Source organism: Streptomyces atratus (assembly GCF_900119365.1).
In the GTDB taxonomy this organism is placed as follows: domain Bacteria; phylum Actinomycetota; class Actinomycetes; order Streptomycetales; family Streptomycetaceae; genus Streptomyces; species Streptomyces atratus_B.
Map to the genome: position 1 here is coordinate 1 of NZ_FPJO01000007.1, position 111938 is coordinate 111938.

At 69.5% G+C, this 111938-nt stretch carries 110 protein-coding genes, 4 tRNA genes and 8 pseudogenes (1 of these 122 running past the window's edge); 43 read left to right on the forward strand and 79 right to left on the reverse strand.

Annotated features, from left to right (window positions below; all coding sequences use genetic code 11):
* From BT364_RS14220 to rpsJ, 29 genes and pseudogenes are all read right to left on the reverse strand, one after another.
* Positions 1-413 (reverse strand): annotated as a pseudogene (locus tag BT364_RS14220) (DNA-directed RNA polymerase subunit alpha); the annotation flags it as partial.
* A 133-nt stretch (positions 414-546) separates the two neighbouring features.
* Positions 547-951, reverse strand: coding sequence for a 30S ribosomal protein S11 (rpsK, locus tag BT364_RS14225; RefSeq protein ID WP_003956432.1), 405 nt, complete (start codon positions 949-951; stop codon positions 547-549).
* Between the two features lie 105 nt (positions 952-1056).
* Positions 1057-1437, reverse strand: coding sequence for a 30S ribosomal protein S13 (gene rpsM, locus BT364_RS14230; RefSeq protein WP_018519286.1), 381 nt, complete (start codon positions 1435-1437; stop codon positions 1057-1059).
* Positions 1438-1631: 194 nt separating this feature from the next.
* Entirely contained in the window at positions 1632-1745 is a 114-nt protein-coding gene (rpmJ, locus tag BT364_RS14235) for a 50S ribosomal protein L36 (protein WP_003956441.1), read from the reverse strand.
* A gap of 60 nt (positions 1746-1805) precedes the next feature.
* Positions 1806-2027, reverse strand: coding sequence for a translation initiation factor IF-1 (gene infA / locus BT364_RS14240; RefSeq protein WP_003956442.1), 222 nt, complete (start codon positions 2025-2027; stop codon positions 1806-1808).
* A gap of 177 nt (positions 2028-2204) precedes the next feature.
* A complete protein-coding gene (map, locus tag BT364_RS14245; protein WP_072485530.1) occupies positions 2205-3041 on the reverse strand; it encodes a type I methionyl aminopeptidase in 837 nt (278 codons plus the stop codon).
* Between the two features lie 137 nt (positions 3042-3178).
* A complete protein-coding gene (locus tag BT364_RS14250; protein ID WP_072485531.1) occupies positions 3179-3835 on the reverse strand; it encodes an adenylate kinase in 657 nt (218 codons plus the stop codon).
* Complete coding sequence (secY, locus tag BT364_RS14255) at positions 3835-5154, reverse strand: preprotein translocase subunit SecY (RefSeq protein ID WP_072485532.1); 1320 nt, start codon at positions 5152-5154, stop codon at positions 3835-3837. The genes BT364_RS14250 and secY overlap by 1 nt, the downstream gene beginning before the upstream one ends.
* Positions 5155-5368: 214 nt before the next feature.
* Complete coding sequence (rplO, locus tag BT364_RS14260; RefSeq protein ID WP_018550610.1) at positions 5369-5824, reverse strand: 50S ribosomal protein L15; 456 nt, start codon at positions 5822-5824, stop codon at positions 5369-5371.
* Between the two features lies 1 nt (position 5825).
* Positions 5826-6008: a 50S ribosomal protein L30 gene (rpmD, locus tag BT364_RS14265; protein ID WP_018550611.1), complete on the reverse strand. Its 183-nt coding sequence runs from the start codon at positions 6006-6008 to the stop codon at positions 5826-5828.
* Positions 6008-6613, reverse strand: a complete 606-nt coding sequence (rpsE, locus tag BT364_RS14270; protein ID WP_072485533.1) for a 30S ribosomal protein S5 — start codon at positions 6611-6613, stop codon at positions 6008-6010. Before rpsE ends, rpmD begins: the two co-directional genes overlap by 1 nt.
* Before the next feature lie 46 nt (positions 6614-6659).
* Positions 6660-7043 carry a 50S ribosomal protein L18 gene (rplR, locus tag BT364_RS14275; RefSeq protein WP_072485534.1) on the reverse strand — a complete coding sequence of 128 codons (384 nt, stop codon included), beginning with the start codon at positions 7041-7043 and terminating at the stop codon, positions 6660-6662.
* Between the two features lie 2 nt (positions 7044-7045).
* Positions 7046-7585, reverse strand: coding sequence for a 50S ribosomal protein L6 (gene rplF, locus BT364_RS14280; protein WP_072485535.1), 540 nt, complete (start codon positions 7583-7585; stop codon positions 7046-7048).
* Between the two features lie 21 nt (positions 7586-7606).
* Positions 7607-8005, reverse strand: coding sequence for a 30S ribosomal protein S8 (gene rpsH, locus BT364_RS14285; protein ID WP_037688013.1), 399 nt, complete (start codon positions 8003-8005; stop codon positions 7607-7609).
* 224 nt (positions 8006-8229) lie between these two features.
* The gene (locus BT364_RS14295) at positions 8230-8415 is read right to left on the reverse strand and encodes a type Z 30S ribosomal protein S14 (RefSeq protein ID WP_003948630.1); all 186 of its coding nucleotides are present in this window, start codon (positions 8413-8415) and stop codon (positions 8230-8232) included.
* Between the two features lie 2 nt (positions 8416-8417).
* On the reverse strand, positions 8418-8975 hold the full coding sequence (gene rplE / locus BT364_RS14300; RefSeq protein ID WP_072485537.1) for a 50S ribosomal protein L5: 558 nt from the start codon (positions 8973-8975) through the stop codon (positions 8418-8420).
* A complete protein-coding gene (gene rplX, locus BT364_RS14305) occupies positions 8975-9298 on the reverse strand; it encodes a 50S ribosomal protein L24 (protein WP_003966949.1) in 324 nt (107 codons plus the stop codon). Before rplX ends, rplE begins: the two co-directional genes overlap by 1 nt.
* A 2-nt stretch (positions 9299-9300) precedes the next feature.
* Positions 9301-9669, reverse strand: coding sequence for a 50S ribosomal protein L14 (rplN, locus tag BT364_RS14310; protein ID WP_003966950.1), 369 nt, complete (start codon positions 9667-9669; stop codon positions 9301-9303).
* A 107-nt stretch (positions 9670-9776) separates the two neighbouring features.
* The gene (rpsQ, locus tag BT364_RS14315) at positions 9777-10061 is read right to left on the reverse strand and encodes a 30S ribosomal protein S17 (protein WP_030977953.1); all 285 of its coding nucleotides are present in this window, start codon (positions 10059-10061) and stop codon (positions 9777-9779) included.
* A complete protein-coding gene (rpmC, locus tag BT364_RS14320) occupies positions 10061-10285 on the reverse strand; it encodes a 50S ribosomal protein L29 (RefSeq protein ID WP_014047786.1) in 225 nt (74 codons plus the stop codon). Before rpmC ends, rpsQ begins: the two co-directional genes overlap by 1 nt.
* On the reverse strand, positions 10285-10704 hold the full coding sequence (rplP, locus tag BT364_RS14325) for a 50S ribosomal protein L16 (RefSeq protein ID WP_072485538.1): 420 nt from the start codon (positions 10702-10704) through the stop codon (positions 10285-10287). Before rplP ends, rpmC begins: the two co-directional genes overlap by 1 nt.
* A gap of 5 nt (positions 10705-10709) precedes the next feature.
* Positions 10710-11549, reverse strand: a complete 840-nt coding sequence (rpsC, locus tag BT364_RS14330; protein WP_072485539.1) for a 30S ribosomal protein S3 — start codon at positions 11547-11549, stop codon at positions 10710-10712.
* Positions 11549-11896, reverse strand: a complete 348-nt coding sequence (gene rplV / locus BT364_RS14335; RefSeq protein WP_004571827.1) for a 50S ribosomal protein L22 — start codon at positions 11894-11896, stop codon at positions 11549-11551. Before rplV ends, rpsC begins: the two co-directional genes overlap by 1 nt.
* A 43-nt stretch (positions 11897-11939) precedes the next feature.
* A complete protein-coding gene (rpsS, locus tag BT364_RS14340) occupies positions 11940-12221 on the reverse strand; it encodes a 30S ribosomal protein S19 (protein WP_003966956.1) in 282 nt (93 codons plus the stop codon).
* Between the two features lie 12 nt (positions 12222-12233).
* The gene (rplB, locus tag BT364_RS14345) at positions 12234-13070 is read right to left on the reverse strand and encodes a 50S ribosomal protein L2 (protein ID WP_072485540.1); all 837 of its coding nucleotides are present in this window, start codon (positions 13068-13070) and stop codon (positions 12234-12236) included.
* A gap of 39 nt (positions 13071-13109) precedes the next feature.
* Entirely contained in the window at positions 13110-13433 is a 324-nt protein-coding gene (rplW, locus tag BT364_RS14350) for a 50S ribosomal protein L23 (RefSeq protein WP_014154589.1), read from the reverse strand.
* Positions 13433-14083: a 50S ribosomal protein L4 gene (gene rplD, locus BT364_RS14355; protein WP_072485541.1), complete on the reverse strand. Its 651-nt coding sequence runs from the start codon at positions 14081-14083 to the stop codon at positions 13433-13435. Before rplD ends, rplW begins: the two co-directional genes overlap by 1 nt.
* Before the next feature lie 4 nt (positions 14084-14087).
* A complete protein-coding gene (gene rplC / locus BT364_RS14360; RefSeq protein ID WP_072485542.1) occupies positions 14088-14732 on the reverse strand; it encodes a 50S ribosomal protein L3 in 645 nt (214 codons plus the stop codon).
* Positions 14733-14745: 13 nt separating this feature from the next.
* Positions 14746-15054: a 30S ribosomal protein S10 gene (rpsJ, locus tag BT364_RS14365; protein ID WP_003948644.1), complete on the reverse strand. Its 309-nt coding sequence runs from the start codon at positions 15052-15054 to the stop codon at positions 14746-14748.
* A 531-nt stretch (positions 15055-15585) separates the two neighbouring features.
* Between rpsJ and BT364_RS14370 the strand changes: the two genes are divergently transcribed.
* Positions 15586-17256, forward strand: coding sequence for an RNA ligase family protein (locus BT364_RS14370; protein WP_072485543.1), 1671 nt, complete (start codon positions 15586-15588; stop codon positions 17254-17256).
* Positions 17257-17418: 162 nt separating this feature from the next.
* Positions 17419-19716 carry an RNA repair domain-containing protein gene (locus BT364_RS14375; RefSeq protein WP_072485544.1) on the forward strand — a complete coding sequence of 766 codons (2298 nt, stop codon included), beginning with the start codon at positions 17419-17421 and terminating at the stop codon, positions 19714-19716.
* Positions 19717-19770: 54 nt separating this feature from the next.
* Here the strand turns inward: BT364_RS14375 and BT364_RS14380 are convergent, their stop codons facing one another.
* Together BT364_RS14380 and BT364_RS14385 are read right to left on the reverse strand one after the other, a co-directional pair.
* The gene (locus BT364_RS14380) at positions 19771-19980 is read right to left on the reverse strand and encodes a DUF397 domain-containing protein (RefSeq protein ID WP_072485545.1); all 210 of its coding nucleotides are present in this window, start codon (positions 19978-19980) and stop codon (positions 19771-19773) included.
* Positions 19977-20501 (reverse strand): annotated as a pseudogene (locus tag BT364_RS14385) (DUF5753 domain-containing protein); the annotation flags it as partial. The pseudogene BT364_RS14385 and the gene BT364_RS14380, both read right to left, overlap by 4 nt.
* Before the next feature lie 110 nt (positions 20502-20611).
* On the opposite strand from BT364_RS14385, the pseudogene BT364_RS42945 reads away from it, so the two are divergent.
* The 4 genes and pseudogenes from BT364_RS42945 to BT364_RS14405 form a co-directional block, all read left to right on the forward strand.
* Positions 20612-20737, forward strand: a pseudogene (locus BT364_RS42945) (ATP-binding protein); the annotation flags it as partial.
* Between the two features lie 340 nt (positions 20738-21077).
* Positions 21078-22013, forward strand: coding sequence for an RpnC/YadD family protein (locus BT364_RS14395; RefSeq protein ID WP_371268591.1), 936 nt, complete (start codon positions 21078-21080; stop codon positions 22011-22013).
* 201 nt (positions 22014-22214) lie between these two features.
* Complete coding sequence (locus BT364_RS14400) at positions 22215-22673, forward strand: GNAT family N-acetyltransferase (protein ID WP_072485810.1); 459 nt, start codon at positions 22215-22217, stop codon at positions 22671-22673.
* Positions 22674-22875: 202 nt separating this feature from the next.
* Positions 22876-24942, forward strand: coding sequence for a PIG-L family deacetylase (locus BT364_RS14405; protein ID WP_072485547.1), 2067 nt, complete (start codon positions 22876-22878; stop codon positions 24940-24942).
* A gap of 122 nt (positions 24943-25064) precedes the next feature.
* Here the strand turns inward: BT364_RS14405 and tuf are convergent, their stop codons facing one another.
* From tuf to rpsL, 4 genes are all read right to left on the reverse strand, one after another.
* Positions 25065-26258 carry an elongation factor Tu gene (gene tuf / locus BT364_RS14410; RefSeq protein ID WP_072485548.1) on the reverse strand — a complete coding sequence of 398 codons (1194 nt, stop codon included), beginning with the start codon at positions 26256-26258 and terminating at the stop codon, positions 25065-25067.
* A gap of 160 nt (positions 26259-26418) precedes the next feature.
* A complete protein-coding gene (fusA, locus tag BT364_RS14415; RefSeq protein WP_072485549.1) occupies positions 26419-28545 on the reverse strand; it encodes an elongation factor G in 2127 nt (708 codons plus the stop codon).
* A 38-nt stretch (positions 28546-28583) separates the two neighbouring features.
* Positions 28584-29054 carry a 30S ribosomal protein S7 gene (gene rpsG, locus BT364_RS14420; protein WP_072485550.1) on the reverse strand — a complete coding sequence of 157 codons (471 nt, stop codon included), beginning with the start codon at positions 29052-29054 and terminating at the stop codon, positions 28584-28586.
* A 2-nt stretch (positions 29055-29056) separates the two neighbouring features.
* A complete protein-coding gene (gene rpsL, locus BT364_RS14425) occupies positions 29057-29428 on the reverse strand; it encodes a 30S ribosomal protein S12 (RefSeq protein WP_003948652.1) in 372 nt (123 codons plus the stop codon).
* Positions 29429-29810: 382 nt separating this feature from the next.
* Between rpsL and BT364_RS14430 the strand changes: the two genes are divergently transcribed.
* From BT364_RS14430 to BT364_RS14455, 6 genes are all read left to right on the forward strand, one after another.
* Positions 29811-30557: a Crp/Fnr family transcriptional regulator gene (locus BT364_RS14430; RefSeq protein WP_072485551.1), complete on the forward strand. Its 747-nt coding sequence runs from the start codon at positions 29811-29813 to the stop codon at positions 30555-30557.
* 152 nt (positions 30558-30709) lie between these two features.
* Positions 30710-31489, forward strand: a complete 780-nt coding sequence (locus BT364_RS14435) for a hypothetical protein (protein WP_072485552.1) — start codon at positions 30710-30712, stop codon at positions 31487-31489.
* Positions 31486-33660 (forward strand): hypothetical protein, encoded by a 2175-nt coding sequence (locus BT364_RS14440; RefSeq protein WP_072485553.1) that lies wholly within the window; start codon positions 31486-31488, stop codon positions 33658-33660. Before BT364_RS14435 ends, BT364_RS14440 begins: the two co-directional genes overlap by 4 nt.
* A gap of 35 nt (positions 33661-33695) precedes the next feature.
* Complete coding sequence (locus BT364_RS14445) at positions 33696-35201, forward strand: hypothetical protein (protein WP_072485554.1); 1506 nt, start codon at positions 33696-33698, stop codon at positions 35199-35201.
* On the forward strand, positions 35198-35707 hold the full coding sequence (locus BT364_RS14450; RefSeq protein WP_072485555.1) for a Pycsar system effector family protein: 510 nt from the start codon (positions 35198-35200) through the stop codon (positions 35705-35707). Before BT364_RS14445 ends, BT364_RS14450 begins: the two co-directional genes overlap by 4 nt.
* 123 nt (positions 35708-35830) lie before the next feature.
* Positions 35831-36772 carry a M48 family metalloprotease gene (locus BT364_RS14455; RefSeq protein WP_256259776.1) on the forward strand — a complete coding sequence of 314 codons (942 nt, stop codon included), beginning with the start codon at positions 35831-35833 and terminating at the stop codon, positions 36770-36772.
* 94 nt (positions 36773-36866) lie between these two features.
* On the opposite strand, the gene BT364_RS14460 is transcribed toward BT364_RS14455, so the two are convergent.
* From BT364_RS14460 to BT364_RS14510, 10 genes are all read right to left on the reverse strand, one after another.
* Positions 36867-40766, reverse strand: coding sequence for a DNA-directed RNA polymerase subunit beta' (locus BT364_RS14460; RefSeq protein WP_072485557.1), 3900 nt, complete (start codon positions 40764-40766; stop codon positions 36867-36869).
* Positions 40767-40895: 129 nt separating this feature from the next.
* Entirely contained in the window at positions 40896-44381 is a 3486-nt protein-coding gene (rpoB, locus tag BT364_RS14465) for a DNA-directed RNA polymerase subunit beta (RefSeq protein ID WP_072485558.1), read from the reverse strand.
* 619 nt (positions 44382-45000) lie between these two features.
* Positions 45001-45384: a 50S ribosomal protein L7/L12 gene (gene rplL / locus BT364_RS14475; RefSeq protein ID WP_072485559.1), complete on the reverse strand. Its 384-nt coding sequence runs from the start codon at positions 45382-45384 to the stop codon at positions 45001-45003.
* A gap of 111 nt (positions 45385-45495) precedes the next feature.
* Complete coding sequence (gene rplJ / locus BT364_RS14480) at positions 45496-46026, reverse strand: 50S ribosomal protein L10 (protein WP_072485560.1); 531 nt, start codon at positions 46024-46026, stop codon at positions 45496-45498.
* A 275-nt stretch (positions 46027-46301) separates the two neighbouring features.
* Complete coding sequence (locus tag BT364_RS14485) at positions 46302-47204, reverse strand: SCO4651 family lipoprotein (protein WP_072485561.1); 903 nt, start codon at positions 47202-47204, stop codon at positions 46302-46304.
* Between the two features lie 161 nt (positions 47205-47365).
* The gene (gene rplA / locus BT364_RS14490; protein WP_072485562.1) at positions 47366-48088 is read right to left on the reverse strand and encodes a 50S ribosomal protein L1; all 723 of its coding nucleotides are present in this window, start codon (positions 48086-48088) and stop codon (positions 47366-47368) included.
* Positions 48089-48170: 82 nt separating this feature from the next.
* The gene (gene rplK, locus BT364_RS14495) at positions 48171-48605 is read right to left on the reverse strand and encodes a 50S ribosomal protein L11 (protein ID WP_006126872.1); all 435 of its coding nucleotides are present in this window, start codon (positions 48603-48605) and stop codon (positions 48171-48173) included.
* Positions 48606-48780: 175 nt separating this feature from the next.
* Complete coding sequence (gene nusG, locus BT364_RS14500; RefSeq protein WP_072485563.1) at positions 48781-49656, reverse strand: transcription termination/antitermination protein NusG; 876 nt, start codon at positions 49654-49656, stop codon at positions 48781-48783.
* 74 nt (positions 49657-49730) lie between these two features.
* Positions 49731-50018, reverse strand: a complete 288-nt coding sequence (gene secE, locus BT364_RS14505; protein WP_072485564.1) for a preprotein translocase subunit SecE — start codon at positions 50016-50018, stop codon at positions 49731-49733.
* Positions 50019-50124: 106 nt separating this feature from the next.
* Positions 50125-50197: transfer RNA gene (locus tag BT364_RS14510), tRNA-Trp, on the reverse strand.
* A 225-nt stretch (positions 50198-50422) separates the two neighbouring features.
* Between BT364_RS14510 and BT364_RS14515 the strand changes: the two genes are divergently transcribed.
* Together BT364_RS14515 and BT364_RS14520 are read left to right on the forward strand one after the other, a co-directional pair.
* Entirely contained in the window at positions 50423-51649 is a 1227-nt protein-coding gene (locus BT364_RS14515) for a pyridoxal phosphate-dependent aminotransferase (protein ID WP_072485565.1), read from the forward strand.
* 120 nt (positions 51650-51769) lie between these two features.
* Positions 51770-52792 (forward strand): adenosine deaminase, encoded by a 1023-nt coding sequence (locus BT364_RS14520; protein WP_072485566.1) that lies wholly within the window; start codon positions 51770-51772, stop codon positions 52790-52792.
* 224 nt (positions 52793-53016) lie between these two features.
* Here the strand turns inward: BT364_RS14520 and BT364_RS14525 are convergent, their stop codons facing one another.
* Positions 53017-53622, reverse strand: coding sequence for a TetR/AcrR family transcriptional regulator (locus BT364_RS14525; protein ID WP_072485567.1), 606 nt, complete (start codon positions 53620-53622; stop codon positions 53017-53019).
* Positions 53623-53709: 87 nt separating this feature from the next.
* On the opposite strand from BT364_RS14525, the gene BT364_RS14530 reads away from it, so the two are divergent.
* Positions 53710-54345, forward strand: coding sequence for an NAD(P)-dependent oxidoreductase (locus BT364_RS14530; protein ID WP_072485568.1), 636 nt, complete (start codon positions 53710-53712; stop codon positions 54343-54345).
* Between the two features lie 17 nt (positions 54346-54362).
* Here the strand turns inward: BT364_RS14530 and BT364_RS14535 are convergent, their stop codons facing one another.
* The 7 genes and pseudogenes from BT364_RS14535 to BT364_RS14565 form a co-directional block, all read right to left on the reverse strand.
* Positions 54363-55484, reverse strand: coding sequence for a UDP-N-acetylmuramate dehydrogenase (locus BT364_RS14535; RefSeq protein WP_072485569.1), 1122 nt, complete (start codon positions 55482-55484; stop codon positions 54363-54365).
* Positions 55485-55487: 3 nt separating this feature from the next.
* Positions 55488-56180, reverse strand: a pseudogene (locus tag BT364_RS14540) (MFS transporter); the annotation flags it as partial.
* Positions 56181-56281: 101 nt separating this feature from the next.
* A complete protein-coding gene (locus BT364_RS14545) occupies positions 56282-56710 on the reverse strand; it encodes a MaoC family dehydratase (protein ID WP_072485570.1) in 429 nt (142 codons plus the stop codon).
* A complete protein-coding gene (locus BT364_RS14550; protein WP_072485571.1) occupies positions 56710-57162 on the reverse strand; it encodes a MaoC family dehydratase N-terminal domain-containing protein in 453 nt (150 codons plus the stop codon). Before BT364_RS14550 ends, BT364_RS14545 begins: the two co-directional genes overlap by 1 nt.
* Before the next feature lie 103 nt (positions 57163-57265).
* Positions 57266-57430, reverse strand: a complete 165-nt coding sequence (gene rpmG / locus BT364_RS14555; protein ID WP_003956487.1) for a 50S ribosomal protein L33 — start codon at positions 57428-57430, stop codon at positions 57266-57268.
* Between the two features lie 89 nt (positions 57431-57519).
* A tRNA-Met gene (locus BT364_RS14560) sits at positions 57520-57592 on the reverse strand.
* Positions 57593-57638: 46 nt separating this feature from the next.
* Positions 57639-57711, reverse strand: a tRNA-Thr gene (locus BT364_RS14565).
* A gap of 300 nt (positions 57712-58011) precedes the next feature.
* Between BT364_RS14565 and BT364_RS14570 the strand changes: the two genes are divergently transcribed.
* Positions 58012-59313, forward strand: a complete 1302-nt coding sequence (locus BT364_RS14570) for an amidohydrolase family protein (RefSeq protein ID WP_072485572.1) — start codon at positions 58012-58014, stop codon at positions 59311-59313.
* 34 nt (positions 59314-59347) lie between these two features.
* Positions 59348-60007 carry an SDR family oxidoreductase gene (locus BT364_RS14575; RefSeq protein WP_072485573.1) on the forward strand — a complete coding sequence of 220 codons (660 nt, stop codon included), beginning with the start codon at positions 59348-59350 and terminating at the stop codon, positions 60005-60007.
* A 21-nt stretch (positions 60008-60028) separates the two neighbouring features.
* Here the strand turns inward: BT364_RS14575 and BT364_RS14580 are convergent, their stop codons facing one another.
* Positions 60029-60478, reverse strand: a complete 450-nt coding sequence (locus tag BT364_RS14580) for a 2-thiouracil desulfurase family protein (RefSeq protein WP_072485574.1) — start codon at positions 60476-60478, stop codon at positions 60029-60031.
* 63 nt (positions 60479-60541) lie between these two features.
* Positions 60542-60623 (reverse strand) — tRNA-Tyr (locus BT364_RS14585).
* 229 nt (positions 60624-60852) lie between these two features.
* Between BT364_RS14585 and BT364_RS14590 the strand changes: the two genes are divergently transcribed.
* From BT364_RS14590 to BT364_RS14600, 3 genes are all read left to right on the forward strand, one after another.
* On the forward strand, positions 60853-61341 hold the full coding sequence (locus tag BT364_RS14590) for a YajQ family cyclic di-GMP-binding protein (protein WP_072485575.1): 489 nt from the start codon (positions 60853-60855) through the stop codon (positions 61339-61341).
* A gap of 159 nt (positions 61342-61500) precedes the next feature.
* Positions 61501-62001 (forward strand): methylated-DNA--[protein]-cysteine S-methyltransferase, encoded by a 501-nt coding sequence (locus tag BT364_RS14595; RefSeq protein WP_072485576.1) that lies wholly within the window; start codon positions 61501-61503, stop codon positions 61999-62001.
* A gap of 1 nt (position 62002) precedes the next feature.
* Entirely contained in the window at positions 62003-62713 is a 711-nt protein-coding gene (locus BT364_RS14600; protein WP_072485577.1) for an alpha-ketoglutarate-dependent dioxygenase AlkB family protein, read from the forward strand.
* Here the strand turns inward: BT364_RS14600 and BT364_RS14605 are convergent.
* Positions 62674-62946 carry a GlsB/YeaQ/YmgE family stress response membrane protein gene (locus BT364_RS14605; RefSeq protein ID WP_072485578.1) on the reverse strand — a complete coding sequence of 91 codons (273 nt, stop codon included), beginning with the start codon at positions 62944-62946 and terminating at the stop codon, positions 62674-62676. The genes BT364_RS14600 and BT364_RS14605 overlap by 40 nt on opposite strands.
* Before the next feature lie 316 nt (positions 62947-63262).
* Here BT364_RS14605 and BT364_RS14615 point away from each other — a divergent pair, with 316 nt between their 5' ends.
* Positions 63263-63664: a YccF domain-containing protein gene (locus BT364_RS14615; RefSeq protein WP_072485811.1), complete on the forward strand. Its 402-nt coding sequence runs from the start codon at positions 63263-63265 to the stop codon at positions 63662-63664.
* Between the two features lie 62 nt (positions 63665-63726).
* On the opposite strand, the gene htpX is transcribed toward BT364_RS14615, so the two are convergent.
* The 12 genes from htpX to BT364_RS14675 all read right to left on the reverse strand — a co-directional run bounded on the left by htpX (position 63727) and on the right by BT364_RS14675 (position 75208).
* Complete coding sequence (gene htpX / locus BT364_RS14620; protein ID WP_072485580.1) at positions 63727-64590, reverse strand: zinc metalloprotease HtpX; 864 nt, start codon at positions 64588-64590, stop codon at positions 63727-63729.
* Between the two features lie 215 nt (positions 64591-64805).
* Positions 64806-65261, reverse strand: coding sequence for an MscL family protein (locus tag BT364_RS14625; RefSeq protein WP_072485581.1), 456 nt, complete (start codon positions 65259-65261; stop codon positions 64806-64808).
* Positions 65262-65355: 94 nt separating this feature from the next.
* Complete coding sequence (locus BT364_RS14630) at positions 65356-66903, reverse strand: NADH-quinone oxidoreductase subunit N (RefSeq protein ID WP_256259825.1); 1548 nt, start codon at positions 66901-66903, stop codon at positions 65356-65358.
* A gap of 74 nt (positions 66904-66977) precedes the next feature.
* Positions 66978-68525 carry a complex I subunit 4 family protein gene (locus BT364_RS14635; RefSeq protein ID WP_072485583.1) on the reverse strand — a complete coding sequence of 516 codons (1548 nt, stop codon included), beginning with the start codon at positions 68523-68525 and terminating at the stop codon, positions 66978-66980.
* A 27-nt stretch (positions 68526-68552) separates the two neighbouring features.
* Positions 68553-70598 carry an NADH-quinone oxidoreductase subunit 5 family protein gene (locus BT364_RS14640; RefSeq protein WP_072485584.1) on the reverse strand — a complete coding sequence of 682 codons (2046 nt, stop codon included), beginning with the start codon at positions 70596-70598 and terminating at the stop codon, positions 68553-68555.
* A complete protein-coding gene (nuoK, locus tag BT364_RS14645) occupies positions 70595-70996 on the reverse strand; it encodes an NADH-quinone oxidoreductase subunit NuoK (RefSeq protein ID WP_072485585.1) in 402 nt (133 codons plus the stop codon). Before nuoK ends, BT364_RS14640 begins: the two co-directional genes overlap by 4 nt.
* A complete protein-coding gene (locus tag BT364_RS14650; protein ID WP_072485586.1) occupies positions 70996-71550 on the reverse strand; it encodes an NADH-quinone oxidoreductase subunit J family protein in 555 nt (184 codons plus the stop codon). Before BT364_RS14650 ends, nuoK begins: the two co-directional genes overlap by 1 nt.
* Positions 71547-72137: a NuoI/complex I 23 kDa subunit family protein gene (locus BT364_RS14655; protein WP_072485587.1), complete on the reverse strand. Its 591-nt coding sequence runs from the start codon at positions 72135-72137 to the stop codon at positions 71547-71549. Before BT364_RS14655 ends, BT364_RS14650 begins: the two co-directional genes overlap by 4 nt.
* A complete protein-coding gene (locus BT364_RS14660; protein WP_072485588.1) occupies positions 72137-73105 on the reverse strand; it encodes a complex I subunit 1/NuoH family protein in 969 nt (322 codons plus the stop codon). The genes BT364_RS14655 and BT364_RS14660 overlap by 1 nt, the downstream gene beginning before the upstream one ends.
* Complete coding sequence (locus BT364_RS14665) at positions 73102-74169, reverse strand: NADH-quinone oxidoreductase subunit C (RefSeq protein ID WP_072485589.1); 1068 nt, start codon at positions 74167-74169, stop codon at positions 73102-73104. Before BT364_RS14665 ends, BT364_RS14660 begins: the two co-directional genes overlap by 4 nt.
* A complete protein-coding gene (locus tag BT364_RS14670; protein ID WP_072485590.1) occupies positions 74166-74816 on the reverse strand; it encodes an NADH-quinone oxidoreductase subunit B in 651 nt (216 codons plus the stop codon). Before BT364_RS14670 ends, BT364_RS14665 begins: the two co-directional genes overlap by 4 nt.
* Complete coding sequence (locus BT364_RS14675) at positions 74807-75208, reverse strand: NADH-quinone oxidoreductase subunit A (protein WP_072485591.1); 402 nt, start codon at positions 75206-75208, stop codon at positions 74807-74809. Before BT364_RS14675 ends, BT364_RS14670 begins: the two co-directional genes overlap by 10 nt.
* A 170-nt stretch (positions 75209-75378) precedes the next feature.
* Here BT364_RS14675 and BT364_RS14680 point away from each other — a divergent pair, with 170 nt between their 5' ends.
* From BT364_RS14680 to BT364_RS14705, 6 genes are all read left to right on the forward strand, one after another.
* On the forward strand, positions 75379-76596 hold the full coding sequence (locus tag BT364_RS14680) for a sensor histidine kinase (RefSeq protein WP_072485592.1): 1218 nt from the start codon (positions 75379-75381) through the stop codon (positions 76594-76596).
* A gap of 199 nt (positions 76597-76795) precedes the next feature.
* On the forward strand, positions 76796-78151 hold the full coding sequence (locus tag BT364_RS14685; RefSeq protein ID WP_072485593.1) for a sensor histidine kinase: 1356 nt from the start codon (positions 76796-76798) through the stop codon (positions 78149-78151).
* Positions 78152-78275: 124 nt separating this feature from the next.
* Positions 78276-78950: a response regulator transcription factor gene (locus BT364_RS14690; RefSeq protein ID WP_177328130.1), complete on the forward strand. Its 675-nt coding sequence runs from the start codon at positions 78276-78278 to the stop codon at positions 78948-78950.
* Between the two features lie 313 nt (positions 78951-79263).
* Complete coding sequence (locus BT364_RS14695) at positions 79264-81219, forward strand: 2-oxoacid:acceptor oxidoreductase subunit alpha (RefSeq protein WP_072485594.1); 1956 nt, start codon at positions 79264-79266, stop codon at positions 81217-81219.
* Positions 81212-82270, forward strand: coding sequence for a 2-oxoacid:ferredoxin oxidoreductase subunit beta (locus tag BT364_RS14700; protein ID WP_072485595.1), 1059 nt, complete (start codon positions 81212-81214; stop codon positions 82268-82270). Before BT364_RS14695 ends, BT364_RS14700 begins: the two co-directional genes overlap by 8 nt.
* A 100-nt stretch (positions 82271-82370) precedes the next feature.
* The gene (locus BT364_RS14705) at positions 82371-84326 is read left to right on the forward strand and encodes an APC family permease (RefSeq protein WP_072485813.1); all 1956 of its coding nucleotides are present in this window, start codon (positions 82371-82373) and stop codon (positions 84324-84326) included.
* Between the two features lie 11 nt (positions 84327-84337).
* Here BT364_RS14705 and BT364_RS14710 read toward each other — a convergent pair whose 3' ends face one another.
* On the reverse strand, positions 84338-84682 hold the full coding sequence (locus tag BT364_RS14710; RefSeq protein WP_072485814.1) for a winged helix-turn-helix transcriptional regulator: 345 nt from the start codon (positions 84680-84682) through the stop codon (positions 84338-84340).
* On the opposite strand from BT364_RS14710, the pseudogene BT364_RS14715 reads away from it, so the two are divergent.
* The 3 genes and pseudogenes from BT364_RS14715 to BT364_RS14725 all read left to right on the forward strand — a co-directional run.
* Positions 84620-85242, forward strand: a pseudogene (locus BT364_RS14715) (NmrA family NAD(P)-binding protein); the annotation flags it as partial. The gene BT364_RS14710 and the pseudogene BT364_RS14715 overlap by 63 nt on opposite strands.
* Before the next feature lie 118 nt (positions 85243-85360).
* A complete protein-coding gene (gene rarD, locus BT364_RS14720) occupies positions 85361-86341 on the forward strand; it encodes an EamA family transporter RarD (protein WP_072485596.1) in 981 nt (326 codons plus the stop codon).
* Between the two features lie 71 nt (positions 86342-86412).
* Positions 86413-87972, forward strand: coding sequence for an FAD-dependent monooxygenase (locus tag BT364_RS14725; protein ID WP_072485597.1), 1560 nt, complete (start codon positions 86413-86415; stop codon positions 87970-87972).
* A gap of 13 nt (positions 87973-87985) precedes the next feature.
* On the opposite strand, the gene BT364_RS14730 is transcribed toward BT364_RS14725, so the two are convergent.
* The gene (locus tag BT364_RS14730) at positions 87986-88621 is read right to left on the reverse strand and encodes a CGNR zinc finger domain-containing protein (protein ID WP_072485598.1); all 636 of its coding nucleotides are present in this window, start codon (positions 88619-88621) and stop codon (positions 87986-87988) included.
* Positions 88622-88643: 22 nt separating this feature from the next.
* On the opposite strand from BT364_RS14730, the gene BT364_RS14735 reads away from it, so the two are divergent.
* From BT364_RS14735 to BT364_RS14765, 8 genes and pseudogenes are all read left to right on the forward strand, one after another.
* Positions 88644-89093: a VOC family protein gene (locus BT364_RS14735; protein ID WP_072485599.1), complete on the forward strand. Its 450-nt coding sequence runs from the start codon at positions 88644-88646 to the stop codon at positions 89091-89093.
* Between the two features lie 171 nt (positions 89094-89264).
* Positions 89265-89477: pseudogene (locus BT364_RS14740) on the forward strand (DUF397 domain-containing protein); the annotation flags it as partial.
* Between the two features lie 219 nt (positions 89478-89696).
* Positions 89697-89990 (forward strand): annotated as a pseudogene (locus BT364_RS44185) (urease subunit gamma); the annotation flags it as partial.
* Between the two features lie 207 nt (positions 89991-90197).
* Positions 90198-90500, forward strand: a pseudogene (locus BT364_RS44190) (urease subunit beta); the annotation flags it as partial.
* The gene (locus tag BT364_RS14750; protein WP_072485600.1) at positions 90497-92497 is read left to right on the forward strand and encodes an urease subunit alpha; all 2001 of its coding nucleotides are present in this window, start codon (positions 90497-90499) and stop codon (positions 92495-92497) included. The pseudogene BT364_RS44190 and the gene BT364_RS14750, both read left to right, overlap by 4 nt.
* Before the next feature lie 112 nt (positions 92498-92609).
* Positions 92610-93284 (forward strand): urease accessory protein UreF, encoded by a 675-nt coding sequence (locus BT364_RS14755; protein ID WP_072485601.1) that lies wholly within the window; start codon positions 92610-92612, stop codon positions 93282-93284.
* A gap of 26 nt (positions 93285-93310) precedes the next feature.
* Positions 93311-94006, forward strand: coding sequence for an urease accessory protein UreG (ureG, locus tag BT364_RS14760; RefSeq protein WP_072485602.1), 696 nt, complete (start codon positions 93311-93313; stop codon positions 94004-94006).
* Complete coding sequence (locus BT364_RS14765; protein ID WP_177328131.1) at positions 94003-94866, forward strand: urease accessory protein UreD; 864 nt, start codon at positions 94003-94005, stop codon at positions 94864-94866. Before ureG ends, BT364_RS14765 begins: the two co-directional genes overlap by 4 nt.
* A gap of 157 nt (positions 94867-95023) precedes the next feature.
* On the opposite strand, the gene BT364_RS14770 is transcribed toward BT364_RS14765, so the two are convergent.
* Positions 95024-95932, reverse strand: a complete 909-nt coding sequence (locus tag BT364_RS14770; protein ID WP_072485604.1) for a nitroreductase/quinone reductase family protein — start codon at positions 95930-95932, stop codon at positions 95024-95026.
* A gap of 290 nt (positions 95933-96222) precedes the next feature.
* Here BT364_RS14770 and BT364_RS14775 point away from each other — a divergent pair, with 290 nt between their 5' ends.
* On the forward strand, positions 96223-97029 hold the full coding sequence (locus BT364_RS14775; protein ID WP_072485605.1) for an HAD family hydrolase: 807 nt from the start codon (positions 96223-96225) through the stop codon (positions 97027-97029).
* 40 nt (positions 97030-97069) lie between these two features.
* Here the strand turns inward: BT364_RS14775 and BT364_RS14780 are convergent, their stop codons facing one another.
* The 6 genes from BT364_RS14780 to BT364_RS14805 form a co-directional block, all read right to left on the reverse strand.
* A complete protein-coding gene (locus BT364_RS14780; RefSeq protein WP_072485606.1) occupies positions 97070-97516 on the reverse strand; it encodes a hypothetical protein in 447 nt (148 codons plus the stop codon).
* 41 nt (positions 97517-97557) lie between these two features.
* A complete protein-coding gene (locus BT364_RS14785; protein WP_072485816.1) occupies positions 97558-98151 on the reverse strand; it encodes a TetR/AcrR family transcriptional regulator in 594 nt (197 codons plus the stop codon).
* Positions 98152-98351: 200 nt separating this feature from the next.
* The gene (locus BT364_RS14790) at positions 98352-99239 is read right to left on the reverse strand and encodes an ABC transporter permease (protein ID WP_072485607.1); all 888 of its coding nucleotides are present in this window, start codon (positions 99237-99239) and stop codon (positions 98352-98354) included.
* On the reverse strand, positions 99226-100209 hold the full coding sequence (locus BT364_RS14795; RefSeq protein ID WP_072485608.1) for an ABC transporter ATP-binding protein: 984 nt from the start codon (positions 100207-100209) through the stop codon (positions 99226-99228). Before BT364_RS14795 ends, BT364_RS14790 begins: the two co-directional genes overlap by 14 nt.
* Before the next feature lie 170 nt (positions 100210-100379).
* Positions 100380-101630, reverse strand: coding sequence for a LolA family protein (locus tag BT364_RS14800; protein ID WP_072485609.1), 1251 nt, complete (start codon positions 101628-101630; stop codon positions 100380-100382).
* Positions 101631-101847: 217 nt separating this feature from the next.
* Positions 101848-102858, reverse strand: coding sequence for a polyprenyl synthetase family protein (locus tag BT364_RS14805; protein WP_072485610.1), 1011 nt, complete (start codon positions 102856-102858; stop codon positions 101848-101850).
* A 156-nt stretch (positions 102859-103014) separates the two neighbouring features.
* Here BT364_RS14805 and BT364_RS14810 point away from each other — a divergent pair, with 156 nt between their 5' ends.
* From BT364_RS14810 to BT364_RS14825, 4 genes are all read left to right on the forward strand, one after another.
* A complete protein-coding gene (locus tag BT364_RS14810) occupies positions 103015-104514 on the forward strand; it encodes a peptide MFS transporter (RefSeq protein ID WP_072485611.1) in 1500 nt (499 codons plus the stop codon).
* 9 nt (positions 104515-104523) lie between these two features.
* Positions 104524-106518 (forward strand): CocE/NonD family hydrolase, encoded by a 1995-nt coding sequence (locus BT364_RS14815; protein WP_072485612.1) that lies wholly within the window; start codon positions 104524-104526, stop codon positions 106516-106518.
* 140 nt (positions 106519-106658) lie between these two features.
* Positions 106659-107888 carry a fumarylacetoacetase gene (fahA, locus tag BT364_RS14820; protein ID WP_072485613.1) on the forward strand — a complete coding sequence of 410 codons (1230 nt, stop codon included), beginning with the start codon at positions 106659-106661 and terminating at the stop codon, positions 107886-107888.
* Positions 107889-108094: 206 nt separating this feature from the next.
* Positions 108095-108703, forward strand: a complete 609-nt coding sequence (locus tag BT364_RS14825) for a Uma2 family endonuclease (RefSeq protein WP_072485817.1) — start codon at positions 108095-108097, stop codon at positions 108701-108703.
* 30 nt (positions 108704-108733) lie between these two features.
* Here the strand turns inward: BT364_RS14825 and recQ are convergent, their stop codons facing one another.
* Entirely contained in the window at positions 108734-110716 is a 1983-nt protein-coding gene (gene recQ / locus BT364_RS14830) for a DNA helicase RecQ (protein WP_371268592.1), read from the reverse strand.
* Between the two features lie 138 nt (positions 110717-110854).
* Positions 110855-111938: the 3' portion of an NADH-quinone oxidoreductase subunit NuoN gene (gene nuoN / locus BT364_RS14835; protein WP_177328132.1), read on the reverse strand. 581 nt of this gene lie beyond the right edge of the window; only the last 1084 of its 1665 coding nucleotides appear in the window; its start codon lies off the right edge, out of view; its stop codon occupies positions 110855-110857.

The window sequence follows — 111938 nt, forward strand, 5'->3', positions numbered from 1 at the left end:
AGCTCCATCTCCAGCTTGCCCTTGCCGTTCAGCGTGGCCAGGACCAGGTCCGGGTTGTGGACCTCGACACCGGCCGGCGGGGCGATGTCGGCAGCGGTGACCAGGCCGGGACCCTGCTTGCGCAGGTACATCACGACCGGCTCGTCGTGCTCCGAGGAGACGACCAGCTGCTTGATGTTGAGGATGAGGTCGGTGACGTCCTCCTTGACGCCCGGCACGGTGGTGAACTCGTGCAGGACACCGTCGATCCGGATGCTGGTGACAGCGGCACCGGGGATCGAGGAGAGGAGCGTACGGCGGAGAGAGTTGCCGAGGGTGTAGCCGAAGCCCGGCTCCAGCGGCTCGATGACGAACCGGGAGCGGAACTCGTCAACGACCTCTTCGGTCAGCGACGGACGCTGAGCGATAAGCATGTTGCGTTCCTTCAGTCGTGGGCGCCCACTATTTGACGCCCCCAGATACTGACAAGGGTACGGGCGGCACGACCCCGAAGGGGCCGTACCGCCCGGACCCACGAGCTACTGCCTGGAGCAGAGCCCGAAGAAATCAGACGCGGCGACGCTTGGGCGGGCGGCATCCGTTGTGCGGGGTGGGGGTGACGTCCTGGATCGAGCCGACCTCCAGGCCGGTGGCCTGGAGCGAACGGATCGCGGTCTCGCGGCCGGAGCCCGGACCCTTCACGAAGACGTCAACCTTGCGCATGCCGTGCTCCTGCGCGCGGCGGGCGGCCGACTCGGCGGCCATCTGCGCGGCGAAGGGGGTGGACTTGCGCGAGCCCTTGAAGCCGACGTGGCCGGCGGAGGCCCAGGAGATCACGTTGCCCGAGGGGTCCGTGATCGAGACGATGGTGTTGTTGAACGTGCTCTTGATGTGCGCGTGGCCGTGAGCGACGTTCTTCTTTTCCTTGCGACGCACCTTCTTGGCTGCGCCCTGACGACCCTTGGGGGGCATGTCTTGACTCCAGATGGAGAGGGGAGGTGATCGGTCCTACAGCGAAGACCGCTGGTTGCTGCGGATGACCGGTGGTCCGGACGCCCGCAGTGCGTCCGCTGAGGACTACTTCTTGCCCGGCTTCTTCTTGCCGGCGATCGCGCGACGCGGGCCCTTGCGGGTACGAGCGTTCGTGCTGGTGCGCTGGCCGTGGACCGGCAGGCCGCGGCGGTGACGCAGACCCTGGTAGCAGCCGATCTCGACCTTGCGGCGGATGTCGGCCTGGATCTCGCGACGGAGGTCACCCTCGGTGCGGAGGTTGGCGTCCACGTACTCGCGGATCTTGACCAGGTCCTCTTCGGCCAGGTCGCGAACGCGGGTGTTGGGGTTCACGCCCGTGGTGGCGAGAATCTCCTTGGACCGGGTGCGCCCGATACCGAAGACGTAGGTGAGGGCAACCTCCACGCGCTTTTCGCGCGGGATGTCAACACCTGAAACGCGTGCCATTCAATGGCTCCAGTTGTTAATTCGGGGGTCTTCCGCAGTGCCGCTCCCGATCGCCGACCCCTCACGAGGAGAGGTGGTACGCCCGGGTCCCCGGCCCCCACCGGAGGTGTCGTCAGCCGAAGCTTGGACGGACTCTGCGTATGTACGTATTACGTGCGTCGCGCGAAGTGCTGCGAGATGCAGGGGGTCGTGCGTCAGCCCTGGCGCTGCTTGTGGCGCAGGTTGTCGCAGATGACCATGACCCGACCGTGACGGCGGATCACCTTGCACTTGTCGCAGATCTTCTTGACGCTCGGCTTGACCTTCATGGGATGTCAGGTTCTCCGGGTCAGTGCCGTCACCACGCGGAGGCGAGGTGGAGGCAAGATCTACTTGTAGCGGTAGACGATCCGGCCACGCGTCAGGTCGTACGGGGAGAGCTCCACGACGACCCGGTCATCCGGAAGGATTCGGATGTAGTGCATCCGCATCTTGCCGCTGATGTGCGCGAGGACCTTGTGACCGTTCTGGAGTTCCACCTTGAACATGGCGTTCGGGAGGGACTCGATCACGGTGCCCTCAATTTCGATGGCACCTTGCTTCTTGGCCACGCTTCGCCTTTCGAATCGGCTACCTTGATCGACTCTCGACATCGCATGCGGACACACTGATGCACGACAGCCGACGAGTCAGTCTACGTCAGCGGACCCCAAAAGACGAATCCGTCAAGTTTTCCCAGCCGAGGAGATCCTTAGACCTCCACAAGCAGGTCAAATCCCCAGGTGCCGTCACCCCAGCGGATCCGGCGCCGCCTCGATCCCGTACTGCGCCAGCTTCGCCCTGCCGCAGTCGGGGGCGGTCAGGACCAGGGGACCCTGCTCGGTGAGGGCGATCGAGTGCTCCCAGTGGGAGGACCAGGTGCCGTCGGTCGTGATGACGGTCCAGTCGTCCTGGAGCACCTCGGTCCGCGCCGTACCGAGCGAGACCATCGGCTCGATGGCCAGGCACACGCCGGGGACGAGCTTGATGCCCTTGCCGCGCTTGCGGGCGACGTAGTTCAGCAGGTGCGGGTCCATGTGCATCTCGGTGCCGATGCCGTGGCCGCCGTAGTCCTCGATGATCCCGTACTTGCCGGTGGCGGGGCGGGGCTGGCGGCGGATGTAGGACTCGATCGCCTTCGAGATGTCGACCAGGCGGTTGTTCACCTTCATCGCGGCGATACCGGCCCACATGGACTCCTCGGTCACCCGGGAGAGCTCGACCAGCTCCGGGGCGTGACCGGTGCCCACGAAGGCCGTGTAGGCGGCGTCACCGTGCCAGCCGTCGACGATCGCGCCGGCGTCGATGGAAATGATGTCGCCGTCCTTGAGGACGGTCTTGTCGTCCGGGATGCCGTGGACGACGACCTCGTTGACCGAGGTGCAGATGGTCGCGGGGAAACCGCCGTACCCGAGGAAGTTCGACTTCGCACCGTGATCGGCGATCACCTTGCGGGCGACCTGGTCCAGGTCGAGCGTGGTGGCGCCGGGCACCGCCGCCTCGCGGGTGGCCGCGTGAATGGCAGCGACCACCAGCCCCGCCTCGCGCATCTTCGCGATCTGCTCGGGGGTCTTGATCTGCACCATTGCGTGGCGCCTCTCTGCATCGGACTGCGTCGAACGGTGACGTCTGCGGCGTACTCACACAACGATACGGCGCAAACATTCGGCCGCGGCGCCCATGGACGCCGCGGCCGAATGCACAAGTACTGCGGGTGTTTCGCTCAGCCCTTGTCGGACTTGAGAGCCTCCATCGCCCGCTCGGTCACATCGTTGACCTTGCCGAGCGCGGAGATGGTGACCACCAGGTTCTGGGCCCGGTAGTAGTCGATGATCGGCTCGGTCTGCGAGTGGTAGACCTCCAGCCGGGTGCGGACCGTGTCCTCGGTGTCGTCGTCGCGCTGGTACAGCTCGCCGCCGCAGACGTCGCAGACGCCCTCGGCCTGCGGCGGGTTGTACGTCACGTGGAAGACGTGCGAGCCGTCGTTCCGGCAGATCCGGCGGCCGGCGATGCGCTTGACCACCTCGTCCTCGGGGACTTCCAGGTCCAGGACCGCGTCGAGCTTGGTGCCCTCGTCCTTGAGCATGGCGTCAAGGGCCTCGGCCTGCCCCACATTGCGCGGGAAGCCGTCCAGCAGGAAGCCGTTCTCGGCGTCCGGCTGGGACATGCGGTCCTTGGCCATCCCGATGGTGACCTCGTCCGGGACCAACTTGCCCGCGTCCATGAAAGAGCGGGCCTGCTTGCCAAGGTCGGTGCCCTGGCTGATGTTGGCACGGAAAAGATCGCCCGTGGAGATCTGCGGAATCGACAGGTTCTTGGCAAGGTACGCAGCCTGCGTTCCCTTGCCGGCACCGGGCGGCCCGACGAGGACGATTCGCATCAGCGGAGGAACCCTTCGTAATTGCGCTGCTGGAGCTGACTCTCGATCTGCTTCACGGTCTCCAGCCCCACACCCACGATGATCAGGATGCTCGTCCCGCCGAACGGGAAGTTGGCGTTCGCACCACCGAAGCCGGCCAACGCCATTGTCGGCACAAGAGCGATCAGACCCAAGTACAGCGAGCCCGGCCAAGTGATCCTGTTGAGCACGTAGCTCAGGTACTCGGCAGTAGGTCGACCAGCCCGGATACCCGGGATGAAGCCACCATACTTCTTCATGTTGTCGGCGACTTCCTCGGGGTTGAACGAAATCGCCACATAGAAGAAGGCGAAGAAGACGATCAACAGGAAGTACGCCGTGATGTAGTACGGATGGTCGCCCGTGACGAAGTTGTCCTTGATCCAGGTCGCCCAGCCCGCAGTGGAGTTGGAGAACTGGACGATCAGGGCGGGAATGTAGAGCAGCGAAGAAGCGAAGATGACGGGAATCACACCCGCCTGATTGACCTTCAGCGGAATGTACGTCGACGTACCGCCGTACGACCTGCGGCCGATCATGCGCTTCGCGTACTGCACCGGAATACGGCGCTGGGCCTGCTCGACGAAGACGACGAGGCCCACCATCACGAAGCCGATCAGGATGACGGTGCCGAACTCGATCCAGCCGTCGGCCAGCTTGCCGCTGGTCTTGATGGCCCACAGGGCGCCGGGGAAGCTGGCGGCGATCGAGATGAACATCAGGATCGACATGCCGTTGCCGATGCCGCGGTCGGTGATGAGCTCACCGAGCCACATGACGGCCGCGGTGCCCGCGGTCATCGTGATGACCATCACGATGGTCGTGAAGATCGACTGGTTCGGCACGATCTGATCGGCGACCGGGCAGCCGCTGAAGAGGGCGCCGCTGGTGGCGGTGGCCACCAGGCCGGTGCCCTGGAGGATGGCGAGCGCGACGGTCAGATAACGCGTGTACTGCGTGATCTTGGCCTGGCCGGACTGCCCCTCCTTCTTGAGCGCCTCGAGTCGGGGGATGACCACGGTCAGCAGCTGGAGAATGATGCTGGCCGTGATGTACGGCATGATGCCGAGCGCGAAGATCGTGATCTGCAGCAGTGCACCACCGCTGAACATGTTCACCAGGCCGAAGAGGCTGTTGTTGCCCTTGCTGGCCTGATCAACACAGGTCTGGACGTTCTCGTAGCTCACTCCCGGTACGGGGATGTGCGCCCCGAGCCGGTAGAGCACGATGATGCCGAGCGTGAAGAGCAGCTTCTTGCGCAGGTCGGGCGTCTTGAACGCCCGGGCGAACGCGGTGAGCACGGTGCCTCCTGCGACCCCCGCGCAGAGCGTAGAGGTGACGGTCTTGAGGATCGACGAATACGTAAACAGTCAGAGTCCCCGGGCAGGCGCCCAGGGGTTACCACACAACGACGCACGCCACCTTACCGGCGACCATGCCCCCCTAGGAACGACCAACCGGGGATGCCCCATATGAGAGGCATCCCCGGTCGGATGTTCAAGCCATCGAGTTGTCTCAGACGAGCTCGGTGACGGTGCCGCCGGCGGCGGCAATCTTCTCCTTGGCGGAGCCGGAGACGGCGTCAACCGAAACCTGCAGCGCCACGGAGATCTCGCCCTGTCCGAGGACCTTGACGAGGTGGTTGTTGCGCACCGCACCCTTGGCGACCAGGTCGGCCACGGTGACCTCTCCACCCTCGGGGTAGAGCGTCGCGAGCTTGTCCAGGTTCACGACCTGGTACTCGGTGCGGAACGGGTTCTTGAAGCCCTTGAGCTTCGGGAGACGCATGTGGAGGGGCATCTGCCCACCCTCGAAGCGCTCCGGAACCTGGTAACGGGCCTTGGTGCCCTTGGTGCCACGACCGGCGGTCTTACCCTTGGACGCCTCACCACGACCCACACGGGTCTTGGCGGTCTTGGCGCCCGGGGCGGGCCGGAGGTCATGGGCCTTCAGCGGCTTGTTCTCCGCCATGTCAGTCGACCTCCTCGACCGTCACGAGGTGGCGGACGGTGTGCACCATTCCGCGGAACTCGGGGCGGTCCTCCTTGACAACCACGTCGTGCAGGCGCTTGAGCCCGAGCGAACGAAGGGTGTCGCGGTGGTTCTGCTTGCTGCCGATGTACGACTTCGTCTGCGTGATCTTGAGGCGAGCCATTACGCACCCGCTCCCGCACGCGCACGAAGCAGGGCCGCGGGGGCGACGTCCTCGAGCGGCAGACCGCGGCGGGCCGCGATCTCCTCGGGACGCTGCAGGCCCTTGAGGGCCTCCACGGTCGCGTGCACGATGTTGATCGCGTTGTCGGAGCCGAGCGACTTCGACAGGATGTCGTGAACGCCGGCGCACTCCAGAACGGCGCGCACCGGGCCACCGGCGATAACACCGGTACCGGGGGAAGCAGGCTTCAGCAGGACGACGCCCGCAGCCTTCTCGCCCTGGATCGGGTGAGGAATGGTGCCCTGGATGCGCGGGACCTTGAAGAAGTTCTTCTTGGCCTCTTCCACGCCCTTGGCGATGGCCGCGGGAACTTCCTTGGCCTTGCCGTAGCCGACACCGACGGTGCCGTCACCATCGCCCACCACGACCAGCGCGGTGAAGCTGAAGCGACGACCACCCTTCACAACCTTGGCGACGCGGTTGATCGCGACAACGCGCTCAACGTACGCGGTCTTCTCGGCGGCAGCTGCGCCGCCGTCACGGCCCTTCCGGTCCCGCCGCTCGCCGCCACCGGCACCGCTTCCGCGGCGCTGGGGTCCAGCCATTGGATTTACCTCTCTCTGTTACGTCCGCTGTGCGTAGGAACCGGGCTCAGAACTTCAGACCGGCTTCACGGGCGGCGTCAGCCAGAGCGGCAATCCGCCCGGCGTACTGGTTACCACCGCGGTCAAACACGACGGCCTCGACGCCTGCGGCCTTGGCGCGCTCAGCGACCAGGGCGCCGACCTGCTTGGCCTGGGTGCTCTTGTCGCCCTCGCCACCACGGATGGAAGCGTCCAGGGTCGACGCCGACGCGAGCGTGTGGCCCGCGATGTCGTCGATGACCTGGGCCACCATGTGGCGGTTGGACCGCGTCACGACCAAGCGCGGACGCTCCGGCGAACCGGAGATGTGCTTGCGGACACGGATGTGGCGACGCTTGAGGGCGGCACGCTTGTAGGCGTCGCCCTTGGCGATCTTCACGCCGTATGCCATGGCTACTTACCAGCCTTTCCGACCTTGCGGCGGATGACCTCGCCGGCGTACTTGACGCCCTTCGCCTTGTACGGGTCGGGCTTCCGCAGCTTGCGGATGTTGGCCGCCACTTCGCCGACCTTCTGCTTGTCGATTCCCTCGACGGACAGCTTGGTCGGGGACTCGACCTTGAAGGTGATGCCTTCCGGCGCCTCGACGACGATCGGGTGGCTGTAGCCCAGGGCGAACTCCAGGTTGGAGCCCTTCGCCTGGACGCGGTAACCGACACCACTGATCTCGAGCGCCTTGGTGTATCCCTGGGTCACACCGGTGATCATGTTCGCCACCAGCGTGCGGGACAGGCCGTGAAGGGCCTTGTTCTGACGCTCGTCGTTCGGGCGGACGACGTTCAGAACGCCGTCCTCACCCTTGGTGACCTCGATCGGCGACGCAACGGTGTGCGAGAGGGTGCCCTTGGGGCCCTTCACTGCGACCGTACGGCCATCGATGGTGACGTCCACACCGGCGGGAACCTGGATGGGGAGCTTGCCGATTCGCGACATGAGCTATTCCTCCGTTCCCGACTACCAGACGTAGGCGAGGACTTCCCCACCTACGCCCTTCTTGCTGGCCTGCTGGCCGGTCAGGAGACCGTGGGACGTGGAGATGATCGCCACGCCCAGGCCGCCGAGGACCTTCGGCAGGTTGGTGGACTTTGCGTATACACGCAGACCCGGCTTCGAGATTCGCTTGATGCCGGCGATCGAGCGCTCGCGGTTCGGGCCGAACTTCAGCTCGAGGACGAGGTTCTTGCCGACCTCGGCGTCCTCGACCTTCCAGCCGGTGATGAAGCCCTCCTGCTGGAGGATCTCCGCGATGTGCGACTTGATCTTGCTGTGCGGCATCACGACGGAGTCGTGGTATGCCGAGTTCGCGTTACGCAGACGCGTGAGCATGTCTGCGATGGGATCAGTCATGGTCATGAATTGGCCTTCGGCCTCTCTCGCCGGGGTTTCCTGTATGCGCCATCCCTCTCCCCACTCAGAGGCAGGACGGGTGCGGTGCGGGGACCTACGGCGTAGTAAGTCGGTCTTGGGCGGCAGGCGCCCAACCCCACAAGCCTACGGCATGTGAGGGCGGGCTCCTGCCGACCAGATGCTTACCGAGAGCTTCCGTCAATTCCCAACGCCCAAAGGGCGAAGGAGAATTACCAGGAGCTCTTGGTCACGCCCGGCAGCTCGCCGCGGTGAGCCATCTCACGAAGGCACACGCGGCACAGGCCGAACTTGCGGTAGACGGAGTGGGGCCGGCCGCAGCGCTGGCAGCGGGTGTACCCGCGAACGCCGAACTTCGGCTTACGGGCGGCCTTAGCGATCAGAGCCTTCTTCGCCACGGTCAGTTCTCCTTGAACGGGAAGCCGAGGTGACGAAGGAGGGCACGACCCTCGTCGTCATTGGTCGCCGTGGTGACCACGGTGATGTCCATGCCCCGGACCCGGTCGATCTTGTCCTGGTCGATCTCGTGGAACATGACCTGCTCCGTGAGACCGAAGGTGTAGTTGCCACGGCCGTCGAACTGCTTCGGCGACAGACCACGGAAGTCACGGATACGCGGCAGCGCGAGCGACAGCGTACGGTCCAGGAACTCCCACATGCGGTCACCGCGGAGGGTGACGTGGCAGCCGATCGGCTGACCCTCGCGCAGCTTGAACTGCGCGATGGACTTGCGGGCCTTGGTCACGGCCGGCTTCTGACCGGTGATCGTGGTGAGGTCGCGCACGGCGCCGTCGATCAGCTTGGAGTCGCGGGCGGCGTCGCCCACACCCATGTTGACCACGATCTTGACCAGACCGGGGATCTGCATGACGTTCTCGTACGAGAACTCCTCACGCAGCTTGCCGGAGATTTCCTCGCGGTACTTCGTCTTCAGACGCGGAGTGGTGGTGGTAGCCATCAGATGTCCTCACCCGTCCGCTTGGCAACGCGGATCTTGTTGCCTTCGTCGTCGAAGCGGTAACCGACGCGCGTGACGACCTTGTTGCCGTCCTTCTCCACGACGAGCTGAACGTTGCTCACGTGGATGGGGGCCTCGGTCGTGACGATGCCACCGGTCTGCGAACCGCGAGCGGTCTGACCGGCCTTGGTGTGCTTCTTGACCCGGTTGACACCCTCGACGAGGACGCGGTCCTGAGCGGGGTAGGCCACGATGACCTTGCCCTGCTTGCCCTTGTCCTTACCGGTGATGACCTGAACCAGGTCGCCCTTCTTGATCTTCATGCTTACAGCACCTCCGGCGCGAGCGAGATGATCTTCATGAACTTCTTCTCGCGCAGTTCCCGGCCCACCGGGCCGAAGATGCGGGTGCCGCGGGGGTCACCGTCGTTCTTCAGAATGACGGCGGCGTTCTCGTCGAAGCGGATGTACGAGCCATCCTGACGGCGACGCTCCTTGACGGTGCGAACGATGACGGCCTTGACGACGTCACCCTTCTTCACGTTGCCACCGGGGATCGCGTCCTTGACGGTGGCGACGATGACGTCACCGATGCCCGCGTAGCGGCGACCCGAACCACCGAGAACACGGATGGTGAGGATTTCCTTCGCACCCGTGTTGTCGGCGACGCGAAGTCGCGACTCCTGCTGGATCACGTCTATCTCCTGATCGTCTGCCGGTTCCCGGCGGGGGCCACTCCGTCACCGGAGCGGGCCCCCGCCGAGCCTGGCGGAACTTGCCTGAGGGGAATGCCCCTCAGGAATTACTTGGCCTTCTCGAGGATCTCGACGACGCGCCACCGCTTCGTGGCGGACAGCGGCCGGGTCTCCATCAGGAGGACGCGGTCGCCGACGCCGGCGGCGTTCTGCTCGTCGTGCGCCTTGAGCTTGTTCGTACGGCGGATGACCTTGCCGTACAGCGCGTGCTTGACACGGTCCTCGACAGCGACGACGACGGTCTTGTCCATCTTGTCGCTGACGACCAGACCCTCACGGGTCTTGCGGAAACCGCGGTCGGTGTTGGTCTCAGTCACAGTCTTCTCGCTCATCAGACGCTCTCCACCGTCTCGATGCCCAGCTCGCGCTCGCGCATCAGGGTGTAGATCCGGGCGATGTCCTTACGGACGGACTTGAGCCGGCCGTGGTTCTCGAGCTGCCCGGTCGCCGCCTGGAAGCGGAGGTTGAACAGCTCTTCCTTGGCCTCGCGGAGCTTGTTGAGCAGCTCCTCGTTGCCCAGCTCGCGCAGCTCGGACGCCTTGGTTCCGGCCGACATCACGCCTCACCTGCCTCGCGCCGAACGATGCGGCACTTCATCGGAAGCTTGTGAGCAGCGCGGGTGAGCGCCTCACGAGCAATCTTCTCGTTCGGGTAGGACAGCTCGAACATCACGCGACCCGGCTTGACGTTCGCGATCCACCACTCGGGAGAACCCTTACCGGAACCCATGCGGGTCTCGGCCGGCTTCTTCGTCAGGGGACGGTCCGGGTAGATGTTGATCCAGACCTTGCCGCCACGCTTGATGTGACGGGTCATCGCGATACGAGCTGCCTCGATCTGACGGTTCGTCACATACGCCGGGGTCAGCGCCTGGATGCCGTACTCGCCGAACGCAACCTGCGTGCCACCCTTGGACATACCGCTGCGCTTCGGGTGGTGCTGCTTGCGGTGCTTGACCCTACGGGGGATCAGCATTTCGGTCAGGCCTCCGTTCCGGTGCTCTCGGCAGCCGGAGCGGCAGCGGCGGGAGCCTCGGCCTTGGGGGCCTCGGTCTGAGCCGACTGCTGCTGCGGCTTGCGACCGCGACCGCCACGCTCGCCACCGCGGCCACCGCGGCCGGCCGGGCGGTCAGCGCCGCCACGGGCCGGGCGGTTGCCGGCGCGGGCAGCGGCGTTCTCGGCGCGGACCTCGGCGATGTTCTTGACGTCGCCCTTGTAGATCCAGACCTTCACACCGATGCGGCCGAAGGTCGTCTTGGCCTCGAAGAAGCCGTAGTCGACGTTCGCGCGGAGCGTGTGCAGGGGCACACGGCCCTCGCGGTAGAACTCCGAGCGGGACATCTCGGCGCCGCCGAGGCGGCCACCGCACTGGATCTTGATGCCCTTGGCGCCGGCCTTCATCGAGCTCTGCATGCTCTTGCGCATGGCACGACGGAAGGAGACGCGGGAGGAGAGCTGCTCGGCGACGGCCTGGGCCACCAGCTGAGCGTCCACCTCGGGGTTCTTGACCTCGAGGATGTTCAGCTGGACCTGCTTGCCGGTCAGCTTCTCCAGCTCGCCACGGATGCGGTCGGCCTCGGCGCCACGGCGACCGATGACGATGCCCGGGCGGGCGGTGTGGATGTCAACGCGGACGCGGTCGCGGGTGCGCTCGATCTCGACCTTCGAGATGCCGGCCCGCTCCATGCCCTTCGTCATCATGCGACGAATGGCGACGTCTTCCTTGACGTAGTCCTTGTACAGCTTGTCGGCGTACCAACGGGACTTGAAGTCCGTGGTAATGCCGAGCCGGAACCCGTGCGGGTTTACCTTCTGGCCCATTACCGGGTTCCTTCCTTGCTGCTGACGACCACGGTGATGTGGCTGGTCCGCTTACGGATCCGGTAGGCACGGCCCTGAGCACGCGGACGGAACCGCTTCAGGGTCGGGCCCTCGTCCACGTACGCCTCGCTGATGACCAGCGAAGAGGCGTCGGTGTGGTCGTAGTTGTGTGCGGCGTTGGCGATGGCGCTGTCCAGCACCTTGCCAACCGGCACGCTCGCGGCCTGCGGGGCGAAACGCAGGACCGCCTGAGCCTCCGTGGCATCCATGCCACGGATGAGGTCCACCACGCGGCGGGCCTTCATGGGCGTGACGCGGATGTACCGCGCCTGGGCCCTGGCTTCCATGGTTGTCCCTTCGGTGTAAGTCATAGTCGTTTCCACCCCGCGGTTAGCGGCGCTTCGACTTCCGGTCGTCCTTGACGTGGCCGCGGAAGGTGCGAGTCGGCGAGAACTCGCCGAGCTTGTGGCCGACCATCGACTCGGTGACGAACACCGGGACGTGGATCTTGCCGTTGTGCACCGCGATGGTGTGACCCAGCATGGCCGGGACGATCATCGAGCGACGGGACCAGGTCTTGATGACGTTCTTGGTGCCTGCCTCGTTCTGTACGTCCACCTTCTTGATGAGGTGGCCGTCGACGAAGGGCCCCTTCTTGAGACTGCGCGGCATCTAAACCCGCTCCTAGCGCTTCTTGTTCGTCTTGCGGCGGCGGACGATGTACTTGTTCGATGCCTTCTTCGGCGAACGAGTACGACCCTCCTTCTGACCCCACGGCGAGACCGGGTGGCGACCACCGGAGGTCTTGCCCTCACCACCACCGTGCGGGTGGTCAACCGGGTTCATCGCGACACCGCGGACGGTCGGGCGAACGCCCTTCCAGCGCATGCGGCCGGCCTTGCCCCAGTTGATGTTCGACTGCTCGGCGTTGCCGACCTCACCGATGGTGGCGCGGCAGCGGGCGTCGACCAGGCGGATCTCACCCGACGGCATACGAAGGTGGGCCATGGTGCCCTCCTTCGCCAGCAGCTGCACGGAGGCACCCGCGGAACGGGCGAACTTCGCGCCGCCGCCGGGCCGCAGCTCGATGGCGTGGATGGTCGTACCGACCGGGATGTTGCGCAGCGCCAGGTTGTTGCCGGGCTTGATGTCGGCGGCCGGGCCGTTCTCGACACGGTCACCCTGCGACAGGCCACGCGGCGCGATGATGTAGCGCTTCTCGCCGTCCGCGTAGTGCAGGAGCGCGATGCGCGCGGTGCGGTTGGGGTCGTACTCGATGTGCGCGACCTTGGCCGGCACGCCGTCCTTGTCGTGACGACGGAAGTCGATCACTCGGTAGGCGCGCTTGTGGCCACCGCCCTGGTGGCGAACGGTCACACGACCGGCGTTGTTACGGCCGCCCTTGCTGTGCAGGGGGCGGACCAGCGACTTCTCCGGCGTGGACCGCGTGATCTCGACAAAGTCGGCGACGCTGGAGCCACGACGGCCCGGGGTCGTCGGCTTGTACTTGCGGATACCCATTTCTCAGTCCTCGTCCGATTCCGGACGACTCGACCTCCGTCAGGAGGTCGGGCCGCCGAAGATGTCGATACGGTCGCCCTCGGCGAGGGTCACGATGGCGCGCTTGGTGTCAGCGCGCTTGCCGAAACCGGTCTTGGTGCGCTTGCGCTTACCCTGCCGGTTGATCGTGTTGACCCCGGTGACCTTGACCGAGAAGACCGCTTCCACGGCCTGCTTGATCTGGGTCTTGTTGGAGCCGGGCGCGACGATGAACGTGTACTTGTTCTCGTCGAGCAGCGCGTAGCTCTTCTCGGACACGACCGGCTTGACGAGAACGTCGCGCGGGTCCGAGTAGGTCTTGCTGGTAACGGTCGCCTCGCTCATCAGGCGTCGCTCCCTTCGGTCTCAGCGGTCTGGGGGCCAGACACGAAGGACTCGAGGGCGGCCTGGGTGAAGACCACGTCGTCAGAGACGATCACGTCGTACGTGTTCAGCTGGCCCGGCTCCAGGATGTGCACCTGGGGCAGGTTGCGGGCGGACAGCCACGCGGCCTCGTCGGCACGGTCGACGACCAGGAGCAGGTTCTTGCGCTCCGAGATCTTGCCGAACAGCGTCTTGGCGGCCTTCGTGGAGACAGCTCCGTCGACCACGCCGGTGACGACGTGGATGCGGGAGTGACGGGCCCGGTCGGAGAGGGCACCGCGCAGGGCGGCGGCCTTCATCTTCTTCGGGGTCCGCTGCGAGTAGTCACGCGGCTGCGGGCCGTGGACGACGCCACCGCCGGCGAACTGCGGCGCACGGGTCGAACCCTGGCGCGCGCGGCCGGTGCCCTTCTGGCGGTACGGCTTGCGGCCACCACCACGGACTTCGCCACGGGTCTTGGTCTTGTGCGTGCCCTGACGGGCAGCTGCCAGCTGTGCGACGACGACCTGGTGGATCAGCGGAACGCTGGTCTTCGCGTCGAAGATCTCCGCGGGGAGCTCGACGGTACCGGCCTTGTCGCCTGCCGGCGAAAGGATGTCAATGGTGCTCATTACCTCAAGCCCCCTTGGCCGCGGTACGGACCAGGACGAGGCCGCCGTTCGGACCGGGGACTGCGCCCTTGATGAGGAGCAGACCCTTCTCCGCGTCAACCGCGTGGATGGTCAGGTTCTGGGTGGTGACACGCTCGTTGCCCATGCGACCCGCCATGCGCATGCCCTTGAAGACACGGCCGGGGGTGGCACAGCCACCGATGGAGCCGGGCATACGGTGCACACGGTGGGCACCGTGGGACGCCTTGCCACCCTTGAAGTTGTGACGCTTCATCACACCGGCGAAGCCCTTGCCCTTGCTCTTGCCCGTGACGTCGACCTTGACGCCGGACTCGAACACCTCGGCAGTGACTTCCTGGCCCAGCGTGTACTCGCTGGCGTCAGGGGTGCGGAGCTCCACCAGGTGGCGGCGCGGGGTCACGTCGGCCTTGGCGAAGTGGCCCTTGAGGGGCTTGTTCACCTTGCGGGGGTCGATCTCGCCGAAGGCGATCTGGACTGCCTCGTAGCCGTCGTTGTCGTTGGTGCGGACCTGGGTGACGACGCAGGGCCCGGCCTTGACGACGGTCACCGGGACGACCCGGTTGTTCTCGTCCCAGACCTGGGTCATGCCGAGCTTCTCGCCCAGGACGCCCTTAATGTTCTTAGCCATCTCGCGCGTCACCTCAGAGCTTGATCTCGATGTCGACGCCCGCCGGCAGGTCGAGACGCATCAGCGAGTCAACCGTCTTCGGCGTGGGGTCGAGGATGTCGATGAGGCGCTTGTGCGTGCGCATCTCGAAGTGCTCGCGCGAGTCCTTGTACTTGTGCGGCGACTTGATGACGCAGTACACGTTCTTCTCAGTGGGCAGCGGCACCGGGCCCGCGACCGACGCACCAGTGCGGGTCACCGTCTCGACGATCTTCTTCGCCGAGGAGTCGATGACCTCGTGGTCGTAGGCCTTGAGCCGGATGCGGATCTTCTGTCCCGCCATGGCTACTAGTAGTCCTGTCTCTCGTAACGCTCTGGAACCCGGGAGCTCTCAAGACTCCACCTCCGACCCACGCGGTCGGGCGTGTCGCATCCCCTCTACGCAGATCTCCCGAAGGATTTCCCAACCAAGGGGGTGCGGGCCCGAGGACCGCAGGACCGGGGGCGAAACACCCACCGGGTGCCTGGCCGGTGCCCCACTGACGCTTCCCGGAAGATTCCCGTACGTCCGACCCGCGAGGGGTCGACGAGTACTGTGGGACTCGCTTCCGGTCCTCCCGGCGGGAGGCGCGCAGCATTGACACTCAACCGAGCAACCTGGTCAGTGTGCCATACGGGGCGTGAGCCTGGCCAATCGGGCGGAGGATCTTACCCGCCGTGGCCGCTCGGTCAAACGCGGGCGCGCAGCGGGAGCCGTGCCGGGCGCGCTCATCGTAATCGGGTCGAGCGGTGCGCAGTAATCGGGTCGAGCGGTGCACACCCCGGTGCCTAGAGTGGCCGGCCGGGCCGGCCGTCGTCACCAGGGGCATCGATCATGCGTACGCACTATCCGCGCACCGCGCATCTGCCCTGGTCCCCCGGAGCCACCTCGGACGACGTACGGATCGCGGATCTCGCCGCGCTGACCGGCCGCGAGGTCGTCGTCACCGAGAAGCTGGACGGCGAGAACACCACGCTCTACGCCGACGGGCTCCACGCCCGCTCCCTCGACTCCGCGCACCACCCCTCGCGGGGCTGGGTGAAGGCGCTCCAGGGCCGGGTCGGGGCGCGCATTCCCGACGGCCGGCGGGTCTGCGGCGAGAACATGTTCGCCCGCCACTCGATCCCGTACGACGGCCTGGAGAGCTTCTTCTACGGCTTCTCCGTCTGGGACGGGGAGCGCTGCCTGGACTGGGACCGGACCGTGGAGTACCTGCGGGGGCTGGGGATACCGGTGCCGCCCGTGCTGTGGCGCGGAATCCTCGACGCCCGCGCCGAGAAGGCGCTGCGGGCGCTGAAGCTCGACACCGGACGGCAGGAGGGGTACGTCGTACGGCCCGCGGACGGCTTCGGGGCGGCGGACTTCGGGCGGCTGGTGGCCAAGTGGGTGCGGCCCCACCACGTACAGACCGATACGCACTGGATGCACGCCGCCGTCGTGGAGAACGGACTCGGCCCGGCCGCCGCCCTGTGGGCCGTACGGTCCGGGGCACCGGTCGACGCGGTGGCGCTGGCCGCCGCCACGGGTACGGACGCGGGGGACGCCGGGGCCGCCCGCGCGATGGGCGACGCCCTCGACGCGCTGGGCCGGACGGGCGAGGACCGGCTGACCGGGGTGCTGGCCGCGCTGCTGCACCGTTCCCGCCGCACCGGACTCGCGCCCGCGCTGGCACCGGCGCTGGGGATGCCGCTCGCCCGCCGCGTCGCGGACCTCGTCGGGCTGCACCCCGGGCTGCACCGCCCGTACCCGGACGAGGAGCGCCGCACCGGACTGGTCCGGATGTCGTTCGCCGCCGATCTCCCGCTGCTGCACGCGCTGGCCGCCGCGGTGGCGGACACCGCCGAGGCGCGCGAGCAGGTGGAGTGGTCGGCGCTGCACGCGGAGGACGTGAGCGAACCGGCCGGGCTGCGGGAGGCGTTCACGGATCTGGAACCGGACGCCGCCGACCGCTGCCTGGCGCAGGCCCGCGAGGCGTACGCCCTGGGCCGGGTCACCACCGCCGAGGAGGCGGTTGCCGCGACCTGGCGCTGGCGGAGCGGGGACTTCCCGCGTCTGGTTCATCTGGTCGGCCCGTCCGGCAGCGGCAAGAGCACCTTCGCGCGCGCACTGCCCGGCGTCGACACGTACCTCTCGCTCGACGATCTGCGCCAGGCCCGGGGTTCGCGCGCCGACCAGAAGGCCAACGGGGACGTGCTGCGCGAGGGGCTCGACCGGCTGGACGCCGCACTCACCCCGGGCTCCACGGTCGTCTGGGACGCCACCTCCCTCAACGCGCACCAGCGCTCCCTGGTGCACGGGGTCGCCCGGCGCAGGGACGCACTGCTCACCCACGCCGTGGCCCTGGTCGACGAGGCGGAGCTGATCCGCCGCAACGAACGCCGCAGCCACCCCGTACCGCCCGAGGTGCTGACCTCGCAGCTGCACAGATTCGTTCCCCCGTACCCCGGCCAGGCACACCGCACCTGGTACATCGGCGCGAGCGGAACCGTGGAGGACAGGGCGTAGGGCCTTCCGTCTGGATCAGGCCGGATCAGGGAGCGGGGTCCGGTGCCGTGGATCGCAAGGCGGAGGAGGGAGTCATGGCGGAGTCATGGCGAGTGACGACAACGCCGCGAGGCGCGGCACCGGGGCACGCGAGCCCGGCGTGATCCAGACGGAAGGCCCTGAATGCGTACCAGCGAGGAGATCTACCACCGGGTCCGCTGGGACACCCGGTTCGATCCGGCGCGCTTCGTGATGGGCGTCGCGCAGCGCAGGACGGTGCCCAAGCGGGTGCCGCTGCCCCGCTTCACGCCCGGCGGGGACATCCCGTGGCACCGGGTGCTGTTCTTCGAGGCGGACGGTGAGCTGGTCTGGGACCGGTCCTCGGGCGTGGACCGGATCGACGCGACGGAGGCCGGGCGGGTACGCGCCCCGCGCCGGCTGCCGTCCCCGTACTTCATCTCCCGCACGCCGCACGCGTACTCCGCGCCGGACGTCGCCTGGAAGCCCGTGCCCGAGGACGCACCGGCGCCCGAGCCGATCGCCTCGCTGACGCTGCTGACCTGGAACACCCTCTGGGACCGCTACGACAGCGACCGCATCGACACCGCCCGGCGCCGGCCACTCCTGCTCGACGCCCTGCGCGCCGCGGACGCCGACGTCATCGCCCTCCAGGAGACCGAACCCGCCCTGCTCGCACTGCTGTTGGCGGCGCCCTGGGTCCGCGAGGGCTACATGCTCTGGGCCGACCCGGCCGGCCGGGACGTCGCCGACTACGGGCTGCTGCTGCTCAGCAGGGTCCCCGTGCGCGAGGCGGGCCTGCACGCCCTCGGCCCGCACAAGGCGGTCGCGGCGGTCGTCGTGGACGGGCCGGACGGACCGGCCACGGTCGCGGTGACCCACCTCAGCAGCGACCACGCGGCCGACGGCGCCCTTCGGCGCGATGCCGAACTGGCCGATATGGCAACGGGGTTGGCGGCGGTCGAGGGCGATGTGACGCTGCTCGGCGACTTCAACGACGGCGGGGACACACCGCAGGACCGGCTGGGGATGGCGGACGCCTGGAGCCGGGTGCACGGCGCGGACGACCGGACGCCCACCTTCGACCCGTCGGTCAACCCGCTGGCCGCCGTCTCCTCGCTGACCGGGCGGGTGTCCCGGCTGGACCGGGTGCTGGTCCGCTCGGAACGGCTGCGGCCCGCCTCGGCGGTGCTGCTGGGCGACGTACCGACGTCGGACGGGCTGTACGTCTCGGACCACTTCGGGGTACGCGTGGAGCTGGCCGCCGACGCGGTCTCGGCGGCGCTCGCGGCGGAGGACGGGACGGAGGCGTGCGCGGCGGAGGAGGCGGGCGCGGCCGATGCCGTGCGCCGGCTGGCCGCCGCCCTGCCCGAAGGGCGCGTCCACCTGGTCGGCTCGCGGCGGATGGGCTGCGCGCTGCCCGGCGCGGACCTGGACCTGGTCGCGGCGCTGCCCGGTGCCGTGGATCTGCCGGGGGTGCGGGAGCGGCTGGCCGCGGCCCTGCCGGACGCCGAGGAGCTGCGCGAGGTGACCGGTGCCCGCGTACCGGGCCTGCGCTTCGCCCTCGGCGGCCTCCGGGTGGACCTGGTGACCGTGGCGACGGGCGGCCTCGCCCCGGCCGAGGCGGTGGCCCGGCGCGCCGAGCTGGGCGAGGCGGCGGCCACGGCGCTCAGCGCGGTGAGCGACGCGGATGCCGTGCTCGCGGCGGCGGACCCGCACCGGGCGGCGTTCGTGGGCCTCGCCCGCGAGGTGAAGGCCTGGGCGCGGGCGCGCGGCCTGGACTCCGCCCCGTGCGGCGGACTGCCGGGCCTCGCCTGGTCCGTGCTGGCGGCCCGTACCGCCCACGAGTCGGGCGACCTGCCGCCGCTCCCCCTGCTCAGGCACTTCTTCGCGACCTGGGCCACCTGGGACTGGGACCGCGCGGTCGGCTCCGGCGCGGCGGGCGGGACCGGCGGCTCGAACGGGACCGCCGGTCTCCCCCTCACCGTGCTGACCCCGACCGCCCCCGTCCGCCCCTGCACCTCGCAGGTCTCCCCCGCCGGCCGCGATCTCGTCGCCGAGGAACTCTTCCGCGCCTGGGAGATCCTGGAGTCCGCCGACGACTCCGCCCCCGTACCGCACGCCCTGCTCTGCGCCCCGCCGCCGCTGCACGCGCAGCACACCGCCTGGGCCCTCGCCTCCGTACGGCCCGGCCCCGACGAGGGGCGGCTGCGCGGCCGCCTCCTCGCCCTGGCCGCCGCCCTCGCCGGGGCGGGCGCCCCGGACTCCCGTATCTGGCCGCGCCCGCTCACTGCCGAGGGTCTGGCGGGATACGCGATCGGCCTGGGCGCCACGCCACCCGACGGACACCGGCTGGCGGAGATCGGGGCGGAGATTCTGCGCGGCATCCCGGACGCAACGCTGGCCCGGGTGGAACTGTCAGCTCTCCGGCCGACCGGAGACCCGGCGTTCGCCCTCTTCTGACAGCAACGCGCCCCGGTCCGGCATCAACTGGGCTCGGGGCGCGACTGCGCGGGATCAGTGCCTGGCGGCGTACGAGACGAAACCCGCCCACGCTTCCTCGCCGAAGGCAAGCTGTGGCCCCGGCAAGTTCTTCGAATCGCGGACGCGCACCGCACAGGACGCAGTCGCCACCTCGACGCAAGAGTCCCCTTCACTGCTGCTGCTGTAGCTACTCTTGAACCACTCCAGCTCGGAAGCGTCCCCGGCAGAGGTCTTGCGGATCATGTCTCTCCCAGCAGTTGCTCGATGAAGGCCAGCGACTCCCGTGGCGCGAGAGCCTGGGCCCGGATCATCCCAGAGCGCAGCTCAAGGATCCTGAGCTGCTTCGGATCGGAGACCGGCCGTCCGGCGAAGGCGCCGTCCGACCGCCCCACCGCGGTGCCGTCCTCGAACTTCAATACTTCGACTCCGCCGCCCATTCCTGCGTGATCCTCGCGATTGGCCGGCATCACCTGAATCTCGACGTTCCTCAACTGCCCGACGTCCAAAAGTCGTTCGAGCTGTCGACGCAGCACCATTGTGCCGCCGATGGGACGGCGCAGCGTCACCTCTTCCTGCACGAAGCTGAGCGCAGGGGCGGGTGACCTCTCGAAGACCGCTTGCCTGGCCATACGCGCAGCCAACACCCGCTCCACTTCATCCTGCGAGTACGAGGGCCGCCTCATCTCGAACAGTGCCCGCGCATACTCTGATGTCTGCAACAGGCCGTGGATGTTGTGGTTGCCGTACAGCCCCATCTCAACTGCACACGTCACCCCGGACAGCCGGGACAGCACTGGACAAGCGCGGGACAATCACCGTACGCAAGCGGCTCGTCGCTGTTCACGGTACGCACGCCCCGGCCACGCTGAGCGGCGTGAACCAACACATCACCCGAACCGAACATTCCGCTCCTGCCCGCCAGTTCACCGTGCTGCTCTCCCCCACCCGCCGGGGCGCGCGGCTCGCCCGCCTCCTGGCCATGGCTCATCTGGGCGATTGGACGCCGGGGCACCGTCGTCGGCCCTGTCCCGCACAAGACCGTCTGGGCCGAACTCGACCTCGTACCGCGACCGCTCCACCGGGTCGCGGAAACCCACGACCCGGTGAGCCACGTCCCCGCGCTCCACGACGCATAAAGCTTTAAAGAACCTGGGGAAATTACCCTCCCCACCCAAACCCGACCTCGTCACTCACTCGGGTGACATGGGGCAACTGGGCTGGATTTCATGCGGGTTCGCTGGCATATGCTCGCCGCGACAACTCCAGACATGCGACGGCCCCCGACCGAGATTCACCGTCTCAACCGGGGGCCTGACCACCGAGGAAGTAGGAGCTTCCCGATGGGTACCCCGCAGGTTACCGCGCCCCCGTGCGCCCCGTCCTCCGTACCCGGAGACGCCACACCGTCATCCGGCGTCATCCACGTCAACTTCCGGCATGCCGCAGGCTTCACCGTCATCGGCAACCACCTCGCCCAGCACCGCGGACTCTCCCTCGCCGCGATCGGCCTCGCCGCCCACATCCAGTCGCTCCCCGCCGGAGCCAGGATCGGCATCAAGCACCTCGCCGAACGCTTCCCCGAGAGCGAGCCCTTCGTCCTCGCCATCGAGGCCCAGGGCAAGAAGGACCCGCGCAAGACCGCCAGCTGGCCGTACTGCGTCACCTATCTCCACAACAGGTACGGACTTCCCGTCCTGTTACTGGTCGTCTGCCAGGACCGCGCAACCGCCGAATGGGCCGCACGCCCCATCTCCATCGGCGTCCGTCAATGGCAGACCCTCGCCCTGAACCCACTCGTCGCGGGACCGCACAACATGCCGGTCATCACCGACGTGGCCGAAGCCCGCAAAGACCTCGCGCTCGCCACCCTGGCCGCCATCACACACGCCGACAATCCGGACGTCGGTGCCATACTGAAAACCCTGTCCGCCGCACTGCGGGACACACCGGAAACCATCGCCGACCCCATCGTCGAACTCACCGCACAGGGCCTGGGCAACCGCCCGGCCGCACAGCACTGGAGGAACCTGGTGGCCGTGGACACGTCTTTCTACAAGTCCTTCATGTCGGAAGAAATCCGGGACGAAGGCCGAGCACAAGGCCGAGCCCAAGGCCGAACCGAGGACATCCTGCTCGTACTGGAACAGCGCGGCATCACCGTTCCCGACAAGGTTCGCGAGCGGATCACCGATTGCGGCGACCCCGAGACTCTGCGCCAGTGGCTCATGCGAGCCGTCACCGCCGCCTCCGCCGAGGAGATCTTCGCCGAGAAGTAGCCTCGTCCCGGCGGCTGCGGCCCTCCAGTACGCCATCGGCCTGGGCCGTACCCCGCCCGACGGGACCCGGCTCGCAGAGATCGGCACGCGGCTGCTGCTCGGCATCCCGGAGGCGGGGCTGCGCCGGGCTGACCGCGGAGAGGCGCCGGACCTGCGGTGACCGCCGAGAACCCGCGCCACCGGTCCTGCGAGAATCCGTCCGTGATCACGAACACCACCGCGACCTGGTCCCTGTGCCCGGCCCGGCCCGAGGACATCGACGCCATAGCCGAGCTCAGGGCCATCGTGATGCGCCCCGACCTGGAGCGGCTCGGACGTTACGACGAGCACCGCGTACGCCAGAGGCTGCGCGACGTCTACGCGCCGGAGCACACCTCGCTCGTGGTCGTGGACGGCGAGTTCGCGGGGTCCGTCACCCTGCGCCCGGTCGAGGACGGCCTGTGGCTGGAGAACTTCTACGTCTCCCCCGCCCTCCAAGGACGCGGGATCGGCACCGCGGTGCTCCGTACGCTGCTCGCGCAGGCCGACGAGGAAGGCGTGACCGTGCGGCTGGACGTGCTGCAGGGCAGCGCCGCCCGCGCGCTCTACGAACGGCACGGGTTCACCGAGGAGCGGCAGGACCCGGTCGATGTGTTCATGGTGCGTACACCCGTGAGTTGAACTGTCCGGGTCACATCATCGGATATCCAGGCAACCCACCCCCGGGAATCTCCGTCTATCCCCCCGCAGCAGCGGCTCGCCACCTGCCGCGACCTGCACGGATTCGGTACGCAGCACAGGGCCGCCCAACCGCCCGCTGCGGGGGAAGTGGACGGAGCACGGTGTGACGGATCGACCCGCCTTGCGCGCATCCCGCCCGGGAATGCCGCGGCGCACCCTGATGGCCGCGGCCGGCGCGACCGGCCTGGCGGCCCTCACCGCCTGCACGGCGCCCTCACCGCCCCGCCGCCGCGATCCCGCCGCGGACCCGATGCCCGGAATGCCGATCAGTACCTCGCACCCGGCCCTGATGATGCAGATCCTCGCCCACCCGGACGACGACCTGTACTTCATGAACCCGGACACCCAGCAGGCCCTCGACTCCGGGACCCCGCTGGTCTGCGTCTATCTGACCGGCGGTGAGGCCAACGGCATAAATCGAATACCGGGCCGACCGCTGCCCGCACCCGACAAGGCCGCGTACTCCTCCTCGCGTCACCAGGGGCTCCGCCAGGCGTACTCGACACTGCTCGGCCTCGGCAGGTTCACCCCGTGGCAGAAGTCCGTCATCGAGCTGCACGGCGGCCACCGCGCCGAGCTCAACACCCTCGCCCACCGCGGCCGCAAGGTCGAGCTGATCTTCATCAACACCGCCATGCACACCTCGTACGGACGGCTCGGACTGCCCAGCCTCTGGCAGGACCGGCGCCTGGTCCTGCCGACCGTCGTCGCCGACGGCTCCCCGCTGAAGAAGGCGGGTTCGTACACCTACGACGGGCTGATCGACGTCCTGGTCGGGCTGTTCGAGCAGTACCGGCCGAGCATCCTGCACACCATGGACCCGGACCCCGACATCCAGCACAGCAGCGAGGCCGTCCGCCTCCGGGACAGCGAGCAGCAGGGCTACTCCGACCACCCCGACCACACCGCCGCCGCGCTGTTCACCTGGGCGTCGCTGATCCGGTGGGTGGCGCGGACCACCGAGAGCGGCGGCGAGGTGCCGAGCTTCGCCACCACGGCGTTCCGGGCCTACTACAACCGGCACTGGCCGAAGAACCTGCCGCCCGCCGTGCTCGCCGAGAAGGCCTCGCACCTGGTGCCGTACGGCGGCTCGGCCGACTGGCAGTGCGGCAACCCGGCAGGCTGCGGGGACTACAACGTGGGCGGCGACCGGCCGCTGACCAACCGGAAGGGCTGGGTACGGTCCACCCACTACCGCTACCCGGGCCCCCGGCCCGCCGTCGCCGCCGAGCCGGACGGCCGGCTCGTCACGTACGGGGTGCTGGGCCTGCGGGCGGTGCGCCGGCGAGAGAGCGCACCGAGCAGCGGGGTGTGGGACGCGCCGGACGACCTCGGCGGCGGCCCGCTCGCCCCGGTCCTGGGCAGCGCGACGCTGCCGGACGGGCGCCATCTGCTCTTCGGGCTGCGGTTCTCGGCGATCGGCGGGCACGGCGCGGACAACCAGCGCGAGATCGTCGCGCTGGAGCAGCGCTCCCCCGGCGGTGCCTTCCGCGCCTGGCAGGGGCTGGGGAACCCGGTGCGCGGGCACGACGGCGGGCGCCGGATCGGTGTCCCGGTCGCGGTCGCCGCGCCCGACGGGCGGGTGCATCTCTTCGTACGGAACGCGGAGAAGGGTGTCAGTACCCGGGTACGGGACACGGCCGGCCGGTGGAGCGGGTGGCTGGACATGGGCGGCGGCGAGATCCAGGACGGGCTGAGTGCCGTGGTGGACGCCGAGGGCCGGGTCCATGTCTTCGCGGCGGGCCGTTTCGCGGTGCACCACTGGACGCAGGACGCACCCGGCGACGCGCTGACCGCGCGCACCCAGATCACCGGGGTGCCGGTGCCCGGTGACGGGCCGGCCGCGCTGCCGGGGGCGGACGGGAGCATCGGGCTGTTCTACCGCGCGGCGGCGAAGGCCGCCCTGACGACCGTACGGACCGGGGAGACGGCGGACGAGACCGGCATCGACGGCTACGGCCGCCGGATCCCGGACCGGGCGGGCTTCGACGGGTACGGTCCGGTGGCGGCCGCCGGGTCGCCGGGTGCCCCGGTGCTGCTCGGTCGCACCTTCGAGGGCCTGATCCAGCTCCGTACGCCCGGACGGCTCTTCGTACGGCGGCGCGGCCCGGTGGCGCTGGACGGGCCGGCCCTGCACATCGGCAGGGACGGACGGCCGGCGGTGGTGGCACTGGGACCCGACGCCCTGCCCTGGATCTGGCGCCCCTGAGCGAGAACCCGCCCGGACATCCTGCCCGGACATGAAGAAGGGCCCCGGTCCACCGCTTGCGCGGCGGGCCGGGGCCCTTCTCGGTGCTCTGTGCGGAGCAACCAGGTCAGACAGTCAGGTAATTACTTGACGATCTTGGTGACCTGGCCGGCGCCCACGGTCCGGCCACCCTCACGGATGGCGAACTTCAGGCCCTCTTCCATGGCGACGGGCTGGATCAGCGAGACGCTCATGACGGTGTTGTCGCCCGGCATGACCATCTCGGTGCCCTCGGGAAGGGTCACAACGCCCGTCACGTCCGTGGTACGGAAGTAGAACTGCGGGCGGTAGTTGTTGAAGAACGGGGTGTGACGGCCACCCTCGTCCTTCGACAGGATGTAGGCCTGGGCCTCGAACTCGGTGTGCGGCGTGACCGAACCGGGCTTGATGATGACCTGGCCGCGCTCGACGTCCTCGCGCTTGATGCCACGGAGGAGCAGACCGACGTTCTCACCGGCCTGGCCCTCGTCGAGCAGCTTGCGGAACATCTCGATGCCGGTGACCGTGGTGGTGGTCTTCTCCTGCTTGATACCGACGATGTCGACGGTCTCGTTGACCTTCAGGATACCGCGCTCGATACGACCGGTGACGACGGTGCCACGACCGGTGATCGTGAAGACGTCCTCGATCGGCATCAGGAACGGCTTGTCGACGTCACGCTCGGGCTGCGGGATGTTCTCGTCGACGGCCTTCATCAGGTCGAGGACGGTCTGGCCCCACTCCTTGTCGCCCTCAAGAGCCTTGAGCGCCGAGACCTTGACGACCGGCAGGTCGTCGCCCGGGAACTCGTACTCGGAGAGGAGCTCACGGACCTCGAGCTCGACGAGCTCCAGGATCTCCTCGTCGTCCACCATGTCGGCCTTGTTCAGGGCGACGACGATGTACGGAACGCCGACCTGGCGGGCCAGGAGCACGTGCTCCTTGGTCTGCGGCATCGGGCCGTCGGTGGCGGCGACCACGAGGATGGCGCCGTCCATCTGCGCGGCACCCGTGATCATGTTCTTGATGTAGTCCGCGTGACCCGGGCAGTCGACGTGCGCGTAGTGACGCGACTCCGTCTGGTACTCGACGTGCGCGATCGAGATCGTGATACCGCGCTGGCGCTCCTCGGGAGCCTTGTCGATCTGGTCGAAGGCCGAGGCCTCGTTCAGGTCCGGGTACGCGTCGTGCAGCACCTTGGTAATGGCGGCCGTGAGGGTCGTCTTACCGTGGTCGATGTGACCGATGGTGCCGATGTTGACGTGCGGCTTAGTCCGCTCGAACTTCGCCTTCGCCACTGGGTCCTCCTGTGGAGTGGTTCTGTACGCCTTGCTTCATCGGCGCCAGGTGATCTTTGCTGGGATGCCGGGCCCGGGGGCATTCGACACATTGCTTTCGCTCTGCGAGGAATGCCCCACCAGGCTCCGGTGACAAGCCTAAAGCGTGAGCTCGGGAGAGTTACTCGCCCTTGGCCTTCGCGATGATCTCCTCGGCGACGTTCCGCGGAACCTCGGCGTAGGAGTCGAACTGCATCGAGTAGCTTGCGCGACCCGAGGTCTTGCTGCGGAGGTCTCCGACGTAGCCGAACATCTCCGAGAGGGGCACGAGGCCCTTCACGACGCGAGCGCCGCTGCGCTCCTCCATGGCCTGGATCTGGCCACGGCGGGAGTTGATGTCGCCGATGACATCGCCCATGTAGTCCTCGGGCGTGGTGACCTCGACGGCCATCATCGGCTCGAGGAGAACCGGGGACGCCTTCCGCGCGGCCTCCTTGAAGGCCTGCGAACCGGCGATCTTGAAGGCCAGCTCGGAGGAGTCGACCTCGTGGTAGCCACCGTCGAGAAGAATGACGCGGACGCCAGTCATCTCGTAGCCGGCCAGGATGCCGAACTGCATGGCTTCCTGAGCACCCGCGTCCACCGAGGGGATGTACTCCCTGGGGATGCGGCCACCGGTGACCTTGTTGACGAACTCGTACGAGGCCTCGCCGCCCTCGATGGGCTCGATCGCGATCTGCACCTTGGCGAACTGACCGGTACCACCGGTCTGCTTCTTGTGGGTGTAGTCGACGCGCTCGACGGCCTTGCGGATCGTCTCGCGGTACGCGACCTGCGGCTTGCCGACGTTCGCCTCGACGCGGAACTCGCGCTTCATGCGGTCGACGAGCACTTCGAGGTGCAGCTCGCCCATACCACCGATGATGGTCTGGCCGGTCTCCTCGTCGGAGTGCACCTGGAAGGACGGGTCCTCTTCGGAGAGGCGCTGGATGGCGACACCCAGCTTCTCCTGGTCGCCCTTGGACTTGGGCTCGATGGCGACCTGGATGACCGGTGCCGGGAAGTCCATGGACTCCAGGATCACCGGCGCCTTGTCGTCGCAGAGCGTCTCACCGGTGGTGGTCTGCTTCAGGCCCATGACGGCGATGATGTCGCCGGCGCCCACCGAGTCGATCTCCTCACGCTTGTTCGCGTGCATGCGGTAGATCTTGCCGATGCGCTCCTTCTTGCCCTTGACGGAGTTCAGCACCGAGGTGCCGGACTCCAGGCGGCCCGAGTAGACCCGGACGAAGGTGAGCTTGCCGAGGTGCGGGTCGCTCATGATCTTGAACGCCAGCGCCGCGAGCGGCTCGTCGTCGGACGGCTTGCGCTTGACGACGACCTCGGGGTCCTTGACGTCCTGGCCCTCGATGGCCTCGACGTCCAGGGGCGAGGGCAGGTAGCGCACAACGGCGTCGAGCAGGGGCTGAACGCCCTTGTTCTTGAACGCGGTGCCGCAGAACACCGGGGTGACGGTCGTCTCGCCGTCCTTGCCGGAGTTGATGGTGATGCGACGGATGCCCTCGTAGAGCTGCTCCGCGGACGGCTCTTCGCCCTCCAGGTAGAGCTCCATGAGCGCCTCGTCGTTCTCCGCGGCGGCCTCAAGGAGCTTGCCGCGGTACTCCTCGGCCTTCTCCGCGAGGTTCGCGGGGATGTCGACGATGTCGTACGCCTCGCCCTTGGTCGCTTCCACGGGGTAGACGAACGCCTTCATCGTCACGAGGTCGACGACGCCCGTGAAGTCGGCCTCGGCACCGATCGGGAGCTGCATGACGATCGGGGTCGCGCCGAGGCGGTCCGTGATCATCTGGACGCAGCGGAAGAAGTCGGCACCGGTGCGGTCGAGCTTGTTGACGAAGCAGATACGCGGCACGCCGTAGCGGTCCGCCTGACGCCAGACGGTCTCGGACTGCGGCTCGACGCCGGCGACACCGTCGAACACGGTGACGGCACCGTCGAGGACGCGGAGCGAACGCTCCACCTCGACGGTGAAGTCGACGTGACCCGGGGTGTCGATGATGTTGATGGTGTGGTCAACATCATTGAGCGGCCAGTGGCAGGTCGTCGCGGCGGACGTGATCGTGATGCCGCGCTCCTGCTCCTGCTCCATCCAGTCCATCGTGGCAGCGCCGTCGTGGACTTCACCGATCTTGTACGAAACGCCGGTGTAGAAGAGGATCCGCTCAGTGGTGGTCGTCTTGCCCGCGTCGATGTGGGCCATGATCCCGATGTTGCGGACCTTGGCCAGGTCAAGCGAAGTGGTGGCCATAAGGCTCAATCTTCTCTCGGTCTCGATGTGGGTAGCGACTACCAGCGGTAGTGCGCGAAGGCCTTGTTGGACTCGGCCATCTTGTGGGTGTCCTCGCGCTTCTTGACGGCAGCGCCAAGACCGTTGGAGGCGTCGAGCAGCTCGTTCATGAGGCGCTCGGTCATGGTCTTCTCGCGGCGGGCGCGGGAGTAACCCACGAGCCAGCGCAGCGCGAGGGTGGAGGCGCGACCGGGCTTGACCTCGATCGGCACCTGGTAGGTGGCGCCACCGACACGGCGGGACTTGACCTCGAGCGAGGGCTTGACGTTCTCAAGCGCGCGCTTCAGCGTGATGACCGGGTCGTTGCCGGTCTTCTCGCGGAGGCCCTCCATGGCGCCGTACACGATCCGCTCGGCGGTGGAACGCTTGCCGTCCAACAGGATCTTGTTGATCAGCGAGGTGACAAGAGGAGAGTTGTAGACCGGGTCGATGATGACCGGGCGCTTCGGGGCGGGGCCCTTACGAGGCATTCTTACTTCTCCTTCTTGGCGCCGTAGCGGCTGCGGGCCTGCTTGCGGTTCTTGACACCCTGGGTGTCGAGCGAGCCGCGGATGATCTTGTAACGAACACCCGGCAGGTCCTTCACACGGCCACCACGCACGAGCACGATGGAGTGCTCCTGCAGGTTGTGTCCCTCACCCGGGATGTAGGCCGTGACCTCGATACCGGAGGTCAGACGCACACGCGCGACCTTACGGAGCGCCGAGTTCGGCTTCTTCGGGGTGGTCGTGAACACACGCGTGCAGACGCCACGGCGCTGGGGCGAACCCTCGAGCGCGGGCGTCTTGTTCTTCTCGACCTTGTCCTGCCGGCCCTTCCGGACCAGCTGCTGGATCGTAGGCACTACTTCTCCGGTTTCTGTGTGCCGTTCGTGAAACTAACCTGGAACGTCACCGACCCACGCGGTCGGGTGTGTCGAATACTGCAAGCTCCTGCCGCAAGGCAGAAGGAGCGCAGATTGCGGTGGCCACTGACGGACTCGCCGTGCGGTTGAGGACACGCACACGAGCCCAGGCACACCCCAGGCACAAGGTCTGAGCGTACCTACCTCATCGACTCCGGTCAAAACAAATGCGGTCCACCGCGACGCGCCGGACTTCCGCAGCCCACGGCCAACGGAATTGAGACAGCTGCCCGCGAACGCGCGGCAGGAAAACAACCTTGGCGGTCCGGTAATGCGCGTTCTCAGTACATTGAACCGCGCGGTGGACGATCGGGGGGGCGGGATGGCGGCGTACATACCCGATGGCGGCGGGCTCGACGACCGGGTGCCCTTCCTCGCCCGCCTGGAGCGCGAGGACCGGGTGTCCCTGCTCGGACTGGGCCGCGAACTGGGTTTCGCCTCCCGGGCCCCTCTGCTCAGGCAGGACGAGCCGTCCGCGTACGTCCTGCTGATCGTCAACGGCTGGACGAAGGTCACCACGTCCGCGCCAAACGGTTACGAGGCGTTGCACGCGCTGCGCGGCCCCGGCGACATCGTGGGCGAATCGGCCGCGTTGACCGGCCGGCCACGTTCGGCGACGGTGACCGCGCTCTCCCCCGTGCGGGCCGTGGTCGTGGCGCACGAGAAGTTCCGCGCGTTCGTGGCAGGCTCCGCCAGGGTCTCGCTCACGCTCCTGGCGTTGACCGCCGACCGTACGCGCGCTGCGGACCGGCGCAGCCTGGAGTTCGCGGCGATGACGGTACGGGAGCGCTTCGCCGTTCTGCTGCTGGATCTGGCGCACACCCACGGCTGCCGTACGGACGAAGGCATCGAACTCGACATACCGCTCAGCAAACAGGAACTGGCCGGGGCGGTCGGCGCCTCCAGGGAAATGGTCCAGCGGCTGCTGAAGGACCTGCGCGAGCGCGGCATCGTACTGACGGGCCGGCGGGCGATGGTGATCGTGCGGCCGGACGCCCTCCGCCGGATCGCACGGGCACAGGATTCCGCCCGACCGCTCGTCCGTCACGAAGCCCCGTTCCCTCCGTAGAGAGGCTCCGTCCGCTCCGCGGAGGAACGCGGTCGCAGATGACTCTGTGCACACGGTCACACTCGAAGTGAGTCATCCGCCCTCACCACCACAGTCCCATCAGCCTCACGCTCGTGCCTTCGGCCCACGGAGACCCGAGCGAGAGGCACCCCATGAACGATCCCGTGAACAGCACGATCCTGCTGCTCGACATCGAGAAGTACAGCGAGCGGGACGATGTCGAGCAGGCGTATCTGCGCCGCATGCTCTACGACCTCACCGACCGGGCACTGCTCGCCGCCGGGATCGACGAGACCCTGCGCAGGCGGGCGGACCGCGGCGACTCCGTGATGGAGTTGATCGACGCCAACTGCTCGGTGATCGCCCTGCTGCGGGCGCTGCTGACCGAGGTGCCGGCCCAGTTGCGCAGCCAGAACCGGCGTGCTTCCGCCTCGGCTCGGATGCGGCTTCGTGGAGTGGTCGCTTCGGGGTACGTCGCCGTGGACCGGCTCGACGGATGGGTCGGCAGCGATCTCAACCACGCGTGCAGGCTGCTGGACGCGGAGTCGCTGAGGACGGCGCTGCGGGAACGCCCGGACGACTTCGCGCTGTGCGTGTCCGATCCGGTCTACCGGGGCGTCGTGCGGCACAGCCACACCGGCGTACCGGCCGAGGAGTTCCGCTCCGTCACGGTGGACAGCAAGAACGGTCCGCTCGCCGCGTGGCTGCACGGCCCGCTTCCGAGTGAGCGTCCGCACCCCGCGAGCGGGAAGGCGTACTCTCCCTCGGCCTCCGGCATCGCCCCGGCCACCCCACAGCAACCGGCCCAGGCCTTCGACCTCGGCGGCGCCACGGTCAACGGAGGTGTCTTCGGCGGGACCAACCACGGCATCGGGGGCGGCACCTTCTCCGGGGACGTCCACCTCGGCGGCGGCCGGGGGGAGAGCCGATGAGCTCCGAGGAACAGCCGCACGGCTCCCAGCCCCCGGCAGGCGGAGACCAGTCCTCCGAAGCGCCGGACGGCCGCCAGGCGGACGGGGAGACGACCGAGGAGACCGACCAGCCGCAGCCCGCCTGGGCGGCCCGGCGGGACCTGGAGAACCACACCCCCCGGACCATGGGATTCGGGGACGGCGCCCAGGTCGGCGGGGGCGTCTTCGGCGGGACCAACCACGGCATCGGCGGCGGCACCTTCTACGGGGACATCCTGCTCGACAGGACCGAGATCATCTACCAGTTCGGCGCGTCCTCCGCCCTCCACGCCTCGGGCGAGATCTCACAGTCCACCCTGGAGGAGCTGTCTGCCTGTTTCGTGCCCGCGTGCGCCGACTTCGAGGCGTTGGTCGACCGGCTGCGTGAGGAGCATGTCCTGGTGGTCTCGGGCCCGTACTTCGCGGGTCGACGGACCGCCGCACTCATGCTGCTGCACCGGCTCCGCGCGGATCCGGTCCAGGCGATCGGCCGGGACACCACCCCCGGGCAGCTCACGGCCGGTCTCGGTGGCGGCGAGACGCGCGACGGCCGGACCACCGGCCATGTCCTGTGCGATCTGATCACCGAGCCGGGCCGGCCGCTGCGGGAGGCGGATCTGCTGGCTGCCCGCAAGGAGTTGGGCGAGGACGCGTATCTGGTGATCACCGTGGGGCCGACGGCCCTGCTGGAGGACGTGCCGGTGGTGAGCTGGCAGGCTCCCCCGCCGGGTGATGTCCTCGCCGCGCACCTGGGTGTGCTGGTGGGCGAGGACCGCGTGTTGGAGCTGCTGTCCCTGCCCGCCGTGACCGCGTTCCTCGAACGCAGCCATCAGCCGCGCGAGGCCGCCGAGTTCGCCCGGCTCCTGGCGAGGTACGAGACCGGGGAGGCCGATGCCACGAAGCTCGGGGCCTTCTCCCTGGTCGCGTTGGAGAACCAGGTCCAGGAGTGGTTCGAGGACGACGGGACCGTACTGCACCTGCGGGACAAGGCGTTCCTCGTCGCCCTGGCCGCCTTCGACGAGGGCCCGTACGCCCTGACAGCGGAGCTGAGCGATCTGCTCTACGTCTTCCTCCACGAAATCGAGAACGGGATGCGGTCCGCCACCGTCCCGGTCTTCGGCACGCACATCGGCAAGCGGCTCCAGCTCGCCCGGGCCCGGCGGTTCGAGGCCGAGGAGCCCACCGAGTGGGGTCCGGTCCGACAGGTGAAGGCCGCCTACCGGGACGAGCGGGCCCCGCTCGTGCTGCTGCGCGAGATATGGACCGGGCACCCCTCGGCTCGGCCCGCGCTCGTGCACTGGCTGCAACGGCTGGCCGGGGACGGACGGCCGTTCGTGCGGACCCGCGCCGCCTCCACCGTCGCCGTGCTCGCCCATACCGATCTGCCGTCCGCCATGGCGCTGGTCATCGAGCCATGGGCCTCCTCGCACCTCTACCGGCACCGCCTCGTCGCCGTCAACGCGCTCACGCTCACCCACGTGCTGGGCACTCCCAACGTGCCGCGCATCCTCGACGCCTGGTGCGAGAGCGACGAGTCGCCGCTGCGCTGGGTGGCCATCCGTGCCCATGGACTGATCGGGCCGGAACGCCCCTTGGAGACCCTGGCGGCGCTTCGCGCGGCGGCCCGACACCAGGCAGGACAGCCGGAGTCCGACGCGGATCTCTCGGGGCAACTGGCCGAGTCCGTGGAACTGTTGCTGCTGTCATCAGCGGGCGACGACGTGCTCGCGGGGCTGCTCAAGACGCTGCACGACGACCGTCCGGCGACCGAACTCGCACTCGGTGGCTTCATCAGCGCCTGTCGTCGGAGCGAGCAGGACGAACGCCACGGGCAGCCGCGGGTTCTGTCCTGGTACGCACGGGCGTCGGAGGCGCGGACACCGGCCGCCACCGGCATCGTCGAGTTGTGGCGCACCGCTCTGGGGAGCCGCGGCCACACCCGGGACGCCCTGGACGTACTGCGCCGCTGGGTGCTGTCGGCGGACCACGACCCCGGCACGGAGTGGGCGCTCGCCGCCCTGCTGCCCTCACTCGCCACCACGTCGTCGGAGCACCAGCGGCTCAGCCATCTCCTGCGGACGATGCCCGGCGAGGACGGCACCGATCCCCCGCCCGTAGCAGGCCGGCTACTGGCCGTCCTGCCTCATCCCTGACCTGCGATCCCGGACACAGCAACAGGAGAGTGCCCATGCCCGAATTCCGCCGCGCACCCGACTGGGACCAACGGGCCGACCGCGCAACGCGGTTGACCGACCCGGTGGTCACGGTCCGGCAGCTGTCCCGGTTCGGATTCGCCCGCCGTCCGCTCACCCGCATCGACCACGCCCTGGTCTTCTCGGCCCCGGACGGCTCGTACGACACCTACCTCCCGCCGGTCCGCCCCACCCGGGCCGGAGCCGCCGCGAAGCGATACACCTCGGTGTACGAGGTCGACATGGGTGTCCATCCCGTGCGCGAGGTGATCGGCCTGCCGAGCAACGACGACGCCTTCGAGTTCGCCGTGGTCGTCGAGCTGTCGTGGCAGGTCGTCGATCCCGCTCTGTTCGTGGCGAGCCGGCACCGTGACGTACCACGGCTGCTGATCGGCGAGCTGGAACAGTCGGCCCGGTCCGTCACCCGCCGCTACCCCGCCTCCCGGAGCGCGGAGGCCGAGGAGGCGCTGCTGAGGGAAGTGCGCGCACAGGGCGCACTCGGCACCCGGGCGGGACTCGCGGTGACCTGGACCGTACGGCTGCGCGGGGATCAGGGGGTCATCGACCATGTGCGGCGCATGAGGGCCATCGACCACGCGGCCACCGAGCAGGTACACACCGAGCGGCGCGGCAGGGAGCACGATGCCGCAATCGAACGGCGCGCGAGGGAGCAGGACGCGCTGCAGTGGGGCCGCGCGACCGAGTTCGAGGAGCTTCAACACGAGCTGAGATTGCAACAGCAGAAGCGGCAGCACACGGAGGCGGTCGACCGGGCCCGTCGCCAGATGGAACTGCAGCAGGTGAACGCGGAGAAGATCTCCTTCTACGAAAAGCACTTGGAACAGGGCGGGGTCCGCGCCTGGGCGCTGCACCTGGCCGACCATCCCGAAGACACCGAGATCGTGGTGGCCAGCCTGCGCCAGGACCAACTGCACATGCTCAAGGCGCAGATGGAGCTGGCGGGCGAGCTGCTGAAGGGCGACAGCGCGGAGAACCACGAGTTGGAGGCGCCGAAGAAGAGGGCCCTCCAGGCACTGATCGACGTACTGAACCAGCACCTTCCCGGGGTCACCACGCAGAGCACGGCTGAGGGCCGGCTGACCGTGTCGATGCCACAGGACGCGCCGGGAGCGGTACCGGAAGCGGTCGTCCGGGGCACGTCCCGGCCGGGCTTCGATCTGACCGACGGCGTGCAGGAGCACCGGCTCGGCGGGACGCCCATCCGCGGGACGGATCCAAAGGCGGCCACTCCGTTGATTCCCTTCCCGGGCTGGCAGCCGCCGCCGGGCTATGGCAGCGCGCCTCTGAGACCGGCGGGCGCCGCCACGCCGTCGGCCGGTGCGAAGGGCGTGTGCGAGGACACGACGGCGGAGGCCACCGGAACGGCCGACCGGGACGGGACGACCGACGCGGCCGAGGCCGCGAAGCCGCCGAGCGCATCGGACACGCCCCGGGCCACGGACGTGGCAGGAGCGCCGGGCCGGGAGGACCACGTCACATGACCGACAGACCACCGGTCCGGAACACCGATGCCGGGACGCGGCTCCTCCTCGATCTGCGGTCCGAGATCGCACGGGCCGACAGCAAGGCGTCCGTACTGGTCGCCGCGCTCGGCATGACCGCAGGCGTGATCAGCGGCTGGCTGGCGGGCAGCGAGTGGCGACCGAGCGCGCTCTCCGCCCCCGGCACGGCCCTGTGGTGGACAGGCACCGGCGGGCTGGCGACCGCGCTGCTCTCCATGCTGATGGCCGTACTCCCGCGCTACCGCGGCAGTACCTGGGTTCCCGGGGACCCGCTCACCTACTTCGGGGACATCCGGCGCGCCGCCCGGCAGAACCGGATACCGGAAGCGCTCGACGCCACCGAGAGCGCCCGGACCACGGCACTCGTCACGGCCCTGACCGAAACCAGCCGGATCGCCGTCTGCAAGCACCAGTGGATACGTGCGGGGCTGCTCGCCTACTCCATCGGCACCTTCCTGCTCCCCGCCTCGCTGCTCCTCGGCTGACGCTCCTCCCGCCAAAGGATGATCATGACTCCACCGCCGGCTCAGCCCCAGGACCCGGGCGACGGGCCCGTGCCGCCCTCGGACCCACATCTGAACGCCGCAGCACCACACCCACCTGATGACTTGATCTACGAGCACGGGCCGGGCCGACGTGTGTACTACACAGCGCATCAGCGGCGTGTCGACATCACCGCGCTCGGACAGCTGGCGCTGGCCCTGCCCGCCTTCCTGACGAGCGCGCTCGTGGTGCTGCTCGTGAGCACGGTCCTGGACGGCTGCCTCGGGTTGCCGTTCTGGATACCGGTCGTGCTCTGGCCGGCGTCCGGCGCCCTGGTCTTCCACCGGCCCACGGAGGACCTCCTCGCCCGCTACCTGCTCGGGCTCCGCCGCCCGATGCCCCGGGAGGCCGCTCGGCTGGAGCCGGTCTGGCGCGAGGTGACGGCCATCGCCGGGATCGACGGAGCGCAGTATCAGCTCTGGGTCGAGGAGAGCGACGACCTCAACGCGTACGCCGCCGCGGGCCACATCGTGGGGGTCACCCGGTTCGCCCTGGAGCAGCTGCCGAGCGGCCAACTGGCCGCCGTACTCGCCCATGAACTGGGTCACCACACCGGCGGTCACGCGTGGTCGTCGCTGCTGAGCCAGTGGTACGGGCTGCCGGGCCGGGCTCTCTGGCGCGCCCTGCGCGCGATGGCCCGCTCCGTCGTCACGCCTGCCCGGTGTGCCGTCTACCTGGCCGTCGGCGTGCTGCTCCTTGCGATCGGCGGGCTCGCCTCCACCGCGGCCGCCGTCCTGTACGGGCTTCCGTTGCTTCTGGTGCTCCCGTATCTGTCGGCAGCGGTGGGACGCCGTGCCGAACTGCGGGCCGACCGCCACGCCGCCGCTCTCGGATTCGCGCCGAATCTGGCCGAGGTGATGGAGGCGATGCACGCGAACGAGGTCAAGGCACGGCAGGCACTCGCCGTCGGGGGAGAACGGTTGGAGCGCGAGTCGACGCCTGCTCGGCTGCTCTCCACCCACCCCGATCTGCCGACCCGGCTGCACCATCTGCGGCGCTACCTGTAGCCGCGACCGCCGGTGCTGCTCGTCGAGACACGCCGGAGGGCGGCCACCCCGTACGAAACGGGGTGACCGCCCTCCGATCGGTCAAGCGACTCGCTTACTGGTTGTACGGACCGTAGTCGTAGTCCTCCAGCGGAACGGCCTGGCCGGAGCCCGTGCCGAACGGCGAGTAGTCGATGTCGTCGTAGCCGACGGCCGAGTACATCGCGGCCTTGGCCTCCTCGGTCGGCTCGACCCGGATGTTGCGGTAGCGGGACAGACCCGTACCGGCCGGGATGAGCTTACCGATGATGACGTTCTCCTTGAGGCCGATGAGGCTGTCGGACTTGGCGTTGATCGCCGCATCCGTCAGGACTCGGGTCGTCTCCTGGAAGGAGGCGGCCGACAGCCAGGACTCCGTCGCCAGCGAGGCCTTGGTGATACCCATCAGCTGCGGACGGCCGGAGGCGGGGTGACCGCCCTCGGTGACCACACGACGGTTCTCGGTCTCGAACTTCGAGCGCTCGACGAGCTCGCCCGGCAGCAGCTCCGCGTCGCCGGACTCGATGATCGTCACGCGGCGCAGCATCTGCCGGATGATGATCTCGATGTGCTTGTCGTGGATCGACACACCCTGCGAGTTGTAGACCTTCTGGACCTCGCCGACCAGGTGGACCTGGACCGCGCGCTGACCGAGGATGCGCAGCACGTCGTGCGGGTTGGTGGCACCCACGGTGAGCTTCTGGCCCACCTCGACGTGGTCGCCCTCGCCGACGAGCAGACGGGCGCGCTTCGAGATCGGGAAGGGGATCTCGTCGCTGCCGTCGTCCGGCGTGACCACGATCTTCTTGGTCTTCTCGGTCTCCTCGATCCGGACCCGGCCCGCGGACTCCGAGATCGGGGCGACACCCTTGGGCGTACGGGCTTCGAAGAGCTCGACGACTCGGGGCAGACCCTGGGTGATGTCGTCACCGGCCACACCACCGGTGTGGAAGGTACGCATCGTCAGCTGGGTACCGGGCTCACCGATGGACTGGGCGGCGATGATGCCGACCGCCTCACCGATGTCGACCAGCTTGCCGGTGGCGAGCGAGCGTCCGTAGCAGAAGGCACAGGTGCCGACCGCGGACTCACAGGTCAGGACCGAACGGGTCTTGACCTCCTCGACGCCGGCGCCCACCAGGGCGTCGATCAGGACGTCACCGAGGTCGACGTTGGCAGGCGCGATGACCTTGCCGTCGACGACGACGTCCTCGGCGAGCATGCGGGCGTAGACCGAGGTCTCGACGTCCTCCGTCTTGCGGAGCACACCGTCCGCACCCTTGACGGCGATCTTCAGCTTGAGGCCGCGGTCGGTGCCGCAGTCCTCCTCGCGGATGATCACGTCCTGCGAGACGTCCACCAGACGACGGGTCAGGTAACCCGAGTCGGCGGTACGCAGGGCGGTGTCCGCCAGACCCTTACGGGCACCGTGCGTGGAGATGAAGTACTCCAGAACGGTGAGGCCCTCACGGAAGGACGCCTTGATGGGACGCGGGATCGTCTCGTTCTTGGCGTTGGACACCAGACCACGCATACCGGCGATCTGACGCATCTGCATCATGTTTCCTCGGGCACCCGAGTCAACCATCATGAAGATGGGGTTCGTCTTGGGGAAGTTCGCGTTCATCGCCTCGGCAACCTCGTTGGTCGCCTTGGTCCAGATCGCGATGAGCTCCTGCGTGCGCTCGTCCTTGGTGATCAGACCGCGCTCGTACTGCTTCTGGACCTTCTCGTCCTGCGCCTCGTAGCCCGCGACGATCGCCTTCTTGGCCTCGGGGACCACGACGTCGGAGATGGCCACGGTGACACCGGAACGGGTCGCCCAGTAGAAGCCCGCCGCCTTCAGGTTGTCGAGCGTCGCCGCCACGATGACCTTGGGGTAGCGCTCGGCGAGGTCGTTGACGATCTCGGAGAGCTGCTTCTTGCCGACCGAGTAGTCGACGAACGGGTAGTCCTCGGGCAGCAGCTCGTTGAAGAGCGCGCGGCCCAGGGACGTACGCAGCCGGAACGTGTCGCCCTGCTGGTACTCCTGCTCGCCTTCCTCGGCGACCGGCGGCACCCAGCCACGCGGCGGGATGGTGCCCACCGGGAAGCGGATGTCGACCTTCGCCTGGAGCGACAGCTCGCGGGCGTCGAAGGCCATGATCGCCTCGGCCGTGGAGCCGAAGGAACGGCCCTGGCCGACGACCTTGCGCTCCTCCTCGTCCGTGGTGAGGAAGAACAGGCCCAGCACCATGTCCTGGGTCGGCATGGTGACGGGACGACCGTCGGCCGGCTTCAGGATGTTGTTCGAGGACAGCATCAGGATGCGGGCCTCGGCCTGCGCCTCCGCGGAGAGCGGCAGGTGGACGGCCATCTGGTCACCGTCGAAGTCCGCGTTGAACGCGGTGCAGACGAGCGGGTGGATCTGGATGGCCTTGCCCTCGACCAGCTGCGGCTCGAAGGCCTGGATGCCGAGGCGGTGCAGGGTCGGTGCACGGTTCAGCAGCACCGGGTGCTCGGCGATGACCTCTTCGAGGACGTCGTACACCACAGTGCGCCCGCGCTCGACCATGCGCTTGGCCGACTTGATGTTCTGCGCGTGGTTCAGGTCGACCAGGCGCTTCATCACGAACGGCTTGAAGAGCTCCAGCGCCATGGCCTTCGGCAGACCGCACTGGTGCAGCTTGAGCTGCGGGCCGACGACGATCACGGAACGCGCGGAGTAGTCCACACGCTTACCGAGAAGGTTCTGACGGAATCGGCCCTGCTTGCCCTTCAGCATGTCGCTGAGGGACTTGAGCGGGCGGTTGCCGGGACCGGTGACCGGGCGACCGCGACGGCCGTTGTCGAACAGCGCGTCGACGGCCTCCTGCAGCATCCGCTTCTCGTTGTTCACGATGATCTCGGGGGCACCGAGGTCAAGGAGACGCTTGAGGCGGTTGTTGCGGTTGATCACACGGCGGTACAGGTCGTTCAGGTCGGAGGTCGCGAAGCGGCCACCGTCCAGCTGCACCATCGGACGCAGGTCCGGCGGGATGACCGGCACGCAGTCGAGCACCATGCCCTTGGGCTTGTTGCTGGTCTGCAGGAACGCGGAGACGACCTTGAGGCGCTTGAGCGCACGGGTCTTCTTCTGGCCCTTGCCGGTACGGATGATCTCGCGGAGGCGCTCGGCCTCCTCGTCGAGGTCGAAGGACTCCAGGCGCTTCTGCAGCGCGGCGGCGCCCATGCAGCCGTCGAAGTACGTGCCGAAGCGGTCACGCAGCTCGCGGTAGAGCAGCTCGTCGCCCTCCAGGTCCTGGACCTTGAGGTTCTTGAAGCGGCTCCACACCTCGTCGAGGCGGTCGATCTCGCGCTGCGCACGGTCGCGCAGCTGCTTCATCTCGCGCTCGGCCCCTTCGCGCACCTTGCGGCGCACGTCGGCCTTGGCGCCCTCGGCCTCCAGCTCGGCCAGGTCGGTCTCGAGCTTCTTGGCGCGGGCTTCCAGGTCGGCGTCGCGACGGTTCTCGATCTGCTGACGCTCGACGGAGACGTGCGCCTCCAGCGAGGGCAGGTCGCGCGTACGGCGCTCCTCGTCCACGAACGTGATCATGTACGCGGCGAAGTAGATGACCTTCTCGAGGTCCTTCGGCGCGAGGTCGAGGAGGTAGCCCAGGCGCGACGGGACGCCCTTGAAGTACCAGATGTGGGTGACGGGAGCGGCAAGCTCGATGTGACCCATGCGCTCACGGCGCACCTTGGCGCGCGTGACCTCGACGCCACAGCGCTCACAGATGATGCCCTTGAAGCGGACACGCTTGTACTTGCCGCAGTAGCACTCCCAGTCCCGGGTCGGACCGAAGATCTTCTCGCAGAAGAGTCCGTCCTTTTCGGGCTTGAGCGTGCGGTAGTTGATGGTCTCCGGCTTCTTCACTTCGCCGTGGGACCAGGTCCGGATGTCGTCCGCGGTGGCAAGGCCGATCCGCAGCTCGTCGAAGAAGTTGACGTCGAGCACTTGTCGTCAATCCCTCTTTCGGGGGTTCGAGCCCCCTCGCGTCAGGCGAGAAATCGGGGCACTTCAGCAATGGTCTGAACGGGTCCGGGGAGAGCCGGCCGGATCACGGGGATCCGGCCGGCCAACCCGTCAGACCTCTTCGACGCTGCTCGGCTCGCGCCGGGACAGGTCGATACCGAGCTCCTCCGCCGCGCGGAAGACGTCCTCGTCGGTGTCGCGCATCTCGATGGACATGCCGTCCGAGGACAGCACCTCCACGTTGAGGCAGAGCGACTGCATTTCCTTGATGAGCACCTTGAAGGACTCAGGGATGCCCGGCTCGGGGATGTTCTCGCCCTTGACGATGGCCTCGTAGACCTTCACGCGGCCGGTCACGTCGTCGGACTTGATCGTCAGGAGCTCCTGGAGGGCGTATGCGGCGCCGTATGCCTCAAGGGCCCACACCTCCATCTCACCGAATCGCTGACCACCGAACTGTGCCTTACCACCCAGCGGCTGCTGGGTGATCATGGAGTACGGACCCGTCGAACGAGCGTGCAGCTTGTCGTCGACGAGGTGGTGCAGCTTGAGGATGTACATGTAGCCGACCGAGACCGGGTCCGGGAACGGCTCGCCGGAGCGGCCGTCGAACAGCTTGGCCTTGCCGGAGGGCTGCACCAGGCGGTCGCCGTCGCGGTTCGGGATCGTGGCCTCGAAGAGACCGGAGATCTCGTCCTCGCGCGCACCGTCGAAGACGGGGGTGGCGACGTTGGTGCCGGGGGCGACCTGGTCGGCGCCGATGGACTGCAGGCGCTTGGCCCAGTCGTCACCGAGGCCGGAGACGTCCCAGCCGCGGCTGGCGAGCCAGCCGAGGTGGATCTCCAGGACCTGTCCCGGGTTCATTCGGGACGGGACACCCAGCGGGTTGAGGATGATGTCGACCGGGGTGCCGTCCTCCAGGAACGGCATGTCCTCGATCGGCAGGATCTTCGAGATGACGCCCTTGTTGCCGTGACGGCCGGCGAGCTTGTCACCGTCGGTGATCTTGCGCTTCTGCGCGACGTAGACGCGGACCAGCTGGTTCACGCCCGGCGGCAGCTCGTCGCCCTCTTCGCGGTCGAAGACGCGGACGCCGATGACCTTGCCGATCTCACCGTGCGGCACCTTCAGCGAGGTGTCGCGCACCTCGCGCGCCTTCTCACCGAAGATCGCGCGGAGCAGGCGCTCCTCGGGGGTCAGCTCGGTCTCACCCTTGGGCGTGACCTTGCCGACGAGGATGTCACCGGCGACGACCTCGGCACCGATACGGATGATGCCGCGCTCGTCGAGGTCGGCGAGGACCTCCTCGGAGACGTTCGGGATGTCCCGGGTGATCTCCTCCGGGCCGAGCTTGGTGTCACGGGCGTCGACCTCGTGCTCCTCGATGTGGATCGAGGAGAGGACGTCGTCCTGCACGAGGCGCTGCGACAGGATGATCGCGTCCTCGTAGTTGTGACCCTCCCACGGCATGAACGCCACGAGCAGGTTCTTGCCGAGGGCCATCTCACCGTTCTCGGTGGCCGGACCGTCGGCGAGGACCTGGTCGGCGACGACCCGGTCGCCCTCGGAGACGACAACCTTCTGGTTGACCGAGGTGCCCTGGTTGGAGCGCATGAACTTGGCGATGCGGTACGTGGTGTACGTGCCGTCGTCGTTGGTGACGGTGATGTAGTCCGCGGAGACCTCCTGGACCACACCGTCCTTCTCGGCCTTGAGCACGTCGCCGGCGTCGGTGGCGCAGCGGTACTCCATGCCGGTGCCGACGAGCGGGGCCTCCGACTTAATCAGCGGCACCGCCTGACGCATCATGTTCGCGCCCATGAGGGCACGGTTGGCGTCGTCGTGCTCCAGGAAGGGGATCATCGCGGTCGCGACGGACACCATCTGGCGCGGCGAGACGTCCATGTAGTCGACGTCCGTGCCGGGCACGTAGTCGACCTCGCCGCCACGGCGGCGGACCAGCACGCGGGACTCGGCGAACCGCAGCTCGTCGGTGAGCGGCGCGTTGGCCTGCGCGATGACGAAGCGGTCCTCCTCGTCGGCGGTCAGGTAGTCGACCTCGTCGGTGACCTGGTCGTCGACGACCTTGCGGTACGGCGTCTCGATGAAGCCGAACGCGTTGATCCGGCCGTAGGAGGCCAGCGAGCCGATCAGACCGATGTTCGGGCCTTCAGGCGTCTCGATCGGGCACATGCGGCCGTAGTGCGACGGGTGCACGTCACGGACTTCGAAGCCGGCCCGCTCACGGGAGAGACCACCCGGGCCCAGCGCGTTGAGACGACGCTTGTGCGTCAGACCCGACAGCGGGTTGTTCTGGTCCATGAACTGGGACAGCTGGCTGGTGCCGAAGAACTCCTTGATGGAGGCGACGACCGGCCGGATGTTGATCAGGGTCTGCGGCGTGATCGCCTCGACGTCCTGGGTGGTCATGCGCTCGCGCACGACACGCTCCATACGGGCGAGACCCGTACGGACCTGGTTCTGGATCAGCTCGCCGACGTTACGGATACGGCGGTTGCCGAAGTGGTCGATGTCATCGGTCTCGACCATGATCGAGCGGCCGGACTCGCCGACCGTCTCGGTCTCACCGGCGTGCAGCTTGACCAGGTACTTGATCGTCGCGATGACGTCGTCGCTGGTGAGCACACCGGCGTCCAGCGGCTCGTCGGCGCCGAGCTTCTTGTTCACCTTGTAGCGGCCGACCTTCGCGAGGTCGTAGCGCTTCGGGTTGAAGTAGAGGTTCTCGAGCAGCGTCTGAGCGGCCTCACGGGTGGGCGGCTCGCCCGGACGCAGCTTGCGGTAGATGTCGAGCAGCGCGTCGTCCTGGCCCTGGGTGTGGTCCTTCTCCAGGGTGGCGCGCATCGACTCGTACTCGCCGAACTCCTCCAGGATCTGCTCGGTCGTCCAGCCGAGAGCCTTCAGGAGAACGGTGACGGACTGCTTGCGCTTGCGGTCGATGCGCACACCGACCATGTCGCGCTTGTCGATCTCCATCTCCAGCCAGGCACCCCGGGACGGGATGATCTTGGCGGAGAAGATGTCCTTGTCGGACGTCTTGTCGATGGAGGAGTCGAAGTAGACACCCGGCGAGCGGACCAGCTGCGACACGACGACACGCTCGGTGCCGTTGATGACGAAGGTGCCCTTGTTGGTCATGAGCGGGAAGTCGCCCATGAAGACCGTCTGGGACTTGATCTCGCCGGTCTCGTTGTTGGTGAACTCAGCGGTGACGAAGAGCGGGGCGGCGAACGTGAAGTCGCGCTCCTTGCACTCGTCGATCGAGTTCTTCGGGGGCTCGAAGCGGTGGTCGCGGAAAGTCAGCGACATCGACCCGGAGAAGTCTTCGATCGGCGAGATCTCCTCGAAGATCTCTTCCAGGCCGGACTTGGTCGGGACGTTCTGTCCGCTGTCCAGAGCAGCCTCGACGCGAGCCTTCCATGCGGCATTGCCGAGGAGCCAGTCAAAGCTCTCGGTCTGCAGCGCGAGGAGGTTCGGAACCTCGAGGGGCTCCTTGATCTTTGCAAAGGAGATGCGCAGCGGGGCAGTGCTGGCACCGTTGTTCGTATTCGCGGTCGAGGCGTTGCGCGAGGCGGCCAAGAGGGGGTCCTTCCGAGGGCTCGGACTCACTACGCGCGTACCGGTCCCAAGCCGGACACGGTGACAGTCAATTCCTGATTCGACCGAAAAGGCCAGGTCAGAGACGATCAGTCATCGATGCTGAAGCGAGGGCATGCCCCTGGTGACGGGCAGGGAGCAGCTAACAGGCAGCGCAAAGGGTCAGTGTAGCCAAACGGCACACTGATGTCCAGTCGGGGTTCTCAGAGACCCACGTTGCTCTCAACAGCTGTTCTCAACACCTATGGCTAGCCCTTGCGCGTGGTGCGCTCTTCTTTACTGCCCGCTTCTCACACGATCCATGCCTCGGATTCGGATCGATGTGACGACGCGTCCTGAGAATTGCGCGCCGCGTGCGGTTCGTCAAGGCCCCCCTGCGGGGACGGATCCCCGAGGTCCTCACCCGACCGCCGACCGGCGCCGGTCGGCCGCCCCCGGAGAGGCAACGGCGATGATCACCATACTCGTCGCCGCCGGAAGAGCAAGGCAGCCGCCTCGGGTACGCCGAAGGGCGACCACCCGGATGGGTGATCGCCCTTCGTGTGATGACGTCCGTGCCGTGCGGCACGGGGCGTCAGAAGGAGTCAGCAGACTCCCTGAGTCACTTGACCTCGACGGAAGCGCCGGCGGCCTTGAGGGACTCGGCAGCCTTCTCGGCGGCCTCCTTGGCGACCTTCTCGAGGACCGGCTTCGGGGTGCCGTCGACGAGGTCCTTGGCCTCCTTCAGACCCAGCGAGGTCAGCTCACGCACGACCTTGATGACCTGGATCTTCTTCTCGCCGGCGCCGGTGAGGATGACGTCGAACTCGTCCTGCTCCTCGACGGCCTCGGCAACGGCACCCGGGCCGGCCGGGCCGGCGACGGCGACGGCCGCGGCGGCGGTGACGTCGAACTTCTCCTCGAAGGCCTTCACGAACTCGGAGAGCTCGATGAGGGTCATCTCTTCGAACTGCGCGAGCAGGTCGTCCTGGGACAGCTTCGCCATGATGGCGTCCTTCCACTAATTCGGCAGGTGCCGGATGTACATGTAGGCGGGCGTACGTTCGGCCCGCTGCGACCGTCTCCCTAGTGGGCGACGATCAATGCGCGAGCCGAGTTACTCGGCACCGCCCTGCTCTTCGAGCTTGACGCGAAGCGCCTCCGCGGTGCGGACGAACTTCGACGGCAGCGCCTGGAAGAGCGAAGCAGCCTGGGACTGCTTGCCCTTGAAGGCACCGGCCAGCTTGCTGAGCAGAACCTCGCGGGACTCGAGGTCCGCAAGCTTCTTGATCTCATCGGCGGACAGCGCCTTGCCGTCAAGGACACCGCCCTTGATGATCAGGTTCGGGTTCTCCTTGGCGAAGTCACGAAGACCCTTCGCCGACTCCACCGGGTCACCGGTGATGAAGGCAACCGCCGTCGGACCAGTGAACTGGTCGTCCAGCGAAGTGATCCCGGCCTCGTTGGCCGCAATCTTGGTCAGCGTGTTCTTCACCACGGCGTACTGGGCGTTCTCACCGAGCGAACGGCGCAGCTCCTTGAGCTGTGCCACGGTGAGACCCCGGTACTCGGTCAGCACGGCGGCGTTCGAGCTGCGGAACTGGTCCGTCAGCTCGGCTACCGCGGCAGCCTTGTCGGGCCTTGCCATGAGCGTCGGCCTCCTTCCGGGTGATGAGGACCGCTCAGAAGGGGCCGGGAAAGACGAAACGCCCCGGCGCGGGCGCCAGGGCGTAGCTCGACCGAACGAAGTCCGGGAGCTTTCCACAGTCACCTGCGCAGGTCGCCCGTACTCAACGGATCCTTCGGTTGCTGCTCCCTCTTGCGAGAGCACAGCAACGACCAGCGGTCTTTGGCTTCTGTAGGAGAGTACGCGACCGTGGTCGCGCCGAGCAAATCCGTCCCGCTCCCAGCGGCCCGGGAGGGTCAGGACGCGCCCGAACCCGTTCCCTGCTGCTGCTTCAGGAGCTCGGCGAAGTCGACCGTGTCGGAGGCCGGGGGCTGCTCGACCGAGACCTTCGTCCCGTAGTCGCTGTAGTACACGGTGGAATTGAGCTCGCCGGTCTTCATCTGGCCGCGCTCGGTCTTCTTGACCAGCAGGTCGTTGTCGTCGACCCAGATGTCGACCGTCTCCGTGGTGATGCCGGCGTCGCTCAGCTGCTTCTTCAGCTGCTCCAGCTGGTCGGCGTCGAGCTCGGAGTTCTTCGCGGTCAGGGCGGCGACGTCGACGGTGCCGGAGTAGTGCGTGGTGGAGACGCCCCGGACGTCCTCCTTGCCGACCTTCTTCACGTCGCCGGAGGCCAGCAGCGACTTGACGCCCTGGTCCGGGGTGGTGTTCTGCATCTGCTGCTTCATGGCCTCGCCGGAGGCGCCCGCCATCTTGGCGAGGTCGGCGTAGCCGTAGCTGATCCAGTGCTTGCCGCCGGTCTGCTTCGCGAAGCCGTCGCCCATGTTGACGACGTAGCCGTCCTTGAAGTAGCGGGCCTGCATCGTGCCGGTGCCGCCGGTCTGCTTCATGGCGTCCGCCATGCTGCCGCCGGTGTACGTGATCTCCATGGTGCCGGTGAGACCGTCGGCCCAGTCGATGGTGCCGGTCTGCTCCATGGACATGGTGGTGCCCATCTGGGTGGTGCCCTCGACCTTCGCCGAGCTCTCCCCACCGGTCTTCTTCTGCACGTCGAGCAGCGCGGCGATCGGGTCGGCCTTCACGACGCCGCTGCCCTTGTTGTCGCTCTTGCCGCTGTCCGATCCGCTGCAGGCCGCGACCGACGTCAGCGTCGCCACCACTGCCACCGACAGACACACGCGTCGCACGGTACTGGTCCTCATGTCAGCTTCCACCCCTCGTTCGGCTCCGTCGGGGCCTCACGCTAACGCACGGCTCCGACACAGCCTTCGGCAGTACGGATACAAGGACGGGCCCCGCACCTCGAAAGGTTGCGGGGCCCGTCAATGTCACACGTGACGCGGCGTACTGCCGAGCGCGAGGCTCAGACGGCGGCCGGGTCCTCCTCGACGAGGAGGTTGCGGGTGCGGTTGGCGTCCAGCGGGATGCCGGGGCCCATCGTGGTGGCCAGGGTGGCCTTCTTGATGTAGCGGCCCTTGGCGGCGGACGGCTTCAGACGGAGGATCTCCTCCAGCGCCGCTGCGTAGTTCTCCACCAGCTTGGTGTCGTCGAACGAGACCTTGCCGATGATGAAGTGCAGGTTCGAGTGCTTGTCGACGCGGAACTCGATCTTGCCGCCCTTGATGTCGTTGACAGCCTTGGCGACATCGGGGGTGACGGTGCCGGTCTTCGGGTTCGGCATCAGACCACGCGGACCGAGCACTCGGCCGAGGCGGCCGACCTTGCCCATGAGGTCCGGGGTGGCGACGACGGCGTCGAAGTCCAGACGGCCCTTCGCCACCTCGTCGATGAGCTCGTCGGCGCCGACGATGTCGGCGCCCGCGGCTTCCGCGGCCGCAGCACGGTCACCGGTCGCGAAGACCAGGACCCGGGCGGTCTTGCCGGTGCCGTGCGGGAGGTTCACGGTGCCACGGACCATCTGGTCGGCCTTGCGCGGGTCGACACCCAGGCAGAACGCGACCTCGACGGTGCCGTCGAACTTGGTGGAGGCGGTGTCCTTGGCGAGACGGACGGCCTCGAGCGGCGCGTAGTTGCGCGACCGGTCGACCTTGGCGTCCGCAGCGCGGAGGTTCTTGCTGCGCTTCACTTCTACTCCTGTTGGTTTCAGGGTGTGGAGTCGTGGTGCGGGCCAGCGCTTGGCCCTACCACTGGGGATGTGAGGGGCTGAATCAGCCTTCGACCGTGATGCCCATGGAACGGGCGGTGCCAGCGATGATCTTCGACGCGGCGTCGAGGTCGTTGGCGTTCAGGTCGGGGAGCTTCGTCGTGGCGATCTCACGGACCTGGGCAGCCGTCAGCTTGGCGACCTTGGTCTTGTGCGGCTCGCCGGAGCCCTTCTCCACGCCCGCGGCCTTGAGGATCAGCTTCGCGGCCGGCGGAGTCTTGGTCACGAAGGTGAAGGAACGGTCTTCGTAGACCGTGATCTCCACCGGCACGACCATGCCACGCTGCGACTCGGTCGCGGCGTTGTAGGCCTTGCAGAATTCCATGATGTTGACGCCGTGCTGGCCGAGCGCGGGGCCGACCGGCGGGGCCGGGTTGGCCGCGCCGGCGTTGATCTGGAGCTTGATAAGCCCCGTGACCTTCTTCTTCTTGGGAGGCATTGCTCTCTCCGGGTCCTAGTGAGAGTGTTTCGCCGCCGTCCGATCATCCGGATGGAGGCATACCGCACAACGATAACGGGTATAGCTGCGCGACCAAAAACCGAGCAGGTCAGACGGGCTTCTCAGCCGGTCTGACCTGCTCGGTAGGCATGTGTCCAGGAACTGGCGGGAGCCGCTAGTTCTTCTGGATCTGGTCGAAGCTGAGCTCGACCGGGGTCTCGCGGCCGAAGATCTCGACGAGGCCCTTGACCTTCTTCGAGTCGGCGTTGATCTCGTTGATCGTCGCCTGGAGCGTGGCGAACGGGCCGTCGGTGACGGTGACCGAGTCGCCGACCTCGAAGTCGAGCACCTGGACCTCGACCTTGCGGGCCGGAGCCGGCTTGCCCTCGGCCTCGGCGGCCTCGCGGGCGGCCTTCTCCTCGGCCTCCGGGGCGAGCATCTTGACGATCTCGTCCAGGGTCAGCGGGTACGGGTCGTAGGCGTTGCCCACGAAGCCGGTGACGCCGGGAGTGTTGCGGACGACGCCCCAGGACTCGTTCGTCAGGTCCATGCGCACCAGGACGTAACCCGGGAGCTTGTTCTGGCGGACGTTCTTGCGCTCGCCGTTCTTGATCTGGACGATCTCTTCCTCGGGCACTTCGGCCTGGTAGATGAAGTCCTCGACGTTGAGCGAGACGGCGCGCTGCTCCAGGTTGGCCTTCACGCGCTTCTCGTAGCCGGCGTACGTGTGGATGACGTACCACTCGCCGGGAAGGCCACGCAGCTCGTCGCGCAGGGCGGTGACGGCGTCGACGGGGGCGGCCGGCTCGGCCTCCTCCTCGTCGTCCTCGTCGCTCTCGGATTCGGCGTCGGCCTCCGCGGCCTCTTCCTCGTCCTCGTCCTCGACGTGCACGGCGGCCTGCTCGGCGGGCTCACCAGCGGCGGCGTCGGCAGCTTCGGCCTGGTCCGGCTCCTCGGCGTCCGCCGCCTCGACGATGTCGAGCTCGTCCTCGGCGGACTCGAAGGCGCCCGCCGTCGGCTCGACGGCGTCGTTCAGGTTCGGGTCAGACACGGTGGCTGCTTCTTCCTGGATTACAAATGGGTGGAACATGCGAAAGGGGCGCCCATGAGGCGCCCTCCGCGGGATCAGCCGAAGACGTACTTGATGACCCGCTGGAATCCGAAGTCAATCACGGTAACCAGACCGATCATGACGACGACGAAGACAATCACCACGCTGGTGTACGTCGTCAGCTGACTACGGGTCGGCCAGACGACCTTGCGCAACTCGGCGACAATCTGGCGGTAGAACAGCGCGAGGCGGCCCAGAGGGCCCTTCTTTCCGCGCTTTCCGCCCTTCCGGGTCTTCTTCTTCGACTCGGGTACTTCATCCTCGGCATCAGGCATGTCGATGGAGCCCACGGCGTCCGTCACGCTTCTCACCTGATTCCGGGTCATGGCCGTGCCGCGCCCGGTGGAGCCGCACGGCGGTGCATTGAAGTACGTACATGCGCACACATCCTGGCGAAGGAGTGTGTAGCAGGGCCGGAGGGACTTGAACCCCCAACCGCTGGTTTTGGAGACCAGTGCTCTACCAATTGAGCTACGACCCTTTGTGGTTTCCACCAACCTACCGCATCTCCCCGGATGGTTCCGGTGTAGGAACGGTGCGGCTGGTGAAGGCCAACGACAGGTGAGTGTACGTGTTCAGCGGCCCGGCGTCGAACAGATAGCTCCCGACCGCTCCTGGTCGCATGTTGTCCGCATGCTGTCCGAGTCGTGTCCGGTCCCTGAAACCCCTGTGCCGACGGGGATCACGGTCTGGAACCATGGGGGCCATGAGCGCTGCAACTTCCCCCTCCGAGCGCCGGGTCTCCGCCCGCATCGGTGCGATCTCCGAATCCGCCACTCTCGCCGTCGACGCCAAGGCCAAGGCCCTCAAGGCCGCCGGCCGTCCGGTGATCGGCTTCGGTGCCGGTGAGCCCGACTTCCCGACCCCCGGCTACATCGTCGATGCCGCGATCGAGGCCTGCCGCAACCCGAAGTACCACCGCTACACCCCGGCAGGAGGCCTCCCGGAGCTCAAGGCCGCCATTGCGGAGAAGACGCTGCGCGACTCCGGCTACGAGGTCGAGGCTTCGCAGATCCTGGTGACCAACGGTGGCAAGCAGGCCATCTACGAGGCGTTCGCCGCGATCCTCGACCCGGGCGACGAGGTCATCGTCCCCGCCCCGTACTGGACCACCTACCCCGAGTCGATCCGGCTGGCCGGGGGTGTCCCGGTGGAGGTCGTGGCCGACGAGACCACCGGCTACCGGGTCTCGGTGGAGCAGCTGGAGGCGGCGCGCACCGAGCGCACGAAGGTCGTCCTGTTCGTCTCGCCGTCGAACCCCACCGGTGCCGTCTACAGCGAGGCCGACGCCGAGGCGATCGGCCGCTGGGCCGTCGAGCACGGCCTGTGGGTGCTGACCGACGAGATCTACGAGCACCTGGTCTACGGCGACGCGAAGTTCACCTCGCTGCCCGCGATCGTGCCCGAGCTGCGCGACAAGTGCATCGTGGTCAACGGTGTCGCCAAGACGTACGCGATGACCGGCTGGCGGGTGGGCTGGATCGTCGGCCCGAAGGATGTCGTCAAGGCCGCGACCAACCTCCAGTCGCACGCCACGTCCAACGTCTCCAACGTGGCCCAGGTCGCCGCGCTGGCCGCCGTCTCCGGGAACCTGGACGCGGTCGCCGAGATGCGTACCGCCTTCGACCGGCGCCGGCAGACCATCGTCCGGATGCTCAACGAGATCGACGGGGTGCTGTGCCCGGAGCCCGAGGGCGCGTTCTACGCGTACCCCTCGGTGAAGGAACTGCTCGGCAAGGAGATCCGCGGCAAGCGCCCGGCCACCTCCGTCGAGCTGGCGGCGCTGATCCTGGACGAGGTCGAGGTCGCGGTCGTGCCGGGCGAGGCCTTCGGTACGCCGGGCTACCTCCGCCTCTCGTACGCGCTGGGCGACGAGGACCTCGTCGAAGGCGTCTCGCGGATCCAGAAGCTGCTGGGCGAGGCCAAGGCGTAGCACGTACTGAATTCAGTGGGCGACCTCCGGCTCCGGCCGGGGGTCGCTTCTGTGTTCGGGCGTCAACCCGATGGGGAAAGCGGCTACCGCTCGACCCCACGTGTGCGGCAGGATCTTGGGATGGAGCGTGATGTACGGCTGTTGCCCAAGGCCCACCTGCACCTGCATTTCACCGGGTCGATGCGGCCGACGACCCTGCTCGAACTCGCCGACAAGTACGGCGTACACCTGCCGGACGCCCTGACCGGCGGTGAGCCGCCCAAGCTGCGGGCCACGGACGAGCGCGGATGGTTCCGCTTCCAGCGGCTCTACGACATCGCCCGGTCCTGCCTCAGGGCGCCCGAGGACATTCAGCGGCTGGTGCGCGAGACGGCCCAGGAGGACGTCGCGGACGGCTCCGGCTGGCTGGAGATCCAGGTCGACCCCACCTCGTACGCCCCGCTGCTCGGCGGGCTGATCCCGGCGATCGAGATCATCCTGGACGCGGTGGACAGCGCCTCGCGCGAGACCGGGCTGCCGATCCGGGTGGTGATCGCGGCGAACCGGATGAAGCATCCGCTGGACGCCCGGACGCTCGCCCGGCTCGCGGTGCGGTACGTGGACCGGGGCGTGGTCGGATTCGGGCTCTCCAACGACGAGCGCCGCGGGATGGCCCGGGACTTCGACCGGGCCTTCGCCATCGCCCGCGAGGGCGGGCTGCTGGCGGCACCGCACGGAGGTGAACTGTCCGGCCCCTCCAGCGTGCGGGACTGCCTGGACGATCTCGACGCGGCCCGGATCGGGCACGGGGTACGGGCCGCCGAGGACCCCCGGCTGCTGCGCAGGCTGGCGGAGCGCCGGGTGACCTGCGAGGTCTGCCCGTCGTCGAACGTGGCGCTGGGCGTCTACGAGAAGCCCGCCGACGTACCCCTGCGCAAGCTGTTCGAGGCCGGGGTGCCGATGGCGCTGGGCGCGGACGATCCGCTGCTCTTCGGTTCCCGGCTGGCCGCGCAGTACGACCTCGTGCGGCGCCATCACGCGTTCACGGACGAGGAGCTCGCGGAGCTGGCCCGGCAGTCGGTACGGGGCTCCGCCGCACCCGCCCCGGTCCGGGCGGAGCTGCTGGCGGGCGTCGACGACTGGCTGGCGAAGCCCGCGGGCTAGGGCCTGCCGTCAAACTGCCGCCGTCGCCCGGAGGGCGGCCGCGCGGCGCCTGGTGCGTGCGATCGCAAGGCGCCGGAATGGTCTCGGATGGGGTCTCCCCTGCTCGAACGCAGTTGAGAGCTCGGGGAAGGAGCTACTAGGGCATTTCGGCAACGCCGCGAGCGTGCGTGCCAGGCGCCGCGCGGCAGACGGCAGTTTGACGACAGGGCCTGGGGAGCGAGCGGTTACGCGCCGACGCCCCGCATCAGCGTCCTCGCCAGGGACGCGGCGAACTCGTCGAGGGGCTGCGGCGGCGTCCCGCCGGCCGTGGCCTCGTAGGCGAACGCCCGCTGCGCGCAGGCCCCCAGCAGCAGCGACGCGGCCGCGTAGGTGTCCGCGTCGGCCCGCACGCGGCCGGCCGCCTGCTCGGAGCGCAGATAGGCGTCCAGGCCGCGGATGGGCATGTGCGGGCCGGTGCCGAGTTCCCTCATCGCCTCGTTGTGGCGTTCCTTGAGCCTGGGATCGGCGTACAGCGAGGCGGCGATCGGGAAGCTCTGCTCGTAGAAGAGTGCGGCCTGGCGGGCGATCTCGGTGAGGTTCTGCTCGACGGTGCGCTCCCAGGCCCCCGGGGACGCGACAAGCCGTTCCAGCAGCGGGTTGAGCCTGGGCAGCCGTTCCTTGAGCACGACCACGAACAGCTCTTCCTTGCTCGCGAAGTGCTTGTAGAGCGCGGCCTCCGAGCAGCCCGCGGCTCTGGCGATCTCCTTGGTGGTGGCGCGGGCCAGGCCGATGGTGAGCATCAGCTGATGGGCGGCGTCGATGATGCGGACGCGGGCCGGCTTCTGCTCCATGTGTACTCCAGCGAAGCTTGACGAGGTAGTGAGTATCCACTCACTCTATAGGTGAGTGAATACTTACCCACCCTGGGAGGGTGCGCAATGAGGATCACGGTGTTCGGCGCGACGGGCGGCGTCGGCCAGGAGGTCGTCCGCCAGGCGGTGGCGGCGGGCCACGAGGTGACGGCGGTGGTCCGCGACCCGGCGCGGCTGCCCGTCCCGCTCTCCGACGTACAGGTCCACACGGTCGCGCGCGTGGACGATCCGGAGGCGCTGCGTGAGGCGGTCGCGGGCCGGGACGCGGTGCTCTCCGCGCTCGGCTCGCACGGCCGGAAGGCGGACGGGGTCGCCGAGCGGCTCACCGGGGCGGTGCTGGCGGCGATGGAGGCCGAGGGGGTGCGGCGGCTGCTGGTGGTCAGCGCGGCCCCGGTCGGCCCCCGGCCGGCCGACGACCCGCTGCCGGACCGGCTGGCCCGCAAGATGATCGGGGCGATCCTCAAGGAGGTCTACGCGGACCTGACGCGGATGGAGGCCGTACTGGCCCGGAGCACGGTGGACTGGACGTCGGTACGGCCGCCGAAGCTCACGAACGGGCCGCTGACGGGGAAGTACCGCACGGCCGTCGGCAGTACTCCGCGCAGCGGCCGGACCATCTCGCGCGCCGATGTGGCGCACGCGATGCTGGCGCTGGTCGACGACCCGGCGTCGGTGAAGCAGGGCGTGGGCGTGGCGTACTGAGTGACGTACTGATGGCCCTACAGGCTCACGCCGACCGTCACCGGTTCGTTGACGAGCGTGACGCCGAAGGCTTCGCGGACTCCGGCGACGACCTCGCGGGCGAGCGCGAGGAGGTCCTCGGTGGTCGCCTCGCCGCGGTTGGTGAGGGCGAGGGTGTGCTTGGTGGAGATGCGGGCCGGGCCGGTGCCGTATCCCTTGGTGAAACCGGCCTTGTCGATGAGCCAGGCCGCCGAGGTCTTGACGCGTCCCCCGTCCGCGGGGAAGGCGGGGGGCGTCGTCCCGGGGCCGAGCCGGTCCTTGGCGCGGGCGAGGAACGCCTCGTACTCCGCGTCCTCCAGGATCGGGTTGGTGAAGAAGGAGCCCGCCGACCAGGAGTCGTGGTCCTCCGGGTCCAGCACCATGCCCTTGCCGGCGCGGAGCGCGAGCACCGTTTCGCGGGCGGCCGCCGCGGGCACCCGCTCGCCCTGCTCGACGCCCATGGTGCGGGCCGTCTCGGCGTACCGCAGCGGCGCGGAGAGACCGCCCGCGTCCTCCAGCTCGAAGCGGACACGCAGCACCACGAAACGGTCGGGTTCGGCCTTGAAACGACTGTGCCGGTACGAGAACGCGCAGTCGGCGTTCGGGATGGTGACCGTTTCCTCGGTGTGCCGGTCGTAGGCGACGACCTCCGTGACGGTGGAGGAGACCTCCTGGCCGTACGCACCGACGTTCTGGATCGGTGTCGCACCCGCGGAGCCCGGGATTCCGGCCAGGCACTCGATGCCCGCGAGGCCGGCTTCGACGGTACGGGCCACGGCATCCGTCCAGATCTCACCGGCGGCGAGTTCCAGCGTCGTGCCGTTCAGCGCGAAGCCCTTGGTCGCGATGCGCAGGGCGGTGCCGTCGAAGCCCTTGTCGCCGATGACCAGATTGCTGCCGCCGCCGATGACGAGGAGCGGGGTGCCGCTCCCGTCGGCCTCGCGCACGGCTTCGATCACTTCGGCGTCGGTGGTCGCCGTGAGGAGGCGGGAGGCGGGGCCGCCCAGCCGGAAGGTGGTCAGGGGGGCGAGGGGGGCGTCATGGAGTTCCTGCACGGGGACAAGGGTACGGTCCGCGCACTCACCGCTCGGGCGGGGCACGGACCGTACGTGTGGACCCATGGCTCAGGCGGCGACGGGGGCAAGTTTCTCGGCCACCGCGGACTCCGGGGCCGGGGTGCTGCGGCGGCGCGGGATCAGCAGGGCGACGACGACGGCCAGGGCCACCGCCGAGGCGCCGATCCAGACCGCCGGAACGGTCCCGTCCGTGAAGGCGCGCGCGGAGCCGTAGCCGCCCTGCGAGGAGAAGACCGTGGCGAGCACGGCGACCCCGAGGGCTCCGCCGACCTCGCGCAGGGCGTTGTTGGCGCCGGAGGCGATGCCCTGCTCCGCGGGGCGGACGCTGGACATCACAAGACTGGCGGCGGGCGCGAAGTACAGGGCCGTGCCGACCCCGCCGATGATCAGGCCGGGCAGCTGCGAGGCGTACGAGGCGTCGGGCGCGATCACCATCGCGAAGAACGCGAGACCGACCGCCTGGAGGGCGAGTCCTGCGACGACCACCGGGCGACCGCCGAACCGGTCGGAGAGTATCCCCGCGACGGGCGCGACCAGCATCGGCATTCCGGTCCAGGGCAGCATCCGCAGGCCGGCCTCGGTGGGCGAGTAGCCCAGCACGCCCTGGAAGTACTGGCTGAGCAGGAAGATCGACCCGAACATGCCCAGGAACATCAGCATGCTCGCCATGTTGATCCCGAAGAACGCGCGGTCACGGAAGAGCCGCATCGGCAGCATGGGGCGCTTCGCGCGGAAGCCGTGCGGTGAGGCTGCCGCCGATCAGGGGCCCGCTGGCCACGGCCAGTCGACGAGGGGCACGGCCCCGTGGACCGTGCCCCTCATTCCTCCCGCGCGGTACGGCCTCAGCCGAGCCGCAGCACGGCGCGGGACATGCCCAGCACCTTCTTGCCCTCGCTCATGGCCGTCAGGTCCACCCGCACCTGCTTGTCGTCCAGCAGGGCGGCGACCTTGGCGCTGACCTCGATCAGTGCACCCTCGTCGTCGTTCGGCACGACGACCGGCTTGGTGAACCGCACCCCGTACTCGACGACCGCACCCGGGTCACCGACCCAGTCCGTGACGACCCGGATCGCCTCGGCCATGGTGAACATGCCATGCGCGATCACATCCGGCAGCCCGACCTCGCGGGCGAACTTCTCGTTCCAGTGGATCGGGTTGAAGTCACCGGAGGCGCCCGCGTACTGCACCAGCGCCGCCCGGGTCACCGGGAAGGACTGCGCCGGCAGCTCTGTACCGACCTCGACCGACTCGTATGCGACCTTCGCCGTCATCACGCCTCCTCGGCGGCGCGCGCCACCAGCTTCGTCCACGCGGTCACGACGTGCTCACCGGACTCGTCGTGGACCTCGCCGCGGATGTCCAGGATGTCGTTGCCCGCCAAGGACTTGATGCCCTCGATCGTCGAGGTGACCGTCAGCCGGTCCCCCGCCCGGACGGGGCGCACATAGGCGAACTTCTGGTCACCGTGCACCACCCGGCTGTAGTCCAGGCCCAGCTGCGGATCCTGCACCACCTGCCCGGCGGCCTTGAAGGTGATCGAGAAGACGAAAGTCGGCGGCGCGATCACATCGCTGTGGCCGAACGCCTTGGCGGCCTCCGGGTCGACGTACACCGGATTCGGGTCGCCCACCGCCTCGGCGAACTCGCGGATCTTCTCCCGGCCGACCTCGTACGGCGGGGTGGGCGGATAGGTCCGCCCGACGAAGGACTGGTCGAGCGCCATGGGCTCGCTACCTCCTGATGAAAGATGAACAGGCCGAAGAACAGCCTTAATACAACGACACGAGGCCGCCCCCAGTGGGGACGGCCTCGTGTACGAGCCTGATTCAGCGCGTTTCGCGGTGCGCGGTGTGCGAGTTGCAGCGCGGGCAGTGCTTCTTCATCTCAAGACGGTCCGGGTTGTTACGCCGGTTCTTCTTGGTGATGTAGTTCCGCTCCTTGCACTCCACGCAGGCCAGCGTGATCTTCGGGCGGACGTCGGTGGCAGCCACGTGAGTGCTCCTTGGACGGACGGATGGACGGATGAACGCAAAAAAGAGTAGCCGATCGAAGGACCGACCCCACAATCGGCTACCGTAAGTAGCGGTGACCGGACTTGAACCGGTGACACAGCGATTATGAGCCGCTTGCTCTACCGACTGAGCTACACCGCTTTGATGAATGAGTCCCCCCGCCGAAGCGGGGTTTCCCGATCACCAGAGCCCCAATGCGGAATCGAACCGCAGACCTTCTCCTTACCATGGAGACGCTCTACCGACTGAGCTATTGGGGCGAGCGATGAAGACATTACACGGTCTCTCGCCGATCGCCCAAATCCGTTTCGGAGCCCCGCCCACCGGCCTTGATCGGTACCCCGCCGCTCGGGCGGCCGACGGGCCCCGGGACCGCCCGTCGGCCGCCCGAGCGGCGCCTCGGCCTCCCCACGGGGCACCGCCGCCACGGCCGCACACCGCCGCCCCACGCGCCCCCAGGGCCACACCGGTACGACTATTTCGCTCCTCCTCGAACCTGGCCGAACACGCCCCTAGGCTCGACTCACTCTGCGTGATCTTGTCCCTTTCCCTGGAGCGCGATGCCCGACAGCCAGCCGTGGCAGCCGGACGACCACGCCGCCGACGCGGCCGGGCCGACCAGCAGTCCCGACACCGCCGACCCGGCCGGGAACGGCCTGGTGCTCTGCGGCGCCCGTCTCACCGACGGCCGCGTCGTGGACGTACGGCTCGGCGGCGGCCGCATCGAGGCCGTCGGCACCGCGGGCAGCCTGACCGCATCCGGTCCGCGACTGGACCTGCGCGGCTATCTGCTGCTTCCCGCCCCCGCCGACCCCCACGCCCACAGCGACACCGCGCTCACCGCCGGCGGCACCGGCCCCGACGCCCCCGGACCGGTGTCGCACCGCCCGGAGGACATCCGCCGCCGCGCCACCGAGGCCGCCCTGCTGCAGCTCGGGCACGGCGCCACGGCGCTGCGCTCGCACGTGCGGATCGGGGACGTCCAGGGCCTCGCCTCGCTCGAAGCCGTGCTCCAGGCACGCCACTCGCTGCGCGGTCTGGCCGATCTGACCACGGTCGCCGTGCCCCGGCTGCTCACCGGCGTCGCGGGCGCCGACAACCTGGCCATGCTGCGCGACGCGGTGAAGCTGGGGGCCGACGCGGTCGGCGGCTGCCCTGACCTCGACCCGGACCCGGCGGGGTACGCGGAGGCCGTCCTGGAGGTCGCCGCCGAGCAGGGCTGCCCGGTCGATCTGCACACGGACGGCGACGATCCGGCCCGGCTCGGCCGGCTGGCCGCCATGGCCGGAGGGTTGCGGCCCGGCGTCTCCCTCGGCCCGTGCGCCGGCCTCTCCCGGCTTCCCCCGCAGGCCGCGGGCCGCGCCGCCGACCAGCTGGCCGCGGCCGGGGTGACGGTCATCTGCCTCCCTCAGGGCGGCTGTTGCGGCGTGGAGGACCGGGGCACCGCGCCCGTACGGCTGCTGCGGTCGGCCGGGGTGCGGGTCGCGGCGGGCAGCGGGGCGCTGCGGGACGTCGCGAACCCCGTGGGCCGCGGTGACCCCCTGGAGGCCGCCTATCTACTCGCCTCGCAGCACGCACTGCCCGCCACGGAGGCGTACGAGGCGGTGTCCTCGGTCGCCAGGGCGGCGACGGGGCTGCCCGGGGTCAGGGTCGAGGCGGGCTTCCCGGCCGAGCTCCTGGCCGTGCGCGGGGACCAGCTCCCCGGCGCGCTCTCGCTCGCGTACAGCCGGATCGTGGTACATCGCGGCCGGGTGGTGGCGCGGACGAGCGCGGTGCGCGAGTACTGCGAATCCGAGACCGTCGTCGCCCTCGATCTGCCTCGCCAGGGAAGGCCGGGTTCCGGTCCGTGCGGCGGGCCCTGAGCGCGGTGGGCCGTCGCGGCGTACGGTCGTGAGCATGCGCATTGTCATTGCAGGTGGACATGGTCAGATCGCGCTGCGGCTGGAGCGGCTGCTCGCCGCGCGCGGGGACGAAGCCGTGGGCGTCATCCGCAATCCGGACCAGGTCGAGGACCTCCGGGCGGCGGGTGCCGAGCCGGTGGTCCTGGACCTCGAATCCGCCTCCGTGGAGGAGGTGGCACAGGTGCTGCAGGGCGCCGACGCGGCGGTCTTCGCGGCCGGTGCGGGCCCGGACAGCGGCTCGGCACGCAAGGAGACGGTGGACCGCGGGGCGGCGGTGCTGTTCGCGGACGCGGCGGAACGGGCGGGCGTACGGCGCTACGTCGTGGTCTCGTCGATGGGCGCCGACCCCGACCATCGGGGCGACGAGGTCTTCGACGCGTATCTGCGGGCCAAGGGCGCCGCGGACGCGTATGTGCGCTCCAGGTCATCCACGCTCGACTGGACGATCCTGCGCCCCGGCATGCTGACGAACGACGCGGGCACGGGGGAAGTCCTGCTGACCGCGTCGACCGGGCGGGGGCCGGTGCCGCGCGACGACGTGGCGGCAGCGCTGCTGGAGCTGCTGGAGACCCCGGCGACGGCGGGCCTGACGCTGGAACTCATCTCGGGGAACGTGCCGGTGTCGGTCGCGGTGAAGGACATCGCGGGGAACTGACCGGGCGGGGGCCCTTCGGGATCAGGCGCCCGGTGCCGGGCGGACGGTGATGCCGTGGCGCTCCAGCAGCGCGGCGGTGACGCCGTCGCCCTCGCGGAGCGCGCCCGTGAACGTACCGTCGTAGACCGTTCCGCGCCCGCAGGAAGGGCTGCGCGCCATCAGCAGCGCCTCGGTGCACCCGGTCCGGCGCGCGGCCTCCAGGGCCCGTTCCGCGCCGTCCACGAACTCCTCCGTCACGTCGTGCCCGCTGTCGTCGACGACGCGGGCACGGCCGTCCAGTACGTCGTGGCCGTCGCCGCCGGTGATCTCGGCGGGGCGGCGCGGGGTGGGCAGTCCGGCGGAGACCTCGGGGCAGAAGGCCACGGGGCGGCGGTCGCCGATGGCCGCGGTCACCGCGTCGGAGGCCTTGCCCCGGCCGTCGAAGCGGCAGGGCACTCCCTGCAGGCAGGCGCTGACCAGTACGGATTCCATGTTCGCGGCCCCTCGCAACAGAAAACAAAGAAGGCCCCTGCCTGAGACAGGGGCCTTACCATGTGGCGGCGCCAGGGTTCGAACCTGGGTAGGCTGAGCCGGCAGATTTACAGTCTGCTCCCTTTGGCCACTCGGGCACACCGCCGGGGATTGCTGCCGTGAGACCCGCTTTTCGGCGGTGCTCTCTGGCAACGACGTAAACGATACCCGATGCCCGGGGGTGCTTCGCCACCGGATTGATCAGCGGCCCGATCGGGCGCGGGTGGCCAAAGGCTGTCCCGTTTAGGCTTTGATCGGCGTCGCGGGGCCGGCAGGCCCGCCGCCATCTGTATGCACCCCCGTTTCCGCATCCCCGATACAAGGAGCCACACGTCATGGCCGACTCCAGTTTCGACATCGTCTCGAAGGTCGAGCGGCAGGAGGTCGACAACGCCCTCAACCAGGCCGCCAAGGAAATCTCGCAGCGTTACGACTTCAAGGGCACCAACGCCTCGATCTCCTGGTCCGGCGAGAAGATCCTGATGGAGGCGAACGGCGAGGAGCGGGTCAAGGCGATCCTCGACATCTTCCAGTCCAAGCTGATCAAGCGCGGCATCTCACTGAAGTCGCTGGACGCGGGCGAGCCGCAGCTGTCCGGCAAGGAGTACAAGATCTTCGCCACCATCGAGGAGGGCATCTCCCAGGAGAACGCCAAGAAGGTGGCGAAGATCATTCGCGACGAGGGTCCCAAGGGCGTCAAGGCCCAGGTCCAGGGCGACGAGCTGCGGGTCAGCTCGAAGAGCCGGGACGACCTGCAGGCCGTGCAGGCGCTGCTGAAGGGCCAGGACTTCGACTTCGCCGTGCAGTTCGTGAACTACCGGTAGGTCCCGCCTTTTCGGTGTGCGGAGCGGGACGCGCCGCTCCGCACCCGGGGTGCGATGTCCGAAAATCGCCGGTCGCGACGGTGCGGGGCACGCAGACTTGTCCGTGTCGGGCGACGATCCGGTCGAATCCCGGCATGACGTGCAGGAAAGGGACGAGTCATGACCATGTACGCAACGGTCGACAGCCCGCTGGGTGAACTGCTGCTGGTCGGCGAGGAGGCCACCGGCGGGGTGGCGCTCGCCTCGCTCTCGCTGCCCGGCCAGAAGGGCGCCGCGGTCGTCCAGGACGGGTGGGTCCACGCACCGGAGGCCTTCGCGGGGATCGCCGCCCAGCTGCGGGAGTACTTCGCGGGGCGGCTGACCCGCTTCGACATCGCGTACGCGGACGGCGTGGGCACCGACTTCCAGCGCCGGGTGTGGGCCGCCCTGGACACCGTCCCGTACGGGGAGACCGTGTCGTACGGCGAGATCGCCGACCGCGTCGGCACCTCGGCGGCGGGGGTACGGGCCGTGGGGACGGCGATCGGGCGCAATCCGCTGCTGATCGTGCGGCCGTGCCACCGGGTGATCGGCGCGGACGGGGCGCTGCGGGGGTACGCGGGCGGTCTGGAGCGCAAGGAGCGGCTGCTGGGGCTGGAAGGCGTCCTGGCGGTGCGCTGAGATGTCCGGGCTCTTCCCGAGGCCTCGCGCCGTCGTCGCGCCGGGGGCCGTGCATGTGCCCGAGTGGCTGCCGCAGGAGCGGCAGCGGGAGTTGGTGGCGGCCTGCCGGGAGTGGGCGCGCGGGCCCGTGCCGCTGCGGCACACGGCCCTGCCGGGCGGCGGGGTGATGTCCGTACAGACGGTCTGTGTGGGATGGCACTGGCAGCCGTACCGCTATTCGCGCACGGCCGACGACGTGAACGGTGCGCGGGTGGCAGACTTCCCCGGCTGGCTGGCGGAGTTGGGGCGCGAGGCGCTGGCGGCGGCGTACGGGGACGAGAGCCCGGTACGGACGTACGCGCCGGACACCGCGCTCGTCAACTTCTACGACGGGGCGGCGCGGATGGGCATGCACCAGGACAAGGAGGAGCGGTCCGGTGCTCCGGTGGTGTCGCTCAGCATCGGCGACACCTGCGTCTTCCGCTTCGGCAACACGGAGAACCGCGGAAGGCCCTATACGGACGTGGAGTTGGCCTCCGGCGATCTGTTCGTCTTCGGCGGGCCGTCACGTTTCGCGTTCCACGGCGTGCCGAAGGTCTTCCCCGGGACCGCCGATCCCGCATCGGGGATGAGCCGCGGCCGGCTCAATGTGACCCTGCGCGAGACCGGGCTGAGCACCTTCGGCAGCGGGCTTCAGCGGCGTTCGCGGGAGTTCCCGAACAGCAGCCGGTAGGCGATCAGCAGGACCAGAGAACCACCGATGGCGGCGACCCAAGTGGCCATGTCGAAGAAGTCGTTGGAAATGGGGCGGTCCAGGAAGCGCGACGATATCCAGCCGCCGAGGAAGGCGCCGACGATCCCGATGAGGGTGGTGCCGACCAGGCCACCCGGGTCGCGGCCCGGGAGCAGGACCTTGGCGATGACTCCGGCCACCAGTCCGAGAATGATCCATCCGATAATGCTCATGCGTGCGAACCTACCCGTCACTCGTTCCTGGAATCCAAGACGTTCCTGCCCGTGACGTGGTTGCGCGCGGCGTCCCCGGGGGGCCTGGGGGCCTCGGGGGGGGTGGTCCTCCCGGTGCGGGGGGTCTTCCCGGCGGCTACGGGCAACTGCTCGGTGCCGTTCCTGCGTTCATGGTGAATGACGGCACGGACGTCGGGCGTGGCCGGCGGGACGGTCACTCCACGGGCTCGCTCCGGTTACTCCTGTCCGTGACCTGGGCTGATACTGACCATGCAGGGCGACGACGACGGGCAACACCCCCGGAAGGCGAGTGACCATGAAGCTCATACAGCTGATCCTGAACATCCTGTGGGTGGTGTTCTGCGGGTTCTGGATGGCCCTCGGCTACCTCGTCGCCGCGATCATCTGCTTCGTGCTGATCGTGACGATTCCGTTCGGCATCGCGTCCCTGAGGATCGCCGGTTACGTGCTGTGGCCGTTCGGGCGGACGACGGTGGAACGGCCCGACGCGGGTGCGCCGTCCTGCGTCGGGAATGTGATCTGGCTCGTCTTCGCCGGGTGGTGGCTGGCGCTGGGGCACCTGATCACCAGCATCCCGCTGTTCGTGTCGATCATCGGTATCCCCTTCGGCTGGGCGAACCTGAAGATGATCCCGATCTCGCTGATGCCGCTGGGCCGCGAGGTGGTTCCGAGCGACGAGGCCTTCGGCGCCCGCTGAACGACGCGAGCGGCCCCGGACGAGGAGTCCGGGGCCGCTCGTACGAGCCTGGGCGGGGGTCTTCAGGGGCGGGGGCCCGCCATCTGCTCCAGCCGGGCGATGCGCTCCGCCATGGGCGGGTGCGTCGAGAACAGTTTGGACACGCCCTGGCCGGGGCGGAACGGGTTCGCGATCATCATGTGGCTCGCGGTCTCGATCCTCGGCTCCGGGGGGAGCGGGAGCTGTTTCGTTCCCGCGTCGAGCTTGCGCAGGGCACTGGCCAGGGCCAGCGGGTCGCCGGTCAGCTGGGCGCCGGAAGCGTCCGCCTCGTACTCCCGGGAGCGGCTGACGGCCAGCTGGATGACGGAGGCCGCGACCGGGCCGAGGATCATGATCAGGAGCATCCCGAGGATTCCTGGGCCGTCGTCGTCGTTGGACCGGCCCACCGGGATCAGCCACGCGAAATTGACCAGGAACATGACGACGGAGGCGAGCGCTCCGGCGACGGACGAGATCAGGATGTCCCGGTTGTAGACATGGCTCAGCTCGTGTCCCAGGACGCCGCGCAGCTCCCGCTCGTCCAGGATCTGCAGGATGCCCTCGGTGCAGCAGACCGCGGCGTTGCGCGGGTTGCGGCCGGTGGCGAAGGCGTTGGGTGCCTGCGTCGGGGAGATGTAGAGCCGGGGCATGGGCTGGCGGGCGGCGGTGGAGAGCTCGCGGACCATGCGGTAGAGCTGTGGTGCCTCGAACTCGCTGACGGGGCGGGCCCGCATGGCTCTGAGCGCCAGCTTGTCGCTGTTCCAGTACGCGTAGGCGTTGGTGCCGACGGCTACGAGGAGCGCGACGATCAGGCCCGTACGTCCGAAAAAGCTTCCGATGACGATGATGAGTGCGGACAGGCCCCCGAGGAGTACGGCGGTTCTCAGCCCGTTGTGCCGGCGGTGCACGGTACGCCCTCCAAGTGGTGCGGCAGGGGAACCCTTTGCTTGGTGGTCTCCACTCCCTCAGTGGAGCCTCCCGTACGGGTCAACGCCAGGCGAGAAGAGCTAGTTCCCTTGTGCGTGCCGCCGCAGGACCGGCCTGTCCGGCACTTGCGTGCCGGATCAGGCTCTGGGCCGTACGGGTCAGTGGCCGTGCGCGTACCGGTCCGGTCTCCGGTGGCTCAGCGCTGGGTGGGGAGGCCGACGACCTCGAGGGCCTCGGGGTCCGGCTTGATCTCGCTGGTGCAGTGGGCGCAGCGGGAGGCGATGGCCGGGATCTCGGTGTAGCAGCGGGGACAGTCGCGCACGGCGGCCTTGATGTCGACCTTCTCCGCCTTGGCGAAACGGTTCTGGACCTTCGCCATGGGAACCACGACGCCGAAGTAGAGGACGGCGGCGGTGATCAGGAACGCGATGGCGGCGGCGAGGAACTTCCCGTACGGGAAGATGGCGCCCTCGACCGAGAACTGCGCCGAGCTGAAGTCGCCGACCGATCCGGTCGCGAGGCCGATCAGCGGGGTGATGAAGGCCGTGCTGAAGCCGGTGACGACTGCGGTGAACGCCGCTCCGACGGCCAGTCCGATGGCCATGGAGATGACGTTTCCGCGCAGGATGAAGTCCTTGAACCCGTTCAGCACTGCTCTTGCTCCTCTGGAATGCGTACGTGTGGGGGGTGTGCGGGCAAGACCATGCCCTGTACGTACCGTTCCGGGCAAACCGATCTTCGGTATGTCAGAAGAGATTGACGGCGGCGAACCTGAGGACTGTCTGCGGGGCGCCCGAGAGCACCACGCCGGCCGCGGCGGTGAGCGCGATCGCGACGGTGAGGGAGGCCGGGGCTCCGTGCCCGGTGGGGGCGCGTACGGCACCGTCCGCCGGGGTCTCTTCGCGGGCCGCCGCCGGGGTTTCCTCCGAGGCCTTCTCCGGGGCGCGGAAGAGCGTCGCGGTCCACTGGAGGTAGTAGTAGAGCGCGATCACGACGTTGACGGCCATGACGACGGCGAGCCAGCCGAGTCCGGCGTCGACGGCTGCGGAGAAGACCGTGACCTTGGCGAAGAGGCCGATGATGCCGGGCGGCAGGCCGGCCAGGCAGAGCAGGAAGAAGGCCATCGCCAGGGCGGCGAGCGGGCGGGTGGCGTACAGGCCGCGGTAGTCGGTGATCCGGTTGCCGGGGCTGGTGCGGGCGACCAGGGCGGCGACCGCGAAGGCCCCGAGGTTCACGACGGCGTACATGAGGGCGTACGCGACGGTGGAGCCGATGTGCTCGTCGCTGGAGTACGCGGCGGACGCGATCGGCACCAGGAGGTAGCCGGCCTGGGCGACGGACGACCAGGCGAGCAGGCGCACCGCGCTGCGGGCCCGGCCGGCGTTCTGGCGCAGGGCGGCGACGTTGCCGATCGTCATGGTGAGCGCGGCGAGGACGGCGAGGGCCGGTCCCCAGACGTCGGCGTACGCCGGGAAGGCGATCACGGTGACGAGGATGAGGCCGGAGAAACCGACCGCCTTGCCGACGACCGAGAGGTAGGCGGCGATCGGCAGGGGGGCGCCGACGTAGGTGTCGGGGACCCAGAAGTGGAAGGGCGCGGCGGCCGTCTTGAACGCGAAGCCGACCAGGGTGAGGGCGACGCCCGCCTTGGCGAGGGTGTCGAGCTGACCGGGTACGTCGTCCAGCCGTGCGGCGATCTCGGTGAGGTGCAGGGTGCCGGTGGTCGCGTACACGAAGCTGACGCCGAGCAGCATGACGGCGGTCGCGACGACGGAGGAGAGGAAGAACTTCAGGGCGGCCTCGGAGGACCGCCGGTCGCCGCGCTTGATGCCGACGAGCGCGAAGGCGGGCAGCGAGGCGACTTCGAGGGCGACGACGAGGGTGGCGAGGTCGCGGGCGGCGGGCAGCAGCGCGGCGCCGGACGCGGAGGACAGCAGCAGGAACCAGAACTCGCCGGCGGGGAGCCTGCGGGTGTCGCCGAGCGACAGCAGCGCGGTGAGCAGGGCGCCGCCGAGCACGAGGGCCTGGATGACCAGGGCGAAGTGGTCGGCGGTGTAGCTGCAGGCGCCTGCGGAGCCGGGTCCGGTGGCGGCCCCGTCGATGCAGAAGGTGGAGCGGTTGCCGTCGCGCAGCGGGACGAGGAGGGCCAGGGCGGCGACGAGCCCGGCGATGGCCAGCGCGCCGAGGAGCGGCTTGCGCCGCTCGGGCAGGAAGAGGTCGGTGACCAGGACGATCAGGGCCATGGCCGCGACGACGACCGGGGGCGCGATCGCGAGCCAGTCGACGGACTGGATGAGGCTGGTGGTGCTCTCGGCCGCGGTGGTGACGAGGTCCGGGGCGGCGGCGCCCGCGGTGACGACGGCTGGGGTCACGACTTGCCTCCTGCGAGGAGCTTCTGCACGGCCGGGTCGGTGAGGCCGAGGAGGACGGCGGGCCACAGACCGGCGAGGACGGTGAGCGCGACGAGCGGGGTCCAGGCGGCGAACTCGTACGTCTGGACGTCGGCGAGCTGCGGCTCCTCGCGCTTCTCGCCCATGCAGACCCGGCGTACGACCATGAGCATGTACGCGGCGGTGAGCAGGGTGCCGAACGCGGCGATCGACATGAAGGTGAGGAAGGCGGGCCGGCTGAGGCCGTCGGCGGGGTCGAAGGAGCCGAACAGGGCGAGCATCTCGCCCCAGAATCCGGCGAGGCCCGGCAGGCCCAGGGAGGCGACGGCGGCGAAGGCGAGGAGGCCGCCGAGGCGGGGGGCCCGGCCGTAGAGCGCGGCTCCGGTGGCCCCGGAGAGGGTGTCGAGGTCGGCGGTGCCGTACCGGTCCTTGACCGCTCCGACCAGGAAGAACAGCAGGCCGGTGATGAGGCCGTGGGCGATGTTGGCGAAGAGCGCGCCGTTGACTCCGGTGGGGGTCATGCTCGCGATGCCGAGGAGCACGAAGCCCATGTGCCCGACGGAGGAGTACGCGATCAGGCGCTTGAGGTCGCCCTTGGAGCCGGGGCGGACCAGCGCCAGGCAGGCCAGTGATCCGTAGATGATGCCGACGACCGCGAAAGCGGCGAGGTAGGGCGCGAAGGTGTGCATCCCGTCGGGGGTGATGGGGAGAAGAATGCGGACGAATCCGTACGTGCCCATCTTCAGCAGGACGCCCGCGAGGAGCACCGAGCCGACGGTCGGGGCCGCGGTGTGGGCGTCCGGCAGCCAGCTGTGCAGCGGCCACATCGGGGTTTTCACGGCGAGCCCGATGCCGATCGCCAGAACGGCGATGACCTGCACGGACGTGGTGAGCCCACGGCCGTTGTCAGTGGCGAGTGCCACCATGTCGAAGGTGCCGCTCTTCAGTCCGACGAGGAGCAGGCCCAGCAGCATGACGACCGAGCCGAGCAGTGTGTAGAGGATGAATTTCCAGGCGGCGGCCTGCCTCTGCGCGCCGCCCCAGCGGGCGATGAGGAAGTACATCGGGATGAGCACCATCTCGAACGCCAGGAAGAACAGCAGCAGGTCGAGGACGGCGAAGGTCGCGAGGGTGCCGGACTCCAGGACGAGCAGGAGAGCGACGAAGGCCTTCGGGGAGGGGCCCGCGGGCAGCTTGAAGTAGCTGTAGAGCGCGCAGAGGAAGGTCAGCAGCGCGGTCAGTACGAGAAGGGGGAGCGAGATGCCGTCGATGCCGAGATGGATGCGGACGTCGAGCGCCGGGATCCAGCTGATGTCGGTGGTGGCCTGCATCTTCGACGGGTGGTCGTGGTCGAAGCCTGCGGCGAGGACGATCGCGGCGACGAGGACCGCGCCGGTCACGGTCACGCCGTGGCGGAGCACGGCCTGGTCGGGGCCGGATCCCTTCAGTCCGGGCGGGGCCGGCAGAAGAGCGGCCACGGCGCCGACGAGCGGGATGACGACGATGAACGCGAGAAGGAACTGCATCACGGATTCACTGATATCGATCACGGCTCACGACCCGGCGTTGACGTTGGCGAAGACGACGGCGGCGATCGCCAGGACCAGCGAACCGGCGAGCAGTGCGCTGAGGTAGGTCTGCACGTTGCCGGTCTGGGCGCGGCGGACGGCGGTGCCGAGCCCGCGTGCGACGGCTCCGGAGCCGCGTACGTAGGTGTCGACGACCTCGCGGTCCAGGAAGCGGACGAGGCTCGCCGCGGCCTGGACGGGGCGGACGAACAGCGCCGTGTACAGGGCGTCGAGGTGGAAGCCGGCGGCTGCGTGGTGGTGGAGCGGGCCGAGCAGCAGGCGGCCCGGGTCGGCCGGGTCGGGGGCGTCCCCGTCGGCTCCGTAGGCGGCGGTGTGTGCCGTCATGGCCTGGGCCTCGATGAGGGCGGGTTCGGCGTCGGGGTGGGCGACGACGGTGCCGACGGTGGTGCGGGCGGCGAGCGCCGAGGTGTGGCGCCAGGCGCCGTAGGTGACGAGGCCGCCGATGAGGCCGACGCCCGTGGAGAGGACGGCGGTGGTCACGGTCGGGGTGAGGCCGTGTCCGTCGAACCAGTCGGTGATCGCACCGACGGTCAGCCCGAAGGCGATGGTGGGGACGGCGAGGACCCAGAGGACGGCGGTCATCGCGACGGGCTGCCTGCCGTGGTCGGGGGCCTCGGCGCCGCGGCCCCGGAAGGCGAGGAGCCAGAGGCGGGTGGCGTAGGCGGCGGTGAGGACGGCGGCGAGCAGTCCGGCGACGAGTACGGTCCAGCCGGCGGCGGCCGGGGCGACGTGCCGGTCCCCGAGCGCGGTGTGCTCGGCGGCGACGAGGACGGCTTCCTTGGAGAAGAAGCCGGCGAACGGGGGGATGGCGGCGAGCGCGAGCAGGGCGACGGTCATCGTCCAGTAGGCGTCCGGGATGCGCTTCGTCAGGCCGCCCATACGGGACATGGCGGCCAGCGAGTTGGTCCCGGCGGCGTGGATGACGACGCCGGCCGCGAGGAAGAGGACGGCCTTGAACGCACCGTGGGAGAGGAGGTGGAAGACGGCGGCCCCCCGGTCGCCGACGGCCAGGGCACCGGCCATGTAGCCGAGCTGGCCGATCGTCGAGTAGGCGAGGACCCGCTTGATGTCGTCCTGGGCGAGGGCGGCGAGTCCCGAACCGATCATCGTGATCGCCGCCATGACGGCGAGTACGACGAGGGCCGCGCCGGACTGGGCGAAGACGGGGAGGAGCCGGGCCACGAAGTAGATGCCGGCGGCGACCATCGTCGCGGCGTGGATGAGCGCGGAGACGGGGGTGGGGCCGGCCATCGCGTCGGGCAGCCAGGTGTGCAGGGGGAACTGCGCGGACTTTCCGGCGACGCCCGCGAGGAGCAGCAGGGCGATGAGGGTGGGGTGGTCCAGGCCACCGTTGGCGACGGCGGCCAGGATGCCGGTGATGCGGAAGGTGCCGGTGTCGGCGGCGAGCGCGAACAGACCGATCAGGAAGGGGACGTCGCCGAGCTTGGTGACCAGGAAGGCCTTGAGGGAGGCGGCGCGGGCTTCGGGCGTCTCCCAGTAGTGGCCGACGAGGAAGTACGAGCAGATGCCCATGATCTCCCAGCCGACCAGCAGCACCATCAGGTCGCCCGAGTAGACGACGAGCAGCATCGCGGAGGTGAAGAGGGAGACGAGGGCCGCGTACGAGGGGTAGCGGGGGTCGTCGCGCAGATAGGCGGTCGAGTAGATCTGCACACAGCTCGCGACGAGCCCGACCAGGACGGCGACGAGGACCGCGAAGCCGTCGAGGTGCAGGGCGAGGTCGATCGGGACCGAGCCGGTGGGGGTGAGCTGGGTCGCGGCGTCGATGGCCCGGCCGCCGCCCTGGCGTGCGGCGACGACGGCCGCGAGGACGGTGGCTAGGAGGGTGGGCAGTACGGCGAGGGGCCGCACGAAGCCGGGGGCGAAGAGAAGCGCGCGAAGCCCCGTCTCGGGGCGGTGGCGGGAGACGGGCGGGCAGAGCAGGAGACCGGCCGCGGCGCCCAGGAAAGGAAGGAGGGGGACGAGGACGGCGAGGGTCGTGGTGGTCACGCGGTGGCCTCTGCCTTCTTTGCCTTCCCTGCCGCAGCAGTGGCCTGGTCTTCGGTGCCGGACTCGTCGTCCGGCAGGGCTTCGGCGGCGTCGGTCTCGGCGGTGTCGCGGAGGCGGTCGACGTCCGAGCTGCCGCGGTTGCGGTACACGGCGAGGACGATCGCCAGGCCGATGCCGATCTCCGCCGCCGAGATGGCGATGGTGAAGAGGGTGAGGGCCTGGCCGGCGTGCAGGGTGTCGCGGAGCCAGACATCGAAGGCGACCAGGTTGAGGTTGACGGCGTTGAGCATCAGCTCGACGGACATCAGGACCAGGATCGCGTTGCGACGGGCGAGCACTCCGTACAGCCCGGTGCAGAAGAGGAGGGCGGCGAGCACGGCGGGATAGGCGAGGTGCATCAGCTCTGCTCCTTACCGCGCTTGCGGGACAGGACGATCGCGCCGACGAGGGCGGCGAGCAGCAGGACGGAGAGTGCTTCGAACGGCAGCACCCAGTGCCGGAAGAGGAAGGAGCCGGTCGCCTCGGTCGAGCCCTGGGCGGGTCCGTCCAGGTTGATCCAGGTGGTGCGGAAGGCGTCGACGACGACCCAGACGAGCGCGCCCGCGGAGGCGGCCGCCACGGCGAGGGCCGCCCAGCGGTTGCCCGAGTCGGCGTCCGGGGAACGGCCGATGGGGGCCTTGGTGAGCATCAGCCCGAAGAGCAGGAGGACGACCACGGAACCGACGTAGATCAGTACCTGCACCCAGGCGATGAACTCCGCGGTGAGCAGGAGGTACTCGACGGCGAGACCCCCGAGCGCCACGACCAGCCAGAGCACGGCGTGCACCAGCTGCTTGGTCGTGACGGTGACGAGGGCCGCGCCGAGGGTGGCGATGCCGACGAGGACGAAGGCGATCTCGACGCCGGTCGGGGAGAGGAAGCCGGAGTGGGCCGCGGCAGCTGCGAGTGTCACTCCTCCCCCTCCGCTTCCCTCTGGTTCTGCTGGGCTTGCTGAGCCTGCTGGGCTTCCTGGGCGCGCTGGGCTTCGAGTTTCTCCGCCGTCTTGCGGGCGGCGGCGATCTCCTTCGGCTCCTCGGCGCCCGGGTCGAGCGCGGGCGGTTCAGGCACCGTCCACATCCACTCGCGGAGCTTGTCGCGCTCATGGGTGAGTTCGAGGATGTCCGTCTCCGCGTACTCGAACTCCGGTGACCAGAACAGCGCGTCGAAAGGACACACCTCGATGCAGATACCGCAGTACATGCAGAGCGAGAAGTCGATGGCGAAGCGGTCGAGGACGTTGCGGCTGCGCTCGCGGCCGCCCGGGATGGCGGCGGGCACCGTCTCCTTGTGGGAGTCGATGTAGATGCACCAGTCGGGGCACTCGCGGGCGCAGAGCATGCAGACCGTGCAGTTCTCCTCGAACAGCGCGATGACGCCCCGGGAGCGGGGCGGGAGCTCGGGCTGGACGTCCGGGTACTGCGCGGTGACCGTCTTTCTCGTCATCGTCCGCAGGGTGACGGCCAGGCCCTTGGCCAGTCCGGAGCCGGGGATCGGAGGCATCAGCTGATCGCCACCTTCACGATGCCGGTGAGCGCGATCTGCGCGAGAGCGAGCGGGATGAGCGTGGTCCAGGCGAGCTTCTGCAGCTGGTCCTCGCGGAGCCGGGGGTAGGACACCCGCAGCCAGATGACGACGAAGGCGAGGACCGCGGTCTTGAGGAGCGTCCAGACCCAGCCGAGTCCGTCGGCGCCGAACGGGCCGTGCCAGCCGCCGAGGAAGAGCACGGTGGTCAGCCCGCACAGCACGACGATGCCCGCGTACTCGGCGAGCAGGAACAGGGCGAAGCGCAGGCCGGTGTACTCGGTGTACGCGCCGAAGATGATCTCCGAGTCGGCGACCGGCATGTCGAACGGCGGGCGTTGCAGCTCGGCGAGTCCGGCCACGAAGAAGACCAGTGCGCCGACGATCTGCCAGGGCAGCCACCACCACTCGAAGGCGTCGAGGATGCCCGGGAGGGAGACGGTGCCGGCCGCCATCGCGACGGAGGCGGCGGCGAGCAGCATCGGCAGCTCGTACGCGAGCAGCTGGGCGGCGGTGCGCAGGCCCCCGAGGAGGGAGAACTTGTTCGCCGATGCCCAGCCGGCCATCAGTGAGCCGAGCACTCCCACGCCCATGACGGCGAGCACGAAGAAGATGCCCGCGTCGACGACCTGGCCGACCGCGCCCTCACCGGGGCCGATCGGGATGGCGACGAGCACGAGGAGGTACGGGAGCAGCGCGACGGCTGGTGCGAGCTGGAAGATCCGGCGGTCGGCCCCGGCCGGGACGATGTCTTCCTTCTGCGCGAATTTCACGCCGTCCGCGACGAGCTGGGCCCAGCCGTGGAAGCCGCCGGCGTACATGGGGCCGAGGCGGCCCTGCATATGGGCCATCACCTTGTGCTCGGTCTGCCCGACGACGAGCGGGAGGACCATGAACACGGCGAAGACGATGACGAGGCGGAGGGCGACGTCCAGTACGTCGTTCACGCGGTATCGCCTCCGGCGGGTCGGTCGGGGGTGGTGTCGGGGTCGGGGGTGGGACCGGGGGTGGGGCCGGCGTCTTTGTCGGTGCCCTTGTCGGTGTCCGTGTCGAAGGCCGGGCGGGCGTGGTGCCACGGGGCGTCGCCGGCTCCGGAACTCGGCTCCGCCGTCCCGGGGGCCGTGCGCGGCTCGGCGCCCGTCCCGGCGCCCGGCTCCTTACCCGGTTCCGGCTGTGGCGTCTTCGGTTGCTGGCTCGCCGAGCCCTGGGAGGCGCTGCGGGTGCGGCGCGGGGTCGTGGTCCGAGGTGTCGGCTCCGCGCCCGTGCCCGTGCCCGTCCCCGGCTCCGTGCCTGCGTCCGGGGCTGTCGCTGCCGCCGCCGTCCGCTGGGCGGCCGAGCCCTCGCTCGCGCTGCGGGTGCGGCGCACCGGGCGGTCACCCGCCGCTCGCGGGGTGCGGGCCGGGCGGGACGGGGCGGGCGGGAGCTGGCCCTTCAGGGGGCCCCAGTCGTTCGGGTCGGGGACGCCGGGCGGCAGCATCGTGCGCCGCTTCGGGCCGCCGTGCTCCGACTCGCCGGGCTCCTTCGCGCCGGGCCACGCCTTCGCGACGCGCGCCGCCAGCACGAAGTCCTTGCGCAGCGGATGGCCCTCGAAGCCCTCGGGCAGCAGCAGCGGCACCAGGTGCGGGTGGCCCTCGAAGCCGATGCCGAACATCTCGTGCGTCTCGCGCTCGTGCCAGGCGGCGCCCGCGTAGACGTCGATGGCGGTGGGCAGGACCGCCGCCTCGTGCGGGACGGTCGTACGGATCATGAGCCGGCGCACCCTGCCCGCGGCCAGGGCCGCGACATGGGCGCAGACCCGGAATCCGGTGCCCGGCTCGTCGACCGCGCTCAGCCAGTCGAAATACGTGCAGCCCAGCCCGTCGCGGGCCGTTTCGAGGGCCGCGATCCAGGAGGCCGCCGGTACGTCGACGGTCAGCAGGTCGTACGCGTACTCTGCCGTCGCGTCCTCGCCGAACAGCTCGGCGGCGGCGTCCGGCAGGCGGTCGTAGGCGTCGGCGGGGCTGGTGGTCATGCGTTGTCCTCCCCCGGAGCCGGAGCCTGGGACGGGGCCTGCGGGGGCGCGACCAGACCACTGCGCAGGGCGGCGGTGGAGGGACGGCTGCCACCCGTCGCGTACCGCTCCCCCAGTGACTCGCGGGCGATCTTCTCCTGGAGCTTGAGGATGCCCTGGAGGAGCGCCTCCGGCCGGGGCGGGCAGCCGGGTACGTAGACATCGACCGGGATGATCTGGTCGACGCCCTTGGTCACGGAGTACGAGTCCCAGTACGGGCCGCCGCAGTTGGAGCAGGCGCCGAAGGAGATGACGTACTTGGGCTCCGGCATCTGCTCGTACAGCCGCTTCACCGCCGGGGCCATCTTGTCGGTCACCGTGCCGGAAACAATCATGAGGTCGGCCTGGCGCGGCCCGGGCGCGAACGGGATCACGCCGAGCCGGATGAAGTCGTGCCGGGCCATGGAGGCGGCGATGAATTCGATCGCGCAGCAGGCGAGCCCGAAGTTGAAGACCCAGAGGCTGTAGCGGCGGCCCCAGTTCAGGACCACCTTCATCGGCTCGGGCGCCAGGCGCGACAGGACGCCGAGTCGCTTGGGCTCCGGCAGGAAGGTCGGTACGGGCTGCGGCTCGGATCCCCCGTCGGCCTGCGGGCTGGTCACGTCCATTCGAGGACGCCCTTCTTCCATGCGTAGAGCAGTCCTACGGCCAGGAAACCGAGGAAGATGAACATTTCGACCAGCGTCGTCGCTCCGTATCCGGGAGCGGCGAATACGGTCGCCCACGGAAACAGGAAGATCGAGTCGACGGCGAAGATCACGTACAGGAAGGCATAGACGTAATAACGGACCTGGGTATGTGCCCATCCTTCACCCACCGGGTCCACGCCGCACTCGTATGTCAGGAGCTTTTCCGGCGTCGGGACCACGGGGCGCAGCAGTCGGCCGGCCCCGAAGGCGACGGCGACGAACAGCACGCCGATCACGGCGAGCAGTCCGACCACTGAATAACCGTGGAAGTAGTCCGACGCGAGAACGGTCGATTCCGGCAGGTCCGTCACGTCCGCCCCTCGCTCCCTCGAATCCGTCCGGTGATCTGTACGCACGGGAGTCTAGGCCCTGTTAAAGAGAGGGTAAGCGGCAGCGTCGGACATGAGGTGGGGTTATCCCTACTTCGCCTCACCCATGAGCCCCATGGCGTGCGGCGGTCCGGCCCGGCAGGCTGGGGCCCATGACCATGAGCCCCCAGGTGCCCGACAACGACCGGCCACCGCCCGCCCGCATCATCCCCGACCGCTGGACCTGGAAGGAGATCGGCCATCTCCTGGCCAATCTCCCCATGGTCGTCGTCGGGTTTGTTTACACGGTGTTGATGACCGCCGTCGGCGTGGGGCTTGCGGTCACGGTGATCGGTCTGCCCCTGCTCGCCCTCGGGCTGCACGGGGCGCGGCTGGTCGGCAAGGCCGAGCGGGGCCGGGCGCGGGCGATGCTCGGGATACGGGTCGACGAGCCGAGCCCGATGGATCTGTCCCGCCGGGAGAAGGGGTTCTTCCCCTGGCTGTGGACGAGCCTCAAGGACCCGGTGGGCTGGCGGGCCGCGCTGTACTCCTTCATCCGGCTGCCCTGGGGCGTGCTCAGCTTCGTGGTGACGCTCGTGAGCCTCATCGTGCTGTGGCCGGTGCTCCCGCACATCGCACGGCTCCTCAGCAATGTGGACCGGTCGATGGTGCGCGGGCTGCTCTCACCCTCCGACGAGCTGGAGCGCCGGATCGCCGAGCTGGAGTCGGACCGGGGGGTGGTCGTCGACACGGCCGCCGCCGACCTGCGCCGCATCGAACGCGATCTGCACGACGGCGCCCAGGCCCGCCTCGTCGCCCTCGCCATGGGCCTGGGCCTGGCGAAGGAGAAGCTGACCGACGACCCCGAGGCCGCCGCCCGCATGGTCGACGAGGCCCACGGCGAGGTCAAGGTCGCCCTCCAGGAACTCCGCGACCTCGCCCGCGGCATCCACCCCGCCGTCCTCACCGACCGCGGCCTCGACGCCGCACTCTCCGCCATCGCCTCCCGCTGCACCGTCCCCGTCACGGTGAGCGTGGACCTGCCGGGGCGTCCGGCGGAGGCGATCGAGGGGATCGCGTACTTCACCGTCTCCGAGCTGCTGCAGAACGTGAGCAAGCACAGCGCGGCGCGTTCGGCCTCGGTCGAGGTGTGGCGCGCCGGGGACCGGCTGCTGCTCCAGGTCACCGACGACGGACAGGGCGGGGCCCGGATGGACGGCGGTACGGGAATGGCGGGGCTGGCCGAGCGGCTGGGCGCCGTCGACGGACTCTTCGTCCTCGACTCACCGGTCGGCGGACCCACGACCGTCACCGCGGAACTGCCCTGGCGGGACCGTGAGCAGCGGACGGGCAAGGACCCGAAGGGTACGGGGGCGGCCGTGCGCCGCTAGCCCCCGGCCGTGCACCGCCGGCCTCCCCCGGCCGTGCGCCGCCGAGCGCAGCCCGTGCAGGGCCGTATGGCACCCCTCCACGGTGGGGAAAACCCCCGGCCGAAGAGGGATGGCCCCCTCATGGTGGGCCGCCCCGCGAAACAGCACCCTTGTCATGACGGCAACAGCTGATGCAGATGAGAAGAAACGGACAGCGCCCATGGCCATGGCATACGGACCGGAGACTCGGGACCACCAGCGGTCCGGGGCCGGCTTCGGGGACCGACCCCCGGTGAAGCACTTCTTCCCCGCCGCGCTGCGCGCGCCCGTCGAGGGCAGGACCTGGCGCGAGTTCACGTATCTGCTGCTGAGCCTGCCGATCAGCATCGTCCTGTTCAGCCTCTCGATCACCCTGACGACGCTGGGCGTCGGCCTGCTGATCACCTTCCTCGGGGTGCCGGTCCTGGCCGGTGCGCTGGCCATGTGCCGCGGCTTCGGCGCGATGGAACGGGCACGGGCGCGCGGACTGTTGAAGATGGACGTGGCGGCCCCGGCGCCGGCCCGCGGCCGGACCGGCGGACTGATGTCCTGGGTGGGCGCGATCCTCAAGAGCGGGGCGTCCTGGCGGCATCTGCTCTACACCCTGCTGCACATGCCGTGGGCGATCTTCGCCTTCTCCGTCGCGGTGACGTTCTGGTCGGTCGGGTGGACGGCGTTCACCTACCCGCTGTGGCGCTGGGTCTTCCCGGCGTACACGGGTCGAGGCGGCATTCAGCTGTACAGCGACCGGGCCCACGAGATCCGCCTCGACTCCTCCGTCGAGATGGCCCTGACCAGCGCGTTCGGCCTGGTGTTCGTCCTCGTCACGCCGTGGATCATCCGTGGTCTGGTGAGCGTGGACCGGGTCATGGTCGCCGGGCTGCTCGGGCCGTCCCGGCTGGCGACCCGCGTCTCGGAGCTGGAGTCGGACCGGGGGGTGGTCGTCGACACGGCCGCCGCCGACCTGCGCCGCATCGAACGCGATCTACACGACGGCGCCCAGGCCCGCCTCGTCGCCCTCGCCATGGATCTGGGCCTGGCGAAGGAGAAGCTGACCGACGACCCCGAGGCCGCCGCCCGCATGGTCGACGAGGCCCACGGCGAGGTCAAGGTCGCCCTCCAGGAACTCCGCGACCTCGCCCGCGGCATCCACCCCGCCGTCCTCACCGACCGCGGCCTCGACGCCGCACTCTCCGCCATCGCCTCCCGCTGCACCGTCCCCGTCACGGTCGAGGTGGATCTGGCCTCCCGGCCGGCCCAGGCGATCGAGGGCATCGCGTACTTCACCGTCTCCGAGCTGCTGCAGAACGTGAGCAAGCACGCACGGGCGACCCGCGCCTCGGTCGACGTGTGGCGGGCGGCGGACCGGCTGATGCTCCAGGTCACCGACGACGGGCGCGGCGGCGCCGATGCGTCGTCGGGCAACGGGCTCGCCGGGCTGACCGAGCGGCTGGACGCGGTGGACGGCGTCCTGGTCGTGGACTCCCCGCAGGGCGGCCCGACCCGGATCACGGCCGAGCTGCCGTGGCGCGGCTGAGCACGGACGGGCTCCACCCCGAGACGGACGAACTCCACCCGGCGGCCGAGGACACCACCCCACCGATGCTGGGATGCTGGAGACCGTACACGCGGGACCAGCGAACAGTGGGGGATACGGCTTCATGGTGGAGGACAGGGTGCGAGTAGTCATCGCCGAGGATTCGGTGCTGCTCCGGGAAGGGCTGACCCGGCTGCTGACCGATCTGGGGCATGACGTCGTCGCCGGAGTCGGGGACGCCGAGGCGCTGATCAAGACGGTGGGCGATCTGGCGGGTCAGGACGCGCTGCCCGATGTGGTGGTCGCCGATGTGCGGATGCCCCCGACCCACACCGACGAGGGCGTGCGGGCCGCGGTGCGGCTGCGGAAGGACTATCCGGGGATCGGGGTGCTGGTCCTTTCGCAGTACGTCGAGGAGCAGTACGCGACCGAGCTGCTGGCCGGGTCCAGCCGGGGCGTGGGATATCTGCTGAAGGACCGGGTCGCCGAGGTCAGGGAGTTCGTGGACGCGGTGGTCCGGGTGGCGCAGGGCGGTACGGCGCTGGACCCGGAAGTGGTGGCGCAGTTGCTGGGCCGGAGTCGTAAACAGGACGTTCTGGCCGGGCTGACACCGCGCGAGCGCGAGGTACTCGGTCTGATGGCGGAGGGGCGGACGAACTCCGCGGTGGCCAGGCAGCTCGTGGTGAGCGACGGCGCCGTGGAGAAGCACGTCAGCAACATCTTCCTGAAGCTGGGCCTGTCTCCCAGTGACGGGGATCACCGCCGGGTGCTGGCCGTTCTGACCTACCTGAACTCCTGAGGAACTGACACCCTGTCAGGCAACTGGTGACGGTCACCGCGGCCGGCCATGGCCGTCGCGGTGACCGGAGCGGGGTGCCGTCGCCCGGGAACGTCACCGGGGGTCCTAGCACCAAAGAATGAGTGCACAGCGTCTTCATCGAACGGCTGGGGGGCTTGCGAAACGTGACAAACCGGTATCAAATCGCGTCCCAAAATGACGTCCACCATTTGATCGGTCCAGGGAAGGCGACCCTTACCGACGTAGGGTGGGCATGGGGACCGCCGGTGGGCCGGAGGGTCCCGAGCCGCCGCCCCGAGGGAGGTCCAGTTCAGTGACCAGCCAGGTCAGTAGCCCAGCCGGACAGGCCGATGAGGCCAACGAGGCGCTCGTCGGGGGCCAGCGCGCCCCCCGCTCCGGTCACGCGGGCGCCGGCGAGAAGGAGATCCGCCGCCTCGACCGGGTGATCATCCGCTTCGCGGGTGACTCCGGAGACGGTATGCAGCTCACCGGTGACCGCTTCACTTCGGAGACCGCGTCGTTCGGGAACGATCTGTCGACGCTGCCGAACTTTCCCGCCGAGATCCGTGCCCCTGCAGGGACCCTGCCGGGGGTTTCTTCGTTCCAGTTGCATTTCGCGGACCACGACATCCTCACGCCGGGTGACGCGCCGAACGTGCTGGTCGCGATGAATCCCGCCGCGCTGAAGGCGAACATCGGCGATGTGCCGCGCGGTGCGGAAATCATCGTGAACACCGATGAGTTCACCAAGCGGCCGATGGCGAAGGTCGGTTACGAGACCAGTCCGCTGGAGGACGGCTCGCTGGAGGCGTACAACGTCCACCCGGTGCCGCTTACCACCCTCACGGTCGAGGCACTGAAGGAGTTCGGGCTCTCCCGCAAGGAGGCCGAGCGCTCGAAGAACATGTTCGCGCTCGGGCTGCTCTCCTGGATGTACCACCGGCCGACCGAGGGGACCGAGGCGTTCCTGCGCGCCAAGTTCGCGAAGAAGCCGCAGATCGCCGAGGCGAACGTGACCGCGTTCCGCGCCGGGTGGAACTTCGGGGAGACGACCGAGGACTTCGCCGTCTCCTACGAGGTGGCACCCGCCGCGCAGGCCTTCCCGGCCGGTACGTACCGCAACATCTCGGGGAACCTGGCGCTGTCGTACGGGCTGATCGCCGCGTCCCGTCAGGCGGACCTGCCGCTGTACCTGGGCTCGTACCCCATCACCCCGGCCTCCGACATCCTGCACGAGCTGAGCAAGCACAAGAACTTCGGTGTGCGCACCTTCCAGGCCGAGGACGAGATCGCGGGGATCGGGGCGGCGCTGGGCGCGGCCTTCGGGGGGTCTCTCGCGGTGACGACGACGTCGGGGCCCGGGGTGGCGCTGAAGTCGGAGACGATCGGTCTCGCCGTCTCCCTGGAGCTGCCGCTGATCGTGGTCGACATCCAGCGCGGCGGCCCGTCCACCGGCCTGCCGACCAAGACCGAGCAGGCCGATCTGCTCCAGGCGATGTACGGGCGCAACGGCGAGGCCCCGGTCCCGGTCGTGGCCCCCAGGACCCCGGCGGACTGCTTCGACGCCGCGCTCGACGCGGCGCGGATCGCCCTGACCTACCGCACCCCCGTCTTCCTGCTCTCCGACGGGTATCTCGCCAACGGCTCCGAGCCGTGGAAGATCCCCGAGACCGACGAGCTGCCCGATCTGCGGGTCCGGTTCGCGACCGGCCCCAACCACGAACTGGCCGACGGCACCGAGGTGTTCTGGCCCTACAAGCGCGACCCGCGCACCCTGGCCCGGCCGTGGGCGGTGCCCGGCACCCCCGGTCTCGAACACCGCATCGGCGGCATCGAGAAGCAGGACGGCAGCGGCAACATCTCCTACGACCCGGCCAACCACGACCTCATGGTCCGCACCCGCCAGGCCAAGGTCGACGGCGTCGAGGTCCCCGATCTCCAGGTCGACGACCCCTCCGGGGCCAGGACCCTGGTGCTGGGCTGGGGCTCCACGTACGGCCCCATCACCGCCGCCGTCCGCCGGCTCCGCACCGCCGGACAGCCCATCGCGCAGGCCCATCTGCGCAACCTGAACCCCTTCCCGAAGAACCTCGGCGAAGTCCTGGGACGTTACGACAAGGTCATCGTCCCCGAGATGAACCTCGGCCAGCTCGCCACCCTCATCCGGGCCAGGTACCTCGTCGACGCCCACAGCTACAACCAGGTCAACGGCATGCCGTTCAAGGCCGAACAGCTCGCGACGGCACTCAAGGAGGCCATCGATGCCTGACGCCAACCAGCTCCTGCACCTGGTGCCCAAGGCCGAGGCCAAGCAGTCCATGAAGGACTTCAAGTCCGACCAGGAGGTCCGCTGGTGCCCCGGCTGCGGCGACTACGCCGTTCTCGCGGCCGTCCAGGGCTTCATGCCCGAACTCGGCCTCGCCAAGGAGAACATCGTCTTCGTCTCCGGCATCGGCTGCTCCTCCCGCTTCCCGTACTACATGAACACCTACGGGATGCACTCCATCCACGGCCGTGCCCCGGCCATCGCCACCGGGCTCGCCTCCTCCCGCCGCGACCTGTCCGTCTGGGTCGTCACCGGTGACGGCGACGCCCTGTCCATCGGCGGCAACCACCTGATCCACGCCCTGCGCCGCAATGTGAACCTGAAGATCCTGCTGTTCAACAACCGGATCTACGGCCTCACCAAGGGCCAGTACTCCCCCACCTCCGAAATCGGCAAGATCACCAAGTCCACGCCGATGGGCTCGCTGGACGCGCCCTTCAACCCGGTCTCCCTGGCCATCGGCGCGGAAGCCTCCTTCGTGGCCCGCACCATCGACTCCGACCGCAAGCACCTCACGAGCGTGCTGCGCGCGGCGGCCGACCACCCGGGCACGGCACTGGTGGAGATCTACCAGAACTGCAACATCTTCAACGACGGCGCGTTCGAGGCCCTGAAGGACAAGGACCGGGCGCAGGACGCGGTCATCCGCCTGGAGCACGGGCAGCCCATCCGCTTCGGCGCGGACAACGGCAAGGGCGTCGTCCGCGACCCGGCCACCGGCGACCTCCGGGTCGTGACGGTCACCGCGGAGAACGAGTCCGAAATCCTCGTCCACGACGCCCACAGCCCGTCCCCGACCACGGCCTTCGCCCTCTCCCGCCTCGCGGACCCCGACACCCTCCACCAGACTCCCATCGGCGTCCTGCGCGATGTCGACCGCCCGGTCTACGACACCCTCATGGCGGAGCAGCTCGACACCGCCGTCGAGCAGAAGGGCAAGGGCGACCTCGCCGCGCTCCTCGCCGGCAACGACAACTGGACGGTCGTCGGCTGAGTCTGCCGTCCGGATCATGCCGTCGCCGGACGGGCTGAATTTCGGCCCGTCCGGCGACGGCGTCCCAGGGGTACGGCCGGCCGCCGCGCACGATGTGGCCATGACCCTGGACCGTCCCGTGTACCGCATCAAGCGGCGTCTGCTCGGCAAACCGCTCACCACCGAGCGCATCAGCGAGGAGAAGCTGAACAACCGGACGGCGCTCGGGGTGCTCGCCTCCGACTGCATCAGTTCGTCCGCGTACGGCTCCGAGGAGATGCTCCGGGTCCTCGTGCCCGTCGTCGGGGCCGCCGCCTTCACTCTTCTGATGCCGGTGACCGGCGCGATCCTGCTGGTGCTGCTGCTTCTGACGCTCTGTTACAGCGATGTCGTCATGATCTACACCCGGGCGGGCGGGTCGTATGTCGTCGCGCGGGAGAACTTCGGGCCGAACGTCGCGCAGATCGCCGCCGTGGCCCTGCTCGTCGACTACATCGTCACCGTCGCCGTCCAGGTCTCGGCGGGCACCAACGCCCTGATCTCGCTCGCCCATCTGGTCGGCGGCGACTTCACCGGCCTCGACCACCTCCAGCTCCCGGTCTCCGTCGGCGTCATCGCGCTCCTCGCGTACGGGAATCTGCGCGGGATCCGCGAGGCGGGCCGGGCCTTCGCACTGCCCGCCTATCTCTTCATGGCCGCCGTCGGGCTGGTCCTCGTCGTCGCCGCGGTGCGCGGGCTCACGGGCGAGCTGCCGCACGCCGATCTGCATGCCGCCGGGGTCGTACCGCTCGGCACCCAGGGCGAGGGCTGGCTCTACGGCGCCTCGCTCTTCATCGTGCTGCGCTCGTTCGCCAACGGCGGCTCGTCCCTCACCGGACTCGAAGCGATCTCCAACGGCATCTCCGCGTTCCGCGAACCGCAGGGCCGCAACGCCCGCCGCACCCTGATCACCATGAGCTGTGTGCTCGGCGTCCTGGTCCTCGGCGTCTCCACGCTGGCGCACTTCACCCATGCCGTCCCGTACGCCGACGGCACCCCGACGGTCATCGCGCAGGAGGCCCATCTCGCCTTCGGCGGCGGGCCGCTCGGAACGGCCGGGCTGGTCTTCGTACAGCTGGCGACCGCGCTGGTCCTCTACACCGGCGCCAACACACCGTTCACCGGCTTCCCGTTCCTCGCCAGCTTCGTCGCCGAGGACCGGTTCCTGCCCCGGCAGCTGACCCGGCGCGGGCACCGGCTCGCGTTCTCCAACGGCATCATCGCGCTGACCGTCGTCTCACTGGCGCTGCTGCTGGTCACCGGGGCCAGCGTGGACAAGCTGGTGGCGCTGTACGCGATCGGCGTGTTCACCGCCTTCACCATGGCCGGGGCCGGTCTCACCGCGTACCACCTGCGGCGCCGGGAGCGGTACCGCCGGCTCAAGATCACGGTCAACGGGCTCGCCGCGGTCATCTCGGCCGCCGTCGTGCTGATCTTCGCGGTCACCAAGTTCACCGAAGGCGCCTGGCTGGTCGTGGTGGTCTTCCCGCTCGGTGTGTGGGCGCTGATGCGGATCAACCGCGAGTACCGGCGCGAGTCCGCGGCGCTCCAGAGCCTCCAGTCACCGGGCGCCGACCGGCCCCGGGACCTGCGTCATCTGGTCTTCGTCCTCGTCGAGACGCTGGACCTGGCGACGATCAAGGCACTGCGGTACGCGCACGAACTGCGCCCGGACGAGATCCGGGCGGTGCACTTCGCGATCGACGAGGCGCACGGCAGAAGGCTGGCCGCCCGGTGGGAGGCGACGGCCGCCACATCCGTCTCCCTGGAGCTGGTGGCGTGCCCGGACCGGCGGCTGCGCCATGCGATGAAGGAGCTCGCCACCCGCACCACACAGGACGGCCGGACCTCGCTGACGGTGCTGGTGCCGCGGCGGATGTACACCAATTGGCTCGGGAAGCTGCTGCACCGGGGCACCGGCGAGCAGATGGCGAAAACGCTGGGGCAGCTGCCGCACGTGGCGGTGACGATCCTGCCGTTCGACGTGTCGCGTGCGCTGCGTGAGCTGGAGGAGGGACGCGCGCCCCAGCCGGAGTGACCAAGCGGGCGCTACGGGGCGTGCGCCTTGCGCTCGTCGTACGTCTCGCGCGCCGACCGCACCGCGTCCAGGCGGCGTTCGGTCCAGCGGGCCAGTGCCCACACCTGCTCGGCGGCCTCCCGGCCCAGACCGGTGAGCGAGTAGTCGACCCGGGGCGGGATCACCGGCTTCGCGTCCCGGTGCACGAATCCGTCGCGCTCCAGCGTCTGGAGGGTCTGGGCCAGCATCTTCTCGCTGACGCCGCCCACCTCGCGGCGCAGCTCGCTGAATCGGTACGAGCGCTCCAGCAGGGCGGCAGGCGCGTGCCGCAGCACACCGCGGTCATCGACGCGGCCAAGACGGCCGGCGTGGCCCAGCTCGCGTACACCGGCGTACTGGGCGGCCCCGACGCCGACTTCCAGCTGGCCGCCGAGCACAAGGTCACCGAGCAGCTGATCCTCGGCTCCGGGCTGCCCCACACCTTCCTGCGCAACGGCTGGTACACCGAGAACTACACGGCGAACCTCGCCCCGGTCCTGGCGCACGGCGCCGTCGTCGCCAACGCGGGCGACGGGCGGGTCGCCTCCGCCACCCGTGCCGACTACGCCGCCGCGGCAGCCGCCGTGCTGACCGGCGAGGGCCACATCGGCGCGGTCTACGAGCTGAGCGGCGACGTCGCCTGGTCGTTCGCCGAGTACGCGGCCGCGGTCTCCGCCGCCACCGGCAAGGAGATCGAGTACAAGAACGTCCCGGCCGCCGTGCACCAGGAGATCCTGGTGCACGGCGGCCCGAGGGCTTCGCGGCGATCCTCGTCGACGTCGACGAGGCGATCGGGCGCGGTCTGCTCGCCACCACGAGCGGCGACCTGGCCCGGCTGACCGGCCGCCCGACGACGCCGCTCGCCGAGACGGTGGCCGCCGCGGTGGCCGCCGCGTAACACCTGTTCGCCCGCACCTCGGGGCCCCGTGTCATGACCGTATCCCGATACGGGTATGACATGGGGCCCTCCCCGGCGCTACCTTCGTGCAGTTGACGCAGACACGCCGGGAGGGCCCGTGAAGGGGATCAACGAACAGCGGGCGGGACTCCTGTCCGGCATAGGCGCCTACGGCCTGTGGGGGCTCGTCCCGCTCTTCTGGCCGCTGCTGGAGCCCGCCGGCGCGATCGAGATCCTCGCCCACCGCATGGTCTGGTCCCTGGGCTTCGTCGCCGTCGCACTGCTGGTGCTGCGCCGCTGGTCCTGGATCGGCGAGCTGGTCCGGCAGCCGAGGAAGCTCGGTCTGATCTCGGTGGCCGCGGTCACGATCACGGTCAACTGGGGCCTGTACATCTGGTCCGTGAACAACGGCCATGTCGTCGAGGCCTCGCTCGGCTACTTCATCAACCCGCTGGTCACCATAGCCATGGGCGTCCTGCTCCTGGGCGAACGGCTGCGTCCCGTGCAGTGGGTGGCGGTCGGCACCGCTTTCGCGGCGGTGCTCGTGCTGGCGATCGGCTACGGGCGGCCACCGTGGATCTCGCTGGTCCTGGCCTTCTCCTTCGCGACCTACGGGCTGATGAAGAAGAAGGTCGACATGGGCGGCCTGGAGTCGCTCACCGCCGAGACCGCCGTGATGTTCGTGCCCGCGCTCGGCTATCTGCTGTGGCTGGGCGCCCGGGGCGAGTCGACGTTCACCTCCGACGGCGCCGGCCACGCGGCGCTGCTGGCCTCGGCCGGTCTCGTCACGGCCGTCCCGCTCGTGCTGTTCGGAGCGGCGGCGATCCGGGTGCCGCTCTCCACGCTGGGCCTGCTGCAGTACCTGGCGCCGGTCTTCCAGTTCGCGCTCGGCATCCTCTACTTCCACGAGGCGATGCCGCCGGAGCGGTGGGCCGGGTTCGCCCTGGTGTGGCTGGCGCTCACCCTGCTGACCTGGGACGCGTTCCGGACGGCGCGGCGGACCAGGATCCAGGTGCGCGAGGCCCGCCAGGCGGCGCAGCGGCAGGCACCGCGCCCGAATCCGCCGGCCGACGAACCCGCCCCGCACGCACAGCTTTAGTTACCTAGTTGCTTTTTTTAACTCGGTTACGTTTTCCTGGGTGTCCACGGAACCGCGACCGAGGAGCCCGCATGCCCACAACCGCGCCTGCCACCACCACCCCCGTACTGATCGTCGGTTCGGGTCCGACCGGCCTGACCCTCGCCTGCGACCTGGCCCGGCGCTCGGTCGGCGTACGGATCATCGACAGGTCCCCCGAATTCCCGCGCAGCTCGCGGGCCAAGGGCCCCAATCCCCGTTCCCTGGAGGTGCTGGAGGACCTGGGCGTCGTCGACCGGGTCCTGGCCGCGGGATCGGGACCGCTGCCGATGCGTAAGTACCGGAACGGGCTGCCGGTCGCCGACACCGATCCGTCCGAGTCCTCGCACCCGACGCCGGACACCCCGTACGCCCACGGTCGGCTGATCGCCCAGTGGCAGCTGGAGGAGATCCTGCGGAACCGCCTGGCGGAGTACGGCGTGCACGTGGAGCTCGGCTCCGAGGCGGCCGGCCTGTCGCAGGGGCCCGGGTCGGTGACCGTCGTCCTCGCCGACGGCCGGAGCATTCGGGCGCGGTACGTGGTGGGCTGCGACGGCGGCCACAGCCCGGTGCGCAAGATGCTCGGCATCCCGTTCGAGGGGAAGACGACCGAGGAGCAGGCGATGGTCTGCGGGGACGTGGAGGTGGACGGCCTCGACCGCGGTATCTGGCACCAGTGGTTCGACGAGGACGGCGCCGTGATGCTGTGCCCGATCCCGGGTACACGCACGGGCTGGTGGTTCCAGGCGGGGCCGGAGCGGGACGCGGCGGGAGCCCTCGTACCTCCCTCCCTGGAGAGCTTCCAGCGCCTGTTCGCCAAGCACACCCGGCTCCCGGCGACCCGCCTCTCGCAGGCCACCCTGCTGTCCACGTACCGGGTCAACGAACGCTTGGCCGACCGATACCGGGTGGGCCGCGTGCTGCTGGCCGGGGACGCCGCTCATGTGCACTCCGTCGCCGGCGGGCTGGGCATGAACACCGGCATCCAGGACGCGTACAACCTGGGCTGGAAGCTCGCCCGGGTCGTCGAGGGCCGGTCGGACGCCCGCCTGCTGGACACCTACGAGGAGGAGCGGCTGCCCGTCGCCTCCTGGACGCTGGACATCACCGCCGAACGGCTGCGGGCGACCCTCGAAGCGATCCGGCAGCCGGGCGGCGGCCTGGACTCGGCGACCTCCGGGGACACGGCGGGCCTGGGCCTCGGCTACCCCTGGAGCTCCCTCTCCGCCCCCGGCTCCACCCCCCGGCTGCGGGCGGGCGACCGCGCCCCGGACGCCCCCTGCCTCGACACCGCGACGGGCGCGCCGACCCGCCTGTTCGAGGCGTTCGCGGGCCCGCACTTCACCCTGCTGGGCTTCGGCCCGGACACGGCCGAGGCACTGCGCGCGACGGAGGCGGCGTACGGCGACACGGTGCGGGCGTACGGGGTGGGCGCCGGAGCCCCCCGCGACCTGACCGACGACGCGGGCCACGCCCGCACGGCGTACGGCGTCGCCCCGGCCACCGCCCTCCTCGTCCTGGTCCGCCCCGACAACCACGTGGCCCTGATCGCCCCGGCCGCGGAGAGCGGGGCGATCGGCGACTACCTCGACCGCCTGGCCGGTACGGCCTGACGACGGGGAGCCCCTACGGCTGCGGGCGCTGCGCGGGCTCCGGGCCGGTGGCCAGCCGGGCGCGGTGCGCCCGTACCTTGTGGAGGTTTCCGCAGCGCTCCATCGCGCACCAGCGCCGCCTGCCCGGCCGCGAGGTGTCGACGAAGAGCAACTTGCAGCTGTCGGAGCCGCATTCGCGGATGCGGTCGGCGTACGGGCCGGTGAAGAGCTCCACCGCGTCACGGGCGACCGTCGAGAGCAGGGCAGCTCCGGTGGCGTCCGGGGCCATGGCGAGAGCCCCGCTGCCGGGGTCGACACGGGGGACGAGCGGCGGCTCGGCCGCCACCGCGTTCACCACGGCGAGATCGGCCCGGGCGAGGGCGCGGCCGTGCGCCCGGTCGGCGGTCAGATTCCACAGCGCTCCACGCAACTCGTGCGCCCGCGCCAGCTCTTCCGCGCTCACCGACAGCGACAGACCGCCCGGCAGCCGGCTCTCCCCCGCCCAGCGCACCAGGTCCTCGGGGGTGTGCAGCACCTCGTACGCCGCGTACCGCGCGTACCCGCCGGTGGGCAGCAGCTCCAGGCACAGGGCCCCGGGATCGAAGCGGTAGGGGCGACCCTCCGGCGTACGAAGTGTCAGCCCCGGCACGTCCGTTGACGACTCGCTCATGTAACCACTATAAACAGTTTCCATGACTCTGGACTGGAAAGTCGTCATCGACTCGACCGACCCGCACGCCCAGGCCACCTTCTGGGGCGAGGCCCTCGGATACATCGTCGAGGACCACAGCGTCCTGATCGAGCGACTGCTCGGCTTCGGCGCGGTGCCCGAGGACGTCACCCTCGTGGCACATGACCGCCGCGCCTGGCGCGACCTCGCGGGGGTCCGGCACCCCGACGACCCGTACGACAAGGACAGCGGGGCGGGACTGGGCCGGCGGCTCCTGTTCCAGCGCGTCCCGGAGGCCAGAACGGTGAAGAACCGGCTCCACCTGGACGTGCACGCGGGCCCGGAACGCCGCGAGGCCGAGGTGGAGCGCCTGGCCGGACTGGGCGCGACGGTGCTCCGCGAGGTGGCGGAACAGGGCGGCACCTGGACGGTGCTCACCGACCCCGAGGGCAACGAGTTCTGCGTGCAGTGACTCAACCGGTCGAGCCATGAGGGATGTTGATCCGTCGCCCGGTGTACGGCTCGTACGGGTCGCACGGACAGCGTGTACGTGCAGCCCGCGTCGGGCACAGCGTCTATCGGCGTACTCGCGTCAAGGAGCGGGCGATCCTCGCCGAGCGGCAATTGACTGTGGGGCACCCCCGTGACGACCACGACCGAATCCCCCTGCTGGTTCAAGTCCTCGTACAGCAACAACGGCGGCGACTGCATCGAGGTCGCCGCGAACCTCGCCGCCCCGCTCGGCGTGGTCCCCGTCCGCGTCTCCAAGAACCCGGGCAGCCCAGTACTGAGCGCCTCCCCCACCTCGTTCGCCTCCTTCGTGGCGGGCATCAAGGCCGGAGAGTTCGGCACCGTCCGACCGCTTCGGCAGCCTCGGCATATACGGCCGGAAGGCCAGAGACTGCGCACTGCCCGACTCGATTTCACCTGATCGTGTACGCGATCCATGACGTGTCCTGCTCGATGAACTCTGCCGCTCATGATCGGTGAGCGACTGGCGCCGCCCGAGGACGTGTTCCGTTTCCTTCCGCAGGCCCGGCCGCTCGCACTGCCCGTTCAAGAGAAATGGCTCATCGTGCATTTGACTCCGCATGAGCAGGAGCGCCTGCTGATCCATGTGGCGGCTGACGTGGCGCAGCGTCGCCGCAGTAGTGGGCTGCTCCTCAACTACCCCGAGGTGATGGCCCTGCTGACGGTGCACGTCTTCGAGCAGGCACGCGCCGGCCGCACCGTCAGCGACGTCATGGACTCGGGCCGGCAGTTGCTGAGCCGGGACGAAGTCATGGACGGCGTTCCGGAGATGATCAAGAACGTTCAGGTGGAAGCCACTTTTCCGGACGGCACCAAGCTGGTCACCATCCACGATCCCTTCCCGGAGGGAATCGAGGAGCCCGAAATCCACCCGGGCAAGGTCGAGCACCCCCGGCCGCCCCGCAAACCGGGCTGCCCGGTCGGTTGCGACGGCGACAGCGGCAGCGATTCGCCGTCGTGCTGTGACAAGTGCCGGGACGCGAAGTCCTGGTACGAGGCGATCGCGTTCAACGCAGACCTGCAGGAGGACGCCACCACGCTGCCGGGTGCGGGCAGGACGAGGATCAGGGTGAAGAACATGTCGGACCGCCCTGTCCAGGTCGGCTCCCACTATCACTTCGCCGACGTCAACCCGGGGCTGAAGGTCCTCAAGGTCGAGGTCCCTTCCGGTCCGGAACTGGAGTCGCCCCAGGAGCTCAAGGACTGCGAGGCGGCGCGGATGCGGCGGCTGAACATCGCCGCGGGTACGTCCGTGCGCTTCGAGCCGGGCGACGAGTGCTGCGTCGAGCTGGTGGAGATCCAGGGGGATCGACAGGTCAAGGGACTGCGTGAGGTGGCGCACCGGTGAGCAACAACAAATCGACCCCGCCGAGCAACGTGCTGAAGCGGGCCGATTACACCGCTCTGTACGGGCCCACCGCCAAGGACCGCGTCCGCCTGGCCGACACCGCCCTGACCGTCGAGATCGAGGCGGACTGGAGCGGCGGTCCGAAGCACAGCGGTAACGAGATGATCTTCGGTGGCGGAAAAGTGATCCGGGAGTCGATGGGAATGTCCCACATCTCCAGAGGCGGGGACGCTGAAGGCCGCACGCCCGTGGACACGGTCGTCACCGGTGCGCTGATCCTCGATTGGTGGGGTGTCGTCAAGGCCGACGTCGGGCTCCGCGACGGTGCGATCGCCGCGATCGGCAAGGCGTACAACCCCGAGACGATGGACCCGATCCCGGACAACGGGTTCGAGATGCCGGACCGTACGTCCCCGAGCGACAAGCTGCCGGAGACGGTGCGGCCGACGAACTTCGTGGTCGGTCCGAGCACCGAGGTCATCTCCGGCAACGGGCGGATCCTCACCGCGGGGGGCGTGGACACCCACGTCCATTTCATCTGCCCGGAGCAGATCCACGAGGCCCTGGCCTCGGGCGTGACCACGCTCATCGGCGGCGGCACCGGCCCCGCCGAGGGCAGCACGGCCACCACCGTGACCCCGGGCTCGTGGCACATCACCCGGGCCTTCGAAAGCCTGGACGCGTACCCGGTCAACATCGGCCTGCTCGGCAAGGGCAGCACGGTGAACACGGATGCCCTCAACGAACAGGTCGACGCAGGCGTCATCGGGTTCAAGGTCCACGAGGACTGGGGAGCCACGCCCGCCGTGATCGACGCGGCGCTGGACGTGTGCGAAAGCCGTCAGGTCCAACTGGCCCTGCATGCCGACTCACTGAACGAATCCGGCTTCCTGGACAGCACCCGCAACGCCTTCACGAGAGACGGCAGAAAGCGTTCCGTCCACATCTTCCACGTCGAGGGCGCCGGCGGTGGCCACGCCCCGGACATGATCGAACTGGTCAAAGAGAAGAATGTACTGCCCGCTTCGACCAACCCGACCCGCCCCCTGACGGTGAACACCGTCAAGGAGCACGTCGACATGATGGTGGTCTGCCACCATCTCAATCCGGATATTCCGGCGGACATGGCCTTCGCCGACTCCCGTATCCGGCCGTCCACCATGGCCGCGGAGGACCTCCTCCACGACATGGGCGCCATCTCGATGATGTCCTCCGACGCCCAGGCGATGGGACGCATCGGCGAGATGGTCATGCGCACCTGGCAGACCGCACACGTCATGAAGTCCCGATACGGCCCTCTGAAGGAGGACCTCGCCAACGCGAAGGTCCGCCCGATCGCTGACGACGCCGACCACTCCCACAACGCGGAGCGGCTGATCCCGAACGACAACTACCGGGCGCGCCGCTACGTCGCCAAGTACACGATCAACCCCGCGATCACGCACGGCATCGACGGTCACGTCGGTTCCGTGGAGACCGGGAAGCTCGCCGACCTGGTGCTCTGGGAACCGAAGTTCTTCGGCGTCAAGATGCACATGGTTCTCAAGGGCGGGCAACTCGCCTACGCGCAGGTGGGCGACGCCAACGCATCGATCACGACACCGCAGCCCTTCCTGCCGCGAGCGGTCTGGGGCTCCACCGGCCGTTCCCCCCTGAGCAACTCGTACAACTTCGTGGCGCCTGGCGTGGCCGACGAGCTGAACTCGCGAGTCGTCACTGTCCAGGACAGCAGCGGGAACGTCACCGAGACGGCGACCGGTGGGCTCGGCCTCGGCAAGAAGTTCATGGACATCTCGACGAGCATCCGGGACGTCACCAAGGCCGACATGAAGCTGAACGACACGGTGCCGGAGAGTCTCCACGTCGACCACAACAGCTTCGAGGTCACCATCGGCGGTGCGACCACAGGGGACGCCCGCACGGAACTCAACGGAGTGACCGTGCCGCGGTCCTACGTCAGTGAAGTCCCCATGGCTCAGAGGTACTTCCTCTTCTGACCGGCCTCCGCCCGGACGGCGACGCCGTCACCGCAGCAGTGGTCCGGGCAGGCACCCGTGCCCTCCTGGACCACTGCGCCATCCGACCCCGCGAAAGGCAGCCGGATCGCCCATGAGCCCTGCCGCACTGCTCCTGCTGGCCGACGGCCGCTTCCCCGCCGGCGGGCACGCCCACTCCGGCGGCGTCGAAGCCGCGGTCGCCCACAAAGCCGTACACGACATCAACAGCCTCGAAGCCTTCTGCCGCGGGCGCCTGCACACCACCGGTCTGACCACGGCCGGCCTGGCTGCCGCGGCCGCCGCCGGTTGCGACCCCCTCATGCTGGACGACGCCGCCGACGCACGCACCCCCGTCCCCGCGCTGCGCGCCGTGGCCCGCAAGCTCGGCCGGCAGATGATGCGCGCGGCACGCGCCACCTTCCCGTCCGCCGAACTCGACCGCCTGGCCGCCGAGCGACCCCGGGGTGCCCACCAGCCCATTGTCCAGGGCATCGCCGCCCGAGCCGCCGGGCTCACCCCGGAGGACGCCGCCTGTGCCGCAGCGTACGAGGCCGTCGGCGGCCCGGCCACCGCGGCGGTGCGCCTGCTCAGCCTCGATCCCCTCGCCGCCTCGTGGCTGCTGGCACGCCTGAGCACGGAGGCCGACGCCGTCGCTGCGAACGCCGCCGGCGCGGCGGCCCGCGTAAAGACCGAAGGTCTTGACGCCCTGCCGTCGGCGTCCTCTCCGCTGCTGGACATCACCGCGGAACAGCACGCCGCCTGGACCGTGCGGCTCTTCGCCTCTTGAACCCACCCCTGACCCCTGGAGTCTCCATGCACCTCGATCACCCCGTGACCATGCCCCACCGCCACACCTACAGCGCCGAGCCGCTGCGCGCGGACGGCAGCCTCCGCGCCTTCCGCGTCGGCCTGGGCGGTCCCGTCGGTTCCGGCAAGACCGCCAGCGTCGCCGCGCTCTGCCGCACGCTGCGCGACAGACTCTCCCTCGCCGTCGTCACCAACGACATCTACACCCGTGAGGACGCCGAGTTCCTGCTGCGCGAGGCCGTGCTGCCGCCCGAGCGGATCACCGCGGTGGAGACCGGAGCCTGCCCGCACACCGCGATCCGGGACGACATCTCCGCCAACCTGGAGGCCGTCGAGCACTTCGACCAGACCCTCGACCCCCTCGATCTCGTGCTCGTCGAGTCCGGTGGCGACAACCTCACCGCCACCTTCTCCAAGGGCCTTGTCGATGTGCAGATCTTCGTCATCGACGTCTCCAGCGGCGACGACATCCCCCGCAAGGGAGGACCCGGCATCACCAACGCCGACCTCCTCGTCGTCAACAAGACCGACCTCGCTCCGCATGTCGGCGCCGACCTCGCCACCATGGCCGCCGACGCCGAACGGCAACGCGGCGCCCTTCCCGTCGTCTTCACCAGCCTCACCTCCGACGACGGCATCCGCGAGATCGCCGACTGGATCACCGGACACCTCACCCGGTGGCGCGCGAAGGCGGCGGCATGAGCTCCGGCTCCCGACTCGCTGAGCCCGATACCCCGCTCGATCCCGCCGTCCCCGCCGCCGGGACCGAGGCATCCTGCGGACACCCGGACGGTGTGCATGCCACCGCCCGCATCCGTGCCACGTACAACGGACGCGTCACCACACTCCCGCAGTTGCGCAGTGACGGCCCGTTCCATCTACGACGCATGCGCACCGGCGGACGGGCTGCCACAGTGGGGATCATCGGTGCGATGAGCGCCCCGCTCGGCGGCGACCGACTCGCCCTCGACATCACCGCCGAAGACCGAGCCGAACTGGAGGTCACCACGGCCGCCGCCACACTCGCCCTCCGCGGTCCCACCACCGCGCCGGCCACCTACGACGTACGGCTGACCGCTGGGGAGCACGCCTGCCTGCGCTGGCTGCCACAGCCGCTGATCAGCGCCGCCGGCAGCAATCTGCGCCAGACCTGCACCGTCAACCTTGCCGCGACCTCACGACTGCTGCTGCGCGAGGAGCAGATCCTGGGCAGAGCCGACGAGGAGCCGGGCCACCTCGTCAGCCGCATCCGGGTCCACCACGCCGGCCGCCTGCTGCTCGACCAGCACACCGCCTACGGGGACCCGGCGCCCGGGTGGGACGGCCCCTCGGTCCTGGACGGACACCGCGCCGTCGGCCAACTCCTCGTCGTGAAACCGGATCTGGACGTCAGCCGAGCCCCCGTCCTGCTCCGCGAAGGGATCAAGGACGGCTGTGCGGTCCTCGCGCCTCTGGCCGGCGGCCCGGCACTGCTTGCCACCGCTGTCGCCCCGGCCTCCTCGGCTCTGCGGGAGTTGCTCGACGAAGCGCTCGGACACGCCCTCGCCACGGCCGGCCGCTGAGGTCCGTTCCAGTGGCGAAAGCCCCGGCGGTCACGAGAACCGCCGGGGCTCAAGAGGGGAAGATCGCCCAGCGGGGTAAGGTTCGGCACCCTCGCCGCCGCCCGATGCACCCTCTCGTCATGATTACCATGCGTAGCAATTGATTGCGTAGCGTGACTCAGGTCGGAGGAGCCGGAGGCCACGGGACCCCGGCCAGCAGCGGCAGGATCTGCTCCTCCTCGTAGTCGAGGTGTGCGTTCAGCTCCGTGGACATCCTGTCCAGCTCGGCGCGGAAGCGCTCGGGGTCGGCGGTGCCGATGTCCGCCAGCAGGGCCACCAGCTCGCCCTGGACGCGGGCGACCGTGCGGTGTTCGGCGGCGAGCCGGGCGAAGGTGTCCGTCAGGTGCGGGTGATAGCGGGCGATGCCGGGGAACAGGTGCTCGTCCTCGCTGGTGTGGTGGAACTCCAGCGACTGGCAGAACGCCAGGCAGCGCTGCCTGATCTGGAGCCCGAGGCCCGGAGCCGGTGGCGCGCCGGGGCCCTGATGGGCGGCCCGTGCGGCGAAGTGGGCGTCCACCTCCGCCTTCACCTGGCGCAACTGGCCCCGCAACCAGGTGTGGACCTCCATCACCTTGCCGGCGAGGGTGGTGATCTCGCGGGGCGGCTCCCAGCCCTCGGGCTCGGCGCGTTCCAGCACCACGACCGGGAGGAGCCGGGTGGTATGGGCCTGGTAGTCGGCGTAACCGGGCGCCGCCCTCACGGCGTGCGCGAACAGTTCCTCGCGCCGCGCCCCCTGCGCGGGGACCGCGAGGGCCTGGAACGTACGGGTACCGAGCTCCACCCGGACCACGGGGTGGGCGAGCAGGTTGTGGTACCAGGCGGGGTGGTGCGGGGCGCCGAGGTCGGAGCCGACGACCAGCAGCGCGTCGCCGTGGCGGACATAGCCGAGGGGCGTGGTGGTCTCCTTCCCCGACCTGGCGCCGGTGGTGGTCAGCAGGAGCAGGTCCCCGCCTTCGAAGGGACCACCGACCTTCCCGCCGTTGGCGCGGAACTCCTCGATGACGGATTCATTGAAAGGTGTGGGCATGCGTTCTGTGTCTCCGTGGGAACGGGTGAGCGCGATGCGCGGCCCATGACGGCGCACGGTGCCGGGGCATGCGGAACGGGAGAGTGCGACCAGCGGTCGCGGCTGCGTCAGATGCAGGGCGCGGAGTATGAACTCATGACGGGCCCCTCGGTGAAGGGTGTTCGCCCGAGCACCGGCCGGCCCACTGCTCTTTGGCCGGCGTCACGCGACACCGGGTTCATTACACGCATCCCGGCGGGGGCCTGTCAACGCGATCCTGTCCGCGCTCCGGGCGCTCTTAGGCTTGCGCCATGCCCACCCCACCCGTATATGCCCTCGTCGCCACCGACCTGGACGGCACCCTGCTGCGCCGCGACGACACCGTGAGCCCCCGCACCCGCGCCGCGCTCGCCCTGGCCTCCCGTGCCGGGGCCCGGCATCTCGTGGTCACGGGGCGGCCCGTGCCCGGGATACGCGGACTGCTCGCCGAACTGGGCTACCGGGGACCGGCGGTGTGCGGTCAGGGGGCCCAGCTGTACGACGCCGGGTCCGGGCGGCTGGTGCACGCGCTCACCCTGGACCGGAAGGCGGCCGACGCCGCGCTCGGCAAGATCGAGGCCCAGGTGGGGCCGGTCTTCGCGGCCGTGGACCAGGACGGGGCCGAGGGAAGGACCCTGATCGAGCCGGGGTATGCGATGCCCCATCCGACGCTGCCCGCCCAACGGACCCGGCACCGCCACGAGCTGTGGTCCGCTCCCGTGGTGAAGGTGCTCATCCGGCACCCGGAGCTCACGGACGACGCACTGGCCGAGGCGGCCCGCGGCGCCGTCGGCGATCTCGCCACCGTCACGCTCTCCGGCCCCGGCACGGTCGAACTCCAGCCGTACGGCGTCGACAAGGGGACCGGGCTCGCGCTGGCCGCCGAATACCTCGGCGTGGCCGCGGACTCCACGATCGCCTTCGGGGACATGCCCAACGACCTGCCGATGTTCCGGACGGCCGGGTACGGCGTGGCCATGGCCAACGCCCATCCGCAGCTGCGGGCCGCGGCGGACGAAGTGACGTCGTCGAACGAGGGCGACGGGGTGGCGGAGGTGCTTGAGCGGGTGTTCGGCTGAGCGGTGTTCGGCTGAGCCGTCCGTACCGGCCGACGGGGTGTCAGAGCGACATCAGGCAGTAGAGCCGGTGCGGCTCGGGGCGGGCCCGCGCCTCCTCGGCCAGGTCAGCCAGCCTCATGAGGAAGCCGGCCAGTTCGCCGGGCGGGACATCGCCTCCGAACTCATCGATGTGCGACCAGGTTTCGGCCACCTCGGCGAACCCGCCGGCTCTCACGGCCGCGAGCGCGTCGCGCAGCTCGTCCGTGAGCGTGACCAGCCAGCGGGATTCGTCCTCGGGGGAGCTGAGCAGCCGGTTGAAGCGCGGGAGCGAGGTGACGTCGTCGTACGGCGTGCCGGTGAGCATGCTCTCGGCCTGGCCCAACTGCACGTACGGGTCGATGCCCTTGACCGGGAGCAGCGGGAGACCGGCCTCCTCGATCCCCTGGCCGAAGGCCGCCAGGGCCGTGGGGTCGTCCGGTGCGCTGAAGTAGTCGTACAGGTTTCCCATGCGTCGCATGCTCGCACGGCCGTCTGACAGCCGCCCCGGCCTCACGGTTCCGGGAGCATCCCTATCGCCCGCAGCACATGCGCGACCAGTGCCGCGATCTCCTCCTCGTCCTGGATCGGCTTGCGCAGGACATGGCGGTAGTACATCGGGCCGTACAGCATCTCCACGGCCAGCGGGAGATCGGCTTCCGGCGGGATCTGTCCCTGCTCCTGGGCCCGGCGCAGGCGGGCGACCGCCTCCTCGAAGCGGGGGTCGACCAGCTTCGCCCGGACGGCCCGCGCGAGTTCGTCGTCGTGGTGCATCTCGGAGAGGATCCCGGCGTACGCGGGGCCGAAGGGCGGCGTGTTGATGAGCTTCACCCCGCCCGCCAGATTGGCCCGCAGATCGGCGGCGATGTCGCCGGTGTCCGCGAACGGCGTCGTGCCGACCAGCGCGTCGGTGAAGGCCTCCAGGATCACCGCACTCTTCGACGGCCACCAGCGGTAGATCGTCTTCTTGCTGACGCCCGCTCTGGCCGCGATGGCCTCGACCGTGACGCGGCCGTACCCCTTCTCCGTGCACAGTTCGAGAGCGGCCTCCAGGGTCGCCCTCCGTGATCTCTCGCTGCGGCGCTGCGAGCTCTGCGATGTGATCATTCGGTGAGCATAGGCGTGTCCGAACCAGCCGTTGTTGACAGCCTGTCGCCAGAGGTCGAACAATACCCAGGCGGAAACGGAACGTGCCGTGTCGTGCCGTTCCTGCAATTCGCACCGTTCGTGCCGCTCGTGCCGCGACGAGCCGATCGGGGGACGGCTCGCCCGGCCGACGGCGCGAGTGGGGCGTTGCACCCCGTGCGTCAGGCGGTGATGTCCTTCGCCGTGAATCGGGCCCAGGCCGCCGAGCCGAACACCGCCGCGTACAAGCCCTGAAGCCCCAGGTTCTTGACCACTTCGTCCCAGTGGACGGGGTCGCGCAGCAGATCCGCGTACGACATCCAGTAGTGCGGGAAGAGATACGGGTGCACCGCGCTCAACTGCGGGATGCCGTCCACGATCTGGACGGTGATCAGCAGCCCGACGGTGGCGGCCATGGCCGCGATGCCGCTGCCGGTGAGGGTCGAGACGAACAGGCCGACCGCCGCGAACCCGATCAGCGACGCCGCGACCACCACCGCGATCAGCCCGGCCCGCAACAGCCCCTCGCCGAAGCCGATCCGCGTCCCCGAGATGGTGGTGACCTCGCCGACGGGGAAGAGCAGCGCGCCCACGGCGAGCGCGGAGAGCGCCACGACCAGGGTCGCGACCAGGCAGAACACCAGCACCGAGGCGTACTTCGTCAGCAGCAGCCTGGTGCGGCCGGCCGGGGCGACCAGCAGGTAGCGCAGCGTTCCCGCGTTGGCCTCACCCGCGACCGAGTCGCCCGCGACGACGCCGACGGCCATCGGCAGGAAGACCGGGAGCGTCACGGCGAGGGCGGCGAAGACCAGGAAGAGTCCGTTGTTGGTGACCTGGGAGAGGAACGCCGGGCCTCCCCCGCCGCCGCCCGGTCCGGGCGAGGAGCCGTCGCCCGTCTCGATCCGCACCGCGATGCCGATCAGCACGGGCACGGCGGCCAGCACGCCGAGGAGCGCGAGGGTGCGCCAGCGGCGGAGTGTGGTGGTCAGTTCGGAGCGGAGGATCCCGAAGGTCCACAGCGGGCTCGGCGCCCGGCCCGCCCCGGCGACTGCGGTTTCAGCCTGCGACATCGAAACCCTCTCCGGTGAGTGCGACGAAGGCGTCCTCCAGCGAGGCCCGCTGGACGCCGAAGGACCTCAGGCGTACGCCGGCGTGCACCAGCGCGGCGCTGAGGTCGGCGAGCTCCACGTCGCCCGGCGGGGCCTCGGCGCTCACCCGGTCGCCGTCGACCGCGATCCCGGTGACGCCCAGCTCCTTGAGGACCCGGGCGGCCTCTCCCGGGTCGGGGGTGGTGACGGCCAGCCGGCCGCGGGCGCCCGCGGCCAGTTCCGCGACCGGGCCCTGGGTGATCAGCCGGCCCCTGGCCATCACCGCGGCGTGCGTGCAGACCTGCTCGATCTCGTCGAGGAGGTGCGAGGAGAGGAAGACGGTGGTGCCGTCCGCCGCCAGTTCCCTGACCAGGGTGCGGATCTCCCGCATGCCCTGCGGGTCCAGGCCGTTGGTCGGCTCGTCGAGGACGAGCAGGCGGCGCGGCTGGAGCAGGGCGGCGGCGAGGCCCAGGCGCTGCTTCATGCCGAGCGAGTACGCCCTGGCCTTCTTCCCGGCCGCCGCGGCCAGCCCGACCCGGTCCAGGGCCTGCCCCACCCGGGCCCGGCGGGTACGCGGATCGGCGGTGGGGTCGGCGGAGTCGTACCGCAGCAGATTGTCCCGGCCGCTCAGGAAGCCGTACAGCGCGGGCCCCTCGATCAGCGCGCCGACCTGCGGGAGCACGGTGCGGGCGGCGCCCGGCATGGTGTGGCCCAGCAGCCGCGCGGTGCCGGACGTCGCCTCGATCAGGCCCATCAGCATGCGGATGGTGGTGGTCTTGCCCGAGCCGTTGGGGCCGAGGAACCCGAAGATGCTGCCGGCGGGGACGCTGAGGTCGAGGCCGTCGACGGCGAGCTGGCCGCCTCGGTAGCGCTTGGTGAGGCCCCGGGTCTCGATCACGGCTCCCGGCTCGGTGACCGCTGTCGGTTCGACGACGGTCCCGGACTCTGTCATGCGTACTCCCCATGGGTCGGGCAGGGCCCGTCCGCCGGACGGGCCAGGGCCTGTCGTCGAACCGTGCGGCAGACGGCAGTTCGACGACAGGCCCCAGGGCGGACCGCCCCGCCGTACGGAGCGTACGACGGGGCGGGTGAGCGGTGCGGGAAGCGCGGCGCGCCCCGGCGTCAGGAGGCGTTGTTCGCCGCCCGGACCAGCGCGTCCTTGGTTACCGCGCCGACGTACACCTTGCCGTCGTCCGTCATCAGGGCGTTGACCAGGCGGGTCTTGAAGACCGTGCCCGAGCCGAACTTGCCGGTGACCTTGTCGCCCAGCGCGTCCAGGAACTGCTGGGCCTCGGCCGGGACGTCGCCCGACTCCTTGGAGGGGAGGCCGGTGCCGCCCGGGGTCGTGATCTCGGCGATGGCGTTCCAGCCCTCGCCGATGACCTTGGTGTCCTTGGCATCCTGGCCCCCGGCGCCCAGCTCCTCGGCGCCCGGGATCAGGCCGTCGAGGCTCTTGTCGGCCTTGTGCTGCGCCTTCGCGTCGTCGGCCTCGGTCACCTCGGTGCCCTTGGGCGGGGTGAACGTGAACGAGGAGGCGTCCGGCTTCGAGAAGTCGACCCTGGTGAAGCCGGCGTCGACGACGGCCTTGCCGCCGCTGCTCGCAAGCAGCGTGAACTTCAGCGGCACGCCGTTCTCCGCGTCGACCGCGACCGTGACCGAACCGATCGTGGAGCCGCTCTGCTTCGGCTTGACGACCAGCTTGTACGCGTCGCGTCCGGCGACCTGCGCGGTGCCGTCGACCGTCACCGACGTGGTGGGACCGGCGGCCTTCAGCACCTGCTCGGCAAGGGCCTGCGGGGTGGTGGGCACGCCTTCGGGAACGGGGTGCCCGGACTTCTTCCCGGCGTCCTTGCCCACCCGGTCCTCGGTGGCGTGGTAGGCCTGGTCGGACTTGCTGTCGTACGCCCAGACCTGATCGCCGTTGTGGATCAGGCTGTACTCGGACGCGTTGTCCAGGATCGACAGCCGCTGCTTGTCGGGGCCGTCGGCGGCCACCCGGAGGGTGTGCGTGCCGGAGGCCAGCTCCGTCATCCGTTCCTGCGGGTCGGCGCTCGAACCGCCCTTGCCGCCCGCGCCGCCCGGGGCGAAGGATTCGGCCAGACCGCCGAGCGACGGGATGCCGAAGTCCGTGCTGATCTTCACCGTGCCGGAGAGCTGCTCGGTGTCCGAAGCGGCGATCTTCTCGATGAGTTCCTGTGCGCTGATCTTCGGCAGATCGGGGTCGCCGGAGTTCGCGAGCGCCGGGACGAGCCCGATCGTCGCGGCCGCGACTCCCGCCACCGCGACCGGGACGATGTAGCGCGCCGCCTTGCGGCGGCCCGCGGCGGTGCCCCTGGTCCCGCCGTCGGTCCCTGCGCTGTCGTTCGGTGCCATGTGTGCCCTACCTCCGTGGTCGGCGGCTTCCGTCCGGTTGCACTCGTCCACTCCGCGCCGCCATTCTCACCCGGTTTGGTCAGGAGTGGTTGTTCTCCATCTGACCAAACCGGCGGCACGGAGGCGTCAGCCCCCGGGAGCAACTCCGCGTACCTCTTCGGTATGACACCGCGGGACCGGCCCTACCCCGTTCGTCAGGGATGCGCCACTGCGGGGCTCAGCCCGCGCGGTGCACCACCGCGTCGCACAGCTCCCGCAGCGCGGCCTTCGCGTAGCCCTCGGGCAGCGGCGTCAGCGCGGCGCGCGCCTCCTCCGCGTACCGGACGGTGTCCCGCCTGGCCTGCTCCAGCGCCGGGTGGGCGCGCAGCCTGCGCAGCGCCTCGGCGTGCCGGGCGTCGTCGCTGAGGTCGCCGTCGAGCAGCTCGACGAGCGCCAGGTCGTCCGGCTTCCCGTCGGCCTCCGCCTGCGCCCGCAGGTGGAGCACGGGGAGCGTGGGGATGCCCTCGCGCAGATCGGTGCCCGGGGTCTTGCCGGACTCGTGGGAGTCGGACGCGATGTCGAGCACGTCGTCGGCGAGCTGGAAGGCGACGCCGAGCCGCTCCCCGTACTGGGTGAGGATGTCCACCGTCGACTCGTCCGCGCCGGCCATCATCGCGCCGAACCGGCAGGCCACCGCGATCAGCGAGCCGGTCTTGCCGCGCATCACTTCGAGGTAGTGCTCGACCGGGTCGCGGCCGTCGCCCGGCCCCGCGGTCTCCAGGATCTGGCCGGTGACCAGCCGCTCGAACGCCTCCGCCTGGATGCGTACGGCCTCCGGACCGAGGTCGGCCAGTATGTGCGAGGCGCGGGCGAAGAGGAAGTCGCCGGTCAGCACGGCCACCGAGTTGCCCCAGCGGCTGTTGGCGCTGTCCACGCCGCGGCGCACGTCCGCCTCGTCCATCACGTCGTCGTGGTAGAGCGTCGCGAGGTGCGTCAGCTCGACGACGACGGCCGCGGGCACCACGCCAGGCGCGTCCGGGTCGCCGAACTGGGCGGCCAGCATCGCCAGCAGCGGCCGGAAGCGCTTGCCCCCGGCGCGTACGAGGTGCTGCGCGGCCTCCGTGATGAAGGGCACGCCGCTCTTGGTGGCATCGAGCAGCCCGGACTCGACAGCAGCCAACCCGGCCTGGACATCGGCCTCAAGTGCCTGGTCCCGCACGCTCAGCCCGAACGGCCCGACGACGGTCACGAGGGGATCTCCTGTCTGCTGACGATCACACGGAATGTCGATGTGTCGCTGTCATCACTCAACTCAGCGTATCCGGTCCCCTTTGGATCACCATGGGCGCCTTCCCGCCACCGGCGGTATGTTCGGGATCAGCTCATACGATCAGGAGTTCTCCCTTTGTCCCACACGGCCACCGACACCGAACCGAGTCAGCCGCCCCCCGAAGACGACCATGCCTTTTTCGGCCAGCCACGAGGGCTGATGACCCTGTCCGGCCTGGAGGTCTGGGAACGGTTCTCGTTCCTGGGCATGCAGGCGATCCTGGTCCTCTACTTCGCCGACACCGTCGCCCACGGCGGCATGGGCATGGAGGCGGGCACCGCGGCCTCCGTCTCGGCCGCCTACGGCACCCTCGTCTACCTGGTCTCCGTCGCCGGCGGCTGGCTGGCCGACCGGATCCTCGGCTCGTACCGCGCCGTCCTGTACGGCGGAATCCTCATCGCCTGCGGGCATTACGCCATGGCGGTGCCCACCGACACCATGACATGGGTCGGCCTCGGCCTGATCAGCGCCGGGACCGGTCTGCTCAAGCCCAATGTGGCGACCATGGTCGGCAAGCTCTACCGCACCGCCGACGAGCGCCGCGACGCCGGCTTCGCCCTCTACTACATGGGCATCAACATCGGGGCGTTCCTCGGCCCTCTGGTCACCGGCTGGCTCGGGGACCACGCGAGCTGGCACTGGGGTTTCTCGGCCGCCGCCCTCGGCATGACGCTCGGTCTGATCCAGTACGTGCTGGGCCGGCGTCACCTGGCCGGGCGAAAGCACAGCGCCGAATTCGCGCTGGCACCGGCACCCATGCGCCGCGCCATTCGGCTGATCGTGGCCGGCGTCGTCGTGGTCGCCGCCGTCGCCACCGCGCTCGCCCTGGCCGGCTGGCTGACCATGGACCGCTTCGTCGACCTGCTCACCCTGATCTCGGTGATCGCCCCGGTCGTCTACTTCGTGGTGATGTTCCGCAGCCCCCGGGTCACCCCGGAGGAACGCGGCAGGCTGCGCCCGTACGTGGTGCTGTTCCTGGCCTCCGTGGTCTTCAACTTCATCCTGTTCCAGGCGTACTCGACGATGATGCTGCTCGCGTCGACCAACGCCCGTACCGAGATCTTCGGCTTCCACTTCCCGGCGAGCTGGTACGCCTCCGCACTCGGCGCCTTCGAGGTCGCGCTCGCCCCGGTGGTCGCCACCGTCTGGGCCCGGATGGGGCCGCGCCAGCCGCATGCCTCCAACAAGATCGCGATCGGGGTGATCCTCGGCGGGCTGTCCTTCCTGCTGATGGTGCTGCCGACCTCCGGTCACTCCGGCGACACCTACAAGATGGCCGCCTGGTGGATCGTCGGCTCGTACCTGCTGCTCGGCCTCGGCGACATCCTGCTGGAGACCTCCGGCATGTCCGCGACCACCAAGCTGGCCCCCAAGGCGTTCGCCAGCCAGACGATGGCGCTCTGGTTCCTCTCACTGGCCCTCGCCAACGGCATCCAGGCACAGGTCGTGAAGCTGTACGGCGAGGTCTCCAACCCCGCCTACTTCGGTGTCAATGGCGCGATCGCGGTGGTGGCCGGTGTGGCCGTGATCGCCGCCGCACCCTGGCTCAAACGCACCATGCACCCCGTCCACTGAGGTACCGCCATGCACATCCGCACCACGTTCCCGTACGAGACCACCCATGAGGACGTCCGCATCCCGCTGCCGGACGGCACCCGGCTCTACGCCCGGATCTGGCGGCCCGTCACCGACGAACCGGTGCCCGCGCTGCTCGAATACCTGCCCTACCGGCTGAGCGACTGGACGGCGCCGCGGGACTGGCAGCGCCACCCCTGGTACGCGGGCCACGGCTACGCCTCCGTCCGGGTGGATGTGCGCGGACACGGCAACAGCGAGGGCCTGCCGGGCGACGAGTACGACGCGACGGAGCTGGCCGACGGCGTCGCCGTCATCCACTGGCTGGCCCAGCAGCCGTGGTGCTCCGGACGGGTCGGCATGTTCGGCATCTCCTGGGGCGGCTTCAACTCGCTCCAGATCGCCGCGCTGGCCCCCGAGCCGCTGAAGGCGATCGTCACCGTCTGCTCGACCGACGACCGCTACGACAACGACGTCCACTACATGGGCGGCTCGGTCCTCGCCGTCGACATGCACGCCTGGGCGGCGACCATGCTGGCCTTCGTCTCCCGGCCGCCGGACCCGGCGCAGGTCGGCGAGGGCTGGAAGGACATGTGGCTGAAGCGGCTGGAGGCCGTCGATCCGTTCATCCACACCTGGCTGGCGCACCAGACCCGCGACGACTACTGGAAGCACGGCAGCGTCTGCGAGGACTACTCCGCGATCCGGGCGAAGGTCCTCGCGGTGGGCGGCTGGCACGACCCGTACCGCGACACCGTCCTGCGGCTCGTCGAGCACATCGATCCGGACCGGGTCCGCGGCCTGATCGGTCCGTGGTCGCACCAGTACCCGGACCGCGGGCTGCCGCCGGGGCCGTCGATCGGCTTCCTCCAGGAGACGCTGCGCTGGTGGGACCAGCACCTGAAGGACAAGGACACCGGCGTCATGTCCGAGCCGCTGCTGCGGTCCTGGATCAGCGAGTCGCACCGCCCCGCCACGGTGTACGAGACGCTGTCGGGCCGCTGGGCCGGCGAGCACAGCTGGCCGTCCCCGAACATCGAGCCGGTCGCGTACGCCCTCCGCGGCGGCCCGCAGATCGTCGACTCGCCGCAGCAGACGGGGCTGGACGCCGGGCGCTTCTTCCCGTTCGGCAACGACGCCGACCTGCCGCCCGACCAGCGCGACGAGGACGCCAAGTCGGTCTGCTTCGAATTCCCGGTCAAGGACGCCCCGATCGAGATCCTCGGCCGCCCCCGGGTGAAGCTGCGGATCCGGATGGACGTGCCGCGCGGCCAGGCGATCGCCCGGCTCTGCGACGTCGCGCCGGACGGCTCCTCCACGCTGGTCACCCGGGGCGCGCTCAACCTCTCCGCCCGGGGCGGCCGCGACCGCGCGGACGACTGGCCGGTGGGCGGCACCGAGGACGTGACGTTCGAGCTGAACGGCATCGGGCACACCTTCCCGCCCGGCCACCGGATCAGGCTCGCGGTCTCCTCCTCGTACTGGCCGTGGATCTGGCCGCAGGCCGGGTCGGTGGGCTTCACCCTGGACGCCGACGGCAGCCTCGTCGAACTGCCGGTGCGCCGGCCCGTCGAGGAGCCCGCGATCCGGTTCGAGGAGCCGGAGCAGTCGGAGCCGCTCGGCGTGGTCTACCCGGTGACGCTCGACGAACAGCGCCCGGAGCGGCTGGTGGTCCGCGATGTCGCCAAGGGCGAATGGCGGCTGGAGGTCGACCCGCGCTACGGCGGCACCCGGGTCTACCCGGACGGCCTGGAGTTCACCGAGGACGCCCTGGAGACGTACACGGTCCAGGAGAACGACCCGCTCTCCGCACGCACCCGCTCCGACTGGGCGATCCGGCTGCACCGCCCGGAGCTGGCGTGGGACGTACGGATCGAGACGCGCTCCGAGATCAGTGCGGACGACAGCGACTTCATCACCTCCAACGAGGTGGTCTGCAAGGAGGGCGGCGAGGTCGTCTTCCACCGCACCTGGGAGAAGCGGATCCCGCGCACGGCGGGCTGAACGGAACCCACCGCCGTGCCCCGCACACCCGGGGCACGGCGGAACTTTCCGGGCATCAGGGGCGGTTGGGACACTCCCGCGAGGGGGCGGCGCCGACGTAACGTGTCCCCCAAGCGACCTGGAAAGCGAGGCAGCAACACATGCCCGAGCAGAGCAGCCCGCTCGATCTGGCCGAGGGCGACCCCTTCGGTCCGCACAACCTTCCCTACGGAGTGTTCTCCACCCCCGACCACCCCGAGGACCGCCGGGTCGGCGTCCGCATCGGCAACCACGTACTGGACGCCGGAGCCGCGGCACACGCGCTCGGCTCCCCCTACGCGCAGCTCCTCGCACAGCCGGACCTGACCGCGCTGCTCTCGGCGGGCCGCACCGCGTGGCGGGACGTCCGGCGGGCGCTGACCGCGTGGGTGACGGTCCCGGCGCACCGCGCGGACATCGAACCGCTGCTGCACCCGGTCGGCTCCGTGACGCTCCATCTGCCGTACGCGGTCGCGGACTACGTCGACTTCTACGCGAGCGAGAACCACGCCACCAACGTCGGCAAGATCTTCCGGCCCGACGCCGAGGCGCTGACGCCCAACTGGAAGCACCTTCCGATCGGCTACCACGGCCGGTCCGGCACCGTCGTCGTCTCGGGCACGGACGTGGTGCGCCCGTCCGGCCAGCGCAAGGCGCCGACCGACGCGGCCCCGGTCTTCGGCCCCTCCGTCAAGCTGGACATCGAGGCCGAGGTCGGCTTCGTCGTCGGCGTGGGCTCCGAGCAGGGCCGCCCGGTCCCGCTCGGCGGCTTCCGCGACCACGTCTTCGGGCTCTGCCTGCTCAACGACTGGTCGGCGCGGGACATCCAGGCCTGGGAGTACGTCCCGCTCGGCCCGTTCCTCGGCAAGTCCTTCGCCACCTCCGTATCGGCCTGGGTGACACCGCTGGAGGCCCTGGAGTCGGCCCGCATCGCTCCCCCGGCCCGCGACTTCCCGCTGCTCCCCTATCTGGAGGACGCCGGCGAGGAGGAGGCCGGCGGCCTCGACCTGCGAATCTCCGTCGCGATCAACGGCCAGGTGGTCGCCGAGCCGCCGTTCGCCACGATGTACTGGACGGCGGCCCAGATGCTGGCCCAGATGACGGTGAACGGCGCGTCGCTGCGCACCGGCGATCTGTACGGCTCCGGCACGGTCAGCGGCGCCGAGCCCGGCCAGCGCGGCTCTCTCCTGGAGCTGACCTGGAACGGCCGCGACCCGCTGGACCTCCCGGACGGCAAGCGCGCCTTCCTGGAGGACGGCGACACGGTGACGATGACCGCCTGGGCCCCGGGCCCGGACGGCACCCGGGTGGGACTCGGCGAGGTCACCGGGCGGATCGTGCCCGCTGCATGACCCCGCCCGCCCCGGAGCTCACGCTCCCCGAGGAGCTGCTGCTGCTCGCGCTGGACCCGCTGCGCGGCAAGCCGTACTGCTCCGGGGCGACCCTGGAGCCCCCTGGTCAGCGGTGTGCGGGGCGTTCACACGTTCGGGGGAGCCATGTCCCGTTCCCGGCGGATACGCTGGAAGGTCCCGCGAGACTCTGCGTCATGGGAGCACTGATGAGCGTCGAACCCGAGGCCCCCGAGCCGCGGTGGGCGGTTCCGCCCGTGGGCGGCTGGACCGCCGATGACCTGGACACACTCCCGAATCTGCCTCCGCACACGGAGCTGATCGACGGGAGCCTTGTTTTCGTGAGTCCGCAGACCCTCTTCCACTCGCGGGCGGTCAGCTTTTTCGAATGGCAGCTGCAGTCGCTGGTGCCACAGGATCTTGAAGTCGTGCGCGAGTTCACCATCGACATCGACCGCTACAACCGGCCCGAACCCGATGTGATCGTCGTGGACGGCGAGATCATCCAGGATCCGAGCCAGACCCGCTTCCCCGCCAGGTCCGTACAGCTGGCCATCGAGGTCGTTTCCCCGGAATCCCTGACCCGGGACCGGGAGACCAAGCCCGTGAAGTACGCGCGGGCGAAGATCCCGCACTACTGGCGGGTGGAGAATCACGACGGCCGGGCCGTGGTCTACGTCTTCGAGCTGGAGCCGTCGACCGGGGCCTACACCTCCACCGGGATCTTCCACGACCGGATGAAGGTCTCCGTCCCCTTCCCGGCCGATCTCGACCTCACCGCGATCACCCCGCGCCGCCGGGCGGCGGACCCGCAGTAGGCAGGTCCGCGGCGCCGCCCGGCCCCGCGCTCACTCGTACTCGGGCGGCTCCTCGTCCCAGCCGAACTCGGGGTCGGCTTCGGGGGCCGCTGGAGTCGCCGGGGCCGGTGCGGGGGCGGCTTCACGGGCCGGAGCCTCCGCAGGGGTCGCCGCCCCGAACGTCGCGAGCACCTCCAGCACCCCTTCCCCATACGTCGCCAGCTTCTTCTCGCCCAGGCCGCTGATCCCGCCCAGCGCGGACACCGAGTCCGGCCGCACCGTGGCGATCTCGCGCAGCGTCGCGTCGTGGAAGATGACGTACGCCGGGACGCCCTGCTCCTTCGCCTGGGCTGCCCGCCAGGCCCGCAGCGCCTCGAAGACCGGGGCGGCCTCGGGGGCCAGCTCGGCGGCGGCCGCCTGCGACTTCGGCTTGCGTTCGGCCTTCGTGGAGCGCGACGCGGGCTTCGGCGCCTCCTTGCGCAGCAGCACCTCGCGCTGCCGGCCGAGCACCGAGCCGCTCTCCTCCGTGAGCACCAGCGTGCCGTACTCACCCTCGACGGCGAGCAGTCCCTGGGCGAGCAACTGCCTTACGGCGCCGCGCCATTCGGCCTCGGACAGCTCCTCTCCGATGCCGAAGACCGAGAGCTGGTCGTGGTCGAACTGGATGACCTTGGCGGTCCTGCGGCCGAGCAGGATGTCGATGATCTGGCCCGCGCCGAACTTCTGCCCGCGCTCCCGCTTCAGCCGCACCACGGTCGACAGCAGCTTCTGCGCGGCCACCGTGCCGTCCCAGCTCTCGGGCGGGGTGAGGCAGGTGTCGCAGTTGCCGCAGTCCGCGGTGGTGGGCTCCTGGCCGAAGTACGTCAGCAGCTGGGCGCGGCGGCACCGGACCGTCTCGCACAGGGCCAGCATCGAGTCGAGGTGGGAGGCCGCGCGGCGGCGGAAGGCCTCGTCGCCCTCGCCGCCCTGGATGAGCTTGCGCTGCTGGACGACGTCCTGGAGGCCGTACGCCATCCAGGCCGTGGACGGCAGTCCGTCACGGCCGGCGCGGCCGGTCTCCTGGTAGTAGCCCTCGACCGATTTCGGCAGGTCGAGGTGGGCGACGAAGCGGACGTCGGGCTTGTCGATGCCCATGCCGAAGGCGATGGTCGCGACGACGACCAGCCCCTCCTCGCGCAGGAACCTGGACTGGTGGACGGCGCGCGTGCCCGCGTCGAGCCCCGCGTGGTACGGAACGGCCTCGATGCCGTTGCGGCAGAGGTACTCGGCGGTCTTCTCCGTCGAGTTGCGCGAGAGGCAGTAGACGATGCCCGCGTCCCCGGCGTGCTCGTCCTTGAGGAAGGAGAGCAGCTGCTTCTTCGGGTCGGCCTTCGGCACGATCCGGTACTGGATGTTGGGCCGGTCGAAGCTGGCGACGAAGTGCTTGGCGTCGGGCATGCCCAGACGCTGGGTGATCTCCTGGTGCGTGGCGTCCGTCGCGGTCGCCGTCAGGGCGATGCGCGGTACGTCGGGCCAGCGCTCGCCGAGGACGGAGAGGGTCAGATAGTCCGGGCGGAAGTCGTGACCCCACTGAGCCACGCAGTGCGCCTCGTCGATCGCGAAGACGGAGATCTCGCCGCGTGAGAGCAGCGCGAGCGTGGAGTCCAGCCGGAGGCGCTCCGGGGCCAGGTAGAGCAGGTCGAGCTCACCGGCAAGGAACTGGGCCTCCATCGAGCGGCGCTCGTCGAAGTCCTGCGTGGAGTTGATGAAGCCGGCCCGCACCCCGAGCGCCCGCAGCGCGTCCACCTGGTCCTGCATGAGGGCGATCAGGGGGGAGACGACGATGCCCGTACCCGCTCTGACCAGGGCCGGGATCTGGTAGCAGAGGGATTTGCCGCCACCGGTCGGCATGAGCACGACGGCGTCCCCGCCGGTCACCACATGGTCGACGATCGCTTCCTGCTCGCCGCGGAACGCCTCGTACCCGAACACCTTGTGCAGCGTCCGCCGCGCGTCGCTCTCGGTCACATCCATGGTCCCGCCCGTCGTGCCCATCGCTCTGTCCCCCGGGTCCGTCCCGCGTCGTACGCGTTGCCGCCGTCCCCTGCCACGATAGGCGCCGCCTACGACAACGCCGGACGGGCTTGACTTCTCAAGCCCGTCCGGCGGGGTCCCAGCTGCGTGGTGTGTGCGCTACCTCACGAACACTCCCGCCTGGCTCGCCAGGTCCAGGAAGTACTGCGGGGCCAGGCCCAGCACCAGCGTGACCGCGACACCGACCGCGATCGTCGTCATCGTCAGCGGGGACGGGACGGCGACCGTGGGGCCGTCCGCCTTCGGCTCGCTGAAGAACATCAGCACGATGACCCGGATGTAGAAGAACGCGGCGATCGCCGAGGAGATCACACCGACCACGACCAGTCCGCCCGCGCCGCCGTCGGCCGCGGCCTTGAAGACCGCGAACTTCCCGGAGAAGCCGGAGGTGAGCGGGATACCGGCGAAGGCCAGCAGGAACACCGCGAAGACCGCGGCGACCAGCGGCGAGCGCCGGCCGAGCCCGGCCCACTTCGACAGGTGTGTGGCCTCGCCGCCCGCGTCGCGCACCAGGGTGACGACGGCGAACGCGCCGACCGTCACGAAGGAGTACGCGCCCAGGTAGAAGAGGACCGACGAAATGCCGTCCGGGGTCGTCGCGATCACACCGGCGAGGATGAATCCGGCGTGGGCGATCGAGGAGTAGGCCAGCAGCCGCTTGATGTCGGTCTGGGTGATGGCGACGATCGCACCGCCCAGCATCGTGATGATCGCGACGGCCCACATGACCGGGCGCCAGTCCCAGGCGAGGCCCGGCAGCACCACGTACAGCAGGCGCAGCAGCGCGCCGAACGCGGCGACCTTGGTGGCCGCGGCCATGAAGCCGGTGACCGGGGTCGGGGCGCCCTGATAGACGTCCGGGGTCCACATGTGGAACGGGACGGCGCCGACCTTGAAGAGCAGGCCGGTCAGGACCATCGCGCCGCCGATCAGCAGCAGCGCGTCGTTGCCCATGGTGTCGGCGAGTGCCGGGTCGATCTGGGTGACGGAGCCGTCGACCACGTTCGCGATCGCCGCGTACGAGACGGAGCCCGCGTACCCGTAGAGCAGGGCGATCCCGAAGAGCAGGAACGCCGAGGAGAAGGCGCCGAGCAGGAAGTACTTCACCGCGGCCTCCTGCGACATCAGCCGCTTGCGGCGGGCGACGGCGCACAGGAGGTAGAGCGGGAGGGAGAAGACCTCC

Excerpts from the sequence above, each read along its gene's own strand:
- rpsK (WP_003956432.1), bottom strand. The coding sequence starts at position 951 with ATGCCCCCCAAGGGTCGTCAGGGCGCAGCCAAGAAGGTGCGTCGCAAG.
- rpsM (WP_018519286.1), bottom strand. The coding sequence starts at position 1,437 with ATGGCACGCGTTTCAGGTGTTGACATCCCGCGCGAAAAGCGCGTGGAG.
- rpmJ (WP_003956441.1), bottom strand. The coding sequence starts at position 1,745 with ATGAAGGTCAAGCCGAGCGTCAAGAAGATCTGCGACAAGTGCAAGGTG.
- map (WP_072485530.1), bottom strand. The coding sequence starts at position 3,041 with ATGGTGCAGATCAAGACCCCCGAGCAGATCGCGAAGATGCGCGAGGCG.
- BT364_RS14250 (WP_072485531.1), bottom strand. The coding sequence starts at position 3,835 with ATGCGAATCGTCCTCGTCGGGCCGCCCGGTGCCGGCAAGGGAACGCAG.
- rplO (WP_018550610.1), bottom strand. The coding sequence starts at position 5,824 with ATGGCGGAGAACAAGCCGCTGAAGGCCCATGACCTCCGGCCCGCCCCG.
- rpmD (WP_018550611.1), bottom strand. The coding sequence starts at position 6,008 with ATGGCTCGCCTCAAGATCACGCAGACGAAGTCGTACATCGGCAGCAAG.
- rpsE (WP_072485533.1), bottom strand. The coding sequence starts at position 6,613 with ATGGCTGGACCCCAGCGCCGCGGAAGCGGTGCCGGTGGCGGCGAGCGG.
- rplR (WP_072485534.1), bottom strand. The coding sequence starts at position 7,043 with ATGGCATACGGCGTGAAGATCGCCAAGGGCGACGCCTACAAGCGTGCC.
- rplF (WP_072485535.1), bottom strand. The coding sequence starts at position 7,585 with ATGTCGCGAATCGGCAAGCTCCCCATCCAGGTTCCCGCCGGTGTGGAC.
- rpsH (WP_037688013.1), bottom strand. The coding sequence starts at position 8,005 with ATGACCATGACTGATCCCATCGCAGACATGCTCACGCGTCTGCGTAAC.
- rplE (WP_072485537.1), bottom strand. The coding sequence starts at position 8,975 with ATGGCTACCACCACCACTCCGCGTCTGAAGACGAAGTACCGCGAGGAA.
- rplX (WP_003966949.1), bottom strand. The coding sequence starts at position 9,298 with ATGAAGATCAAGAAGGGCGACCTGGTTCAGGTCATCACCGGTAAGGAC.
- rpsQ (WP_030977953.1), bottom strand. The coding sequence starts at position 10,061 with ATGAGCGAGAAGACTGTGACTGAGACCAACACCGACCGCGGTTTCCGC.
- rpmC (WP_014047786.1), bottom strand. The coding sequence starts at position 10,285 with ATGTCGGCCGGAACCAAGGCGTCCGAGCTGCGCGAGCTGGGCAACGAG.
- rplP (WP_072485538.1), bottom strand. The coding sequence starts at position 10,704 with ATGCTGATCCCCCGTAGGGTCAAGCACCGCAAGCAGCACCACCCGAAG.
- rpsC (WP_072485539.1), bottom strand. The coding sequence starts at position 11,549 with ATGGGCCAGAAGGTAAACCCGCACGGGTTCCGGCTCGGCATTACCACG.
- rplV (WP_004571827.1), bottom strand. The coding sequence starts at position 11,896 with ATGGAAGCCAGGGCCCAGGCGCGGTACATCCGCGTCACGCCCATGAAG.
- rpsS (WP_003966956.1), bottom strand. The coding sequence starts at position 12,221 with ATGCCGCGCAGTCTCAAGAAGGGGCCCTTCGTCGACGGCCACCTCATC.
- rplB (WP_072485540.1), bottom strand. The coding sequence starts at position 13,070 with ATGGGTATCCGCAAGTACAAGCCGACGACCCCGGGCCGTCGTGGCTCC.
- rplW (WP_014154589.1), bottom strand. The coding sequence starts at position 13,433 with ATGAGCGAGGCGACCGTTACCAGCAAGACCTACTCGGACCCGCGCGAC.
- rplD (WP_072485541.1), bottom strand. The coding sequence starts at position 14,083 with ATGAGCACCATTGACATCCTTTCGCCGGCAGGCGACAAGGCCGGTACC.
- rplC (WP_072485542.1), bottom strand. The coding sequence starts at position 14,732 with ATGGCTAAGAACATTAAGGGCGTCCTGGGCGAGAAGCTCGGCATGACC.
- rpsJ (WP_003948644.1), bottom strand. The coding sequence starts at position 15,054 with ATGGCGGGACAGAAGATCCGCATCCGGCTCAAGGCCTACGACCACGAG.
- BT364_RS14370 (WP_072485543.1), top strand. The coding sequence starts at position 15,586 with ATGCGTACGCACTATCCGCGCACCGCGCATCTGCCCTGGTCCCCCGGA.
- BT364_RS14375 (WP_072485544.1), top strand. The coding sequence starts at position 17,419 with ATGCGTACCAGCGAGGAGATCTACCACCGGGTCCGCTGGGACACCCGG.
- BT364_RS14380 (WP_072485545.1), bottom strand. The coding sequence starts at position 19,980 with ATGATCCGCAAGACCTCTGCCGGGGACGCTTCCGAGCTGGAGTGGTTC.
- BT364_RS14395 (WP_371268591.1), top strand. The coding sequence starts at position 21,078 with ATGGGTACCCCGCAGGTTACCGCGCCCCCGTGCGCCCCGTCCTCCGTA.
- BT364_RS14405 (WP_072485547.1), top strand. The coding sequence starts at position 22,876 with ATGCCGCGGCGCACCCTGATGGCCGCGGCCGGCGCGACCGGCCTGGCG.
- fusA (WP_072485549.1), bottom strand. The coding sequence starts at position 28,545 with ATGGCCACCACTTCGCTTGACCTGGCCAAGGTCCGCAACATCGGGATC.
- rpsG (WP_072485550.1), bottom strand. The coding sequence starts at position 29,054 with ATGCCTCGTAAGGGCCCCGCCCCGAAGCGCCCGGTCATCATCGACCCG.
- BT364_RS14430 (WP_072485551.1), top strand. The coding sequence starts at position 29,811 with ATGGCGGCGTACATACCCGATGGCGGCGGGCTCGACGACCGGGTGCCC.
- BT364_RS14435 (WP_072485552.1), top strand. The coding sequence starts at position 30,710 with ATGAACGATCCCGTGAACAGCACGATCCTGCTGCTCGACATCGAGAAG.
- BT364_RS14440 (WP_072485553.1), top strand. The coding sequence starts at position 31,486 with ATGAGCTCCGAGGAACAGCCGCACGGCTCCCAGCCCCCGGCAGGCGGA.
- BT364_RS14445 (WP_072485554.1), top strand. The coding sequence starts at position 33,696 with ATGCCCGAATTCCGCCGCGCACCCGACTGGGACCAACGGGCCGACCGC.
- BT364_RS14450 (WP_072485555.1), top strand. The coding sequence starts at position 35,198 with ATGACCGACAGACCACCGGTCCGGAACACCGATGCCGGGACGCGGCTC.
- rplL (WP_072485559.1), bottom strand. The coding sequence starts at position 45,384 with ATGGCGAAGCTGTCCCAGGACGACCTGCTCGCGCAGTTCGAAGAGATG.
- rplJ (WP_072485560.1), bottom strand. The coding sequence starts at position 46,026 with ATGGCAAGGCCCGACAAGGCTGCCGCGGTAGCCGAGCTGACGGACCAG.
- BT364_RS14485 (WP_072485561.1), bottom strand. The coding sequence starts at position 47,204 with ATGAGGACCAGTACCGTGCGACGCGTGTGTCTGTCGGTGGCAGTGGTG.
- rplK (WP_006126872.1), bottom strand. The coding sequence starts at position 48,605 with ATGCCTCCCAAGAAGAAGAAGGTCACGGGGCTTATCAAGCTCCAGATC.
- BT364_RS14515 (WP_072485565.1), top strand. The coding sequence starts at position 50,423 with ATGAGCGCTGCAACTTCCCCCTCCGAGCGCCGGGTCTCCGCCCGCATC.
- BT364_RS14520 (WP_072485566.1), top strand. The coding sequence starts at position 51,770 with ATGGAGCGTGATGTACGGCTGTTGCCCAAGGCCCACCTGCACCTGCAT.
- BT364_RS14525 (WP_072485567.1), bottom strand. The coding sequence starts at position 53,622 with ATGGAGCAGAAGCCGGCCCGCGTCCGCATCATCGACGCCGCCCATCAG.
- BT364_RS14530 (WP_072485568.1), top strand. The coding sequence starts at position 53,710 with ATGAGGATCACGGTGTTCGGCGCGACGGGCGGCGTCGGCCAGGAGGTC.
- BT364_RS14535 (WP_072485569.1), bottom strand. The coding sequence starts at position 55,484 with ATGGGTCCACACGTACGGTCCGTGCCCCGCCCGAGCGGTGAGTGCGCG.
- BT364_RS14545 (WP_072485570.1), bottom strand. The coding sequence starts at position 56,710 with ATGACGGCGAAGGTCGCATACGAGTCGGTCGAGGTCGGTACAGAGCTG.
- BT364_RS14550 (WP_072485571.1), bottom strand. The coding sequence starts at position 57,162 with ATGGCGCTCGACCAGTCCTTCGTCGGGCGGACCTATCCGCCCACCCCG.
- BT364_RS14570 (WP_072485572.1), top strand. The coding sequence starts at position 58,012 with ATGCCCGACAGCCAGCCGTGGCAGCCGGACGACCACGCCGCCGACGCG.
- BT364_RS14575 (WP_072485573.1), top strand. The coding sequence starts at position 59,348 with ATGCGCATTGTCATTGCAGGTGGACATGGTCAGATCGCGCTGCGGCTG.
- BT364_RS14580 (WP_072485574.1), bottom strand. The coding sequence starts at position 60,478 with ATGGAATCCGTACTGGTCAGCGCCTGCCTGCAGGGAGTGCCCTGCCGC.
- BT364_RS14590 (WP_072485575.1), top strand. The coding sequence starts at position 60,853 with ATGGCCGACTCCAGTTTCGACATCGTCTCGAAGGTCGAGCGGCAGGAG.
- BT364_RS14595 (WP_072485576.1), top strand. The coding sequence starts at position 61,501 with ATGACCATGTACGCAACGGTCGACAGCCCGCTGGGTGAACTGCTGCTG.
- BT364_RS14600 (WP_072485577.1), top strand. The coding sequence starts at position 62,003 with ATGTCCGGGCTCTTCCCGAGGCCTCGCGCCGTCGTCGCGCCGGGGGCC.
- BT364_RS14605 (WP_072485578.1), bottom strand. The coding sequence starts at position 62,946 with ATGAGCATTATCGGATGGATCATTCTCGGACTGGTGGCCGGAGTCATC.
- BT364_RS14615 (WP_072485811.1), top strand. The coding sequence starts at position 63,263 with ATGAAGCTCATACAGCTGATCCTGAACATCCTGTGGGTGGTGTTCTGC.
- BT364_RS14635 (WP_072485583.1), bottom strand. The coding sequence starts at position 68,525 with ATGCAGTTCCTTCTCGCGTTCATCGTCGTCATCCCGCTCGTCGGCGCC.
- nuoK (WP_072485585.1), bottom strand. The coding sequence starts at position 70,996 with ATGCACCTCGCCTATCCCGCCGTGCTCGCCGCCCTCCTCTTCTGCACC.
- BT364_RS14655 (WP_072485587.1), bottom strand. The coding sequence starts at position 72,137 with ATGCCTCCGATCCCCGGCTCCGGACTGGCCAAGGGCCTGGCCGTCACC.
- BT364_RS14665 (WP_072485589.1), bottom strand. The coding sequence starts at position 74,169 with ATGACCACCAGCCCCGCCGACGCCTACGACCGCCTGCCGGACGCCGCC.
- BT364_RS14670 (WP_072485590.1), bottom strand. The coding sequence starts at position 74,816 with ATGGACGTGACCAGCCCGCAGGCCGACGGGGGATCCGAGCCGCAGCCC.
- BT364_RS14680 (WP_072485592.1), top strand. The coding sequence starts at position 75,379 with ATGACCATGAGCCCCCAGGTGCCCGACAACGACCGGCCACCGCCCGCC.
- BT364_RS14685 (WP_072485593.1), top strand. The coding sequence starts at position 76,796 with ATGGCCATGGCATACGGACCGGAGACTCGGGACCACCAGCGGTCCGGG.
- BT364_RS14690 (WP_177328130.1), top strand. The coding sequence starts at position 78,276 with ATGGTGGAGGACAGGGTGCGAGTAGTCATCGCCGAGGATTCGGTGCTG.
- BT364_RS14700 (WP_072485595.1), top strand. The coding sequence starts at position 81,212 with ATGCCTGACGCCAACCAGCTCCTGCACCTGGTGCCCAAGGCCGAGGCC.
- BT364_RS14705 (WP_072485813.1), top strand. The coding sequence starts at position 82,371 with ATGACCCTGGACCGTCCCGTGTACCGCATCAAGCGGCGTCTGCTCGGC.
- BT364_RS14725 (WP_072485597.1), top strand. The coding sequence starts at position 86,413 with ATGCCCACAACCGCGCCTGCCACCACCACCCCCGTACTGATCGTCGGT.
- BT364_RS14730 (WP_072485598.1), bottom strand. The coding sequence starts at position 88,621 with ATGAGCGAGTCGTCAACGGACGTGCCGGGGCTGACACTTCGTACGCCG.
- BT364_RS14735 (WP_072485599.1), top strand. The coding sequence starts at position 88,644 with ATGACTCTGGACTGGAAAGTCGTCATCGACTCGACCGACCCGCACGCC.
- BT364_RS14755 (WP_072485601.1), top strand. The coding sequence starts at position 92,610 with ATGAGCCCTGCCGCACTGCTCCTGCTGGCCGACGGCCGCTTCCCCGCC.
- ureG (WP_072485602.1), top strand. The coding sequence starts at position 93,311 with ATGCACCTCGATCACCCCGTGACCATGCCCCACCGCCACACCTACAGC.
- BT364_RS14765 (WP_177328131.1), top strand. The coding sequence starts at position 94,003 with ATGAGCTCCGGCTCCCGACTCGCTGAGCCCGATACCCCGCTCGATCCC.
- BT364_RS14770 (WP_072485604.1), bottom strand. The coding sequence starts at position 95,932 with ATGCCCACACCTTTCAATGAATCCGTCATCGAGGAGTTCCGCGCCAAC.
- BT364_RS14775 (WP_072485605.1), top strand. The coding sequence starts at position 96,223 with ATGCCCACCCCACCCGTATATGCCCTCGTCGCCACCGACCTGGACGGC.
- BT364_RS14780 (WP_072485606.1), bottom strand. The coding sequence starts at position 97,516 with ATGGGAAACCTGTACGACTACTTCAGCGCACCGGACGACCCCACGGCC.
- BT364_RS14785 (WP_072485816.1), bottom strand. The coding sequence starts at position 98,151 with ATGATCACATCGCAGAGCTCGCAGCGCCGCAGCGAGAGATCACGGAGG.
- BT364_RS14790 (WP_072485607.1), bottom strand. The coding sequence starts at position 99,239 with ATGTCGCAGGCTGAAACCGCAGTCGCCGGGGCGGGCCGGGCGCCGAGC.
- BT364_RS14795 (WP_072485608.1), bottom strand. The coding sequence starts at position 100,209 with ATGACAGAGTCCGGGACCGTCGTCGAACCGACAGCGGTCACCGAGCCG.
- BT364_RS14800 (WP_072485609.1), bottom strand. The coding sequence starts at position 101,630 with ATGGCACCGAACGACAGCGCAGGGACCGACGGCGGGACCAGGGGCACC.
- BT364_RS14815 (WP_072485612.1), top strand. The coding sequence starts at position 104,524 with ATGCACATCCGCACCACGTTCCCGTACGAGACCACCCATGAGGACGTC.
- fahA (WP_072485613.1), top strand. The coding sequence starts at position 106,659 with ATGCCCGAGCAGAGCAGCCCGCTCGATCTGGCCGAGGGCGACCCCTTC.
- BT364_RS14825 (WP_072485817.1), top strand. The coding sequence starts at position 108,095 with ATGAGCGTCGAACCCGAGGCCCCCGAGCCGCGGTGGGCGGTTCCGCCC.
- recQ (WP_371268592.1), bottom strand. The coding sequence starts at position 110,716 with ATGGGCACGACGGGCGGGACCATGGATGTGACCGAGAGCGACGCGCGG.